Origin of the sequence: Streptomyces sp. NPDC057963 (genome assembly GCF_042887155.1) — a bacterium.
GTDB lineage: Bacteria > Actinomycetota > Actinomycetes > Streptomycetales > Streptomycetaceae > Streptomyces.
This window is the reverse complement of record NZ_JBHVPX010000004.1, coordinates 509871-590942: the sequence shown is the minus strand read 5'-3', so window position 1 is coordinate 590942 and position 81072 is coordinate 509871. Positions and strand designations below refer to the sequence as shown.

Below are 81072 nucleotides of genomic sequence, written 5' to 3'. Positions count from 1 at the left end.
AACACCTGTTAGCCACCTGGACCGGGACCTGCCCCACCTGCCGACAACCCACCCCATGGCAGACCTACGACACCACCTAACAAAGCCCTACTAGGAGCTGTCCGGCCGATCATTGACGGCGTGCGTCAGGCTGCTGCTTGAGGCACCTGTGACGGCGGTCTGAAGTCGATTGCCGGGGGTCCGCTGCTGCGCGACCATCGTCGGATGGGCGCGGATCAGGGTCGGAAGCTGATGCGGGTTGTGCAGACGTGTTCTGCCTACCCGTCGCAGTGGGATGCCTGGACGGCAGACGGCCAGTACTTGTATCTCCGATACCGGCATGGCGTGGGCTGCGTCGAGTGGCATCCTGGCCCTGACGATGATGCCGATACGCCGGACCCTTGGAACGAGGACCGCTCGGGGCTCCTGATCGAATGGGACGATGGCACCGGCAGCGGTGTTATCAACCTTGAGGACTTCCTTGCGGCGGCGGGCTTGGTGTTGGGGCCCGGTGCCTCGGTGAGTTGACGTCGTGCCACGCGGTCAGGTGCGCAGCCAGATGACGAGCGACGCCGCGGTGACGGTACCGAGGAAGACGTATCCGCGCTTGTCGTAACGGGTCGCGACAGCACGGAAGTTCTTCAGCTTGCTGATGGCCCGCTCCACAGTGTTGCGCTTCTTGTACCGTTCCTCGTCCAAGCCTGAGGGTCGTCCGCCTCGCGATCCTTTGCGCAGGCGGGCGGCCTGGCTGTCGGCCTTCTTGCGGGGTCTGCCCACTCCGCGGCGGGGGATCCGGGTCTTCTCCGGCGCCGGCCACGAATTGGGTGCAGGAACGGCCGCAGCCACTCCCACTCTGCGTCCGACAGATCACCACGTTCTCCCCGCCCCATAGCGGGAACAACGAGCAGATCAAGCGACGTTCACAGGATCGGCCGGACAGCTCCTGGAAGATCTCCACGGTTCGAGGGAATTGGCACCGGGGGCCCGGCCCGTGCTGCGCAATTCACGGCGCAGCACACTAGCTTTCGGATCCCTCGGCCGGGCGGACCGCGACCGCGTCGATCTCGAAGAGCATCCCGGGCAGCGCGAGCGAGGCGACCCCGCTGAGTGTCTGGGCGGGCAGCCGGTCGGCCCAGGCGCCGTGCAGCGCCGTGCCGAGGATCTCCAGCTTCTCCAGGTCGTGATCGACGATGTACGTGCCGAGCCGTACGACATGTTCGAAGCCAAGACCGACGCCGACGAGCGCGGTGCGCAGGTTGCCGAAGGATCGCTCAACCTGTGCAGCAAAGTCGCCGGGCACGACCTGGCCGGTGTCGTCGGAGGCGTACTGCCCACCGATGAACACCAGCTCGCCGGGTGCGGAGGCGGCATGGCTGTAACCGAACGGGGTGGGGTCGTGCAACCCGGCAGAGTTGGTGATGGTGCGGCTGTCGCTCATGTGTGACGATTCCTCACTGAAGATTGGGTCTGGACGATCGATTCCACGGCGTTCGGCGGATCGCAGGCCGGTGCACGCACGGCCGGCCGGAAACGGGGACCGACCGCAGAGTCGGCTGTGTTGCATGTGCAGCGTCGCGCCGAGGACGGTGACCGCGTGTCCGGCCCGATTCGCGAGCCGGGCGTCGAGGAGTTCGTATGGTCCTGCCCACCGGTGACGTGACCCGGCCGCCGACGGGCCACGGAAGCGCCGCCGTGCGGCTGGTGGAGCTGACAGACCGCAGCTGGGTGCATAACGTGCCGGACAACGGCTTGGCCGGCGTGCGGGTGATCAAGTGCTGTGCGGTGGGGGTGGCGTATCCGGTGCAGGCGTGGCGCAGGAGCTGGTCGAGGGCGTCGGCGAGGTCGGCCTCGTAGCTGTCGGGGTCGGGGTGGCGGGAGCGATCAGTAACGCTGACGGGCCCGCCGCCACGCGGCACTTTCCACGAAGAAGTTGTCGAAGCGCTCTTGCGAATCCAGAAGTTCCCGCGGATCGGCCGTGCCCTTGCGGACACGGTCCAGCAGCCGGAAGTAGTCGAAGCGCTCGACGCCGGGGGTGATGACGATCAGTACGTCGGCGCCCGCATCGGGTTCGGCGGCGAAAGCGTGCGGCAGTCCTGGTGGCACGAGGAGGAAGTCTCCCTCGTCCGCGGTGATCACACTGTCCCCGGTCAGCGCCTGGAGCCGGCCGCCGAGTACGAAGAAGAGCTCGGCGGATCCGGTGTGGTGGTGAGGTGAGGCTCCGTCGGCACCCGCGGTGAGGGTCACCCGTTGGGCGCTCAGGGCCCCGCCGGTGGTGTTGGCGTCGGCGAAGAGCCGTACGGCGCTGTCAGCGCTGCTCAGCATCTCGGCCTCGGCATCCCGGACCAGAATTCCGCCTTGGGCATCGGGAGTGATCAAGGACATATGCCCCTCCGTTCATCGGAGCCGCATCCGACCCCGGCCGTGAGCCGGGATCGAAATCGACAGAAGTGATTCCACGTCGAATAGTACGACATCTAACTATCAGCCGTCGAATAAGATGGGGGCGTGACCAAGGAAGACGTGACCAAACAGGGCGCGACTGTCGAGGAACGCCGGAAGCCCGGGGATGCGGTCGACCAGATCCTCGACCAGTGGCACAAGGAACGGCCGGATCTGGACCTGTCGGCGATGGGAGTCTTCGGACGGTTGGGTCAGCTCTCGCTCATCCTCACCCCCGCACTCGAACAAGTCTTCGCCCAACACGGCCTGCGCCGCGGCGAGTTCGACGTCCTGGCCGCACTGCGCCGATCCGGGCCCCCTTACACCCTGATCCCGTCCGCCCTCGCGAAGACGCTGATGCTTTCCCGTGCAGGCATGACCAACCGCCTGGACCGCCTGGAGGCGGACGGCCTGGTGGAACGCCGTCTCGATCCCACCGACCGCCGTAGCCTGCATGTCGCGCTCACCGGCCGCGGACACAAGGTCGTCGACGCCGCGGTCACCGACCACGCCGCCAACGAATCCCGCCTCCTCTCCGCCCTCACCCCCGACGAACGCGAAACCCTCGACCACGCCCTTCGCGCCCTGCTCCGGGCGATCGAGTAATTGAGGTCAGCCGGCTTTGGCGGAGTCGGGATATCGGGTGTCACCGAGGCTGACGACTTGACGGTTGTGGAAGAAGTCGTCGTCGCGGAGCGTGGTGATGCTGCCGGAGGGGGCCCGGAAACTGGCGTAGCCGGCCGACTTCCATCGGCATTTTGATCCAGGACGCCACGAGCACGTCAGGGAGCCGCCGTGCGCCACGACGATCTGCTGTTCGCAAGGGCTCTGCAAGGTCTCGTCCACGACCGCGTAGATGCGCTGCGCCCACGTCGCCTTGGCCTCTGCGCCCTCCACGCCTTCGTCGTGTTCCATCCGCTCCCCGACGGCCCGCGAGGGGACGAAGCGCCGGTCCAGTCACTCCTGCGGCTTTCCCTCCGCCTCACCGTAGGACTTCTCCCGCAGCCTGCGATCCAGGATCGGCTTCACCCCGAACAGTTCGGCCACCTCATCGGCCGTCCGCAGGGTGCGCCGCAGATCCGACGAGAAGAGCCAGGCCGATGGCTTTCCTGGTCACGCCCGGCCAGTGGGGCGACGCTCCGCAGATGATCGAGGTCCTCGAACGCATCCGCGTTCCCCGCCCGCAGGGCGGACGGCCGCGCACCCGGCCGAACCGCCTGGGCGGCGACAAGGCACACAGTTCACGCCGCAACCGGCGCTACCTGCCAAGACGTCAGATCAGGCACGCCATTCCCGAACCGAAAGATCAGCGGGCCAACCGCAGACGGCGCGGCAGCAAGGGCGGCCGGCCCACCGGCTTCGACAGCGAGGTCTGCAAACACCGCAACGAGGTCGAGCGGACGATCAACCGGCTCAAGGACTCCCGGGCCGTCGCCAACCGCTACGACAAGAGGGCCTACGTCTTCCACGGCACCGTCACCACCGCGGCGTTCCGCCCATGGCTCCGACCATGATCCACCGGACAGAACCTCGGCCAGGAGCTGGGCCCGGGTTCGGCATCCGGCTCCCGGTTCGGCGCGAGGGTCCGCCGGACGTGTCCGGGGCAGCCGGACGGTGCGGTGGGTGCTGCCAGCGGCGGTCTGCCCGGCGCGGAGCCGCACCAGGTGGCTGCGGGCAGATCCGAGCACGGCCCGTCAGCGGCATCCGCGGGCGTTGAGCCGGGCGGCCTGGCGGGTCAGGTGGTCGCGTTCGGCGAGGTTGGGTGCCCTGAGGGCCGCCTCGGCGTACAGCCGTGCCGCCGTCACCAGGTCGCCGTCACGCTCGTGGAGGTACGCCGCCACCGCGGCATGGCGGGGCAGCGAGTCGTCCAGCGCCGCGAGTGCCGCCAGACCTGCACGCGGCCCGTCGGCCTCGCCGACGGCCACCGCACGATTGAGCCGGACGACCGGACTGCCGGTCAGGCGCACAAGCTCGTCGTACCACTCGACGATCTGCACCCAGTCGGTCTCCGCGGCAGCGGGCGCGTCGGACTCGGACGACCGGAGCACGGACCACAGCAGCGGTGACCACGGCGCGAGGGCTGAGGAGCGCCCGTCTACAGCCTGCTGCCCTTGCGCAGCGAGGACAGAACCAGTCGCCCGTAACGCGTCGCGAGCGCGGCTCCCGTTGCGGCGACGGAGAGCCCGAGCGCGACGAGCAGGTGCGAGAGCGACTCGTCGCCGATGACCTGGAGTATGCCGAGCGCGGTGCCGAGCGGCAGGCCCAGAATCGTGAGGATCCCCAGGGCACCGCTGATCTGCTGACTCTCCTGAGTCTGCACCAGCCGGCTGTAGTCGGCTGCCTCGGCCAAGATCTCTCCGAAGCGGTCCGGTAGTCGGTGCTGCTGTTGGAAGGCGAGCAGCAGTTCGTTGGCCGGACCGTGGGCGGTCAGGTGCTGACGCCAGTAGGTGCTGCGGAAGACCGCGATGTTCCGCTCCAGCATCGCGACTCTTCGCGCCAGTTGCGTGGTGTCGAAGACGTCCGAGAGTTCGTCGGTCAGCTCGTCGATGTGGTCGCGCTGGAGTGACCCGAGCAACAGGGCGTCAAGGTAGACGGTGCGCGAGTGCAGGGCGCCGAACGCGTAGAAGTCACCGTCTCCCGCATCGGCACGATGACCGAGGAATGCGGCGCCCTGCCGGAGCACCAGAGCGCTCCAGTCCGCCGAGATACGCACGGCGCCGCCGAGTTCTGCCGCGGCGGTCTCCGGGGCAAGCGGAAAGTCGGCCGGGTTCGAGCGTGACGCCAGCTGCCAGAGCCAGCGGTCGGCGGTGGCCGGCAGTAGCCCTTCGTGGCCTGCGCGCAGCGCCGGCCTGTGCTCGGCCTCGGGAGTCATAAAGGCAATGGTGTAGGGGCGGGCTATGGCGAATGTGCCTGTACCGCTAGTGACTGCCGCGACACCTGCGAGAAGCTCGCCGGAATCCAGCGGGCCTGTGAGCGTCGCGGCGTCGCCGTCGGTGATCGCTCGTCCCGCTATCGCGCGCACCACAGGCAACAGCGGCCTGTACACCGTGAAGTGAAGGACCGCGAGAGCGTGTTCAGGATCACGGGCGGTGGCCGTACGGAGAAGCTCCATACCGATGAGGTGCAGACCGTTGTGAACGATCGACGCCGACCGGTACCAGCGTCGGGGCCGGCCGGGCGCGCCGTAAAGGACTCTCGCGGAGGCCGGAGCGAAATAGGTCGCCCGGGTCGCGGTATCGGTGCGACGGCTGCCCAGCTCGAAGGGGAACGGCCCCTCTGCCCAGTCGGGAGTCCGCAGCAGACGTACCGGGACGACAACGGTCAGTTCTTGGCGCACACCGGTGATGGTTTCGAGTGAGGGGGACACGGCGGTCATCCGTAGTACTCTGACGGATCAGGCTGGTCGAGGCGGATGACGAATGTGGCCTGGCCGGGGCTCGCCGAGACATGGAAGCGAACACGCTCACCGGTGCGGATGGTACGGAAGCCTTCAGTCACGATCTGCCGGTAGTCGAATCCGTAGTACTGCTGGTCTTCGTCGTCTCGGACGATGTACGAACCGAGCGTGCCGTTCACTCCCCCGCCACTCGAACGCCTGTCGACAATCGTGCCGTGACGCGGCTCGCCACTCATGCCATAGCCTCCTCGGTGTCGGTGATGTCCTCCACGCAGCGGAAGCCGACCGCGTTGCTTCCCCCGCGTTTCCGGTAGAGGCCCTTACTGCTTGCCTGCACAGCACGCATCGGGTTGTCATAGCTGCCGCCGCAAAGGACGGCCTCACCCGGATCACCGAGGCTCGTCGACGTCCATTCCCAGCAGTTGCCCACCATGTCGCCGATGCCGAACGGAGAGCGGTTTCCGGGCCGTTCGTTCGATGGCGTCACCCAGGCCCGGCGGACGGCGTCGCCTGCGAAGTCTTCGTACCACGCCTGGTAGGTGACGACAGGGCGCCCGACCCATGAGTCCGCACAGTTGATCAGTCCGTCCCGGGGCTCGTCGCCCCAGGGAAACAGGCGGCCGTTCGTACCACGCGCAGCGGCCTCCCACTCCAGGGAGGTGGGCAGCCTCTTGCCCTCGAACCCGGCGAAGGCGTACGCGCTCCACCAGTTGACACAGACGGCCGGGTACGCGTCGTAGCGCGCGTCGGCGTAGTAGTCGGATTCGCGCAACCTGTCGGTCCACGGATGGTGCGTAACGTTGGCCGGCTGGTCGGGATGGTCCCAGCTCGACGTGCCATCGCCGTTGAGCACGTGGAGGAAGCGCCGGTAGCGCTGCACCGTCACGGCGTGGCGGTCGAATCGTACGGATCGCGGGACTCGACGAAGCAGCAGTCGTTCGGCCGGGCCGACCAGGTACGTCCCGGCGGGCAGTACGCAGTCGTCGGTCGCGGGAGCACTGGGAAGGCCGGCGAGGAAGGCCCGAACCTGCTCGGTGAGGAAGGCGCCCCCCGGCATGTCCACTGCCGCGACCTGGTTTCCGGCCTCGGCCAGGTACCGCGCCGCAAGCAGTTCCTGGTATGCAGTGTGCACGAAGGCGACCTGATCGGGCCCTGCCGGACGTAGCAAGGGTGAGAGCACACAGGCGTCGAGCTCAAGGCGTCCGTCGGTGAACGCGCCTGTCCCCAGCGACCGGTGCAGGTCGAGGAGGGAAAACACCGTCCGGTCGGTGAGAAAGGCGTGCCCGAAGCAGTCGGGCAGACGTTGCTCGATGCCGGCCTGTCCGCAAGCGGCCAGGGTCCGGGAGATGTGCGTTCCGAGGATGTCGGCGAGGGAACGCCCCGGAGACAGCCCGAGCGACGCGGTGAGCCTCTTTTCCAACGGTGTTGCATCAGGTTCGGCGAGGCGTACGAGGTGGAAGTGCGGAACCCTGGCCGGGTCGACTCCATTGGCATACATCTGCTCGACGAGCTGTTCGGAACGGCCTGCGCCGCTGTCCAGCAGTTGGCGGACCTGTGGCGAGTCGGCAAGGAAGGACACGCGCGAGCTCATGACCACGGCGGACTCCGCCGAGAGCACGGCCGCCAGATCCACGAAGAGGCGCAGGAATCCGGCGGGGCTCGCCTCGTCGACGCCCTCGTCGACGGCGTCGAGCACGCAGAGTGCAGTGCCTGAGCGGATCAAATAGAGAAAGAGGTCGTAGGCGCGGGAGCGGTCCGAAGCCATGGACGGTGCCAGAAGTCGCGCGGCGTATTCCGAGAAGGGTTCGTCCTTGGGCTTGAGTCCAAGGTCGAAGTAGAAGCGGAATCGGCGGGTGTCCGGGTTGACGGCCAGAGAGCGCAGAAGCGTGCTCTTACCACTCCCGGGGCGACCGGTGACCAGTACGTTCGCGCTGCCCCGGGCAAGACGGGTGAGCAGCTCCGCAGCGTCCGCGGACTCCGTTGTCCGGGGCTCCCCGGTGTGCGGGTCGTTGGACAGCACGGCGGCGGTGATCGCCACGCGGGGCTCTGCGGGTGCGGCCGTGGAGGAGACGGCGCCGAGGTGTGTTTCGAGGTTGACGAGAGTGTCGACGAAGCCGTCGTAGCGGACGATACGGAAGTCCAGTCCGAGCATCTGGTGGAGCGCCCCGGATGCCGCGCTGTCGTTGTCATCGTCCAAGACGACGAACCTGGTGAGTTTGGGCAGTCGGGTGCGCAACAACTCACCGTCGCTGGAGGCGAGGACCGTGCTCAGATCGTCGGCGTCCCGGGAGAGCATGAGCTCCACGTACTCCAGCCGCATACCCGATTCACGGCAGAACAGCTGGTAGACGGTGTCGGGGCTGAGAACGAAGCGTTTGGCCTGCCGATAGCCGAGTGTGACGTACAGACCTGCGAGGAACTCACAACGGCGTGCCACCTCCGGAGCCAGGTCCGGCTCTCCGCCGAGAAGCGCGGGGCTCCCCGTGTTCGTGAACCAGACCAGCACATCGACGAGGCGGCGCACGGCCAGCAGCCCGTCCTCGTCGCTGATGTCGTAGCCGTCGTGCGTGGAACGATTACGAAGTCGGCGGATGTCGTCCAGAGCGTCCATCACGGTGCTGCTTCGGATGTGTGGGCGGCAGCGCTTGACGAGGTCGTTCAGCGCCTTGGTCGAAGGATCACCTTCGATGTTGTGGTGGCGCCATAACTCCTTGAGCAGCTTCTCGGTCAGTTTGCCGACAAGCGCGACAGCGTTCTCGGGATAGCCGTCGTCGAGGGAACGCAGAGGACGCTCGAGGTCGAGTCCGAGACGGTCCGCGATCCGTGCGTGATCGTCCAGTTCACCCCGGAGCCGGCGCAGCCGCTCATCGACCACGGTACTCACTCGCCCTCACCTCGTTGATACGGCAGTTCCCCGAGGACAAAGGCGAACCGGTCGGGAAACACAAGGACGGGCTCGGGGTGAGCGGCACGCATCTCCTCGATCCCCTTTTCGATCTCATGGTCGCTGAAGGTGGAGAGCAAGGACATGTAGCGAGCGCGCACCATGCCGAAGTACCTCTCCCGGTCGATGCGCAACTCGTGCTCGACGTGGGAGAGACCCGCCTTCATCCCAGCCGCTGTCAGGTGCTCCACGATGCCGAACGGGTCGGGTTGCAGCTCCTCGAAGCGCCTGAGAGCACTGTCGAACAACGGGTACTGAATCGTGGCCGGGAGCATGACCACGAGCAGGCGTCCACCGGCCGCCAGCAGCCCGGCCAGGCCGCGCAACGTCCGGGCCGGATCCGGGAGGTGGTGCACCGATTCCTTCAGCCACATCGCATCGAGCCGGCCGGAGGGCAGGTCGACATTCCCCCCAGCCAAATCTTCGGCCGAGGCAAGAACCGGTGCCAGACCGGGTGGGGGCGGCCTCCCGATCCGACGAAGCATCGCCTCTGAGGGATCGGCACAGAGAACGGGACGGCTCGGCCGGACGGACTTCGCCACTTCGCGCGCGAACAGCCCGGTACCGCAACCGATGTCGGCAATACGGTCGTTGGCGGAGAGCCTCAGAGATTCGGCGATGCGGGCCGACATCCAAGGGATGTAGTCCGGCCCGTACACCCAGTGCTCGTCGTACTCGGCGGCCAGCTCTTCGTAGTGCCCTTGTACATCGCGCCGCTCCACGATCCCCCTCGCGCGTCAGAGGTCTTGATGTGCTGGACAGCGACAGGCTATCGCGCCGTACTTGACCGGCGGCACCGTGTATTGCGCCGTTGGTCCACCGCCGGCTCGGCAACGTCCGGCGGGGCAGCAAGCAGGAAAGTGATCCTTGTCAGGAGTCCATCCACGTTCGCCAGGGCCTGGTGATCAGCTCTCGGTACGTGTGATGGGAGGGGTTACGACCCGAGTGGGACAGAGCCCACCCCTGCGGGGCGTCCCAGTCCTCCGCCGCAGCGGAGGATTCTCCGCAGACGACGCACAGCATGGCGTGCGTTTGAGGTTCGGCATCCGGCTCCTGGTTCGGCGCGAGGGTCCACTGGACATGTCTCACGACGGCTCGGGGCCCGCTCATGCTCCGCGCCTGGATTCGGCATTGAGAGCAGCGAGGCGAACAGTCAACTCCTGGCGCGACGAGAGCACCTCAACGCCGTCCGGCTCGACTTCCCACGACAGTCCGCCGCTGATCGGGCGGAGCTGGATGAGCCCGCCGATGGTGCCCATCACGACGCCGAAACAGTCGGTCTTCGTGTCCTTGACTACCGCCCCGATCCGGGGCACGGCCTGCTGGTTGTTCGCCATACCGAAGACGGTAAGTAGACCTTGAGTAACCAGCCAGATACGAAGCGATGCACTTCGGGTCACCACTCGTCAGACGTGCATCGGTGTAATGCAGTTATCCAAACATGCGCAGGTGAGCGCCTACCGTGCGCATGTCGGTAGTAAGGGTCCGACGCTTCTTCGTGATCTCTTCGAAGGTGATTGCGGCGGCCCTCTGGTGGCGGAACCATTCGGGTGCGACGTGATCCAGACGGGACAGCTCTTCCATGGCGGCTGAGGGATCGCCCGAGCGGACGCGGGCCCGAGCCAAATCGAGGTAGTACCGGTTCCCGTCGTTCGTGCTCGGCTTCCCCAACCGCTTCCACGCCTTCGGCTGGAGCTCTTCCACTTCGCCGGACTTCCGAACCACAGTCCGTGCATCGCCCGTGACCATCGCGTCCTCCAGCTCCTTCATTGCGGCGGTGACGGGCCCGAACTGAGACCAGTGGCGCAGAAGGTTGCGGTGCGACACGCCCACGGCCTTCGCAGCCGTACCGGCCGCCCTTCGGAGTGCCTTGGCCTCCTCCGGACGGTTGTTCCGCGCCGCCGCGGCAGCGGCCTCCATCGCGAGACCACCCCAGGTCGCGTACGCGTCCACCGTGGCCCCCTTGATCTTCGGCTCGACGATGTCCATCGTCGCGACGGCAATGTCCTCAGCCTCGTCGAACCGTTCGGTCCGAATGAGTACGAAGCACATGCCGCCCACTCCTGACGCCGCAGTCAGCTCGTTGCCGGCCAGCCGGGCATCGCTGATGGCCTCTCTAATAGCCCCGTGAGCAAGGTCATACTGCCTGATCTGCGTCAAGTACCGCCCAGCAAGTTGCAGGGCTTCGGAGCGAGCGCGTAGGGCGTCCAGGCGCTCGCTTCCGTGGTCGTAGTAGGCCACTGCGTCGTTCGCTGCGTGGATGAGAGCCGGAAGGTCGGCGGCAATGCTCTGATAGCTGTCCCCGTAGTAGAGGAGCGCGCTGTCGTGGGTCATGCGGCGCAGGCGACGGATGTCGGGCGCATCGCCGGTCGGTGCGTCAGGCGCAGCCAGGCTGACGGCCGGGGTCAGGGCGATTCGGAGTTCGCGGAGATTCAAGGTGTTGAGGTTGTCGTGAGGCACGGGCTTCGGAGCTCCCGCCGCCATCAGCTTGGAGGTCTTCACTCCAAGCGCGCGGGCGAGAGCGTGAAGTGTCTCCATTCGCACACCGTCGTCGCCCTGCTCAATCTTCCTGACGGGGCCGACTGATAGTCCCGCTCGGTGCGCGAGCTGCTCTTGACTGAGTCCGGCAGCGCGACGGTATTTCCTGAGGCTGTCAGCGAGTTCGTCCGACATGCGACACCGCCCTTCTTATTTCAGCGTACGCCGGAGAGGCAGGAGAGGGCCCTCGCCAGACGGATTCGCAGAGGCACGGAACCGATGCGGCCGGGACCCGATGGGCGGTGCCCAGCCCCTCGTCGCCTACAAGTGGCTGTTGACGGGACGGGGACTCTGCGGCGTTGCTGCGAAGTGCCCCGACCGGGCAGTGGCCGCGTCCGGCTGCGCCGATGGAGCAGCGCCACCCCGACCCTCGGAACCCGAGTTCCGGGCTTCGAGGGGCGGGGTTCGAGCTCCGGGACCGGCTGATTCACTCTTTCGTGGGTACGGGGAGGGGGTCGATCCCGACGCTTGAGCTTCGGGATCCGGGCGTCGGGATCCGGGCTCCGGGATCCGAGCGCTGCCCTTCAACCGGTAGGTAAAAGAAGGGGTTTGGGAAAACCTCCCCGCCCTCCCCGACCCGTCACGGCCAGCAAGTACGACTAATCCCGACCAGCTTGCGGCACGCTGGCGCGGCTGCTTACGGTGCCCCCAACGAAACGACCCCGACACGGTGTTAGAGCACCGGGCCGGGGTCTCACCCCAAGATCGAACGGACCCGATCTCGTGGCTACCGAGAACCTTAGCCCTGCCCTGCGTACGCCCGCATCCTCACGCCCGTACGCGAAGGCCGGCCGCGGTTACGGCAAGCGATCCGCGCCGGACCAACGCCCCGCGCGCGCCGATGACTTCATGCTGCTGCCCGAGCGCGAGCGCCATATCGCCGGGTACGTCGACCACCTGCCCGACGGTGCGGCCATGGACATCAAGTCGCTCGCCAAGAACATCCCCCTGTACGGGCAGATGGCCGTCGCCAGCGCCCTCAGGGCCCTGGGAGTGGCCGGTCACCTGCGGCACGCCCAATGCCGGGTCGAAGACCGCGGCCAGGTCCGCTGGGTCACCCGCACCTTCTGGTCCCGCACCGCCCACGACAACGAATGGTGGGGCACCTTCCTGAACGCCGAGAACAACCGGGCCACCCAAGAAGCAACCGCTCCCCAGGCACCAACCCGGGTCCCCACGCAAGCGCCCGCCCCCCGAACCGGGACAGACCCGTCAGCCCCGACCCCCATGACACCCGCCGAGCCCACAACGCAGCCCACCACACCCGACCCCGTACCCGCCGTACCCGCCGTACCCGCCGTACCGCAACAGCGAACCCCCGAACCGGCCCCGGCGCACCCCTCACCCGCGTACCTCGCCCTGGCCCAACTCGGCCGCCTCGAACCACGCCTGGCCCTCTCCGCCACCGACTGCACCACCCTGGAACCCCTCGCCACCCAGTGGTTCACCCGAGGCGTCGACACCGACTACCTCACCCACACCCTCACCTCCGGCCTCCCCACCCAGGTCGACTCCCCCATCGGCTTCGTACGCCGCCGCCTCAACGACAAGATCCCACCCCACCTGCCCACCACCCCAACACCAGCCACACCAGGCACTCCGGCCCGCCGCCTGATGGCGGAATGCACCGAATGCGGCACACCCGGCCACCCCGAAGCACTCCCCGACGGCCTCTGCCGCCCCTGCCGCACACCCGACGCGGCCCCCTCGAGCGAGCAGGCCACCGGAGCCAACGCCGAACGCAACGTCGGCAGCCTCGTCGCCGAACTCCGGGGCATGCTCAAACACCCCTGACACGACCACGCGTTGGCGAACTACCCGCTCAGCACCCACGGCTTCGGCATTCCACTCGCGACGACCCCCATCGGCCGCAGGAAGTGTGCGGCGACGGACCGACCGTCACCCGGGGGCCGCTCGTAGCGCGCAACCACACCTCGACTGCCGATGCACCACCGCTCCCCCGGCAAGCTCACCGGTCAGGCGCCCCACTCTCCCCTATTGACCATCCGGTCAACTGAGATACATTGACCGGATGGTCAATAGTGTTGCAAGAGATGAGCTCGGGTCGGCACCGCTCGCGAGGGTGAAGCGGCTGGTAACCGCCTACGTGCTAGTGGCCTTGGGCACGCTGGTGGCCCTGGCCGTCCTCGCGGTGGCGGCACCGCATCTGGCGACCGACGAGGCATGGGGGCACGCCGTGATCGTCGCCGTGTTCGCGATCGTGCTACCCGTGCGAACGCGCGCCGCACTCAAAGGGAGTCCCTCCGGCCTTCGTGCACTCACCATCATCGGGTGCGTCCTGCTGGTGGTGAACCTCGTCGAGGCCGCGTTGCCCGGCGCCTTCCCTGCGTGGATGCGCGTAGAGATGCTCGTCATCGCCGCGATGATGCTGACCCTTGCGATCCTGTCAATCCGGGTTCGCCGGAACAGCCGGCCAGTCGCCAATGACCAGGCCAGTGATCCACAGTGACTGCATGACCACTTCGTCCTCACACACCACAACGCCGGGTGCACGTCGGCAGCGGCTCGACGAGAATCAGCGCCGGGCACAAATCATGACCGCAGCCGTGGAGGAACTCGCCGACTGCGGCTACGACGGCCTGTCGTTGACTCGCGTTGCCGAGCGGGCCGGCGTATCCAAGGGCCTCATCTGGCACTACTTCGCCGACAAGGACGACCTGATGGAGTCCACTGTCAAGGCGACGATGACCACCATCCGCGACCGCATCGCGAACTCGCTCGACCTGACCGAGCCCGTCCCGGACATCATCCGCGCAGCCCTACGCCGAGCCGCGGCCCTGACCGCCACCCACCGGGGAGAGATCACCGCACTCAACCACATCGTCCACAACCTGCGTCGCCCCGATGGCACGCCGCGCCTGACGCTCGACGCCTACGAAGAGACCTACCAAGCACAGGAATCGCTGTTCCGACGCGGCCAAGCCGAGGGAACCCTGCGTGACTTCGACACCCGCGTGATGGCCATCACCTACCAAGGGGCGATCGGCATGATGATCGAGTACCTCGGAACCGAGCACCCCCACATCGACCCTGACGACTACGCCGACAGACTCGCGGACATCTTGCTCGCCGGCATCCGGCAAAATTGATCCTGGTGACGCAACCCCAGATGCAGCGAGCCATCTCACGACGTCTCGTAGAACAGCACGAACGCGATGCGTTGTTCACCACAGATGCGCAGGAACCCCTTCTGGGCTGGACGGGGTACCCACGCCTGGACGATGAGCGCGTCAAGCGCCTCCGGGGCAGACGCCTCCAGCACGCCTGTCGTCGCCGCCGAGCTTCCCCCGCCGGCAACGCGTGAGCGCCGCGACCCCTCAGCGACACGGGCGGGCGTTGAGCCGGGCGGCCTGGCGGGTCAGGTGGTCGCGTTCGGCGAGGTTGGGTGCCCTGAGGGCCGCCTCGGCGTACAACCGTGCCGCCGTCACCAGGTCGCCGTCGCGCTCGTGGAGATACGCCGCCACCGCGGCATGGCGGGGCAGCGAGTCGTCCAGCGCCGCGAGTGCCGCCAGACCGGCGCGCGGCCCGTCGGCCTCGCCGACGGCCACCGCGCGATTGAGCCGGACGACCGGACTGCCGGTCAGGCGCACAAGCTCGTCGTACCACTCGACGATCTGCACCCAGTCGGTCTCCGCGGCAGTGGGCGCGTCGGCGTGGAGTGCCGCGATGGCGGCCTGGGCCTGGAACTCGCCCAGCCGGTCGCGGGCGAGGGCCGCCTGCAGGATCTCGACGCCCTCGGCGATCGACTCGGTGGCCCACCGGCCGCGGTCCTGCTCGGCGAGCGGCACCAGGCTGCCGTCGGGCGCGGTCCGGGCGGCGCGCCGGGCGTGGTGGAGCAGCATGAGGGCGAGCAGCCCCGCCACCTCGGGGTGGTCGATCGCGGCCGCGAGCTGCCGGGTGAGCCGGATGGCCTCGGCCGCGAGGTCGACGTCACCGGAGTAGCCCTCGTTGAAGACCAGGTAGAGGACGCGCAGCACGGTGGCGACGTCGCCGGGCTGGTCGAACTGCACGCCGGAGACGGTGCGCTTGGCCCGGCTGATGCGCTGCGCCATGGTCGCCTCGGGCACCAGGTAGGCCCGGGCGATCTGGCGGGTGGTCAGCCCTCCGACGGCGCGCAGCGTGAGCGCGACCGCGGACGACGGCGTCAGCGACGGGTGGGCGCACAGGAAGTAGAGCTGGAGCGTGTCGTCCACCGCGGGCACGGGCCCGGACGCCGGCTCCTCGTCGACGAGGTCCTCCCGCCGGCGGCGGGCGGTGTCCGCCCGGGTCGCGTCGAGGAATCGGCGCCAGGCGACGGTGACCAGCCAGCCCTTCGCATCGCGTGGCGGGTCGGCGGGCCAGACGCGGACCGCCTCGACCAACGCGTCCTGCACGGCGTCCTCGGCCGCCGCGAAGTCGGCCCCGCGGCGGACGAGGATGCCGAGCACCCTCGGCGTGAGGCTCCGGAGCAGGGCCTCGTTCATCTGGGAAGTCACTCCGTGATGGTGGGCGGCGCGGCCAGGAACGGGCGCACCTCCAGCCACTCGTGGATCGGCTTCCCGCCCGCCCCGGGGGCGGCCGACAGCTCCCCGGCCAGTTCGACGGCGCGCTCGTAGCTGTCGACGTCGATCACCATCCAGCCGGCGATGAGGTCCTTGGTCTCGGCGAACGGACCGTCGGTGACCGGCGGACGGCCCTCGCCGTCGTACCGGACCCACATCCCCTCGGGGGCGAGCGCCTGAGCGTCGACGAACTCGCCGGTCCCTTCGAGCCGGACCGCGAAGTCCTGCATGTACTGGATGTGCGCCGAGATCTCCTCCGGCGTCCACTGGTCCATACAGACGTCGTTGACCGGAGCCGGGGCGCCGCGGTAGTGCTTGAGCAGCAAGTACTTGGCCATCGTGATTCTCCTCGATGCTGGTGCGACCCATTCTGGTCGCGTTCACTGCGAGGACGGAGCAGGCCACGGATTCTCGACATCGCCGTACGACATCGCCGTACGAGATCGCCGTACGAATTTTTCTGGCCCTCGTGGATGAGCCCGGGTGAGCCGCCCCGCGGTGTCCGGGTCCACGGCGTGGCGCGAGGGCAATGGCGTGGCGCGAGGCGATACGGAGCGAGGGCGATACGGAGCGAGGCCCTCCGAGATCAGCGGCAACCAGGCAACCGAATCAAGGGAAGGCCCCGCGTGTGTCACCGTACGTGCGGTCCCGGCGCGTCGTGGTGTGCTCGGACCGGTGAATCGTCCGGCGCGTCGTGGTGTGCTCGGACCGGTGAATCGTCCGGCGCGTCGTGGTGTGCTCGAACCGGTGGATCGTCGGGCGCGGAGGGCATGGGCGTCCTCCACGCCCCGCCTTACACCGTCTCGAACACGTCCTCCAGCTCCTGGAGCAGCCGGCGCTTGGGGCGGGCACCCACCATGGACTTCACGGGTTCGCCGGACCGGAACACCATCATGGTCGGCATCGCCAGCACCGCGTAGCGGCTCGCGATCCCCGGGTTGTGGTCGACGTCGATCTGGACGATCTTGATGCGCCCAGCCTCCTCGGCGGCGACGGCGCTGAGCACGGGGGCGAGCTGGCGGCACGGGCCGCACCAGTCGGCGGTGAACTCGACCAGTACGGGAAGGCCGGCCGCGAGTACCTCCGTGTCGAAGGTGTCGTCGGTGACCTCGGTCACGCCCTCTGCTGCATGAATCATCTGTCATCCTCCCAGTTCACAACGTGGTTCCGGACCACCGGGAAGCTCCGCCGCGGCCTCCAGCTCGGCTTTGGCGAGCTGCGCGCCCACCTGGGCGCGGACCGCTTGGAGCTGCTCGATGAGCGAGTCGAGCTCGCCGAGCTTGCGCCGGTAGACGGCGAGCGAGGCGGGACAGGCGTCGCCGGCCGGGTGGCCGGCGCGCAGGCACTCGACGAACGGCCGGGTCTCCTCCAGCTCGAACCCGAAGTCCTGGAGGGTCCGGATCTGCTGGACGAGCCGCAGATCGTTCTCGTCGTACGCGCGATAGCCGTTGCCCGCCCGCCGCGCGGGCAGCAGCCCGCGCGACTCGTAGTACCGCAGAGTCCGCGTGGTCGTCCCGGCCCGCTCGGCCAGCTCCCCGATTCGCATGTACGTGACCGTAAACCTTTACGCGGACGTCAAGGCAAGCGCGAAGGGCCGTCGCGGGAGCTCCCGCGACGGCCCTGGCGCTGTACCGGACTCCTGTGGCTACGCCTTCGCCACGGCGGACTCCCGGTCGCCGCCCCGGGGCTCCGGAAGGCTGCCCGTGCCGTCGCCGTGATCCGCGTCCTGGCTGAGCATCGCGTCGTTCCAGGGGAGTGCGCCGGAGAGGACCTTCTCCACCCGCTCCTTGTCGATCTCCTTGGTCCAGGTCCCGACCAGGACCGTGGCCACCGCGTTGCCCGCGAAGTTCGTCATGGCGCGGGCCTCGCTCATGAAGCGGTCGATGCCGACGATGAGTCCGACGCCGTCGACCAGGCCGGGGCGGTGCGACTGGAGGCCGCCCGCGAGGGTGGCGAGGCCCGCGCCGGTGACTCCGGCCGCGCCCTTCGAGGCGACGATCATGAAGAGCAGGAGCGAGATCTGCTCACCGGCGCTCAGCGGGTCGCCCATCGCGTTGGCGATGAAGAGCGAGGACATCGTGAGGTAGATCGCGGTGCCGTCGAGGTTGAAGGAGTAACCGGTCGGCACGGTGATGCCGACGACCGGCCTGCTGACCCCGAGGTGCTCCATCTTCGCGATGAGCCGCGGCAGGGCGGACTCCGACGAGGAGGTGGAGAGGATCAGCAGGAATTCGCGGCCCAGGTACTTCAGCAGAGAGATCAGGTTGACCCCGGCGACCAGCCGCAGAATCGTGCCGAGCACCACGAAGACGAAGATCGCGCAGGTGACGTAGAAGCCGATCATGATGATCGCGAGCGACTTCAGCGCGTCGACGCCGGTCTCGCCGACCACCGCCGCCATCGCGCCGAACGCTCCGACCGGGGCCACCCACATGATCATGGCGAGGATGCGGAAGACGAGGCGCTGGATGTGGCCGATGCCCCGCAGGACCGGCTCGCCGGCCGAGCCCATGGCCTGGAGTGCGAAGCCCGCGAGCAGGGCGATGAGCAGCGTCTGCAGCACCTCGCCCCCGGTGAAGGCGGAGACCATCGTCGTCGGGATGATGCCGAGCAGGAAGTCCGCGGTGGACTCACTGGCACCCGCCGCCTGCTTCTCCCCCGCGGCGCGCACCGCTTCGGTGAGGTGGAGGCCCTGGCCGGGCTCCAGGAAGTTGCCGACGAGCAGGCCGATGCCGAGCGCGACGGTCGACATCACCAGGAAGTAGCCGAGGGCGAGGCCGCCGACCGCGCCGACCTTGGCGGCCTTGCGGACCGACCCGACGCCCAGCACGATCGTGCAGAAGATGATGGGCGAGATCATCATCTTGATGAGGTTCACGAAGCCGGTGCCGATCGGCTTGAGTTCGACGGCGACGCCCGGGGCCGCGAAGCCCACGAGGATGCCGAGCCCCACGGCCGCGATCACGGCGAGATACAGATAGTGCGTACGGTCCCGCTTGGCGGCTGCCACTCCCACGGGGGTTCTCCTCGGTCGTCCGGGTCGCTCCCCCGTCCCTGGGGGGCTTGGTGACTATCCCGCCCTCTTGTGACGCCGGTCACTGTTGCGTGCATTTCGTTCATGTGTTTTCGGCCAGGCAGACTGTTGCCATGCGTCTCCCCCGCCCCCGTACCCACCCGCGCAGCCTGGCCGGGCAGCTCTTCGCCATGCAGGTGGTGCTGGTCGCGGCCGTGGTGGCGGGGTGCGCGTTCTTCACCTACGCCTCCGGCGGCGAGCAGGCGAAGGAGACCGCGGCCCGGCAGGTCACGGCGGCGGCGCTGGCGGTCGCCGACTCCCCGTCCGTACGGGAGGCGATCCGCACCCCGGACCCGTCCGCCGTGCTGCAGCCGTACGCGGAGAAGGTCCGCAGGGACACCGGGATCGCCTTCGTCACGATCATGTCCCCGGACCGGGTCCGCTGGACGCATCCGGACGCCGACCGGATCGGGGAGAAGTTCCTCGGGCATACCGCGCGGGCGCTGCGCGGCGAGACGTTCTCGGAGACGTACACCGGCACGCTCGGACCCTCGATCCGGGTCGTCACCCCGGTCCGGGACGGCAACAGGATCACCGGCCTGGTCAGTGCGGGCATCACGGTCGAGCGGGTCTCCTCGCAGGTGCGGGAGCAGCTGGGGGCGCTGGGGCTGGCGGCGGGCGGGGCGCTGGCGCTCGGCGGCATCGGTACGTATGTGATCAACGCCCGGCTCCGGCGGCACACGCACGGCATGAACGCCGCCGAGCTGAGCCGGATGCACGACTACCACCAGGCCACGCTGCACGCGGTGCGCGAGGGGTTGCTGATGCTCGACGGGCGGCGCAGGATCGCGCTGATCAACGACGCGGGCCGGGAGCTGCTCGGTCTGGGCCCGGGGGCGGTCGGGCGCAGGGTCGCGGACCTCGATCTGCCGGCGCCGCTGACCGGTGCGCTGCTCGCCTCCGAAGAACGTGTCGACGAGCTGCACCTGACGACCGACCGGGTGATCGTGGTCAACACCCGCCCGGTGGTGGGCGGGGAGCAGCGCGGTACGGTCGTGACACTGCGCGATCACACCGAACTCCAGGCGCTGTCGGGCGAGTTGGACTCCGAGCGGGGATTCACCCAGGCCTTGCACTCGCAGGCGCACGAGGCGGCGAACCGGCTGCACACCGTGGTCTCGCTGATCGAACTGGGCCGGGCCGAGGAGGCGGTCGGTTTCGCCACCGCCGAACTGGAGCTGGCCCAGACCCTCACCGACCGGGTGGTGGGAGCCGTCGCCGAACCGGTGCTGGCGGCGCTGCTCCTGGGCAAGGCGGCACAGGCGAACGAGCGGGGGGTGGAACTGGTGCTCGCGGACGACAGTCTGATCGACGACGGTGCCCTGCCGACGACACTGCCCCATCGCGACCTGGTGACGATCATCGGCAACCTGATCGACAACGCGGTGGACGCGGCAGCGGAGGCGGCGACCGGTGGACCGGACCCCGCGGCCTGTGGACCGGACCCCGCGACCAGCGGGCCGGACCCGGCGACCGGTGCGGCCGGCGCGGAAGAGGCCGGCCCGCACGGTCCCGCGGCCGTGCCCGCCCAGCGGGGAGCGGTGCCGGGCCGGGCCGCCCGCGCCCGGGTCACCGTCACCGCGCTCGCCGGGGAGGACGAGCTGCTGCTGCGGGTCGCCGACACCGGCGCCGGGATCGATCCGGACGACGCCACCGAGGTGTTCGGCCGCGGCTGGTCGACGCGCGGCGCGGGCCGGGGCATCGGGCTGGCCCTCGTGCGGCAGGCGGTGCACCGCAACGGCGGGACGGTGGCGCTGGACCGCGGTCCGGACGGCGGTGCGGAGTTCACGGTGCGGCTGCCGCTGACCATCGGCGGCCGCACGACGCGCACCACGAAGGAGGCGACCGCGTGATCCAGGTACTGGTCGTAGAAGACGACCTCGTAGCCGCGGACGCCCATCGGCTGTACGTGGGCCGCGTCCCCGGATTCGAGGTGGCCGCGGTCGCGCACTCGCGCGCGGAGGCGGTGCGGGCGCTGGACCGCGGGCCGGTCGATCTGCTGCTCCTGGATCTGTACCTGCCGGACGGGCACGGCCTGCAGCTGCTGCGCTCGTTGCGCGCGGCCGGCCACTCGGCGGACGTCATCGCGGTGACATCGGCGCGCGACCTGGCGGTGGTCCGGGAGGGGGTGTCGCTCGGTGTCGTCCAGTACGTGCTGAAGCCGTTCACCTTCGCCACCCTGCGCGACCGGCTCGTCCGCTACGCCGAGTTCCGCGCGGCGGCCGGTGAGGCGAGCGGTCAGGACGAGGTGGACCGGGCGCTCGGCGCTCTGCGCGCACCGCAGCCGACCCGGCTGCCGAAGGGGCTGAGCGGTCCCACGCTGGAGGCCGTCACCCGTGTGCTGCGGGCCGCCCCGGACGGGATCACGGCAGGCGCGGCCGGGTCGGAGCTGGGCATCTCGCGGATCACCGCGCGCCGCTATCTGGAACATCTGGTGACGGTGGGGCGCGCGGTACGCAGTCCGCAGTACGGCCAGGTCGGGCGTCCGGAGCTGCACTACCGTTGGGTGCCCCAGGTGCGCTGATCCGTACGGCGCCGGGTCGAACGGCACCGGGAGACACGGCACCGGGACATACAACACCGGAGCCACCGCACTAGGACGTTCATACGAGCCGTGATATCGGTCGAACACACCGTAGTCAGGCTGCGTGTTGACTTCTACGGTGGGGCCGTGCACCCCTCCCCGCCCTTCAACGCCCCCGCCGCGCGCCGTCTCCGCGAGGCCCTGGGGATGCTTCCCGGCCATGTCGCCTACGGTCTCGGGGCTCAGTACGGACTCCGTATCAGCACCGAGACGGTGGTCGCCTGGGAGCGCGGGCTCGCCGTCCCGACCGAGTACGAACTCACCGCGCTGGCCGGAGTGCTGTGGTGCTCGCCGGGCGAGCTGCTCACCGCCGCGCGCACCCTGCGCGAGCACCGGGTGGCCCGGGAGCTGGCCGTCGAGGAGCTGGCGCGGCTGCTGGGGCTGACCGCCTCGGCGTATCTGCGGATGGAGGAGGCGGGGCGCTGGCGCGGCAACGAACGCCAGTCCGCGGTGCTCAGCGAGGTGCTGGGGCTGACCGCCGCCGGGTTCGTGGCGGTGTCCGGCCGGGAGGAGGAGCTGGCGGAGCTGTTGCGCGGTGCGGTGACGACGCGCTGGCAGGCCCAGGTCCGGCCGGTGGCGAAGCTGGTGCCGCTGGAACGCGGATTCCTGCAGGACGTACTGGAACAGCTGCACGCCGACTACCAGGCGCTGATGGTGTCGACGCTGAGCTGGAGCAGCACGGGTACGGAGCGGACCGGGTCGACGGGTGACGCGGGGCGGGCGTTCCTGGCAACCATCGTGGAACGGTTCTGGCAGACGGCAGGGGTACGGGGAACCAGCGCCTGAGCCGCCCGGCTTCCCCCGGCCACGCGTCCCCTCCCACGGCCCGCACCACCCCCAGCCGCCGACAACCGGCCACCGGCCGCACCGCCCCCAGCCGCCGGCCACCGCCCACCGCCCGCGCCGCCCTCAGCCGCCGACCGCGTCCAAGGCCGCCGGGCCGTCCGTCGCCACCGGGTCGAAGGAGAACAGGCTCCCCCGATCCGATCCGTCGCAGCCCCGCTGCACCATCTCGGTGCCGCGCTCCCCGCTCCCCGCCACGGCGCCGACGCACAGGCGGGTGTGGGTGGGCCGGATCCGGTACCCCTCGGCGGGGTGGCCCCGGGGCTCGATCCGGAACGCCTCCGCGGAGCCGCGGCGGCCGCACTCCTGGTCCTGCATCGGGGCACCGCCCTCCCGCATCCCGTTCCACACACCCGCGCAGCCGGGGCCGTAGTCCGGGTGCTCGGTGGCAATCCGCCAGACGCCGTCGCCCAGTGGCCGCAGCGAGAAGCTCGGGAGCGTCTCCCCGTCGCAGGGCACCTGGTAGAGCCGGCCGCTGTCGGACCCCCGCTTCTCGGAGAGGCAGAGCCCGGAGTGGACGGACCGGATCTGCACCGTCCGCCCCGCCACGGGCCCGGCGACGGAAGGGGACCCGGGTTCTTCGTCGCGTGCGAGGACGGCGACGGTCACCGCGGCGGCCGCGAGCACCAGCAGCGAGGCGGCGGCCACCAGCACGTTCCGGAACTGGCGGCGGCGACGGGCCGGAGACGCCCCGGCGGGCGGCTCGGGCGACCGCTCGGGCGGCACAACCGGGACCTCCCCGACCCCACCCGTACCACGCACGTCCTCGGGCCCACCCGTGCCACGCACGTCCCCAGCCCCACCCGTACCGCACACGTCCCCGGCCCCACCCGTGCCACGCACGCCCTCGGCCCCACCCGTGCCACGCACCTCCCCGGCCCCGCCCGCTCCCCCGCCCCGCCGCCCGTGCACGGCGAGTTCCTTGCGTACGGCAAGCCAGTCCTGCACCGCCGCGGGCCCGCAGCCGCAGGCCCTCGCGAAAGCGGCGAGGAGTTCTTCGCGCGGTACCGACGTACGCCCCAGCATGTTGGCGATCGTGGAGCGCGGCAGGACCTCCCCGGCCGCGTCCGCCCGCTGCGTCAGCTCGCGGAACGTCAGACCGGACGCGTCCTTGAGCAGCCGCAGCAGGGCGACGAACTCGGCCGCGCTCCGCGCCTCCCGAGGATCCGGAACCCTGTCCTCGACCACCATGCCCTGTGCCCTCCCCCGAATCGAGCGCCCGGACAGCGTTGGGACATGTCCCGGACAGGGGTAAGCCTTGTTGGTCCGGGCCGCCGGCTCAAGAGTGGATTCCGGCACCACGGCCGGTCCGGCCCGACCTCCGGAGAAGGCCCTGGGAGCCGGGGGGAACGGCAAGCGGCCCTGACCGTCCACGGGGGGACAGTCAGGGCCGCCGGCCGTTTCCTGTGAGGTTCCGGGGGCGCCGCCGCGCGCGTCCAGGGGTCAGAAGACCGACTCGGCCTCGTCCATCCGGGCCGCCGGGACCGTCTTGAGCTGGGTGATGGCGTCGGCGAGCGGCACCATCTCGATGTCGTTGCCGCGCAGGGCCGTCATCCGGCCGAAGTCGCCCCGGTGAGCGGCCTCCACCGCGTGCCAGCCGAAGCGGGTGGCGAGCACCCGGTCGTACGCGGTCGGCGTCCCGCCGCGCTGCACGTGGCCGAGAATGACCGGCCGGGCCTCCTTGCCGAGCCGGGTCTCCAGCTCGATGGCCAGCCGGTTGCCGATGCCCTGGAAGCGCTCGTGACCGTACTGGTCGATCTCGCCCTTGGCGTACGGCATGGAGCCCTCGGCCGGATGCGCGCCCTCGGCGACGCAGATGACCGCGAACTTCTTGCCGCGCGCGAAGCGCTCCTCGACCATCTTGACCAGGTCCTCGACCTGGAAACGGCGCTCGGGGAGGCAGATGCCGTGTGCGCCGCCCGCCATGCCGGACTCCAGCGCGATCCAGCCCGCGTGCCGTCCCATCACCTCGACGACCATGACCCGCTGGTGCGATTCGGCGGTGGTCTTGAGGCGGTCTATGGCTTCGGTGGCGACGCCCACCGCGGTGTCGAAGCCGAAGGTGCGGTCGGTGGCGGAGATGTCGTTGTCGATCGTCTTGGGGACGCCGACGACGGGCATTCCGGCGTCCGCCAGCATCCGCGCGGCGGTGAGGGTGCCTTCGCCGCCGATCGGGATGAGGGCGTCCATGCCGTAACGGCGGCTGAGCTCGGCACAGTTCTCGGCGGCCTCGCGCAGCCGGTCGCGCTCCAGCCGGGCCGAACCGAGGATGGTGCCGCCGCGGGCGAGGATGCCGCTGACCGCGTTGAGGTCGAGGGGGCGGAAGTGGCCGTCGAGGAGTCCCTTGAATCCGTCCTCGAAGCCGATGACTTCGTCGCCGTGACCCACCACGGCCCGGTGCACGACCGACCGGATCACTGCGTTCAGGCCCGGGCAGTCGCCGCCTGCGGTGAGAACTCCGATGCGCATCGTGCTGTATCTCCTGCTCGCTGGTGCCGTGCATTTCGGGGGTGACTACGGAATCCCCCGTACGAATCCCCCGTACTGTGAGCCACGTCGATTGTCCCACGTCAGGTCTGGACCTCGCGCTCCCCGCCGCTCCGGGGATGTCCGCACGGGTGTTCCGCCGGGTGCGGCAAGGCGTCCGGCGAGGCCCGGGGCGGGCCGTACGGCCCCTGGCGCGGGGCCCCTCTCCCGGCGGGCGGCGTCCAGGACCCCGCAGGTATCGTCAACATGGCAATACCATCCCAAACCGCAGAACTGGACGGGAGAGCACGCGTGACGCGCAGCGTGTACGTGACCGGGATCGACCGGGGAGACGGCCGCCAGGTCGTCGATCTGGGAGTCATGGAGCTCCTGACGCGTCAGGTGGACCGGGTCGGGGTGTTCCGGCCGCTCGTCCACGACGGACCCGACCGGCTCTTCGAACTCCTGCGGGCGCGCTACCGCCTCCCCCAGGACCCGGCATCGGCCTACGGCCTGGACTACCACGAGGCATCCGCGCTCCAGGCGGAGCAGGGCACCGACGAACTGGTCTCCCGGCTCGTGGAACGCTTCCATCAGGTGGCCCAGAAGTACGAGGTCGTGCTGGTGCTCGGCACCGACTTCGCCGCCACCCAGCTCCCCGACGAGCTGGCGCTCAACGCCCGCCTCGCCAATGAATTCGGCGCCTCGGTGATCGCGGTGGTCGGCGGGAAGGGCCAGACCGCGGAGTCGGTGCGGGCCGAGACCCGCAATGCCTACCGGGCGTACACCGGTCTGGGCTGCGACGTCCTCGCGATGATCGTCAACCGGGTGGCGGCCGAGGACCGCGATGCCATCGCGGAGCGGCTGACGGCCCAGCTGCCCGTCCCCTGTTCGGTGCTGCCGGACGACGCGGCGCTCTCCGCGCCGACCGTCGCCCAGATCACCGCGGCGCTCGGCGGCACGGTGCTGCTCGGCGACGATTCCGGGCTGGCCAGGGACGCGCTGGACTTCGTCTTCGGCGGTGCGATGCTGCCGACCATGCTGAAGGCGCTGACGCCGGGCTGCCTGGTGGTCACTCCCGGGGACCGGGCGGATCTGGTGGTCGGTTCGCTCGCCGCGCACAGCGCCGGGACTCCGCCCATCGCCGGTGTGCTGCTGACCCTGGACGAGCGTCCCGGCGAGGAGATACTCACGCTGGCCGCGCGGCTCGCACCGGGGACCCCGGTCGTCTCGGTGGTCGGCGGATCGTTCCCCACGGCCGGGCAACTCTTCGCCCTGGAAGGAAAGTTGAACGCGGCGACGCCCCGCAAGGCGGAGACCGCGCTGGGCCTCTTCGAGCGCCATGTGGACACCGCCGCGCTGCTGGACCGGATCTCGGTGGCCCGCAGCGGCCGCGTCACCCCGATGATGTTCGAGCACGAGCTGCTGGAGCAGGCCCGCGCCGACCGGCGCCGCGTCGTCCTGCCCGAGGGCACCGAGGAACGGGTGCTGCGCGCCGCCGACGTGCTGCTGCGCCGCGATGTCTGCGAGCTGACCCTCCTCGGCGACACCGACGTCATTCGCAAGAAGGCCGCGGACCTCGGCATCGATCTCGCCGGCACGCGGCTCGTCGACCCGCAGACCTCCGAGCTGCGCCAGGGCTTCGCCGAACGGTACGCGCAGCTGCGCGCGCACCGCGGGGTCACGGTGGAGCTGGCGTACGACGTCATTGTGGACGTCAACTACTTCGGCACGATGATGGTCCAGGAGGGGCTCGCGGACGGCATGGTCTCCGGGGCGGTGCACTCCACCGCGGCGACGATCCGTCCGGCGTTCGAGATCATCAAGACAAAGGGGGCCGAGCGAAGCTCGTCAGGCAGGGCGGTGGCGGGCGACGGGAGGGCGAAGCCGGACGCCTCGATCGTCTCCTCCGTCTTCTTCATGTGCCTCGCCGACAAGGTCCTGGTGTACGGCGACTGCGCGGTCAATCCGGACCCGGACGCGGCGCAGCTCGCGGACATCGCGGTGCAGTCGGCCGCGACCGCCGCCCGCTTCGGCGTGGAGCCGCGGATCGCGATGCTCTCGTACTCGACGGGCACCTCCGGATCGGGCGCCGACGTCGACAAGGTGCGCGAGGCGACGGAGCGGGTCCGCGCGAGCAGGCCGGACCTCAGGATCGAGGGACCGATCCAGTACGACGCCGCGGTGGAGCCGAGCGTCGCCGCGACGAAGCTGCCCGGCTCCGAGGTGGCGGGACAGGCGACGGTGCTGATCTTCCCGGACCTGAACACCGGCAACAACACCTACAAGGCCGTGCAGCGCTCGGCGGGCGCGGTGGCCGTCGGACCGGTGCTCCAGGGGCTGCGCAAGCCCGTCAACGACCTGTCCCGGGGCGCGCTCGTCCAGGACATCGTCAATACCGTGGCCATTACGGCGATCCAGGCGCAGGACGAGGAGTGAACGGATGACCACCCCGATCGCACAGGGCTCTTCCACGACGGGTGCGTACCGCGTGCTGGTCCTCAACTCCGGCTCCTCGTCGGTGAAGTACCAGCTGCTGGACATGCGCGACCGCTCCCGGCTCGCGGTCGGGCTGGTCGAGCGGATCGGCGAGGAGACCTCCCGTCTGGTGCACACCCCGCTGGCCGCACCGGAAGAGGGGGCCGCAAGGGCCTCCGTCGAGAGTGGTGGCGGGCGACGGGCGGGAGGCGCCGAGCCGCGCGAGCGCATCGGCCCGATCGCCGACCACGCGGCCGCGCTGAAGGCGGCGGCGGCGGAGCTGGCGGCCGACGGGCTGGGCCTGGACTCCCCCGTGCTGGCGGCGATCGGTCACCGGGTGGTGCACGGCGGGCTGCGGTTCACCGAACCGACCGTGATCACCGACGAGGTGCTGGAGGAGATCGAGCGCCTGGTTCCGGTGGCCCCGCTGCACAACCCGGCGAACCTCACCGGCATCCGCACGGCGCGGGCGCTGCGTCCGGACCTTCCGCAGGTGGCGGTCTTCGACACGGCGTTCCACACGACGATGCCGGAGTACGCGGCGCGGTACGCGATCGACGTGGAGACGGCCGACGCGCACCGCATCCGGCGCTACGGATTCCACGGCACCTCGCACGCGTACGTCTCCCGCAAGGCCGCCGGGCTGCTGGGGCGCACCCCCGAGGAGGTCAATGTCATCGTGCTGCACCTGGGCAACGGCGCCTCGGCGTCGGCGGTGGCGGGCGGCCGGTGCGTGGACACCTCGATGGGGCTGACCCCGCTGGAGGGGCTGGTGATGGGTACGCGCTCCGGAGACATCGATCCGGCCGTCACCTTCCACCTGAAGCGGGTCGCCGGGATGTCGACGGACGAGATCGACGAGCTGCTCAACAAGAGGAGCGGTCTGGTCGGGCTCTGCGGCGACAACGACATGCGGGAGATCCGGCGCCGGATCGACGAGGGCGACGAGCGGGCCGCGCTGGCGTTCGACATCTATGTGCACCGGCTGAAGAAGTACATCGGCGCCTATTCGGCGGTCCTCGGGCGGGTGGATGCCGTGGTCTTCACGGCGGGGGTCGGGGAGAACTCGGCGCCGGTACGGGAGGCTGCGATCGCCGGGCTGGAGGAGCTCGGCCTGGCGGTGGACCCGGATCTGAACGCCGTACGGTCCGACGTGCCGCGGCTGATCTCGCCGGACTACGCACGGGTCGCGGTCGCCGTGGTGCCGACGGACGAGGAGCTGGAGATCGCCGTCCAGACCTTCGCACTCGTCGGACAGGCCCACAACTGAGCACCCCCGCGCCCCTTTGTACCTTCCACCAGACGGAATATTCCGTAGCGAAACAAACCGATAGGATCCGCCTCATGCGCCGTTCCAAAATCGTCTGCACACTCGGTCCCGCCGTCGACTCCCATGAGCAGCTCGTCGCTCTGATCGAGGCCGGCATGAGCGTGGCCCGCTTCAACTTCAGTCACGGCAGCCACGAGGAGCACCAGGGTCGTTACGACCGGGTCCGCAAGGCCGCCGCCGAGACCGGTCGTGCGGTCGGTGTGCTCGCCGACCTCCAGGGCCCGAAGATCCGCCTGGCGAAGTTCGCCGAGGGCCCCGTCGAGCTGGTCCGGGGGGACGAGTTCACCATCACCTCGGAGGACGTCCCCGGCGACAGGTCGATCTGCGGCACGACCTACAAGGGCCTGCCCGGCGACGTCACCAAGGGCGACCCGATCCTGATCAACGACGGCAACGTCGAGCTGAAGGTCGTCGCGGTCGAGGGCCCCCGGGTGAAGACCATCGTCATCGAGGGCGGTGTCATCTCCGACCACAAGGGCATCAACCTGCCCGGCGCGGCGGTCAACGTCCCGGCGCTGTCCGAGAAGGACGTCGACGACCTGCGGTTCGCCCTGCGGATGGGCTGCGACCTGGTGGCGCTCTCCTTCGTACGCGACGCCAACGACATCAAGGACGTCCACAAGGTGATGGACGAGGAGGGCCGCCGGGTCCCCGTCATCGCCAAGGTCGAGAAGCCGCAGGCCGTCGAGCACATGGAGGGCGTCGTCATGGCGTTCGACGGCGTGATGGTCGCCCGTGGCGACCTCGCCGTCGAGTACCCCCTGGAGAAGGTCCCGATGGTGCAGAAGCGCCTGGTGGAGCTCTGCCGCCGCAACGCCAAGCCGGTGATCGTGGCGACCCAGATGATGGAGTCGATGATCACCAACTCGCGGCCGACCCGCGCCGAGGCGTCCGACGTCGCCAACGCGATCCTGGACGGCGCGGACGCGGTCATGCTGTCGGCCGAGTCCAGTGTGGGCGCGTACCCGGTCGAGACGGTCAAGACGATGTCGAAGATCGTCGTCGCGGCCGAGCAGGAGCTGCTCTCCAAGGGCCTCCAGCCGCTGGTTCCGGGCAAGAAGCCCCGTACGCAGGGCGGTTCGGTGGCCCGCGCCGCCTGCGAGATCGCGGACTTCCTGAACGGCAGGGCGCTGGTCGCCTTCACCAAGTCCGGCGACACGGCCCGCCGCCTCTCCCGCTACCGCGCGGCGCAGCCCATCCTGGCGTTCACCACGGACGAGTCCACCCGCAACCAACTCGCCCTGAGCTGGGGCGTCGAGGCCCACGTCGTGCCGCACGTGGACAACACGGACGCGATGGTCGACCTGGTCGACGCGGAGCTCCTGAAGCTGGACCGCTACAACGAGGGCGACACCATGGTCATCACGGCCGGCTCGCCCCCCGGCATCCCGGGCACGACGAACATGGTGCGGGTGCACCACGTGGGCGGCGGCGAGCGCGACTGACGCGTCCGGTACCCGTACGACGGTGGGCCGCACTCCTTTGGGAGTGCGGCCCACGGTCTTGATGCGGCTCCCGAACGGGTCGGTGTCGGCCAGGGTCTTCCGTTTGGATCAGGCCGGACCCCGCGAGCCCGGCGTGATCCGAACGAGAGGCCCTAGCTGTTGCCACCGGTGAAGTAGTTGTGCAGGCCGGGGACCTTGAGCGTGCCGCCGAACTGGCCCGCCTGGGTCACCTTGACCTTGGTGAAGAAGGCGAAGGGGACGTTCAGCGGCGGCGGGGTCTTCGGGCTGAAGGTGACCGGGATGAGGCCGAAGAGGTTGCCCTTCAGCTCCTCCGTGTACATCGTCACCTTGCCGTCGCGGATGGTGGACGTGGAGCCCTTCCGCGCCTGGACGTGGGCCGTGGTGCCGGCCGGGCCGACCGTCAGCTGGTGGAGGTCCTTGATGTCGACGGAGCTCGCGGTGAACTTCAGCACCTTCTTGACGGTGCCGTCCTGCGTCTTCACCTCGACGATGCCCTTGTAGTCGAGCCCGTTGAGGGTGAGCATCGAGCTGTCCAGGATCCACGGGTCGGTCGGCAGCAGCGGCAGGCCCGTTTCCAGGTCGGCTGCGGCCAGTGCCTCGGGGTCGGCGGTCGGGCACGGGAAGCGCTGCTTGGCGCCGTCCGGGATGTCCTCGTCCTTCTTGGCGTCGAGCCCCTTGGCGCTGTCGTCGAGCTCCTCGACCGGCCGGCCGGCCCGGTCCGCGGCGTCGCGGATGGCTGCGGCGGTCTTGTCGGCCGTCTCCTTCGCGGCGTCCGTGACCTTTTCCGCAGGCTTCTCCGCAGGCTTTTCCGCGGGCTTCTCCGCAGGCTTCCGTGCGGGCTTGGCGGCGTCGCTCTGCGACGGCTTCGGGGACGCGGTGGTGGCGCTCGGGGACGGGCTCGCCGCCTCCTTGCCCGGTCCGTCGAAGAGGTCCTTGAGCGCGTCGCCGAGACCCAGCGGGTCGAGCGGGTTCCTCGACTTCGTGGGCGTGGGCGAGGCGCTCGGCGAGGCGTCGGGGGCGTCGGCGGTCTTCGCCTCCGCCTCCGCGTCCGGCTTCGCGGCACCGCTCGCGGACGGGGGCGCCGAGGGCTCCGGTACCGTCGTGCCGCCCTTGTCACCGGAGTCGGTGGCGGAGGGCGACGGGGACGGCGACTTCGTCTCCGATGCGGACGGGGAGGGCGACTCGCTCGGCTCGTCGGAGCGGGTCACACAGGGGCCGGGCGCGAAGGGGATGTCCGGGTTGTCGTCGGCCAGCGCGAGCTTGGGGGTGAGCCCCATGCCCACGAAGACGGCCGTCGGCATCGCGGCGAGCGCGAAGGCCTTGCCCGCGGGTATGTGCAGCTTGGTCAGCAACGACTTCCTGGGGGCCGCGTGGCGCGGTCCGCTTCTCGTCCGGAGGTCCTCCCCGGCCGAGTCCAGCTGCGTCTCGTCACCCCGCACGATGCCTCCCGCCGTCGACCTCAACTGTCGTGTCGTACTGCTCCGGCTGCTGCTGGGGCACCGCCGCCGCGCTGTGGAACTCGGGTTCGGGCTCCCGCGTCCCGAAACCGGCGCCCTCGGACGTCCGGCCTTCCGCACCGGCGTCTTCGGGGTCGGGCTTCGGCTCGCCCGGGGCCCAGGAAATGGAGAGCGCTCCACCGAACAGGGCGAACAGGAAGCCGATCAGGAAGCCGCCGATGTTGGCGACGGGTATGGAGATCAGCGCCAACAGGATCGCGGCAACTCCGGCGAACACTCTCACGATGTGGTGGAACCACATGGTGAGGCCCAGCGTGATCAGCAGGATCCCGATGATCAGCGATCCCGCACCGGCGGTCGTGGACATCGCCAGCGTGATGTTGCCGAGGTGCATGTTGGCGTACGGGAAATACGCGATGGGTAGACCACCCACCATGGTGAACAGGCCCGCCCAGAACGGCCGGTTACCCCGCCAGGTGCGGAATCCCCGCCGGAAGACGCGGAGGTAGTGCTCGTTCTGCCCTGTGGACTCGGGGCTCATGGAAAACAGCTCCCTGGAACCGGTACTGCTGTGAGAAGAGAAGGGGCGGGCGGCCGGAGGTCCGTGGCGGGCACCCCGGCCACCCTGGGCACGTGCCCTAGTAGCAGGACTTGTCGCCGGACTTCAGCCGCAGGCTCAGGTTGCTGAGCTTGAAGGTGCCGGCGGTGGTCGCCCACGCCGTCTGCTGCACCTTGGTCAGCTTGGCTTCCTCGGCGCGCTGCGAGAAGCCGTTCGGGTTCGCCTGGGTGTGAGGCTGGATGCCTATCGACTCAGGGTTGTTCGGGTCCTTGAGGGAACCCGCGGCAACACCGATGTCGATGTTCTTGAACTCGGCGTCCGCGTCGAGCTCGGCGACGTCCAGGTACAGGTTGGTCGCCTGGACCGGCTTGTTCGGGTTCGTACCCGCGTTCAGCACCAGCGTGACGGTGCCGAGACCGAACGGAAGGTTCGGAGTGACCACCGACTGGCACATGTTGGTGATCGTGGCGTCGCTGAAGCCGGAGACGGCCACGGCGTGCGCCCCGTTCTTGCCCTCGGGGTCCGTGCCGGTCGCCACGCTGCCGTACTGCACGAAGTTGTGGCCGACGAGACTGTCCGCACTGACCTTGAAGCTCTGGCCGGAGACGCTGAACGAAGCCGCCAGCGCACCCTGCGCCAGGCCGACGCCCACCGCTGCGGTCGCCGCCACGCTCGGCACCATGACCAGAGCGAAACGCTTCCATCTGGTGCCGCCACGAACCTGGGAACTCATAATTTTTTTCCTCCTTCTCGGACGTACATCTCCGGTCCGGGCCTGGGCCCGTCCTGGGATGGGAGAAGTGCTACGTCCTCGGAAAGGAGAGCGCCCGCGTACGGAGGCAGGAACCGCGTCCGAATCACCGGCGATCACCCCCGAGCGACAACCACTGGCCACGCGTGCGCGCAACCGGTTCGGACAGGCCCTGCCGGACGGCAGGAACCCCCCTGTCCGGAGTCGGCGGCCCTGCCGCCGACCCACTCGGTGGGGACCCAACAGGGCCGCCGCGCCGACTGGCAGCCGGGCTGGCGTTATTGGACCGAGCGTGGCCGATCGTGGTGCATTCCCGCCCGTGGCACAAGGGGGATCGTTACTCGCTAGTAACGGCCCGATAACCGACGCGCGACCGGGTGGTACCGCCCGGCCACACAGGGTGGCGTCGAATGGAAGGACGAAAGGGAGAATCGAGACCCTTATGGGGACAGACCCCAAGGGGCCATTTACTGCGAGTAACAGGGCGTTCTTTTATCAAGATTTGGTAAAGCGAAGCCGTCTCTTATCGCCCTGCTCACGAAAACGGCCGTGACACCCCCGGGGGTGTCACGGCCGCGTTGTCACATCAGAACAAGACGCGTGCCAGCGCCGTGCGCGCGGCGACGACCCGCGGATCGTCGGGGCCGATCACCTCGAACAGCTCCAGCAGCCGCACCCGCGCCGCGTCCCGGTCGTCACCGAAAGTACGGCGCACCGTCTCGACGAGGCGCCCGAAGGCGTCCTCCACATGACCGCCGACGAGATCCAGATCGGCGGCCGCGAGCTGCACCGTGACGTCGGCCGGCTTCTCCGCGGCTTCGTTGCGGACCTGCTGCGGGTTCAAGTCCTTGACCCGGCCGAGCAGTTCGGCCTGGGCGAGACCGAGCTTGGCCTCGGTGTTGGCCGGGTCGTCGGCGAGGACGTCCCTGTACGCCTGGACGGCGCCGGGGAAGTCATTGGCGTCCAGGGCCTGCACGGCCGCTTCGAGCAGGGCGTCGTACGGCCCGGCGGGCACCTCGGCCGGCACCCGGCCCGCCTCCTCGGCGGCGTCCGCGTCCTGGTCGACGGCGATCCCGGTGAGACCGAACCGCTCCTCGCCGACCTGGATCAGCTGATCCAGCGTCTGCCGGATCTGGGCCTCGGGGGCCGCGCCCTGGAAGAGCGGGAGGGCCTGCCCGGCGACGACGGCGAAGACCGCCGGGATGCCCTGGATGCCGAACTGCTGCATCAGCATCTGGTTGGCGTCGACATCGACCTTGGCCAGCACGAAGCGGCCGTTGTACTCGTGGGCCAGGCGCTCCAGCAGCGGTCCCAGCTGCTTGCACGGCTCGCACCACTCCGCCCAGAAGTCGATGACGACCGGGACCTCGGTGGAGCGCTGCAGGACATCGCTCTCGAAGCCCGCCTCATCGACATCGATCACCAGGGCGGACGGCGGCACGGCACCGCCACCGCCCTGCCGGGCGGCCTCGGCACGGGCCTGCTCCGCCTTCACCTTGGCCTCGCCGGCCGCCTTCACCGCGGCGAGGTCGACGACGCCGCTCATGGACATGTTCCTAGGCTGCATGCGTACATCCTCCCCCCTCGGCGCACCGATACGGAAAGCGATACGGGAACCGCACCCGTCCGCGGTCCCCGCCGGCATGCGGGGGACACGGACAGACACGGTCCTAGGGCCCCTGAATGGCCCATTTCGGCGCCGGGTCCCCACCCGGTGCCTGCGGCTGTCGTTCGGTCGCGGCGTCACGACGGCAGGACCGTCTTCCTTACGCTACGACCCGTAGCGTAACTGTCCGGCACCCTTCGCGCATACGTACGTTCGGTGATCTGTCTCACGGTGAACGGGACCGGCCGGTCCTACTTACTGACCGGTATGGTCACGGCATGCTGAGCCGCAGCCACCCCGACCCCCCTCGAACGGGACGTCCGCGCAGTGCCGCGGCCGATGAAGCGATCCTGGAGGCCACCAGGGCCTCCCTGGTCGACCTCGGCTGGTCGAAGCTGACGATGGGCGATGTGGCGACGCGGGCGGGGGTGGCCAAGACCACCCTGTACCGGCGCTGGGCGGGCAAGAACGAGCTGGTCGTGGATGCCGTGGCGGTCCTCTTCGACGAGCTGGAACTGCCCGATCTGGGCAGCCTGTCGGCCGATGTGCAGGCGGTGGTGCTGCAGTTCGCCGCGCTGCTGGACCGGCCCGAGACCCGGACGGCTCTGATGGCGGTGGTCGCGGAGTCGACACGCGACGAGGCGCTGCGGACCCGGATCCGCGACTCGATCGTGAACCGGCAGAAGCGGCTGGTGCTCCAGGGGCGCCGACGGGCCGAGGAGCGCGGGGAGTTGCCCGTGGAGCAGGACGCGGCGCTGGCGGCGACGACCGCCGATCTGATCTTCGACGTGATCGCCGGCGCGGTCGTGCACCGGACCCTGGTGAGCGCCGAGCCCGTCGACGCGGACTGGGCCCGGCGCTTCACCGTGCTGCTGCTGGCGGGGCTGGCGGCGGCGGCCTGCGGGTAGCGGCCCCGTGGCGCCCTCCCGCGAGGGGACGGGCCACCGCCGCCGGCTGCGCCCACCGACGCCGGCCGGTCAGAAGCCGGGCGGCTCCGTGTAGGTGCCCCACTCGTCGCGCAGGACCCCACAGATCTCACCGAGCGTCGCCTCGGCCCGTACCGCGTCGAGCATCGGGCGGATCATGTTGGAGCCGTCGCGGGCGGCGGCGAGCATCGCGTCCAGGGCCGCAGTGACCCGCGCGTCGTCGCGGGCGTCCTTGCGGCCGCCGAGCACCCGGACCTGCTCGCGCTCGACCTCGTGGCTGACCCGCAGGATCTCCAGGTCGCCGGTGACCGAGCCGTGGTGGACGTTGACGCCGACGACGCGCTTGTCCCCCTTCTCCAGCGACTGCTGGTACCGGAAGGCGGACTCGGCGATCTCGCCGGTGAACCAGCCGTCCTCGATGCCGCGCAGGATGCCGGAGGTGATGGGCCCGACGGGGTGCTGCCCGTCGGGATGGGCCCGGGTGCCGCGCTCCTTGATCTGGTCGAAGATCTTCTCGGCGTCGGCCTCGATCCGGTCGGTGAGCTGCTCGACGTACCAGGAACCGCCCAGCGGGTCGGCCACGTTGGCGACGCCGGTCTCCTCCATCAGCACCTGCTGGGTACGCAGCGCGATCTCGGCGGCCTGCTCGGAGGGGAGCGCGAGGGTCTCGTCGAGGGCGTTGGTGTGCAGCGAGTTGGTGCCGCCGAGGACCGCGGAGAGCGCCTCGACCGCGGTGCGCACGACGTTGTTGTACGGCTGCTGGGCGGTGAGCGAGACGCCGGCGGTCTGGGTGTGGAAGCGGAGCCACTGCGCCTTGTCGGTCTTCGCGCCGTACGTCTCCTTCATCCAGCGGGCCCAGATCCGGCGGGCCGCGCGGAACTTGGCGATCTCCTCGAAGAAGTCGAGGTGCGCGTCGAAGAAGAAGGAGAGGCCGGGCGCGAAGGTGTCGACGTCCAGCCCGCGGGAGAGGCCGAGCTCCACGTAGCCGAAGCCGTCGGCGAGGGTGTACGCGAGCTCCTGCGCGGCCGTCGCCCCGGCTTCGCGGATGTGGTAGCCGGAGACGGAGAGCGGCTTGTAGGCGGGGATGTCGCGGGCGCAGTGCTCCATCAGGTCGCCGATGAGGCGCAGATGGGGCTCGGGCTGGAAGAGCCACTCCTTCTGCGCGATGTACTCCTTGAAGATGTCGGTCTGGAGCGTGCCGTTGAGCACGCCCGGGTCGACGCCCTGGCGCTCGGCCGCGACCAGATACATGCAGAAGACCGGGACGGCGGGGCCGCTGATGGTCATGGACGTCGTGACATCGCCGAGCGGGATGTCCTTGAAGAGGACCTCCATGTCGGCCGCGGAGTCGATGGCCACACCGCAGTGCCCGACCTCGCCGAGCGAGCGGGGGTCGTCGGAGTCGCGGCCCATCAGCGTCGGCATGTCGAAGGCGACGCTGAGCCCGCCGCCGCCCGCGGCGAGGATCATCTTGTAGCGCTCGTTGGTCTGCTCGGCGTTGCCGAAGCCGGCGAACTGGCGGATGGTCCAGGTCCGGCCGCGGTAGCCGGTCGGGTGGAGGCCCCGGGTGAAGGGGTACTCACCGGGCCAGCCGATCCGCTCGAACCCCTCGTACGTGTCCCCCGGCCGGGGGCCGTACACGGGCTCCACGGGATCGCCGGAGAGTGTGGTGAAGTCCGCGTCACGCTTGCGGGCCTTGTCGTAACGGGCCTGCCAGCGGTGGCGGCCTTCCTCGATCGCGTCAGCGTCCATACCATCGAATTTACTAGGACGTCCTAGTAAATGTCGATGGCAAACCGCCCGGTGCTTCGCACGGGGCGGTTCGGGTGGTGCGGTGCGGCCGGGATCCCGGCCGGGTGGTTCAGGCCTGGGCGGTCACGGGGGAACCGTCGGCGAACAGCGGCTCGACCTCCCGGACGACCTTGCGCTCGACGAAGAACGCGGCCGTCGGGATGGTGCCGGAGATCAGTACCCAGAGCAGCTTGCCCACCGGCCACTTCGCCTTGGAGCCCAGGTCGAAGGCGAAGATCAGGTAGATGATGTAGAGCACACCGTGGATCTGGGAGACGACGAGCGTCAGATCCTTGCCCATCTCGAAGCCGTACTTGAAGACCATGCAGGTGCAGAGCACCAGCAACATGACTGCGGTGACGTAGGCCATCACCCGGTACCGGGTCAGCACACTGCGTTTCATGGCATCGAGCGTAACCGGACGCCCGGGGCGATCTTGCAGCGGGCCGGGCCCCGAAATGGTGTTCTACGACTCCTCGAAATCATGGGCCGCGACCCGCAGCGGCCGCAGCATGGCGAAGATCTCCGCGCACTCCTCGGCGTCGTACACCCCGAGCCCGAACTCCATGTCGACCAGGTCCTTGGTCGCCGCCTCGACGACCTCACGCCCCTTGCCGGTGATGGAGGCGAGGGTCCCGCGGCCGTCGTTGGGATTGGGGCGCTTGGCCACCAGGCCCGAGCGCACCAAGCGGTCCACGGTGTTCGTGACGGAGGTGGGGTGGACCATGAGCCGCTCACCGATCTTGGACATCGGCAGTTCACCGGCTTTGGAGAAGGCGAGGAGCACCAGTGCCTCGTAGCGCGCGAAGGTCAGTCCGTACGGTTTGACGACCGCGTCGACCTCCGCGAGCAGGATCTGCTGCGCGCGCATGATCGAGGTGATCGCGCCCATCGAGGGCACGGGGCCCCAGCGCTGCCGCCAGAGTTCGTCGGCGCGGGCGATGGGATCGAAGGGGAGACTGAGCGGCTTCGGCACGCCAACGACCTTACCCACTGGTCATATGCTGGTCAGCCCCGTCTCGAACTTCGGTCCGAATGCGGAGGGCGGGTACGGTCCGCACGGGCGGCGGGCGCGGTTCCGCCGCGTCACGGCGCGGTTCTCCCGGCGTCCGCGACGGTGCCTCCGGCGCCCGGCGCAGTCCCCCCGGCGCCCGGGGCGGTTCCTCCGGCACCGGGGGCGGTTCTCCTGACTTCCCGGACGAGGAGCAGCACGCAGAGGGTGCCGACCGCACCGGCTCCGGCGATCACCTGGTGTACGGGGAAGAATTCCGCGGCGAGTCCGGCGAGGGCCATGCCGACGCCCTGGAGCGTCATCAGTCCGGCGGTGAGCAGCGTCATGGCCCGGCCGCGCAGCGGCTCCGGGACAGCTGCGACGAACCACTGGTCGAGGCCGATGACGTACGCCCCGGCCGCCCCGGCCACCACCAGCGCCGGCACCGCCGCGGCCAGGCCGGGGCGCATCCCGTACACGATCAGGGGCAGCAGTCCCACGGCGGCGGCCGGCAGCACGATCAGGGAGCGCAGCCGGGGGGCCGGCGCGGTGCCCACGTACAGCTCGGCGGTGATCTGGCCGACCGGCATCGCGCACATCAGCAGCCCGAGCGCGGCCGATCCGACCCCGATCTCGTCCGCGTACGGAGCGGCGAGCGCCTCCGGCGCGACGACGAACAGCGGGGGCACCCAGAAGAGCAGCATCAGCGCTCGGATCCGGCGGTTTCCGAGGAGGCTGCGGGCTCCGGCGAGCGACTCCTTGAGCAGGGTGCCACCGCCGTCCCGGCCGGACCGGGCCGGCCGGGCACGGGTGCCGAAGCGGAGCAGGGCCGCCGAGCAGAGGAACGTCACGGCGGTGATCGTGATCGCCCCGCGCGGCGAGAACACCGCGAGCAGCACCCCGCCGGCACCGAACCCGGCGAGCAGCGCGCTCTGCGAGACGATCCGCAGCAGCGAACGGCCGAGGACGAAGCGTTCGCCCTCACCCAGGATGTCGGTGAGGGCGGCCATCCGCGTCCCGGTGAAGACCGGCGAGACGGCGGCGATCAGGCAGCGCAGCGCGAGCAGCGCGCCGACCGGGGTGCCCGGCAGCACCATCACGGCGACGCACCCGGCGCAGATCAGATCGCAGGTGACGAGGACCCGGCGGGCGGGGTACCGGTCGGCGACCCCGGCGAAGAGCGTGCCGCCGACGAGGTACGGGAGGAAGCCGAGCGCGAAGGTGAGGGCGCTGAGCAGGGGCGAGCCGGTGAGGCCGTACACGAGGACGGTGAGGGCGAGTTCGCTGACGACGACGCCGAGGAGGGAGAGCAGATGCGCGGCGAAGACCGCCCGGAACTCCCGCACGGCGAAGACGGCACGGTAGCCGCGGGGGGCGGTGGCGGGCGGAACCGTCGCGTCCGTCTCCTCGCGGGAGCCGTCGGCCTCGCGGAGGCGGTTGTCCCCAAGGGGGCGGTCGGCCTTGCGGGGGCGGTTGTCCCCAAGGGAGCGGTCGTCCTCGCGGGAGCGGTCGGCGGAGTTCTCGGTGTCTGTCGGCATGGACGCAGCCTGCTGGGCCGCGGCGGCCGTCCGTAGACTTTCGGCCCACGCCGAAACTTCGCGAGCGGGGGTCTGCCGTCCATGTCCTTCCAGTTGCACCTCGACGAGAGCGATCTGCTCCGCTGCCGGTTCGCGCTGTCGCCGCTCGGCGAGACCCAGGCCGCCGTACGGGTGCTGGGCCGGCCCGAGCGGCACGGGTACCACCTGCCGTGGCTCCGGTTGATCCGGGACGCGGCCGCCGGGCTCGATCTCGGGCCGCTCTGGCTGCTGATGGCACGGCGCGGCCACAACCCCGACTTCTTCAGCCCGCCGCCGCCCGGCCCGGTCACCACCTTCGAGGAGGAGATCGCGGCGGTGCGCTCGATCGATCCCGGCCTCGCCCGCCAGGACCTCGCGCTGGCGCTGGCGAGCCGGCCGCAGGTGCTGCACTCCCCCGCCGGTCGGGCGATGCTCGCCGACCCCGCCCGGACCGTCGGGGAACTGGCCGATCTGCTGGAGCGGGCCTGGCGGGTGCTGATCGAACCGCACTGGCCGCGACTGCGCGCCCTGCTGGAGGCGGACATCGCCTACCACTCGCGGCGGCTCGCCGCGGTCGGCTTCGAGCGGCTGCTGGGTGAGCTGAGCCCTCAGCTGGGCTGGTCGGAGTCGACACTCACCATCGTCGGGACGCACGGCCGGCACACCCGGGTGCTCGGCGGACAGGGCCTCGTCCTGATCCCCAGCGTCTTCTGCTGGCCGGACGCGGTCAGCGGCTTCGAACCCCCGTGGCAGCCCGCGATCATCTATCCGGCGCGCGGGATCGGCGGACTGTGGACGGATCCCGCCGACCGCACCCCGCAGGAGCTCGCGCGACTGCTCGGCCGGGGGCGGGCCGACGTCCTGTGCGCGCTCGACGAACCGGCCGGGACCACCGCCCTCGCGCACCGGCTGGGCCTCGCGGTCTCCTCCGTGTCGGAGCACCTGTCGGTGCTGCGTGCGGCGGGGCTGCTCACTTCGCGCCGCTACGGGCATCAGGTGCTGTACGAGCGGACCCCGCTCGGGATCGCCCTGGCCGTGCCGGAGCACCGGGCGCGGGAATGACCCGGCGGATACGGCAGGGCGGGACCGGAACGGGACGAGCCCCCGGCTCCAGGGCCGGGGGCTCGTCGGTTCGCGAAGCGGACGGACGGGGGGATCAGTCCGTCCCGGCGAGGTAGCGCTCGACCGTCTCGACCTTGGATGTCAGTCCGTCGGTGACACCGGGGCGGATGTCGGCCTTGAGTACGAGGGAGACGCGTCCGGCGCGCGCCTCGACCGCGGCGACGGCCCGCTTGACGACGTCCATGACCTGGTCCCACTCGCCTTCGATGGGTATATCTGGAGTACACAAGATTGCCCACGGCCTACGGAGCGCGCCTCACGTCACCCGGGGGCACCAGCCACTCAGCACCCCCACCCACGGGCCACAGGAACGCCGTAGGGCGCTTGCGTCGCAGCCCCGGGGGCTCAGCGGGGTCCTCATAGTCCGGGATCACGTCGCGCAGGATGCCGACACGTCCCGCAGCGTCCTCCACCCGAGCGCCGATATCCGCCCGCGCGATCACCCGTGCCCCTCGGGATGCCGCCGCATGTAGACGTTGCAGTCGGACACGGTGGTCATGTCGCCCCCGGTACGGGCACGGTCCCGCACATTTGCGAGTTCGGTGCAGCCCGGACACCCCTCCACCGGGGTCGGCTCCAATTCCATACGTAACGGCAGTTCAACCGGCATGGTCTGGTAACGCGTCGGTTCGGTTGTCATGCCAAGCGACGCTAGAGATCACCTCAACCAGCGGCAATGGCAGTTCTATTCAAGATCAACAGGAAGTACCACGTAGTGTCACGTGGGCAGCCCCACCGTGTCGGCGAGGGAGCGCATTTCCTCCGTGAGCGTCCGCCGCTTGGCCACGATGTGGCCGAGGATGTCACGGGCGTAGCGCTGGTTCGGCAGCCACTGAGGGGCAGCCTCGCGGACGCTGGTCAAGGTGTCGACGGCTTGCCCGTACTGCCGTGTCCTGGCGTACGCGTTGGCCACGTCGAGAAGGTGACGGTTGCGGTTGTTCGACGTGGGGCGAAATCCTCCCGTTGGGATCTTCGCGGCAAGCTTGAGCACCACATCCGGACGGTCCAGAACCATGGCGTTCTCGGTCCGCTTGAGCGTCACCGTGACGGGACCGAACGCCCGCAGGAAATCATCACTCGGGGCGAATTCCCGTCCCAGCGCTACGGCGGCGGAGTGGGCAAACCTCAGCGCGTCTTCAGCCTCTTCCGTTCGGTTGTCCCGTACAGCGGCAGCCGACAGGCGCAGCAGTAACCAGCCCCACGCGCTGAGTTCGTCCGGGGTGGCTCGCGAGAGCCGGGGCTCCGTATCGTCGGCCCACTGGGTGGCCAGCTCTCGCGCCTCGTTGAGCTTGCCCTGTCGCAGCAGCAGCCAGCACATCGTGCTGACCGTGGACGCGCCTTGTAGACGGTCAGCAGAGCCATTCAGCGCGGTATCCAGACACCACTCGGCAGCTTCGAACTGCCGGGTCTGTGTGAGAAGCCAACCGGTGAGTTGCAACAGCCGCACCCGGACGGCGCGCCCCTGGGGGGTGAGCTGCGCCACCGTGTCGGCATCCCGCAGCAGTGGGGGCAGCAACGTGCGCAACTCCGTGAACCTGTCTCCGGAGAACAGGGGCACGGCGGCACTGAGCGCGTCGCGCACCCCCTCCACAGTCGGCGGTTCTTCCAGTTCGACCATGCGTCTCAACGGGGCGGCAAGCGCCTCCCTGACGGCTGCCCACTGGTCAAGGGTGGCCGTGTTCGCTCCGTCTTCCGTCGACTCCGCCACGAGGCGCATGGTGGGCACCCCGAGCGACGCAGCGAGCCGACGCACGGTCTCCAGACGCGCATCCTGTCGCTCGCCCTGTTCGAGCTTGCGGATGAGCGATACAGACACGCCAGACTCGCGCGCTAGTCCCTGTTGGGTCATCCCTCGACGTTTGCGAACGTCTCTGAGCTGGTCACCCAAGTTGGCAGGCATGAGCCGAGAGTACGCCTCTGAACACGGCGCCGTAGGACGCCCGCTCGGTGGGTACCGTCGCGGTTGCGGGCACCTCTGGACCGGACACGAGAAAGACCGCCCACCCTGTCGGTGAACGGTCTCTCAGAGCGGAGCCGGATCACTCAGTGTCGGCAAGCGCGCGGTACAGCGTCGCGCGGGACACGCCAACCGCCTTGGCGACCGCCGTGACGCTCTCACCCTTCGCACGGCGCGCCTTGGCGGCGGCAAGCTTGTCGGCATCCATCACGACCGGACGCCCACCCGTACGCCCCTGCGCCTTGGCAGCATCGAGACCCGCACGCGTCCGCTCCTGAATCAACGAACGCTCGAACTCCGCCATGGCGCCAACGACTTGAAGCATGAGACGACCATCCGGGGTGTTCGGATCGATGCTCGCCAGCGCACCCGTAAGCACCTTGAACCCGACACCCCGCGCGGCAAGAGCATCCACCATGTTCACCAGGTCGATCAGCGACCGCGCGAACCGGTCCAGCTTCCACACACACAGGGTGTCCCCGGGGCGGACGTAGTCGAGAACGGCCGTCAACTCCGGGCGCTCCGTGTTCTTCCCGCTCGCCTTGTCGGTGAAGACCCGGGCGCAACCCGCTTCCTTGAGCGCATCGAGCTGCAACTGTGCTTCCTGGTCGTCCCCTGAGACTCTGGCGTATCCGATGAGGTGTCCCGTGTTCGTGTCCATGACGAGACTGTCTCATAACCCGTCTCAGAACCAAAGGGGTTTGCGGCAGGTTTTGAGACGGGTTTTGAACGCCGATCCGGACCTCTGGGGGCGTTCGGCGGACCGTCTCGTAAACCATCGTTTGATGGACGCCTCATCGGTCGCCACGCTGCGCCACAACCGCACACGCACTCCCTCAATCGCCAGACCCGTACCGACCGAGAGAAGCAGACACCTAACGATCACCCGGGTCGCCCCGGCGGGGTCACCCGCCTCCCCCTCACCCACCCGTGCACAAAATGCCAAACTGACCCCCTATTTCACTTTCCTCTAACGCGCGTTAGAGAGAGATAGAAATAGGGGGTCAGTTTGGCATTTTGGACCATCATAGTGACACACGGTGACGGATGGGGAGGATTCGCTACCCGACGTAGCAATTCCGCGAAAAAGTCTTCAGTTGCCACGCGAGAGTTTTCCCTCCCTGCCGCTCAGGATCAGGGAGTAGCGGGGGTACCCGCCTGGGTGCACCCCGACCGGCCAGCCGTCCAAGCAGCCGCCACTACCGTCCATCCGAGGGTGACAGCGAGACCGTCACGATGACGAAATGACGGAACAGACCCATGATCTGTTTTTCTCTAAGTTTTCTATGCGCAACCAAAAAAGCAGGGAGAACCGTCATTCCGTCATCGCTCCGCCGCTGAGGAGCAGCGAGCCAGCAACGCCCCAGGAAGCGCGAACGGCCCGCCACTGGGGGAATCCCAGCAACGGGCCGCGAACGGCGCTCAGGCAGGCTTACAAGCCTTCCTGCGTAGCGATGTCGTCCAAGAGGTCCTGCCGGATCTCCTCAGGATCGACCGGACCCCAGGTGATTTCAAGGCGCTCCGCCCGTTGCTTCGGGTGCAGCGTCACCGTGAGATGCATTGTTTCAAGCAACCGGCTCTTACCCGCATCATCCAGCGCCGCCCACGCTTCGCCCATGGTGCGGCCAGTCGGTGTGGCCACTTCGCGAACTTCGGGGTCATGTGCGGCCACCAGCGCGGCATAGGCGGCTTCGAGCTTCGCGCCCATCTCTTCGTACGTGCCCATCATCAGCGGTCCGGCCGTCGCCATCTGAGCACCGATGCGCGCCGCCTGCTCCTGAGCTTCGATCATTTCCGCCGAAAGGTCGTTGCCGCCTTCAAGGTGAACGTTGACTTCATTGAAGCGTCCCCACACCTTGAGAAATTCGGCCTCAACCCGCCGGTCAAGGGTCTCTGCGTAGATGGTGACGTGACCAGCCTTGCATCTGTAGAGCCGCACCCCCTTGTCGCTGGTGCCCCCGTTCAACCGACCGTCACAGCGGTGACAGAACGCCATTCCGGCACATAGGGGCGCTGCCTGACGAGGAGCACGGTCAGCCCCGGTCGCAAGGTCGAGCATCCGTTGGCGGACCGCCATCAGTTCAGCGGCAGACAGGATCGGTTCGGCGAACGCGACCGGGGTCACCCCGTCAGCGGCCACGACCAGCTTTCCCTTATGGGCGCGCTGTCCCCGGAACGTCGGCGCCTTGAGCATCCGTCGCCACTGGGGTTCGCTCAAGCCAGTCGTGCGCGCCGTTCCGGCGACGGTGCCCCCGTCGATCAACTCCCTCACCGCAGTGCGAACTTGAGCGGCTTGGGCGTCGTCGACCTCAAGGTATGCGGCACCGTCCCGGCGGACCGTCTTATACCCGAACGGTGCACGTCCGGCCCCCCAGCGCCCCAAACTGCGCCGGGTCTCGTGCCCTTCGCTGATTCGGGCGGAGATCATCCCCCGTTCCCACTCAGCGAGCGAAGCAAGAACGGTGGCGACCATGCGACCGGTCGGAGTCAGCGTATTCACCGTGTTGTCGGTCGTGGCAAGCCGTATGCCCGCAGCCTCAGCCCACGCCACGAGACGAAGGAACTCCGCGACCGACCGGGCGAAGCGATCCAGCTTCCACGTGATCACCACGTCAGGGCGGGCCGCCATGAGCGCACGGAGCCCGGGGCGTTCTTCAATGGGCTTCGCGCCGCTGACGTTGTTGTCCACGTACTCGACGGCGTCAGCGGGGTCATGGCCGTTGGCGGTCAGCCATCGGCGGCAGGCAACACGCTGGGTGTCAAGTGAGGCGCTGTCGTCGGCCTCACGGGACAACCGTAGGTAGATCGCTACTGAGGTCATGTACTCAAAGCTACGCGCGCTCACCTTCGACGGAGGTGAACATGGCGTCCGTACGGTTGGGCAGTCCGGACTCGCGGACGACCCGGACGGCGTCGGCGACGTACTCCCCGACGTCCTCGCCGACACCCAGCGGACTGACCGAGAACGCGACGATCATGCGCTGACCACGCCTTCCCGGCGGGCGCGGGCGGCGATGACGCCGTCGGCCTCGTAGCGCTTGAGCAGCTTGTCGCCGTACAGCCCGCCGAACGGCAGCAGCGCGAGCAGGAAGAAGAGCGCGACCCGCTTCAGCGGCCACTTGGTCTTGGACCAGACGTCGAGCAGCAGGACGGCGTAGAGCACGAAGAGCACGCCGTGCAGGATGCCGAGCGGCATCATCAGGAAGTCGATGTCGGAGACCCGGCTGAGGATCGAGCCAAAGATGATGAGCGCCGGGAAGGAGAGCGCCTCGGGGATCGAGATGAGGCGCAGCCGGTGCAGGGCGGTAGCGGTCTTGATGTCCACGAGGGCACCTTCGGTGGGAGGGTCGTCACGGCTTGTGAATACGGGCACAAGCGCGACCCATTGTGGCATCGGTACGGGCGGCTCTCGGTGCCGGGGCCCGTGTGCCGCCGGTCACGTGTCGCCGCCACGGGCCGTGCGCCCGTACCGGGTACGTCCCGATTGCGTACGGGTCCCGTACCGGATGCGTACCAGGAGCGGTTCGGGAGGCCGGTTGCCGGCCAAGGCCCTGTCCCGGCCGGGGCTGTGCGGATACCGTCACCCCGTGGCAATGTTCCGACTCCAAGGCAGCAGAACGCTCGCCGTCGACCTGGCCGGTGACGCCGTCAAGGCGAAGAACGGTTCGATGGTCGCGTACGACGGCCGGATCACGTTCAAGAAGATGACCGGTGGCGGTGACGGTCTGCGCGGCATGGTGACCCGCCGGCTGACCGGCGAGCAGATGTCCGTGATGGAGGTGAAGGGGCAGGGCACCTGCTACTTCGCCGACCGCGCGAGCGAGATCAGCCTCGTCTCGCTGCACGGCGACAAGCTCTACGTCGAGGCGAGCAATCTGCTCTGCACCGACGCCGGGCTGCGTACCGGCACCACCTTCACCGGCCTGCGCGGCGGTGCGACGGGCAACGGCCTGTTCACCACCACCGTCGAGGGCACCGGGCAGGCGGCGATCATGTCGGACGGTTCGGCGGTGGCGCTGCGGGTCTCGGCCCAGTACCCGCTGTTCGTCGATCCCGGCGCCTACATCGCCCATCAGGGGAAACTCCAGCAGCACTTCCAGTCCGGGGTGAACTTCCGGACGCTGATGGGCGAGGGCTCGGGCGAGTCCTTCCAGATCCGGTTCGAGGGCGAGGGACTCGTCTACGTCCAGCCGAGCGAGCGGAACACCATCGGGGGCGATGTCTGATGCCGTTCCGTGAGATCAACTCGAAGATGGTCGAGGCGACGGTGCTGCCCGGCCAGCGGATGTACAGCCAGCGCGGCGCGATGCTCGCGTACCGGGGCGAGGTGTCGTTCACCCCGAACATCCAGGGCGGCCAGGGCGGGGTGATGTCGATGATCGGCCGCCGGGTGGCCAATGAGGCGACCCCGCTGATGACCGTCGAGGGCAACGGCACGGTGATGTTCGGCCACGGCGGCCACCACATCCAGGTGATCAACCTGGCCGGCGACACCCTGTACGTGGAGGCCGACCGGCTGCTCGCCTTCGACGGGACGCTCCAGCAGGGCACGATGTTCATGGGTTCGCAGGGCGGGGTGATGGGCATGGTGCGCGGCCAGGTGACCGGGCAGGGGCTGTTCACCACCACCCTCCAGGGTCACGGCGCGGTCGCCGTGATGGCACACGGCGGGGTGATCGAGCTGCCGATCACGCCGGGCCGCGAGGTGCATGTGGACCCGCAGGCGTACGTCGCGCACCACGGCGACGTACGCAACAAGCTCTCCACCGCGCTCGGCTGGCGCGACATGGTGGGGCGCGGCTCCGGCGAGGCGTTCCAGCTGGAGCTGAGCGGCAACGGCGCGGTGTACGTCCAGGCCTCGGAGGAGAAGCTGTGAGCACGCCCGTGGTCTTCGACCCGATGACGCTGCCGTCGGACGACAACGTCAACTCCTACACCTTCTGCGTGGAGCTCAAGGGGAGCCAGTGGTTCCTCCAGAAGGGCAAGATGATCGCCTACTACGGGCGCATCGAGTTCAACGGCATCGGCCACGGCCGCTTCGAACGGCTCATCCGTACGAGCTTCCACTCACCGCTGCACGCGAGCGACTGGGTGGTGGCCGAGGGCAGCGGCAAGATGTTGCTCGCGGACCGGGCCTTCGACGTCAACTCCTTCGACCTGGAGGACGGGAATCTGACGATCCGGTCCGGCAATCTCCTCGCGTACCAGCCGACACTGGCCCTCAAGCAGTCCATCGTGCCGGGCTTCCTGACGCTGATCGGCACGGGGAAGTTCGTGGCCGCGTCCAACGGTCCGGTCGTCTTCATGGAGCCGCCGCTGCGGGTCGATCCGCAGGCCCTGGTGGGCTGGGCGGACTGCCCCTCGCCGTGCCACCACTACGACCACGGCTACATGACAGGCGTGCTGGGCGGGTTGCGGTCGCTGACCGGGATCGGCGGGACCTCCGGCGAGGAGCATCAGTTCGAGTTCGTCGGCGCGGGTACGGTGCTGCTCCAGTCGACCGAGATCCTGATGCCCGAGCAGCCGACGGGGGCGACGCCGGCGCAGGCCGGGGTGCCCGGTGGTGCGGGTCAACCTGGCTCCTCACCCCGTCTGCCCGGTCAGCTCGGGGACCTCCAGCGTCGCTTCGGGTTGTGAACGGTAGTCTGCGGAGTGTGACGTCGAACGCCTGCACCCCGCCCCCGAGTCCGACTCCAGGTCCGACTCCGGGCGGATGCCGGGCGTCACACCCCCCTACTTCGTCCGGCTTTCAACTTCTTAGGTAGAATCCATATATGGAGACCGAGACGGCCACCCGCTGGCTGAGCGACGCGGAGCAGTGCGCCTGGCGCACCCACCTGGACGTCAGCAGGCTGCTGATGCACCAACTGGAGAAGGACCTCCAGCCGTTCGGCCTGACCAACAACGACTACGAGATCCTGGTCAACCTCTCGGAGTCGGAGGACCAGCGCATGCGGATGAGCGACCTCGCCGCCGCGACGCTGCAGTCCAAGAGCAGGCTCTCGCACCAGATCACCCGCATGGAGAGCGCGGGCCTGGTCCGCAGGGAGAACTGCGAGTCCGACCGGCGCGGTCTGTACGCGGTCCTCACCGAGGACGGCGCGGAGACGATGCGGAAGGTGGCTCCGCACCACGTGGCGTCGGTGCGCAAGCACTTCATGGACCTGTTGACGCCGGAGGCGCTGGCGAACCTGCACACGGCGCTGGCCCCGGTCGCCGATCATCTGCGGGGACGGCGCGGCAAGGTGTGACCCGCGGCGGGGCAGCGGCCCCGCACGGCTCGGCGGATGACCCGCGGTGGGGCGGCGCCCCCGCACGGCTCGGCGGGTGACCTGCGGCGGGGCGGCGTTCAGCCGGCGGGCGGCAACCACAGCTCGAACCGCGCGCCGCCTTCCCGCGCACCGTCCACCGACAGCCGGCCGCCGTGCCGGACCGCGACGTCACGGGCGATGGCGAGGCCGAGTCCGGCGCCGCCCTCGTCCCGCGAACGGGCGTCGTCGAGGCGTGCGAAACGTTCGAAGATCCGCTCGCGCTCCTCCGGCGGCACCCCCGCCCCGTCGTCGGTGACCGCGACGACCACGCCGCCCCGCCCGCTACGCACCGAGACCGTCACCGCGCTGCGCGCATGGCGCTCGGCGTTGTCCAGCAGATTGCCGATCACCCGCGCCAACTGCCCGCGGGAGCCGGCCACTTCGAACACACCGGAGTCCGGCACGGACACCGTCGGCACCATCCGGCCGCCGGTGCGCTGCGCGACCTCCTCGCGGACCAGCGCGCCCAGGTCCAGCGTCGTACGGCCGGGCCGCTCCCCCGCGTCCAGCCGGGCCAGCAGCAGCAGATCGGTCGCCAGCGCCTGCAGCCGCACCGTGTCGGCGACCGCGCCCGGCACGTCCAGCAGCTCCGGATGCGCGGCACCCACCTCCAGCTGGGTGCGCAACGAGGCGATCGGGCTGCGCAGTTCGTGCGAGGCATCGGCGACGAAGCGCCGCTGCCGGTCCACCGATCCCTCCAGGGCCGTCAGGGTCTCGTTGGTGGTACGGGCCAGTCGGGCGATCTCGTCGCGCGAACCGGGCTCGGGCACCCGCCGGCTCAGATCCTCCGACGCGGTGATCGCGGCCATCTCGCGCCGGATGCCCTCGACCGGGCGCAGCGCCCGACGGGTCACCAGCCAGGTCACCCCGGCGACGACGAGCAGCAGCAGCGGAAGCCCGGTCAGCATCGCACCGCGCACGCTGCCCACCGCCTCCTGCTCGGCGGCCAGCGGGGCGCCCGCGTGGACGGTCAGGGTCACTCCGGCGGAGGTGGTCGCCCGCACGGACGCGAAGCGGTAGTCGGCCGTGTCGCCGTCGACGGTGGCGGTGCCGTTGCCGAAGTCCGGCTCCCCGGAGTCGACTTCGCCGCGGCCGGGGGCGCGGTCGTCACCGCCGCGACCGGAGGAACTGTCGTCGCCGTCGTCATCGTCGTCGCCGTCGTCGCGACCGGAACCGGTCGCGCCTCCCGCGGCCGGGGACGGAACCGGCGCGACCTGATCCGTGCCGGTCCCGGAGATCGCCTCCAGGTCCTTGGATACGGCCACCGCGCGTCCGTCCTCGTCGGTCACCTGGACCGGGTGGTCCTCCTCGTCGTGCGTCTCCAGCCGGTCGTACGGCACGTCGAGGGCCAGCTGCCCGGCCACCTCGCGGGCCACCACCTCGGCCTGCAGCCCCGCCTGGTCGGTGAGGTTGGCGCGCAGGACGAGGAGTACGGCCAGCCCGGCGCCGATCAGTGCCACGGCCACCACCACCGTGGCTCCGAGCGCGGCCCTGGCCCGTACCGACCTCACAGCGCCTCCAGCCGGTATCCGGCGCCGCGCACCGTGCGGATGGCCGCGGCGCCGAGTTTGCGCCGCAGCGCGCTCACGTACACCTCGACGATGTTCGGGTCTCCGTCGTAGGCGAAGTCCCAGACGTGTTCCAGGATGTCCGCCTTGCTCACCACCTGCCCGGCCCGCAGCACCAGCTGCTCCAGCACCGCGAACTCCTTGGCGGTGAGGGCGATTTCGGCCGGCCCGAGATGCACCCGGCGGGCGGCGGTGTCCATGCGCAGAGTGCCGGCGGTGACCACCGGCGAGGCGGTGCGGCCGCCCCGGCGCCGCAGCAGCGCGCGGATCCTGGCCACCAGGACGACGTACGAGAAGGGCTTGGTCAGGTAGTCGTCGGCCCCGGTGTCCAGGCCCTCCGCCTCGTCGTACTCCCCGTCCTTCGCCGTCAGCATCAGGATCGGCACCTCATGGCCGGCGGCGCGCAGGGCGGCGCAGACCCGGTAGCCGTTCATCCCGGGCAGCATGATGTCGAGGACGACGAGGTCGTACACCCCTTCGGCGGCCCGGTGCAGCCCTTCGAGACCGTCGTGCACGACGTCCACGGCGAAGCCCTCGGCGGTGAGTCCCCCGGCCAGGGACATCGCCAGCCGCTTCTCGTCCTCCACGATCAACAGGCGCATACGCACAGGGTCGCAAACCGAACCTGAAGGCGGCTTCAGGTGGCTTCAGGCTGCGTTCAGCATCCCCCCGGCAAGGTGGTCCAGGTCGACACCGGCCACCCGATCGGGGAGGAACCCTCATGAAGCGCAAGATCGTCATCGCCGCCGTCACCGCGGCCGTGCTCGCCGGCGGCGGCGCCGCCACGGCGGTCGCCCTCGCGGACGGCGACGGCCGCGACCGCGACACCAGGAGCAGCGCGGCGAGCGGCGGCACCGCGCGCGTCACCGTCGGCGACGCGGTCGCGGCCGCCGTCGGGGCTGTCCCGGGGACGGTCACCGAGGCCGAGCTGGACGACGAGGACGGCCGGCTGGTCTGGGAGCTCGATGTGCACGGTTCCGACAAGGTCCGGCACGACGTGACGGTGGACGCGGGAAACGGCGCGGTGCTCGGCAGGCACACCTCCGACGACGACCACCACGGCCGCGACCGGCACGCCCCCCGGTCGCCCGCCGTCCCGCTGGACGCGGCCGTCGACGCCGCACTCCGGGCGACGCCCGGGACGGTGACGTCGGTCGAACTGGACGACGACCACGACGGCCGGGGCGGCGGCGCACCGCACTGGGACGTCGACGTCCGGGGCAAGGACGGCAAGCGGCACGAGCTGGACGTCGACGCGAGCACGGGCAAGGTGACGGTGGACCGGTCGGACGACGGGGAGCACGACGACCACGACGACCACGACCGGGATGACGACTGAGCACCGGCCCGCCGTTGGGGGCAGGGCGCGTAGCCCCACAGGACCGTACCGTCCTCGAACGCCAGGAAGACGGCGTCTCCCCACGCGAGGAAGAGATGTGCGCCGGATCGCGCCGGTGTCTGCCGCCGTCCGGCCATCCCGTCAACAGCTGCCGCGCCCCGAGCGTCTCCCCGGCGGCGGACAGGTCGACGGCGACCGCGCTGAACCCGGCCGCGGCAAGGACTTTGTCGCGACGCGCCGGCCGTCGGCGAAGGCCGGCGCTGCCTCGGCGGCCGGGTCGTCCCACGCCCGGTCCCATGTGAGGACGTGCTCGCCGGTGATTCCACGGCGTGCGTGTCCGCGACCGGGCATGCCCGGAAGCGGTTCCGGGGCCCGGACGGGCCGTGCGTGGCCGGAGGCGCGAACAGAGATCAGTATGTGGGGACGTGGGGACGTGGAGGCGTGACGAGTCCGAGGAGTCCCCGGCGCTTCGGTCAGCCCGAGCGGCCCGGAGCGCCCCGAAGGCCCGAGCAGGCCCCGGCCCGCGCCACGGCCTCCGGACGGTCCCGGGAGCGGCCCGCACGCCGCCACCGGTTCCGGCCCCCGAGCCGACCCGGGGAGGGGGCGCTACGCCCCGGTGAGACCCGCCACCAGCTCGTCCGCCGCCGCGTACGGATCGAGGCTGCCCGCCACGATGCGTTCGGCGAGCGCGCCGATGTGGCGGTCGCCGTGCAGATCGCCGATGCGCTCGCGCAGCCGCGTGACCGCGATCGTCTCGACCTCGCGGGCCGCACGGGCGGTGCGCCGCTCGGCGAGCACGCCGTGCTCCTCCATCCACGCGCGGTGCTTCTCCAGCGCCTCGACGACCTCGTCGATGCCCTCGCCCCGGGCGGCGACCGTCTTCACGATCGGGGGCCGCCAGTCGCCCGGCCCCCGGGACTCGCCGAGGCCCAGCATGTGGTTGAGCTCGCGCGCGGTGGCGTCGGCGCCGTCACGGTCGGCCTTGTTGACGACGTACACATCGCCGATCTCCAGGATTCCGGCCTTCGCCGCCTGGATGCCGTCGCCCATGCCGGGCGCCAGCAGGACGACGGAGGTGTCGGCCTGGGAGGCGATCTCCACCTCCGACTGGCCGACGCCGACCGTCTCCACCAGGATCACTTCGCAGCCCGCCGCGTCCAGCACCCGGATCGCCTGGGGTGCCGACCAGGCGAGGCCGCCCAGATGTCCGCGGGTGGCCATGGAGCGGATGTAGACGCCCGGGTCGGAGGCGTGCTCCGACATCCGGACCCGGTCGCCGAGGAGCGCGCCGCCGGAGAACGGCGAGGACGGGTCGACGGCCAGAACGCCGACCCGCTTGCCCGCCCGCCGGTACGCCGAGACGAGCGCGGACGTGGAGGTCGACTTGCCGACACCGGGCGAACCGGTCAGGCCGACGACGTACGCGTTGCCCGTCAGCGGCGCCAGGGCCGCCATCACCTCGCGCAGCTGCGGCGACGCCCCCTCCACCAGGGAGATGAGCCGGGCCACGGCCCTCGGCCGGCCCGCACGGGCCTGCTCCACCAGGGTGGGGACGTCCACCATCACCGCTCCGTTCGCTCGCTGCGTGCTCTGCGTGTACCACGTACTACGTACGGCTCGCCCGAGCCGTTCCTGACCGGGCCCCGCCGGTTCCTACCGGGGGACGCGGATGATCAGCGCGTCGCCCTGGCCGCCGCCGCCGCACAGCGCCGCCGCCCCGGTACCGCCGCCGCGCCGCTTCAGCTCCAGCGCCAGGTGCAGCACCACACGGGCGCCGGACATGCCGATCGGGTGCCCCAGCGCGATGGCGCCGCCGTTGACGTTCACCTTGTCCGGGGTGACGCCGAGGTCCTTCATGGACTGGACGGTGACCGCCGCGAACGCCTCGTTGATCTCGATGAGGTCGAGGTCCGCGACCTCCAGGCCGTCCTTCTTCAGGGCGTGCTTGATGGCGTTGGACGGCTGCGACTGGAGCGAGTTGTCCGGGCCCGCCACGTTGCCGTGGGCGCCGATCTCGGCGATCCAGTCCAGGCCCAGCTCCTCGGCCTTGGCCTTGCTCATGACGACGACCGCGGCGGCGCCGTCGGAGATCTGCGAGGAGGTGCCCGCGGTGATCGTGCCGTCCTTGGTGAAGGCCGGGCGCAGTTTTCCGAGGGCCTCCGCGGTCGTGTCCGGGCGGATGCCCTCGTCCTTGGAGAAGAGGACCGGGTCGCCCTTGCGCTGCGGGATCTCGACCGGGGTGATCTCGGCCTCGAAGATGCCGTTCTTCTGGGCCGCGGCGGCGCGCTGGTGCGAGAGGGCGCCGATCTCGTCCTGGTCGGCGCGGTTCAGCCCGAGGCGGGAGTTGTGCTTCTCGGTGGACTCGCCCATCGGGATGTTCTCGTAGGCGTCGGTCAGACCGTCGTACGCCATCGAGTCGAGCATCTCGATCGCGCCGTACTTGTAGCCCTCGCGGGACTTCGGGAGCAGGTGCGGCGCGTTCGTCATGGACTCCTGGCCGCCGGCGACGACGATGTCGAACTCGCCGGCGCGGATCAGCTGGTCGGCGAGGGCGATCGCGTCGAGCCCGGACAGGCACACCTTGTTCACCGTGAGCGCGGGCACGTTCATCGGGATGCCCGCCTTGACCGCGGCCTGGCGCGCCGGGATCTGGCCCGCACCGGCCTGCAGCACCTGGCCCATGATCACGTACTCGACCTGGTCGCCGCCGATGCCGGCCCGGTCCAGCGCGGCCTTGATGGCGAAGCCGCCGAGGTCGGCCCCGGAGAAGCTCTTCAGCGAGCCGAGGAGGCGGCCCATGGGCGTACGCGCGCCCGCGACGATCACTGAGGTGGTACCGGTCGTTCCTGACATGTGGCGCAGCCCCTTGGGATGAGGAGTGAACGAGGGTTTACATGAATGTACTGAGCGGTACCTCGCCCGTCATCCGGCAGCGGGTGTGATGGCGCGCACGTTGCGTAACCATCCGTGTGGCGCTGCACTGGTTCCATGCTGACGCGAATCGACCACATCGGGATCGCCTGTTTCGACCTGGACAGGACCGTCGAGTTCTACCGCGCGACCTACGGGTTCGAGGTGTTCCACTCCGAGATCAACGAGGAGCAGGGTGTGCGGGAGGCCATGCTCAAGATCAACGATACGTCCGACGGCGGCGCTTCCTACCTCCAGCTCCTGGAGCCGACCCGGGAGGACTCGGCCGTGGGCAAGTGGCTCGCGAAGAACGGTGAGGGCGTCCACCACATCGCCTTCGGCACCGCAGACGTCGACGCCGACGCGGCGGACATCCGGGAGAAGGGGGTCAGGGTGCTGTACGACGAGCCCAGGACCGGGTCCATGGGGTCCCGGATCACCTTCCTGCACCCCAAGGACTGCCACGGCGTCCTCACCGAACTGGTCACGTCCGCAGCGGAGCACTGACCTCCGGATACCTGGCCCGGTAGAGTGGGCGGTTCCGGGCCGGGGCCGGGTCGGGGCCGCGCCGCGTCCTCAGCCGTTGATCTGTCACCATTCCCCGGGGGACCGTTCGCCGGCGAACGGTACTCGTTGGAGAGTTGCGACCAGGGGACGGATGGGACCGCGCAGTGCGGGGCTACGAACGCCAGGAGAGCCACCGAGCTGACGACGACCACCTCTCGCGGTTCGAAGCCGAGATGGACCGGCTGAAGACCGACCGGGAGAAGGCCGTCCAGCACGCCGAGGACCTCGGTTACCAGGTCGAGGTCTTGCGCGCCAAGCTGCACGAGGCTCGGCGCAATCTCGCGAACCGTCCCGCCTACGACAGCGCGGACATCGGCTACCAGGCCGAGCAGTTGCTCCGTAATGCCCAGATCCAGGCCGAGCAGCTGCGGACGGACGCCGAGCGGGAGCTCCGTGACGCCCGTGCGCAGACGCAGCGGATCCTTCAGGAGCACGCCGAGCACCAGGCGCGGCTCCAGGCCGAGCTGCACAACGAGGCCGTGCAGCGGCGCCAGCAGCTCGACCAGGAGCTGGCCGAGCGCCGCCAGACCGTCGAGTCCCATGTCAACGAGAACGTCGCGTGGGCCGAGCAGCTCAGGGCCAGGACGGAGTCCCAGGCCCGCCGGCTGCTGGAGGAGTCCCGTGCCGAGGCCGAGCAGTCGCTGGCCTCGGCGCGCGCCGAGGCGGGCCGGCTGGCGGAGGAGACCCGGCAGCGGCTCGGCTCCGAGGCCGAGTCGGCCCGTGCCGAGGCGGAGTCGCTCCTGCTGCGCGCCCGCAAGGACGCCGAGCGGCTGCTGAACACCGCCTCCAGCCAGGCGCAGGAAGCCACCAGCCACGCCGAGCAGCTGCGTACGTCGACGACGGCGGAGACCGAGCAGACCCGGCAGCGGACCGCCGAGCTGAACCGGGCCGCCGAGCAGCGCATGCAGGAGGCCGAGACCCAGCTGCGCGAGGCCCGGCTGGAGGCCGAGAAGGTCACCGGCGAGGCGAAGGAGGCCGCCGTCAAGCGGCTGGCCGCCGCCGAGTCGCAGAACGAGCAGCGCACCCGTACGGCCAGGTCGGAGATCGCCCGCCTGGTCGGCGAGGCCACCAAGGACACCGAGGCCCTCAAGGCGGAGGCCGAGCAGGCGCTCGCCGACGCCCGTGCCGAGGCGGACCGGCTGCGGTCCGAGGCGTCCGAGCAGGCCCGCACGGCGGCGGCCGAGGACGCCGCGGCCCAGCTCGCCAAGGCCGCCAGGTCCGCCGAGGAGGTGCTGACGAAGGCGTCCGAGGACGCGAAGTCCACCACCAGGGCGGCGAGCGAGGAGGCCGACCGGATCCGTCGTGAGGCGGAGGCCGAGGCGGACCGGCTGCGCGGTGAGGCCGCCGAGCAGGCCGATCAGCTCAAGGGCGCGGCCAAGGACGACACCAAGGAGTACCGGGCCAAGACGGTCGAGCTGCAGGAGGAGGCGCGCAGGCTGCGCGGCGAGGCCGAGCAGCTGCGCTCGGAGGCGGTCGCCGAGGGCGAGCGGATCCGCGGCGAGGCCCGCCGCGAGGCCGTCCAGCAGATCGAGGAGGGCGCGAAGACCGCCGAGGAGCTGCTGGCCAAGGCGAAGGCGGACGCCGAGGAGCTGCGCTCCACCGCGGGCACCGAGAGCGAGCGGGTCCGTACCGAGGCGACCGAACGGGCCGGCGCGCTGCGCAAGCAGGCCGAGGAGGCTCTGGAGCGCGCCCGCGCCGAGGCCGAGGAGCTGCGTACCGAGTCCGAGGAGCAGGCCCGGTCCACCACCACGGCGGCCGAGCAGGCGTCGGCGGAGCTGCGCGAGTCGACCGAGCGGGCGGTCGGCGCCCGGCAGGCGGAGGCCGCCGAGGAGCTGACCCGGCTGCACACCGAGGCCGAGACCCGGGTCACCACCGCCGAGCAGGAGCTCACGGACGCGCGCGCCGAGGCGGAGCGCATCCGGCGCGAGACGAACGAGGAGTCCGAGCGGCTGCGCGCGGAGGCCGCCGAGCGGTTGCGGACGCTGCGGGAGCAGGCGGAGACCGAGGCGGAGCGGCTGCGCGACGAGGCCGCGGCGGACGCGTCGCGGTCGCGTGCGGAGGGCGAGTCCACCGCCGTACGGCTGCGCGGTGAGGCGAGCGCCGAGGCGGAACGCCTCAAGTCCGAGGCGCAGGAGAGCGCCGACCGGGTGCGTACCGAGGCCGCTGCCGCCGCGGAGCGGGTGGGCGCGGAGGCGGCCGAGGCGCTGGCCGCCGCGCAGGAGGAGGCCAACCGGCGCCGCCGGGCGGCCGAGGAGACCCTCGACGCGGCGCGCACCGAGGCGAACCAGGAGCGCGAGCGGGCCCGCGAGCAGAGCGAGGAACTGCTCGCCTCCGCCCGCAAGCGGGTCGAGGAGGCGCAGGCCGAGGCCCAGCGCCTGGTCGAGGAGGCGGACAGCCGGGCGACCGAGCTGGTCTCGGCGGCCGAGCAGACCGCCCAGCAGGTACGGGATTCGGTCAGCGGGCTTCAGGAGCAGGCCGAGGCGGAGATCGCCGGGCTGCGTTCCACCGCCGAGCATGTCGCGGAGCGGACGAAGTCCGAGGCGCAGGAGGAGGCGGACCGGGTCCGCACCGACGCGCACGCCGAGCGCGAGCGGGCGGGCGAGGACGCGGCCCGGATCCGGCGGGAGGCGCAGGAGGAGTCCGAAGCCGCGAAGTCGATGGCCGAACGGACCGTCGCCGACGCGATCGCCGAGTCGGAGCGGCTGCGCGCGGACACCGCGGAGTACAGCCAGCGGATGCGTACCGAGGCCTCCGACGCGCTGGCCTCCGCCGAGCAGGACGCGGCGCGGAGCCGGGCCGAGGCACGCGAGGACGCCAACCGGATGCGTTCGGATGCCGCAACCCAGGCAGACCGGCTGGTCGGCGAGGCGACGAGCGAGGCCGAGCGGATCCGCACGGAGTCGGCACAGCAGGCCGCCTTGCTCGTCGAGGAGGCGACGCAGCAGGCGAACGGGCTGGTCGACGAGGCGAAGCAGCACGCGCTCCGGGCGACGGACGAGGCCGCCGACGAGGCCGAGCGGCTGCGCGCGGAGGCGGCGGCCACCGTCGGCTCGGCGCAGGAGCACGCGGCCCGTACCCGCGAGGAGTCGGAGCGGGTGCGCGCCGAGGCGGAGGCGGCAGCCGAGCTGATGCGGACTCAGGCCCGCGAGGAGGCCGACCGGTTGCTCGACGAGGCGCGGGAGGCCGCGGCGAAGCGCCGTGCCGATGCCGCCAAGCAGGCGGACCAGCTCGTCGACAAGGCCCAGGAGGAGGCGCTGCGCGCCGCCACCGAGGCCGAGGAGCAGGCCGACACGATGGTCGGCGCGGCCCGCAAGGAAGCTGTGCGGATCACCTCGGAGGCGACTGTCGAGGGCAACTCCCTGGTGGAGCACGCCCGTACGGACGCGGACGAGCTGCTGGTCGGCGCGCGCCGGGACGCCACGGCCATCCGGGAGCGGGCCGAGGAGCTCAGGACCCGGATCGAGAGCGAGATCGAGGAGCTCCACGACCGGGCCCGGCGCGAGACGTCCGAGCAGATGAAGACGGCGGGCGAGCGCGTCGACAACCTGATGAAGGCGGCGACCGAGCAGCGCGACGAGTCGGCGGCCAAGGCCAAGGAGCTGCTGGCGGACGCGAATTCGGAGGCGAGCAAGGTCCGGATCGCCGCCGTGAAGCGGGCCGAGTCGCTGCTGAAGGAGGCCGAGCAGAAGAAGGCCACGCTGGTCCGCGAGGCCGAGAAGCTGCGGGCCGACGCCGAGGCCGAGGCGAAGCGCATGGTGGACGAGGGCAAGCGCGAACTCGATCTGCTGGTGCGCCGGCGCGCGGACATCAACACCGAGATCTCCCGCGTCCAGGACGTGCTGGAGGCATTGGAGTCGTTCGAGACACCGGCCGGTGGCGGCAAGGGCGGTGGCGGTTCCGCGGGCGGCGTCAAGGCAGGGGCCTCGGCAGGCACTCGTTCGAGTGGCAAGTCGTCCGACGGGTAGTCGCCCTGTCATCTCCCGTGCTTCGTCAGGAACGTTCAACCCTCCGAGTGGCAAGAGTTACGGGGGTCAGCCACTCAAAAGGGGTGTCATTCTCCAGATCAAACGGGCATCCGCTCGGTGACACGCCGTCCGGGCCCCTAGGATTCCCTCTAACACCTCACCGGTCTCATTCGACAGGAACCCCATGAGCGACCCTTCCTCCCCCTTCGGCTTCGAGCTCGTGCGACGTGGATACGACCGCGGTCAGGTGGATGACCGCATTACCAAGCTCGTCGCCGATCGTGATAGTGCTCTCGCCCGCATCACGTCGCTGGAAAAGCGCATCGAGGAGCTCCACCTCGAAACGCAGAACGCCCAGGCCCAGGTGAGCGACGCGGAGCCGTCGTACGCCGGTCTCGGCGCCCGAGTGGAGAAGATTCTCCGCCTGGCCGAGGAGGAGGCGAAGGACCTGCGCGAGGAGGCCCGTCGCGCCGCCGAGCAGCACCGCGAGCTCGCCGAGTCGGCCGCCCAGCAGGTACGCAACGACGCCGAGTCGTTCGCCGCCGACCGCAAGGCGAAGGCCGAGGACGAGGGCGTTCGCATCGTCGAGAAGGCCAAGGGTGAGGCCGGCACGCTGCGTGCGGACGCCCAGAAGGACGCCGCGCAGAAGCGCGAGGAGGCGGACGCCCTCTTCGAGGAGACCCGCGCCAAGGCCGCCCAGGCCGCCGCGGACTTCGAGACCAACCTGGCCAAGCGCCGCGACCAGTCGGAGCGCGACCTCGCGTCCCGTCAGGCCAAGGCCGAGAAGCGCCTCGCCGAGATCGAGCACCGCGCCGAGCAGCTCCGCCTGGAGGCCGAGAAGCTCCGCACGGACGCCGAGCGCCGGGCCCGTCAGACGGTGGAGACCGCGCAGCGCCAGTCCGAGGACATCGTGGCCGACGCGAACGCGAAGGCCGACCGGATCCGCAGCGAATCGGAGCGCGAGCTGGCGGCGCTCACCAACCGCCGCGACTCGATCAACGCCCAGCTGACCAACGTCCGCGAGATGCTGGCGACGCTGACCGGTGCCGCCGTGGCCGCCGCCGGCTCCCCCGCCGACGACGAGCCCGTCACCCGCGGCGTTCCGGCTCAGCAGACCCGCTGACCCCGGAGTACCGCAGCCGTACGCGACCCGTACCTCTTGCGCGCCCGGTTCCGCCCCTGTGGTGGCGCCGGGCGCGCGGCCGTTCTAGCGTGAACGCATGATCGAGCTTGATGGCCTCACCAAGCGCTTTGGCAACAAGGTTGCCGTCGACCGGCTCTCGTGCCGGGTCAGACCCGGAATGGTGACGGGCTTTCTGGGGCCCAACGGGGCGGGCAAGTCCACGACGATGCGGATGATGCTCGATCTCGACAACCCCACCAGCGGTTCGGTGCGCATCGACGGCAAGCACTACCGCGACCTGGAGGAACCCCTCAAGTACATCGGGGCGCTGCTGGACGCCAAGTCGATGCACGGCGGGCGCAGCGCGTACAACAATCTGCTCTGTCTCGCCCAGAGCAACCGCATCCCGGAGAGCCGGGTCGCGGAGGTGCTGGACACCGTCGGCCTGACCGCGGTGGCGAAGAAGAAGTCGAAGGGCTACTCGCTCGGCATGGGCCAGCGGCTGGGCATCGCGGCCGCGCTCCTCGGCGACCCGCAGGTGCTGCTCTTCGACGAGCCCGTCAACGGCCTCGACCCCGAGGGCATCCACTGGATCCGCAATCTGATGAAGGCGCTGGCCGCGGAAGGCCGGACGATCTTCGTCTCGTCGCACCTGATGAGCGAGATGGCTCTCACCGCGGACCACCTGATCGTGATCGGTCAGGGCAGGCTGCTCGCCGACACCTCGATGGCCGATTTCATCCATCAGAACTCCCGCAGTTACGTACGGCTGCGCTCCCCGCAGCAGGAACGGCTTCGCGATGTGCTGCACGAGGAGGGGCTGGTCGTGGTCGAGACGGGGAACGGCACGCTGGAGATCGACGGCTCGACCACCGAGGCACTGGGCGAGCTCGCCGCCCGGCACCAGATCGTGCTGCACGAGCTGAGTTCCCAGCGGGCCTCCCTGGAGGAAGCGTTCATGCAGATGACAGCGGATTCCGTGGAATACCACGCGCACTCGGAGCTCACCGAGGCGCCGCCGCCCGTGGGTCCGCACTGGGGCGACGTGTACGACCGGCAGACCCCCTCCGGCACCGGACAGGGGGTGTGACGACCATGGCATCGGTACCCGCGGTCCTGACCTCCGAGTGGACCAAGATCCGTACGGTCTCGTCGACCGTCTGGACCCTGATCGCCGCGTTCGCCGTCACCGTCGCCATGAGCGCGGCGCTCTGTGCCCTGATGAACGCCCAGTTCAACGACCTCCCCGTGGAGCAGCGGGCCACCTTCGACCCGACGTTCATCAGCTTCTCCGGCATGGTCCTCGGCCAGCTGGCCATGGTCGTCTTCGGTGTGCTGGTGGTCAGTACGGAGTACAGCTCGGGCATGATTCGCACCTCGCTGGCGGCCGTACCGCAGCGCGGTGCGTTCCTTTTCAGCAAGGTCGCGGTGGCCGGTGTGCTGGCCCTGGTGGTCGGCATCGTCACCAGCTTCGTCTCGTTCTCCCTGGGGCAGGCGCTCCTCGGCGATCACGGCACGGGCATCGGCGCGGAGAACGTCCTGCGCGCGGTCGTCGGCGGCGGCATCTACATGGGCCTGATCGGGATCTTCTCCATGGGCGTGGCGACGATGCTGCGCAGCTCCATGCTGTCGCTCGGCATCCTGATGCCGTTCTTCTTCCTGGTCTCCGAGATCCTGTCGGCGGTCCCGGGCGCGAAGAAGGTCGCCCGCTACTTCCCCGACCAGGCCGGGTCCAAGATCATGCAGGTGGTTCCGAACGCCATGCGCGGCAATCCCGCGCCGTACGGGCCATGGGGCGGGCTCGGCATTCTGCTCGCCTGGGTGGTCGCCGCGCTGATCGGCGGCTATCTCGTACTGAAGAAGCGCGACGCGTGACCGGGGTGCTCCCGGGGCGCACGCCTGGCACCGGAAGCACCCCGTCCGCTCCGACACGGAGGCGATGCGCTCCCGTGACGACTTGGCCGGAACCGTCAATGCCTGGATATCCTCCTAACTCTTACGGGGGTGTGCGGCCGGACGGCCCGTGCCCCGACGACAGACAGAAGTCGATGGGGCTGGAGCATGATCGAGGCAGTCGGCCTTACCAAGCGCTACGGTGCGAAGACGGCCGTATACAACCTTTCCTTCCAGGTGCGGCCGGGCGCCGTCACCGGGTTCCTCGGTCCCAACGGGTCGGGCAAGTCCACCACCATGCGCATGATGCTGGGCCTGGACCGACCGACTTCCGGTCACGTCACGATCGGCGGCCACCCGTTCCGCAGCCTGCCGAACGCCCCACGACAGGTAGGTGCGCTGCTGGACGCGAAGGCGGTGCACGGCGGGCGCAGCGCCCGTAATCACCTCCTCTCGCTCGCCCAGCTCGCCGGCATCCCGGCCGCCCGGGTCGACGAGGTGCTCGGCGTCGTCGGTCTGCACGATGTCGCGCGCAAGCGGTCCAAGGGCTTCTCGCTCGGTATGGGCCAGCGGCTCGGTATCGCGGCGGCGCTGCTCGGCGACCCGCAGGTGCTGCTCTTCGACGAGCCGGTCAACGGCCTCGACCCCGAGGGCATCCTCTGGGTCCGCAATCTGATGAAGACACTGGCGTCGGAGGGCCGCACGGTCTTCGTCTCCAGCCATCTGATGAGCGAGATGGCGCTGACCGCCGACCATCTGATCGTGATCGGCCGCGGGCAGCTGCTCGCCGACATGAGCGTCACGGACTTCATCTCCGCCAACTCGGCCGACTTCGCCCGGGTGCGGGTCGCGGACGGTGCGCGGGATCAGCGGGAGAAGCTGACGGCCTCGCTCACCGAGGCGGGCGGCCAGGTCATGCCGGAGCCGGACGGGGCCCTGCGGGTCACCGGTCTGCAGCTGCCGCGGATCAGCGATCTGGCCCATGAGTCGGACGTCCGGCTGTGGGAGCTCTCGCCGCACCAGGCCTCGCTGGAGGAGGCGTACATGCGGATGACGCAGGGCGCCGTGGACTACCGCTCGACGGCGGACCAGAAGGCCGGGCTCCAGCAGCCGGTGCCGGACGGCTACGGGCAGCCGCCCGGGTACGGACAGCCGCCGGTCCCGGAGATGCCCCAGCAGGGCTGGTACGCCCCGCCGCCGCCCGGACAGAACCCCTACACGCAAGCCCCGGCGGCCCCGGTCGCGGCCCCCGCAGACCTGACCAAGAGCGAGACCAGCGAGGACGCCCGATGACGACACCGCCGCCCCCGCGGGCGCCGTACCAGCCGGCCCCGGCCCCGCAGCAGAACTGGCAGGACGCACCGGCCGGGCTCTACGCCTCACCGATCCCGCTGCGCCGCGCCACCCTCGGCGATGCGCTCGCCTCCGAGTGGACCAAGATCCGTTCGGTGCGCTCCACGATGTGGACGCTCGGCGTCATGATCGTGCTGCTCCTCGGCTTCGGAGTGATGACGGCGGTCCTGCTCACCGTGACCGACGCCGACATCGGCAGCGTCCCGAAGCTGAGCTTCGGCTTCTTCGGCGTGCTGCTGGGCTCGATCTGCGTGATCACGCTCGGCGTGATGACGATCGCCTCCGAGTACGGCACGGGCCTGATCCGTACGACGCTGACGGCCTGCCCCAGCCGTGCCCGGGTGCTGACCGCCAAGGCGATCGTCTTCTTCCTGCTCACCTTCACCCTCACGACCCTGGTGACCTCGGTGGTCGCCGCGCTGCACTCGGCGATGCTGGACGGCACGGCGCCCACCGGGGGCGAATGGCTGCGGGCCACGGTCGGCGTCGGCCTCTACCTCGCCACGCTGGGGCTGCTCTCGCTGGCCGTCGCTACGCTCATCCGGCATTCCGCGGGTGCGATCACGATCATGATCGGGGTGGTGCTGCTTCCGCTGGTGCTGGCCATGTTCATGTTCGCGGACTCGCTGTCCGGCCTGCGGGAGGCGCTCTTCGAGTACTCGATCCCCAGTCAGCTCAGCGCCTTCTACAGCACCTCGGTCACCGGGTCGGGACCGACCGGCTGGGACCCGCTGTGGATCATGCTCGGGGTGACGGCCGCGGCCATGCTCGGCGCGTACGTCACGCTGGAGAACCGCGACGTCTGACCGGGCGCCGACGGCGCCCGGGACGGGTGGCGCCGCCCCGGCCCGTCCCCGGGCTCAGTGGCGCGGAGCGTTCCTGGACCGCTGCACCTGCGTGGTGCGGCGGTCCTTCGCGTTCCAGCAGGCCTTGTGCCAGTGCCTGCGGTCGTCGATCCCGCCGTACTCGGACCAGGCCACCAGGTGCGGGACGCCGGACGGGATCTCCTGGTCGCAGCCGGGGCAGCGGTAGCGCTTGCCGGCCGCGCTCGCGCCGCTCACCGGGCGTACCGACCACTCCTCGCCCCGCCACTCCTCGGTGCGCCCCCCACCGCCGTACCGGGCCCCCGGCTCCGCCGGGCTGTCGTAGGGACTCTCGCCGCCTCGGGGGCGGTTGCGGCGCGGGGACACGTGACACCTCACGGGGCAGGCTGGACAGTTTCCGTCCAGCGTAGGGCCATTCGGCGGAGCCCCGCGTCCGGCACCGCACGGGGCCGCTCCCGGGCGGGGTGAGTTACCGGAAAATCGCAACAACCTGCGACCGGACCGTGCCTTTGGCACGTGTCAGACGTTGTTGCGGGTAGGGGAGAGCCGCGTCAGCCGCAAGGAGGCAATTGGCGATGCGTGTGGGAACGTTCGTACTGGCAGCCCAGTTTCCGGGACAGGGGCCGGGGGAAGCGCTGGACCGCGCGATCCGGTCCACCGAGGTCGCGGAGGAATCCGGCCTCGACTCGGTCTGGCTGGCGGAACATCATTTCGTGCCGTACGGGGTCTGCCCGTCCGCCGTCACCCTGGCCGCGCTGCTGCTCGGCCGCACCCGGAGAATCCGGGTGGGCACGGCGGTGAGCGTGCTGCCGACCCAGCATCCCGTCGCGCTCGGCGAACAGGCCGCGCTGCTCCATCTCACCAGCGGGGGCAGATTCACGCTCGGCGTCGGCCGGGGCGGTCCCTGGGTGGACCTGGAGGTGTTCGGCGGGGGCCTGGAGGCGTACGAGAAGGGCTTCCCGGAGTCCTTGGAGCTGCTGCTCGACTGGCTGACCGAGCCCCGGGTCGCGGGGAACGGCGAGCGGTACGGCTTCCGCGAGGTGGCGGTGGTCCCCCGGGCCGACGAGCTGCTCGGCCGGGACGGCGCCGAGAGCCCCGGCGGCCCCGAGGTGGTCGTCGCGTGCACCTCGCCGAAGACGGTGCGGCTCGCCGCGCAGAACGGTCTGCCGATGCTCCTCGGGATGCACTGCGGGGACGAGGAGAAGGCCGAGATGATCGCCCTGTGGCGCTCCACCGCGCTCGCCGCGGGGCGTTCGCCCGAAAGCGTCCGGGAGGCCGGACATGTGTCCGCGGGGGTGGTCCAGATCGCCGACCGTGCCGAGGACGCCGTGGAGACGCTCGTGAAGGCGATGCCCGGCTGGCTGCGGCAGGGCCTGGACGCCCATGTGACGGTCGACGGCCGGCACCGGGTGATGCGCGACCCGGTCGCCTACACGGAGCTGCTGTGCGGCCTTCATCCGGTGGGCCCGCCCCGGCTGGCGGCCGACCGGCTCGCGGCCACCGCCGAGCGGACAGGCATCACCCGCTTCGCGCTCCTGGCGGAGGGTTCGGGAGATCTGACGGCCACGGAGGAGAACGTGGCGCGGCTGGGCACCGAAGTACTGCCGCTGCTCACTTGACACGTGGTGAGAGGTACGGGGGCTGCCGCCCCGGAGCCAGTTGCACCTCCTGCGGCCCGGAGCGGCAGCAGAAGCGTTTAACAGTCCCGCAGTTCGGGCGACTGATTGAGCAACTGGCCCCGCACCGAGGTGAACCGGGCCAGACGCTCGTCGACCGAGGCGTCCAGCGGGAACACCGCGACACGGTGGCAGTTCTGAAAGGCCAGGCGCACCCCGAAGTGCCGCTGCAGAGCACCGCGTATGGCATCACTCGCCAGCGCGCGCAGCAGCTGACCACGTGCCTGCTCGTCCGGCGGGGGCGTCTGATTGTCGGCGAACTCTCCGCCGTCGACCTTCAGCTGGGCCACCAGAGAGCTGATCATCTCCCATGCGTAGGGCAGGGAGGTCCGGACGCAGTCGACGAAGTCGGCTTCGTCGACCTCGCCTCGCTCGGCCTGTTCCAACAGCGCCGGTGAGACGTCGAGCGACATGGGTTCTCCTCTCGCGACCCCGACGACGGGCCGGGGCCTTACGGGCAGGGAAGGAGGACGGCGACGCAGCGTGCACAGACGGCGACCTCCTGCTTACACGGTAAGGGCGCAGTCACGGCCGCACCAGGAGATTGGGAACACAACCGGCCAATAACGAAGGGGAGCAAAGAGGGGCAAGCCCGATGGGGCCCGGTCCGGGCGGTCGCGGAAGGAAGGGGAGAATCGCGTGGAGCACCCGTCGTCGAGTAGCGTTGCCGACCATGCGTCTCGTCATCGCCCGCTGCTCCGTGGACTACGCCGGCCGGCTCACGGCCCACCTGCCCTCCGCTCCCCGTCTGATCCTGGTGAAGGCGGACGGGAGCGTGTCGATCCACGCCGACGACAGGGCGTACAAACCCCTCAACTGGATGTCACCGCCCTGCACCCTCAAGGAGGGCGCCGACGACACCGCGGGCGTCTGGACGGTGGTGAACAAAGCGGGCGAGAAACTGATCATCACGATGGAGGAGGTCCTCCACGACTCCTCCCACGAGCTGGGCGTCGATCCGGGCCTCATCAAGGACGGCGTCGAAGCACATCTGCAGGAGCTGCTCGCTGACCGGATCGAGACACTCGGCGAGGGCTACACCCTGATCCGCCGGGAGTACTTCACCGCCATCGGACCGGTCGACATCCTGTGCCGCGACGCCGACGGGCAGACCGTGGCCGTGGAGCTGAAGCGGCGCGGCGACATCGACGGCGTGGAGCAGCTGACCCGCTATCTGGAGCTGCTCAACCGCGATCCGCACCTCGCCCCCGTGAAGGGGATCTTCGCGGCGCAGGAGATCAAGCCGCAGGCGCGGGTCCTGGCGACGGACCGCGGGATCGGCTGCGTGGTGCTCGACTACGACGCGATGCGCGGCATCGAGGACGACAAGCTGCGGCTGTTCTGACCTCTGCGACTTCTCTGAGCCCCTCCGGACTCCTGAACTCTTCCGGACTTCCCCGGACGCCGAACGCCGGACGTGCACACCACGTCCGGCGTTCGGCTTTCGGCGTCTGCGGGGCGGTCAGGCCACCGCCGGACCGCTGTCCGCGCTCGCGGCCGCCGACGGTGAGGACGACAAGGAGGGCCCGCTCGCCGAGTCGGAGGTGTCCGGTGAGGTCGGCTCGGGCTCCGTCTCCGTCTCCGTCGGGGTCGGGGAGCCGGTGTCCGTCGGGCTCGGAGTCGGGCTGCTCGGCTTCGTCGGCGTGGGCCTCGTCGGCCCGGGCGACGTGGGCGGCTTCGTCGGCGACGGCTTGTCGCTGGACGGCGGGGGCGACGAGGGGGTGCCGCCCGGCTCCGTCGAGCCGGTGGACGGCGTACCGCTCCCGCTCGGCGCTGCCTCGCTGCCCGACGGGCCCGGCGTCGCTTCGCCGCCGCTGGACGCCGGATCGGCGGGGGCCGAACCGTCGGTCGGCCCGTCGGCCGGGGTCTCGTCCCCGCTGTCGCCCCGGTCCGCCGACTCCTCGGTCGTGACACCCGGATCCCCCTGGGCACCGCCGTCGCCGGAGGTCAGCCCCAGGACCACCACCGTGCCGAGCACACCGGCCAGGAGCACGCCCGCGCACGCCGCGACGAGATTGCGACGGGCCTTGCCCAGTACCGCGAGCCGGCCTCCCCGCGCGCCTCCGGCGGCACCGGGGCCGCTCTGCTTCGCCATCACCACGGTGGCGTCCGCGTACGACCGCGACAACGTCTGTGCCACGGGCGGCGTCGGCCCGGCGGGCGGCCGCACCGCCGTTTCGGGCCACGGGACCGGTACCTCGTCGCCCACCGGCGCGAGGACGCCCGGCAGCGGGCCACCGGAGCGGTCCGCGACCAGGGCGAGCGCGCGCCGTCCGGCCACCGCACCCGACTTGTCGGCGAGCGCCCCGCGCATGCTGATCGATGTCTCCAGCTCCGCCCTGGCCCGGTCCGGATTGCCGGTGCAGAGGGCCAGGACGCCCAACTCGTGGTGGAAGTACGCCTCTTCGGCGACCTCTCCGGCGATCCTGGCCGCCTCCTGGCCGAGCCGCAGGGCCCGCTCCCAGGCGCCCCAGTGCAGTCCGGCCGCGAAGGCGGGAGAGGCGCTGCGGGCCAGCAGCACGGCGGCGCTGGTCTGCCCCGCCCCGTCGCCGGGGACGAGCTGTGCCATGGCCGCGACGACGGCGTCGGCCTCGGCGGTCACCCGTGCGGGTGTGACCGAGGGATGCCCGGCCCACCAGGCGTAGTGCTGGGCCGCCGTCCGGGCCCGGTCGGTGCTGTCGTCGCCGTATCCGGCGGCCGCCAGCTGGGCGGTGACTCCGGCGGCCAGCCGGTAGCGGGGACCGGCCGGGGAGAGCAGTCCGCAGCCGGCCAGTTCGCCGAGCGCGGCGTCGGCGTGGGTGTCCCCCACGAGCGCCGGGAGGTGCGCCTGGTGCGGCACCTCGCCGCCGAGTGCGACCGCGAAGCGCAGGGTGTCGCGGGCGGGTCCGCTCAGCCGCGAGGCGAGCAGCGGGGCGGGCGCCGCGCCCTCACCGAGGCTCGGCAGCGGTATGTGCACGCCGTCGGTGTCCTCGTCGTGCCCGAAGGGCGCCTCGACGGACCGGGCGTCGGGGCCGCCGTACGCCTCGGGGTCGCTGCGCGCCATGTCGCGCTGGCGCAGCAGGGCGCCCGCCTGGACGAAGCGCAGCGGCAGCCCCTCGGACTCGAACCAGAGGTCGCCCGCCCAGTTGGCCTCCTCGTCGGTGAGCGGACGCTCGACGACCTGTTCCAGCAGCTCGATCGACGAGCCGCGGCCGAGGCCCGCGAGGAAGACCTCTTCGAGGTACGAGTCCGCGGTGGGTGCGGCGACGTCCGGAGTCGTCGCGAACACGAACGCGCACTCGGGCGTGGCGTCGAGCAGCTCCTCCAGGGCGGCACCGCCGAACTCCAGGTCGTCGAGTACGACGACGGCGCCGATGCCCCGGACCGCTTCGAGGAGCCCGGTGCGGTCGGGCCGGTGCAGCGGTGCGTCGTAGACGGCCTCGTAGAGCCCGTGCAGCAGGTCGGTGGCGGTCCGCTTGTGGCCGCAGAGCCGGACGACTCCGTCCGGTGCGAGGTCCGCGCAGTCGGCGGCGACGGCGTTCAGCAGGGCCGTACGGCCGGATCCGGCGGGCCCGGTGAGCCGCACCGAACGGCCGCGGGCCAGCAGGCGCGCCAGCCGTTCGCGTTCTTCCGCGCGCTCCAGGAGAGGCAGTTGCGGGGCGGGCGGCCCCGGTGGCACGGGTGGCGCGGTGGCGCGTTCCCGGTCGGCGCGCTCGGCGGCGGTGCGCCGGGACGGCGGGTCGGGCCGCTCCCCCGGCGGGCACAGCTCGACCTCGCTGCCGTCGACCGGGTTGACGGTGAGGAGGTAGTCGCCCGATATGAGCCGGACCACGCGCGCCTGCTGCGGCGTTTGCTGACCGAAATCCGGAGCCAGTGGATCGCGTGACGGCCGCCGTCGGCCGGCCGCCTCGCCGATGCCGTCGTTGTCCCGGCCGAACTCTTCCGGCCCCCGGTGTGTCGGGTCCATCGCCAAAGCCCCCAGACGCGTCGCGCACGATTGCCCCTCCCGGCCGCACGCCCTGCTGTCGCTTCTGGTCCGGTGTCCGCCCGGTGGGTCCCGTCAATCGGCGGACGGCCGAACCCTAGACCGTCGCACGGTGCCCCCGCACAGTCGGGGGTCCACGCCGCCCGAAGCGCACATGCTCGTGCGGATTGTGCACCCGCGGCCCGCGGCGCGCTGCCGTGGCCGGGCAGCCCCTACACGCGCGGCAGGGAGTCGGCGGCGATCCCGCCCTCGATGGCCAGGATGCGGTGCAGCCGGGTCGCCACCAGCAGGCGCTGCATCTGCGGCGGCACGCCGCGGAGCACCAGCCGTCGCCCGGCCCGTCCGGCCCGGCGGTGTGCTCCCATGATGACGCCGAGGCCGGTGGCGTCCCAGGAATCCAGCTCGGTCAGGTCGAGCACCAGGTCGCCGACTCCGTCGTCGAGGGCCGAGTGCAGGGCCGTACGGGCGTCCGCCGCGCTTCGGACGTCGAGGCGGCCCCCGACGACCAGCTCGGCGTGGTCGCCCCTGATGTGCATATGCGCTCCCCGGGATTACTCCGTAGCAAGGTTCGTCTGTCTGTTCTGTCTCTCCCACAACTGACTGCGGCGGAGACAGGGAAGTTGCCGTCTGTAAGCGAACCGATACCGAATTCACTCCGTGGAGTGACCGCGGCCCGGCAGGGACCTCTGCGGGCCCACCGGCTCCGGGAGACGCCCCCCGGGCCTCCGGGCCTGACCGACGGCAGATCAGGCAACCGGAGGACCGAAAAAGATCAGTACGTGTAGAAGCCCTGCCCGCTCTTGCGGCCGATGTCACCTGCGTCCACCATCCGGCGCATCAGCTCCGGCGCGGCGAACTTCTCGTCCTGCGACTCGGTGTAGATGTTGCTCGTGGCGTGCAGCAGGATGTCGACGCCGGTCAGGTCCGCGGTGGCGAGGGGCCCCATCGCGTGGCCGAAGCCCAGCTTGCAGGCGATGTCGATGTCCTCGGCCGAGGCGACGCCCGACTCGTACAGCTTGGCGGCCTCGACGACCAGCGCCGAGATGAGCCGGGTGGTGACGAAGCCGGCCACGTCGCGGTTCACGACGATGCAGGTCTTGCCGACGGACTCGGCGAACTCCCGTGCGGTGGCGAGGGTTTCGTCACTGGTCTTGTAGCCGCGCACGAGTTCGCAGAGCTGCATCATCGGGACCGGCGAGAAGAAGTGCACACCGACGACGCGCTCGGGGCGCTCCGTCACGGCCGCGATCTTCGTGATCGGGATGGCGGAGGTGTTGGAGGCGAGGACGGCGTCGTCCCGGACGATCTTGTCGAGGGCCCGGAAGATCTCGTGCTTGACCTCCAGCTTCTCGAAGACGGCCTCGACGACGACATCCGCGTCGGCGACCGCGTCGAGGTCGGTGGTGGTCGTGATGCGGGCGAGCGCGGCATCGGCGTCGGCCGCCTCCAGCTTGCCCTTGGAGACGAACCTGTCGTACGAGGCCCTGATGCCGTCCCGCCCACGGGTCAGCGCCTCGTCGGTGACGTCGCGCAGCACGACGTCCCAGCCCGCCTGGGCGGAGACCTGCGCGATGCCGGATCCCATGAGTCCGGCTCCGATGACGGCGAGCTTCCTGGCCACGTGTGCACCCCTCAATTCCTGTTCGCCTCTGCAGCTGGTCCCTGCACGGCCGGTCCTAACGCTTGTTCATATGCTCTCCGGCGGAGATTAGTACCCGTGAGGGGCCCTGTGTCCGTGAAGAGATGCGCGTCACGTCTCACATGACGGACATCACACCGGCACACGTCATTCGGCGGCGCGCCGGGCGTAGTTGAGGACCTTCTCGCCGAGGAGCTCCTCGATCTCGTCGAGCAGGGCGAGCGCGTCGCGCGAGACGTCGACCGCCTTGCGGCCGGCCGTCATCTCCTGGCCGACGTAGCCGACGACCGCCCCCTCGATCCAGGCGATCTGACCACCGACGAGGCCGGGCAGCGGGTCGCCCTCCGCGGCGTCGACCTCCTCGCGGAGAGTGGTGACGACCGCGTCCAGCACCTCCCGCTGGAGGTGGCTGAGCCGCGCCTGGAGGGTGGGCGCCTCCTCGACGACCCGCATGAAGTCGGCGAAGCCGTCCATCAGGCCGAGCTCCGGCGACACGGCGACGACCGCGGCCCGCAGCTCCCGCAGGACCGCCTCGGCCGCCGACTCGCCCTTGTCGCGGGCGCGGATGAACCGGGCCACGCGCTGGGTGACGCCCTTCATCCGGTCGAGGAAGAGATCCTCCTTGGCGGGGAAGTAGTTGTACACCGTGTTCACGGAGACATCCGCCAGCTCGGCGACCTCGGCGACGGTCACGGCGTTGAAGCCGCGTTCCAGGAACAGCCCGGTCGCGAGGTCCGAAATGTGCTGCCTGGCCTGCCGTTTCTTGCGTTCCCTGAGTCCCTCAGCCATGGCCTCATCGTAGGGCCCGCCGGGTGAGCCGATGAAAAATTGGTGCCATTGCAATTTTTAGGCGACTCTGTTTTTGTGGTCACTATGCCAATCATCAGCACGGCCGGGCTCGCCCGGACCTTCGACAGCAAGAACGGCCCGGTGCACGCCGTACGGTCGGTCGACCTGACGGTCCGGGCGGGCGAGATCGTCGGCCTCCTCGGCCCCAACGGGGCGGGCAAGACCACCACCCTGCGCATGCTCACCACGCTGCTCGCCCCCACCGGCGGAGCCGCCACCGTCGCCGGATGCGATCTGACCACCGACCCGGCCGGGGTCCGCGAGAAGTGCGGGTACGTCGCGCAGTCCGGCGGTGTCGACCCGCACATCACCGTGCGGGAGGAACTGGTCACCCAGGCCCGGCTCTACCGGCTGCCGCGCGCGGACGCCGTCGCGCGCGCCGCCGCACTCGCCGCCGACCTCGGCCTGACCGAGCTGCTGGACCGCAGGTGCGGCGCGCTCTCCGGCGGTCAGCGCCGGCGCCTGGACATCGCGATGGGCCTCACCCACCGCCCGGCCGTCCTCTTCCTCGACGAGCCCACCACCGGGCTCGACCCGGGCAGCCGTGCCGACCTCTGGGACCTGGTGCGCCGGCTGCGCGACGACTTCGCCACGACCGTCGTCCTGACCACCCACTACCTCGACGAGGCGGACGCGCTCGCGGACCGGCTGGTCGTGATCGACCGGGGCGCCGTGGTCGCGGAGGGCACCCCGGCCGCGCTGAAGGCCGAACACGCGGGCTCCCCCGCCGCCACCCTCCAGGACGCCTTCCTCGCGATCACCGGCCGCACCCCCGCGCCCGCCGACACCGCCCCTCTCGCCCTTCAGGACCGCTGATGCTTCTCCACGACACCGCGCTGATCTTCGGCCGGTACGCCCGCCAGACCCTGCGCTCCCGGTTCCAGATCCTCTTCGGCGTGCTGATGCCGCTGCTGTACCTGCTCTTCTTCGGCCCGCTCCTCAGGGACCTGCCGCTCGGTTCGGCCGGCGACTCCTGGCAGGTTCTGGTACCCGGACTCCTGCTCCAACTCGCCCTCTTCGGAGCCTCGTTCGCCGGTTTCTCGATCACCCTGGAGAAATCGGCCGGTGTGGTGGAGCGGATGCGGGTGACACCGGTCAGCCGGCTCGCGCTGCTGCTGGGCCGGGTCCTGCGCGACGCCGCACTCTTCGTGTTCCAGTCGGTCGTGCTGGTGCTCGCCGCGCTGGTCATGGGGTTGCGCGCCCCGCTGCCCGGAGTGCTGATCGGCTTCGCGTTCGTCGGTGTGCTGACGGTCGCGTTGGCCTCGCTGTCGTACGCGCTGGCCATGAAGGTCCGTACACCGCAGGAGTTCGGCCCGGTCATCAACGCGCTCACCATGCCCTCGATGCTGCTCTCCGGCCTGATGCTGCCGATGACGCTCGGGCCGGCATGGCTGGACGTCATCTCGCACTGCATGCCGTTCCGCTACCTGGTGGACGCGGTACGGGACGCGTACGTGGGTTCGTACACCACCACGCACATGCTGTACGGAGTACTGATGGCACTCGCCTTCGCGTGGTCGGCCGTGACGGCGGGCACACGTGTCTTCCGCCGGGCCGGTGCGTAACTACGCTGGAAGCATGGTCAATCTGACACGTATCTACACCCGCACCGGCGATCAGGGCACCACCGCCCTCGGCGACACGAGCCGGACCGCCAAGACCGATCTGCGGATCTCCGCGTACGCGGACACCAATGAGGCCAACGCCGTCATCGGTACGGCGATCGCGCTCGGGCAGCTCCCCGAGGACGTCGTGAAGGTCCTCGTCCGCGTCCAGAACGACCTGTTCGACGTGGGCGCGGATCTGTCGACGCCGGTCGCCGAGAACCCGAAGTACCCGCCGCTGCGGGTCGAGCAGAGCTACGTCGACAAGCTGGAGGCGGACTGCGACCACTACCTGGAGCAGCTGGAGAAGCTGCGCAGCTTCATCCTGCCGGGCGGTACGCCGGGGGCGGCGCTGCTGCACCAGGCGTGCACGGTGGTCCGGCGCGCCGAGCGGTCCACCTGGGCGGCGCTGGAGGTGCACGCCGACGTGATGAACGCGCTGACGGCGACGTATCTCAACCGGCTCTCCGACCTGCTGTTCATCCTCGCGAGGACGGCGAACAAGGAGGTCGGCGACGTGCTGTGGGTACCGGGCGGCGAGCGGTAGCCGCCGCGTGCCGAAGGCACCGGACGGGCTCGGCCGCCGAGCCCGTCCGGCCCTTCAGCGCCCCGCCGGCTCACGTTTCGGAAACAACGTGTAGCTCCCCGCGATGACCACGTTGAGCCCGATCACGAACAGCATCTTCTGCTGCCACGCCTGCAGTGACGTCACGTCCCCGTCCCCGCCCACGTACCAGATCGCCGCCTGCAGCAGCGCCAGCGCCACCGTTGCCGCGACCATCCACCGCGCCGCGGTCCGCCACTCGTGCGCCGCGCGCTCCATCCCGTACTTCGGCGGCCGCACCGGCGGCGGTCCGCCCGCGAAGCGGTGGGCGAACCGGGCGTCGACCCAGCGGATCGTGGAGTGGCCGAGCCCCACCGTGAAGCCGATGTAGACCGCGGCGAGCCCGTGCTTCCAGTCGGGCTCCGCCCCGTTCTTCAGGTCGACGGCCGTCACCACCAGCAGCACGACCTCCAGCAGCGGCTCGCACAGCAGCACGGCCGCGCCCAGGCGCGGTTTCTTCGCCGGGTACCTCAGCAGCAGCCCTGCGGCCAGCAGCACCCAGAAGGCGACTTCGCAGAGCACGATCAGCACGACGATCACAGCACTTCTCCTTCCCGTCCCCTCCAGCCTTCCGGCCCGGGCGCCCGGAATCGTCGTCGCCGGTGACGAACCGCGACTGCATCCTTCGATGTACCGGTGCCTCACCCCCGGTAGGGAGGACCGGGGCGGGGCCGCCGTGTTGGATGGGAGGGTGCTCTCCTTCGCCCGCCCGCACCGCCACGACGTGTTCATCGCCGCCGCCGGCCTGGCCGGCGGCCTGTCCCTGTGGGTGCTCGGGCTGCGCATGCAGGGCGACCGGGCCTTCGCCGCGCCCTGGGTCTCCCTGCTGCCGCTCGCCGTCGTCTCGGTCCTCGCGCTGGTGCGCAGGACCGCCCCGCAGACGGCACTGGTCGTCGGCACGCTCGCGCTGCTCGCGGATCAGTTCACGGTCGGGAATCTGGCGACGGTGCTGCTGTTCACCGACCTGATGTACGCGGCCGTGCTGTACGGGACGCCGTCCGCCGCCCGCCGCATCCCGGTGACCACGTTCCTGATCACGGTCGCGGTCACGATCGGGTTCCTGGCGTGGTTCCGCAATCCGCAGGCGCTGCTCATCGGCGTCGTCACCGGGCTCGTCTCGTTCGGGCCCGCCATCACCGGGGCCAGCGTCCGCAACCACCGGGACGCCGCCGAGGCCGCCCGGCTGCGCGCCGATCAGACCGCGCTGCTGGCCGAGATGGACCGCGCCCAGGCGGTGGCCGCCGAGCGCGCCCGGATGGCCCGCGAGCTGCACGACATGGTGGCCAACCACCTGTCCGCCATCGCCATCCACTCCACCGCCGCACTCTCCATCGACGAGCCGGAGACCTCGCGCGAGGCGCTGGGGGTGATCCGGGAGAACAGCGTCGCCGGCCTCGCCGAGATGCGCCGGCTGATCGGGCTGCTGCGTACCGGCGTCGCGAACCGGGAACCGAGCGCCTCACCGACGCTCGCCTCGCTGGACGCACTGGTCGGGCAGGCCCGGACGAACGCCGCGTCCAGCGGGCTGACCTGCGCCTTCGAGGACACCCGCGACGAGCGCGACCCGCTGCCCGCACCGGTCGAGCTGGCCGCGTACCGGATCGTCCAGGAGTCGCTGACGAACGCGCTCAAGCATGCCGCGCCCGGCCCGGTCCTGGTACGGCTCGGGCGGGCCGGGAGACTGCTCACCGTGGAGGTCAGCAGCGCCTTCAGGGACCGCCCCGGGCCGCGCGCACCCGGGTCGGGGGCCGGTCTGGTGGGGATGCGGGAGCGGGTGGCGCTGCTGGGCGGAGCGATCGAGGCGGGTCCGGTGGGCTCCGGCGACGGAACGCCGATCTGGCGGGTACGGGCCGAACTGCCCGTGGACGAAGGGAGTGTGAGGGCATGACGATCCGGGTGGTGGTCGCCGAGGACCAGTCGGCCGTCCGGGCGGGGCTGGTGCTCATTCTGCGCAGCGCGCCGGACATCGAGGTCGTGGGCGAGGCCGGGGACGGCGAGCAGGCGGTACGGCTGGCCCGCGAGCTGCGGCCGGATCTGGTGCTGATGGATGTGTCGATGCCGCGGCTCGACGGGGTGTCGGCGACCGCGCAGGTGGTGGCCGAGGGGCTCGCGGATGTGCTGGTGCTGACGACGTTCGATCTGGACGAGTACGTCTTCGGGGCGCTGCGGGCCGGTGCGGCGGGCTTCCTGCTGAAGAACACCGATGCGCGCGATCTGCTCGAAGCGGTACGCACGGTGGCGCGCGGCGAGGGGCTGATCGCTCCGGCCGTGACGCGCCGTCTGATCGCGGAGTTCGCCGGAGCCGCCCCCGTCCGGCGGGCGAGCACGACCGATCCGGCGGTGCTCGACGCCCTCACCCGACGGGAGCGGGAGGTGCTCGGCTGTCTCGGCGCGGGGCTGTCGAATGCCGAGATCGCCGTCCGGCTCTCGATGGCCGAGGCGACCGTGAAGACGCACGTCAGCAGGTTGCTGGGCAAGCTGGAGCTGCGCAGCCGGGTCCAGGCGGCCGTGCTGGCACAGGAGTTGGGCATCTGAAGTGCACCGGCAAACTTTGGTCTGGACCTCTTGACGATTGGTCCAGACCTTCCTAATCTCACCGAGCACACTGCGGTGAGTGCGCCATGACAAGGCGTGCTCAGGGCGGCGCAGGGTTTGCAGTCCACGGACCACCCCCGTTTGTCCGGACCTCACCCGAGGAGCACCGTTGAGCACTGAAACCCCCCTACGCCGGCCCCGATTCAGACTCGGGACCGGAAGAGCCACCAGATCCAGAGCGGTCGCGGGCCTCACCGCACTGCTTCTTCCGCTCGCCGCCATGGTCGGCCTGGCCTCCCCCGCCGAAGCCGCCACCTCGGCAACCGCCACCTACCTCAAGAAGTCCGACTGGGGCAGCGGCTTCGAGGGCCAGTGGACGGTGAAGAACACCGGCACCACCGCCCTCTCCTCCTGGACCATCGAGTGGGACTTCCCCTCGGGCACCGCGGTCGGCTCCGCCTGGGACGCCACCGTCACCGGCTCCGGAACCCACTGGACCGCCAAGAACCTCGGCTGGAACGGCTCGGTCGCACCGGGCGCCAGCGTCTCCTTCGGCTTCAACGGCACCGGCTCCGGCGCCCCCACCGGCTGCAAGCTGAACGGCGCCTCCTGCGACGGCGGCAGCGTCCCCGGCGACAACGCCCCCTCCGCACCGGGCACCCCCACCGCCGGCTCCGTCACCGACACCTCGGTCAAGCTGAGCTGGACCGCGGCGACCGACGACAACGGCATCAAGAACTACGACGTGCTGCGCGACGGCGCCGTCGTCGCCACCGTCACCGGTACGACGTACACCAACACCGGACTCACCCCGGGAACCGACTACTCCTACACCGTGCAGGCCCGTGACACCGCCGACCAGACCGGTCCGGTCAGCGGCGCGGTCAAGGTCCACACCACCGGTGGCGGCGGCAATCCCGACCCCGGCACCGGCGGCAAGGTCAACCTCGGCTACTTCACCGACTGGGGTGTCTACGGCCGGAACTACCACGTCAAGAACCTGGACACCTCGGGGTCGGCCGCGAAGATCACGCACATCAACTACGCCTTCGGCAACGTGACCGGCGGCAAGTGCGCGATCGGTGACTCCTACGCCGACTACGACATGGCGTACACCGCCGACAAGTCCGTCGACGGCGTCGCCGACACCTGGGACCAGCCGCTGCGCGGCAGCTTCAACCAGCTGCGCAAGCTCAAGGCGAAGTACCCGAACATCAAGGTCCTGTGGTCCTTCGGCGGGTGGACCTGGTCCGGCGGCTTCGGCGAGGCCGCGAAGAACCCGGCGGCATTCGCCCAGTCCTGCTACGACCTGGTGGAGGACCCCCGCTGGGCCGATGTCTTCGACGGCATCGACATCGACTGGGAGTACCCCAACGCCTGCGGCCTGACCTGTGACACCAGCGGCCCGGCCGCGCTGAAGGGCATCACCTCGGCGCTGCGCACGAAGTTCGGCAGCAACAACCTGGTGACGGCCGCCATCACCGCGGACGCCTCCACCGGTGGCAAGATCGACGCCACCGACTACGCGGGCGCCGCCCAGTCCCTGGACTGGTACAACGTGATGACGTACGACTTCTTCGGCGCCTGGGACGCGAAGGGCCCGACCGCCCCGCACTCCCCGCTGACCTCCTACAACGGCATCCCGCAGGCCGGATTCAACTCCGCCGACGCCATCGCCAAGCTGAAGGCGCAGGGCGTCCCCGCCTCGAAGCTGCTGCTCGGCATCGGCTTCTACGGCCGCGGCTGGACCGGCGTCACGCAGGACGCGCCCGGCGGCACCGCCACCGGCGCGGCCCCCGGCACGTACGAGGCAGGCATCGAGGACTACAAGGTCCTCAAGAACAGCTGCCCGGCCACCGGCACGATCGCCGGCACGGCGTACGCGCACTGCGGCACCAACTGGTGGAGCTACGACACCCCGGCCACCATCGCGTCCAAGATGACCTGGGCGAAGGGCCAGGGCCTGGGAGGCGCGTTCTTCTGGGAGTTCAGCGGTGACACCACCAACGGTGAACTCGTCGGCGCGATCAGCAACGGTCTGAAGTAACCCCACTCAGTACCGCGCACCACCCCGAAAAGCAGCCGGGGAGACGGGTCCGCCCCCTGTCTCCCCGGTTTTTCGCGCGGTGCCGTAAGGGCCCTCGGGCCGCGTCGGCCCTCCCCGGACCTCGTCCCGGGAGGTACCCCGTCCAGCCAGGCCCCCGCTCAAGCCACGTTGACCCGCTGGCCGGGCGGAGCCGCCTCCAGCCAGGCGAGGAACCCGGTCAGCGCGTCCTCGCTCATGGCCAGCTCCAGGCGGGTCCCCCGATGAAGACAGCCGAGCACCACGGCGTCGGACAGGAGCGCCAGCTCCTCCTCGCCCTCGGGCAGTCGCCGGGCGACCACCTCGATCGCGGAACGCTCCAGGATCCGCCGCGGGCGGAGAGCGTACGAGAAGACCCGGAACCAGTCGATCCGGTCGCCGCTGTACCGGGCGACCCCGTACACCCAGCCCTTGCCCGAGAGATCGGGCTCCTCTGGCACGTTCCATCGCAGGCTGCAGTCGAAGGTCCCGCCGGAGCGCTGAATCAGCCGCCGGCGCAGACCGAAGACGAAGAGTCCAACCACGACCAGTGCGACGACCAGCCCGCCCACCCACAGCGCGAGGAACATCTCCACCGACCTCCTCGCGTCGTCGAGTAACGGATACCGCCAGAAACACAACTGCACCTGCATCGCCTCAGCCGCGGCACGGTCTGGAGTGGTCTCCAGCTCGGGCCGCGGCTGAGGGTAAAGCTACGTTGTCGCGGAGCGCTAGCGCACCGCCACCGCACGCAGTCGCACTTCGGCGCGCCGCTCGGAGGCGGCGTCCGTGTCCGACTTCGCGCGCTCCAGCGCACGCTCGGCGCGCTGGACATCGATCTCGTCCGCCAGCTCCGCGATCTCCGCGAGCAGCGAGAGCTTGTCGTCCGCGAACGAGATGAAACCGCCGTGCACAGCGGCGACCACGGTCCCGCCGTCGCTCGTACGGATCGTCACCGGGCCCGACTCCAGCACACCCAGAAGCGGCTGGTGACCGGGCATGACGCCGATGTCGCCGGACGTGGTGCGCGCGACGACCAGGGTGGCCTCGCCGGACCAGACACTGCGGTCCGCGGCGACCAGCTCGACGTGCAGCTCAGCAGCCAAGGGTGGCTCCTCGGGTCACCACCCGGCCGTTCATGCCGGGTGTTGGGTCAATTCTACGGGGCGTGGTGAGGGGGACGGGACGCACCCGTCCCCCTCGGTGAGCCATGGGCTCAGGAGACGCCGAGCTCCTTGGCCTTGGCCTTGAGGTCATCAATGCCGCCGCACATGAAGAACGCCTGCTCCGGGAAGTGGTCGTACTCACCGTCGCAGATCGCGTTGAACGCGGCGATCGACTCGTCGAGCGGCACGTCCGAACCGTCCAGGCCGGTGAACTGCTTGGCGGCGTGGGTGTTCTGCGACAGGAAGCGCTCGACGCGACGGGCACGGTGGACAACGAGCTTGTCCTCCTCGCCCAGCTCGTCGAT

General features: G+C 70.3%; 77 protein-coding genes and 6 pseudogenes (1 of these 83 cut by a window edge). 35 read left to right on the top strand and 48 right to left on the bottom strand.

Translation table 11 applies throughout. The features are described 5' to 3' along the window. The first annotated feature begins 204 nt into the window (after nt 1-204). Complete coding sequence (locus tag ACFVT1_RS13000) at nt 205-507, top strand: hypothetical protein (RefSeq protein ID WP_389794570.1); 303 nt, start codon at nt 205-207, stop codon at nt 505-507. Nucleotides 508-522: 15 nt separating this feature from the next. Here ACFVT1_RS13000 and ACFVT1_RS12995 read toward each other — a convergent pair. Both ACFVT1_RS12995 and ACFVT1_RS12990 read right to left on the bottom strand, forming a co-directional pair. Continuing rightward, a pseudogene (locus ACFVT1_RS12995) lies at nt 523-732 on the bottom strand (IS5/IS1182 family transposase); the annotation flags it as partial. Nucleotides 733-997: 265 nt separating this feature from the next. Next, the gene (locus tag ACFVT1_RS12990; protein WP_389794568.1) at nt 998-1417 is read right to left on the bottom strand and encodes a RidA family protein; all 420 of its coding nucleotides are present in this window, start codon (nt 1415-1417) and stop codon (nt 998-1000) included. 197 nt (nt 1418-1614) lie between these two features. On the opposite strand from ACFVT1_RS12990, the gene ACFVT1_RS12985 reads away from it, so the two are divergent. Further along, complete coding sequence (locus ACFVT1_RS12985; protein ID WP_389794566.1) at nt 1615-1833, top strand: hypothetical protein; 219 nt, start codon at nt 1615-1617, stop codon at nt 1831-1833. A gap of 27 nt (nt 1834-1860) precedes the next feature. On the opposite strand, the gene ACFVT1_RS12980 is transcribed toward ACFVT1_RS12985, so the two are convergent. Further along, nucleotides 1861-2361 carry a cupin domain-containing protein gene (locus tag ACFVT1_RS12980; protein WP_389794565.1) on the bottom strand — a complete coding sequence of 167 codons (501 nt, stop codon included), beginning with the start codon at nt 2359-2361 and terminating at the stop codon, nt 1861-1863. A 123-nt stretch (nt 2362-2484) separates the two neighbouring features. On the opposite strand from ACFVT1_RS12980, the gene ACFVT1_RS12975 reads away from it, so the two are divergent. Continuing rightward, nucleotides 2485-3024, top strand: a complete 540-nt coding sequence (locus ACFVT1_RS12975) for a MarR family winged helix-turn-helix transcriptional regulator (RefSeq protein ID WP_389794563.1) — start codon at nt 2485-2487, stop codon at nt 3022-3024. Nucleotides 3025-3030: 6 nt separating this feature from the next. On the opposite strand, the gene ACFVT1_RS12970 is transcribed toward ACFVT1_RS12975, so the two are convergent. Continuing rightward, nucleotides 3031-3333, bottom strand: a complete 303-nt coding sequence (locus ACFVT1_RS12970) for a hypothetical protein (protein WP_389794630.1) — start codon at nt 3331-3333, stop codon at nt 3031-3033. 42 nt (nt 3334-3375) lie between these two features. Next, nucleotides 3376-3498, bottom strand: a pseudogene (locus ACFVT1_RS12965) (histidine phosphatase family protein); the annotation flags it as partial. Nucleotides 3499-3512: 14 nt separating this feature from the next. On the opposite strand from ACFVT1_RS12965, the pseudogene ACFVT1_RS12960 reads away from it, so the two are divergent. Then, nucleotides 3513-3932: pseudogene (locus ACFVT1_RS12960) on the top strand (transposase); the annotation flags it as partial. Between the two features lie 180 nt (nt 3933-4112). Here the strand turns inward: ACFVT1_RS12960 and ACFVT1_RS12955 are convergent. The 7 genes and pseudogenes from ACFVT1_RS12955 to ACFVT1_RS12925 form a co-directional block, all read right to left on the bottom strand. After that, nucleotides 4113-4448 (bottom strand): annotated as a pseudogene (locus ACFVT1_RS12955) (RNA polymerase subunit sigma-24); the annotation flags it as partial. A 65-nt stretch (nt 4449-4513) separates the two neighbouring features. Beyond that, on the bottom strand, nt 4514-5794 hold the full coding sequence (locus ACFVT1_RS12950; RefSeq protein ID WP_389794561.1) for a hypothetical protein: 1281 nt from the start codon (nt 5792-5794) through the stop codon (nt 4514-4516). Then, nucleotides 5791-6051: a hypothetical protein gene (locus ACFVT1_RS12945; RefSeq protein WP_362204856.1), complete on the bottom strand. Its 261-nt coding sequence runs from the start codon at nt 6049-6051 to the stop codon at nt 5791-5793. The genes ACFVT1_RS12950 and ACFVT1_RS12945 overlap by 4 nt, the downstream gene beginning before the upstream one ends. Then, nucleotides 6048-8699 carry an SUMF1/EgtB/PvdO family nonheme iron enzyme gene (locus ACFVT1_RS12940; protein WP_389794559.1) on the bottom strand — a complete coding sequence of 884 codons (2652 nt, stop codon included), beginning with the start codon at nt 8697-8699 and terminating at the stop codon, nt 6048-6050. Before ACFVT1_RS12940 ends, ACFVT1_RS12945 begins: the two co-directional genes overlap by 4 nt. Then, on the bottom strand, nt 8696-9481 hold the full coding sequence (locus ACFVT1_RS12935; RefSeq protein WP_389794557.1) for a class I SAM-dependent methyltransferase: 786 nt from the start codon (nt 9479-9481) through the stop codon (nt 8696-8698). Before ACFVT1_RS12935 ends, ACFVT1_RS12940 begins: the two co-directional genes overlap by 4 nt. A gap of 384 nt (nt 9482-9865) precedes the next feature. Then, nucleotides 9866-10096, bottom strand: a complete 231-nt coding sequence (locus ACFVT1_RS12930; protein WP_389794555.1) for a hypothetical protein — start codon at nt 10094-10096, stop codon at nt 9866-9868. Nucleotides 10097-10190: 94 nt separating this feature from the next. Beyond that, nucleotides 10191-11432 carry a helix-turn-helix domain-containing protein gene (locus ACFVT1_RS12925; protein ID WP_389794553.1) on the bottom strand — a complete coding sequence of 414 codons (1242 nt, stop codon included), beginning with the start codon at nt 11430-11432 and terminating at the stop codon, nt 10191-10193. A gap of 588 nt (nt 11433-12020) precedes the next feature. On the opposite strand from ACFVT1_RS12925, the gene ACFVT1_RS12920 reads away from it, so the two are divergent. The 3 genes from ACFVT1_RS12920 (at nt 12021) to ACFVT1_RS12910 (ending at nt 14407) form a co-directional block, all read left to right on the top strand. Continuing rightward, nucleotides 12021-13091 (top strand): MarR family transcriptional regulator, encoded by a 1071-nt coding sequence (locus ACFVT1_RS12920; RefSeq protein ID WP_389794551.1) that lies wholly within the window; start codon nt 12021-12023, stop codon nt 13089-13091. A gap of 238 nt (nt 13092-13329) precedes the next feature. Beyond that, on the top strand, nt 13330-13767 hold the full coding sequence (locus tag ACFVT1_RS12915) for a hypothetical protein (RefSeq protein ID WP_389794550.1): 438 nt from the start codon (nt 13330-13332) through the stop codon (nt 13765-13767). Between the two features lie 4 nt (nt 13768-13771). Then, complete coding sequence (locus ACFVT1_RS12910) at nt 13772-14407, top strand: TetR/AcrR family transcriptional regulator (RefSeq protein WP_389794548.1); 636 nt, start codon at nt 13772-13774, stop codon at nt 14405-14407. Nucleotides 14408-14635: 228 nt separating this feature from the next. On the opposite strand, the gene ACFVT1_RS12905 is transcribed toward ACFVT1_RS12910, so the two are convergent. The 5 genes from ACFVT1_RS12905 to ACFVT1_RS12885 all read right to left on the bottom strand — a co-directional run bounded on the left by ACFVT1_RS12905 (nt 14636) and on the right by ACFVT1_RS12885 (nt 18875). Continuing rightward, nucleotides 14636-15781 carry an RNA polymerase sigma factor gene (locus tag ACFVT1_RS12905; protein ID WP_389794628.1) on the bottom strand — a complete coding sequence of 382 codons (1146 nt, stop codon included), beginning with the start codon at nt 15779-15781 and terminating at the stop codon, nt 14636-14638. A gap of 8 nt (nt 15782-15789) precedes the next feature. Further along, a complete protein-coding gene (locus tag ACFVT1_RS12900; protein WP_389794546.1) occupies nt 15790-16197 on the bottom strand; it encodes a YciI family protein in 408 nt (135 codons plus the stop codon). A gap of 455 nt (nt 16198-16652) precedes the next feature. Further along, nucleotides 16653-16997: a thioredoxin gene (gene trxA / locus ACFVT1_RS12895; RefSeq protein ID WP_389794544.1), complete on the bottom strand. Its 345-nt coding sequence runs from the start codon at nt 16995-16997 to the stop codon at nt 16653-16655. Nucleotides 16998-17000: 3 nt separating this feature from the next. Further along, nucleotides 17001-17405, bottom strand: a complete 405-nt coding sequence (locus ACFVT1_RS12890) for a MerR family transcriptional regulator (protein WP_389794542.1) — start codon at nt 17403-17405, stop codon at nt 17001-17003. A 99-nt stretch (nt 17406-17504) separates the two neighbouring features. Further along, nucleotides 17505-18875, bottom strand: a complete 1371-nt coding sequence (locus tag ACFVT1_RS12885; protein WP_389794540.1) for a cation:dicarboxylate symporter family transporter — start codon at nt 18873-18875, stop codon at nt 17505-17507. A 131-nt stretch (nt 18876-19006) separates the two neighbouring features. Here ACFVT1_RS12885 and ACFVT1_RS12880 point away from each other — a divergent pair, with 131 nt between their 5' ends. The 3 genes from ACFVT1_RS12880 to ACFVT1_RS12870 all read left to right on the top strand — a co-directional run bounded on the left by ACFVT1_RS12880 (nt 19007) and on the right by ACFVT1_RS12870 (nt 22302). Beyond that, nucleotides 19007-20785, top strand: a complete 1779-nt coding sequence (locus ACFVT1_RS12880) for an ATP-binding protein (protein ID WP_389794539.1) — start codon at nt 19007-19009, stop codon at nt 20783-20785. Next, complete coding sequence (locus tag ACFVT1_RS12875) at nt 20782-21456, top strand: response regulator (RefSeq protein WP_389794538.1); 675 nt, start codon at nt 20782-20784, stop codon at nt 21454-21456. The genes ACFVT1_RS12880 and ACFVT1_RS12875 overlap by 4 nt, the downstream gene beginning before the upstream one ends. Nucleotides 21457-21663: 207 nt before the next feature. Then, nucleotides 21664-22302 (top strand): XRE family transcriptional regulator, encoded by a 639-nt coding sequence (locus ACFVT1_RS12870; protein WP_389794626.1) that lies wholly within the window; start codon nt 21664-21666, stop codon nt 22300-22302. A 123-nt stretch (nt 22303-22425) separates the two neighbouring features. Here ACFVT1_RS12870 and ACFVT1_RS12865 read toward each other — a convergent pair whose 3' ends face one another. Together ACFVT1_RS12865 and ACFVT1_RS12860 are read right to left on the bottom strand one after the other, a co-directional pair. Further along, nucleotides 22426-23550 carry a helix-turn-helix domain-containing protein gene (locus ACFVT1_RS12865; protein ID WP_389794537.1) on the bottom strand — a complete coding sequence of 375 codons (1125 nt, stop codon included), beginning with the start codon at nt 23548-23550 and terminating at the stop codon, nt 22426-22428. Nucleotides 23551-23802: 252 nt separating this feature from the next. Next, entirely contained in the window at nt 23803-24828 is a 1026-nt protein-coding gene (locus ACFVT1_RS12860) for an ATP-dependent 6-phosphofructokinase (protein ID WP_362204811.1), read from the bottom strand. A 309-nt stretch (nt 24829-25137) separates the two neighbouring features. Here ACFVT1_RS12860 and pta point away from each other — a divergent pair, with 309 nt between their 5' ends. From pta to pyk, 3 genes are all read left to right on the top strand, one after another. After that, nucleotides 25138-27264: a phosphate acetyltransferase gene (gene pta / locus ACFVT1_RS12855; RefSeq protein WP_389794536.1), complete on the top strand. Its 2127-nt coding sequence runs from the start codon at nt 25138-25140 to the stop codon at nt 27262-27264. A 4-nt stretch (nt 27265-27268) separates the two neighbouring features. Beyond that, nucleotides 27269-28573 (top strand): acetate kinase, encoded by a 1305-nt coding sequence (locus ACFVT1_RS12850; RefSeq protein ID WP_389794535.1) that lies wholly within the window; start codon nt 27269-27271, stop codon nt 28571-28573. A gap of 74 nt (nt 28574-28647) precedes the next feature. Further along, nucleotides 28648-30078, top strand: a complete 1431-nt coding sequence (pyk, locus tag ACFVT1_RS12845; RefSeq protein WP_389794534.1) for a pyruvate kinase — start codon at nt 28648-28650, stop codon at nt 30076-30078. 152 nt (nt 30079-30230) lie between these two features. On the opposite strand, the gene ACFVT1_RS12840 is transcribed toward pyk, so the two are convergent. From ACFVT1_RS12840 to ACFVT1_RS12825, 4 genes are all read right to left on the bottom strand, one after another. Next, complete coding sequence (locus ACFVT1_RS12840) at nt 30231-31538, bottom strand: hypothetical protein (protein WP_389794533.1); 1308 nt, start codon at nt 31536-31538, stop codon at nt 30231-30233. Beyond that, nucleotides 31528-32097, bottom strand: a complete 570-nt coding sequence (locus tag ACFVT1_RS12835) for a DUF6114 domain-containing protein (protein WP_389794532.1) — start codon at nt 32095-32097, stop codon at nt 31528-31530. The genes ACFVT1_RS12840 and ACFVT1_RS12835 overlap by 11 nt, the downstream gene beginning before the upstream one ends. A 97-nt stretch (nt 32098-32194) precedes the next feature. After that, a complete protein-coding gene (locus ACFVT1_RS12830; protein WP_389794531.1) occupies nt 32195-32848 on the bottom strand; it encodes a DUF6230 family protein in 654 nt (217 codons plus the stop codon). Nucleotides 32849-33452: 604 nt separating this feature from the next. Continuing rightward, a complete protein-coding gene (locus tag ACFVT1_RS12825; RefSeq protein WP_389794530.1) occupies nt 33453-34433 on the bottom strand; it encodes a tetratricopeptide repeat protein in 981 nt (326 codons plus the stop codon). 317 nt (nt 34434-34750) lie between these two features. Here ACFVT1_RS12825 and ACFVT1_RS12820 point away from each other — a divergent pair, with 317 nt between their 5' ends. Beyond that, nucleotides 34751-35380: a TetR/AcrR family transcriptional regulator gene (locus tag ACFVT1_RS12820; protein WP_389794529.1), complete on the top strand. Its 630-nt coding sequence runs from the start codon at nt 34751-34753 to the stop codon at nt 35378-35380. 69 nt (nt 35381-35449) lie between these two features. On the opposite strand, the gene ACFVT1_RS12815 is transcribed toward ACFVT1_RS12820, so the two are convergent. The 4 genes from ACFVT1_RS12815 to ACFVT1_RS12800 all read right to left on the bottom strand — a co-directional run bounded on the left by ACFVT1_RS12815 (nt 35450) and on the right by ACFVT1_RS12800 (nt 39718). After that, nucleotides 35450-37150 (bottom strand): methylmalonyl-CoA mutase, encoded by a 1701-nt coding sequence (locus ACFVT1_RS12815; protein WP_389794528.1) that lies wholly within the window; start codon nt 37148-37150, stop codon nt 35450-35452. A 109-nt stretch (nt 37151-37259) separates the two neighbouring features. Continuing rightward, nucleotides 37260-37592, bottom strand: a complete 333-nt coding sequence (locus ACFVT1_RS12810; protein WP_389794527.1) for a DUF3817 domain-containing protein — start codon at nt 37590-37592, stop codon at nt 37260-37262. 63 nt (nt 37593-37655) lie between these two features. Continuing rightward, nucleotides 37656-38165 (bottom strand): MarR family winged helix-turn-helix transcriptional regulator, encoded by a 510-nt coding sequence (locus ACFVT1_RS12805; protein WP_389794526.1) that lies wholly within the window; start codon nt 38163-38165, stop codon nt 37656-37658. 110 nt (nt 38166-38275) lie between these two features. Continuing rightward, on the bottom strand, nt 38276-39718 hold the full coding sequence (locus ACFVT1_RS12800; protein ID WP_389794525.1) for an MFS transporter: 1443 nt from the start codon (nt 39716-39718) through the stop codon (nt 38276-38278). A gap of 81 nt (nt 39719-39799) precedes the next feature. Between ACFVT1_RS12800 and ACFVT1_RS12795 the strand changes: the two genes are divergently transcribed. After that, complete coding sequence (locus ACFVT1_RS12795; RefSeq protein WP_389794524.1) at nt 39800-40798, top strand: DUF5937 family protein; 999 nt, start codon at nt 39800-39802, stop codon at nt 40796-40798. Nucleotides 40799-40892: 94 nt separating this feature from the next. On the opposite strand, the pseudogene ACFVT1_RS12790 reads toward ACFVT1_RS12795, so the two are convergent. From ACFVT1_RS12790 to ACFVT1_RS12760, 7 genes and pseudogenes are all read right to left on the bottom strand, one after another. Next, a pseudogene (locus tag ACFVT1_RS12790) lies at nt 40893-41066 on the bottom strand (thiamine-binding protein); the annotation flags it as partial. A 231-nt stretch (nt 41067-41297) separates the two neighbouring features. Continuing rightward, entirely contained in the window at nt 41298-41498 is a 201-nt protein-coding gene (locus ACFVT1_RS12785; protein WP_389794522.1) for a hypothetical protein, read from the bottom strand. Between the two features lie 78 nt (nt 41499-41576). Continuing rightward, complete coding sequence (locus tag ACFVT1_RS12780) at nt 41577-42758, bottom strand: helix-turn-helix domain-containing protein (protein ID WP_389794521.1); 1182 nt, start codon at nt 42756-42758, stop codon at nt 41577-41579. A gap of 139 nt (nt 42759-42897) precedes the next feature. Further along, nucleotides 42898-43476, bottom strand: coding sequence for a recombinase family protein (locus ACFVT1_RS12775; protein WP_389794520.1), 579 nt, complete (start codon nt 43474-43476; stop codon nt 42898-42900). Between the two features lie 771 nt (nt 43477-44247). Further along, nucleotides 44248-45636 (bottom strand): recombinase family protein, encoded by a 1389-nt coding sequence (locus ACFVT1_RS12770; RefSeq protein WP_389794519.1) that lies wholly within the window; start codon nt 45634-45636, stop codon nt 44248-44250. A gap of 19 nt (nt 45637-45655) precedes the next feature. Beyond that, a pseudogene (locus ACFVT1_RS12765) lies at nt 45656-45793 on the bottom strand (MTH1187 family thiamine-binding protein); the annotation flags it as partial. Then, nucleotides 45790-46140: a DUF3817 domain-containing protein gene (locus tag ACFVT1_RS12760; protein WP_362204754.1), complete on the bottom strand. Its 351-nt coding sequence runs from the start codon at nt 46138-46140 to the stop codon at nt 45790-45792. The pseudogene ACFVT1_RS12765 and the gene ACFVT1_RS12760, both read right to left, overlap by 4 nt. A gap of 268 nt (nt 46141-46408) precedes the next feature. Between ACFVT1_RS12760 and ACFVT1_RS12755 the strand changes: the two genes are divergently transcribed. From ACFVT1_RS12755 to ACFVT1_RS12740, 4 genes are all read left to right on the top strand, one after another. Continuing rightward, nucleotides 46409-47041 (top strand): AIM24 family protein, encoded by a 633-nt coding sequence (locus ACFVT1_RS12755; RefSeq protein ID WP_389794624.1) that lies wholly within the window; start codon nt 46409-46411, stop codon nt 47039-47041. Next, on the top strand, nt 47041-47691 hold the full coding sequence (locus ACFVT1_RS12750; protein ID WP_389794518.1) for an AIM24 family protein: 651 nt from the start codon (nt 47041-47043) through the stop codon (nt 47689-47691). The genes ACFVT1_RS12755 and ACFVT1_RS12750 overlap by 1 nt, the downstream gene beginning before the upstream one ends. Continuing rightward, the gene (locus ACFVT1_RS12745; protein WP_389794517.1) at nt 47688-48452 is read left to right on the top strand and encodes an AIM24 family protein; all 765 of its coding nucleotides are present in this window, start codon (nt 47688-47690) and stop codon (nt 48450-48452) included. Before ACFVT1_RS12750 ends, ACFVT1_RS12745 begins: the two co-directional genes overlap by 4 nt. A 137-nt stretch (nt 48453-48589) precedes the next feature. Further along, entirely contained in the window at nt 48590-49066 is a 477-nt protein-coding gene (locus tag ACFVT1_RS12740) for a MarR family transcriptional regulator (RefSeq protein WP_362204745.1), read from the top strand. Between the two features lie 98 nt (nt 49067-49164). On the opposite strand, the gene ACFVT1_RS12735 is transcribed toward ACFVT1_RS12740, so the two are convergent. Next, a complete protein-coding gene (locus tag ACFVT1_RS12735) occupies nt 49165-50637 on the bottom strand; it encodes an ATP-binding protein (RefSeq protein ID WP_389794516.1) in 1473 nt (490 codons plus the stop codon). Further along, nucleotides 50634-51296, bottom strand: a complete 663-nt coding sequence (locus ACFVT1_RS12730; RefSeq protein WP_389794514.1) for a response regulator transcription factor — start codon at nt 51294-51296, stop codon at nt 50634-50636. The genes ACFVT1_RS12735 and ACFVT1_RS12730 overlap by 4 nt, the downstream gene beginning before the upstream one ends. Nucleotides 51297-51415: 119 nt before the next feature. Here ACFVT1_RS12730 and ACFVT1_RS12725 point away from each other — a divergent pair, with 119 nt between their 5' ends. Then, nucleotides 51416-52033 carry a PepSY domain-containing protein gene (locus ACFVT1_RS12725; RefSeq protein WP_389794513.1) on the top strand — a complete coding sequence of 206 codons (618 nt, stop codon included), beginning with the start codon at nt 51416-51418 and terminating at the stop codon, nt 52031-52033. Nucleotides 52034-52639: 606 nt separating this feature from the next. Here the strand turns inward: ACFVT1_RS12725 and meaB are convergent. Both meaB and ACFVT1_RS12715 read right to left on the bottom strand, forming a co-directional pair. Beyond that, complete coding sequence (gene meaB / locus ACFVT1_RS12720; RefSeq protein WP_362204733.1) at nt 52640-53596, bottom strand: methylmalonyl Co-A mutase-associated GTPase MeaB; 957 nt, start codon at nt 53594-53596, stop codon at nt 52640-52642. A gap of 90 nt (nt 53597-53686) precedes the next feature. Continuing rightward, on the bottom strand, nt 53687-54886 hold the full coding sequence (locus tag ACFVT1_RS12715) for an acetyl-CoA C-acetyltransferase (RefSeq protein WP_362204730.1): 1200 nt from the start codon (nt 54884-54886) through the stop codon (nt 53687-53689). A 135-nt stretch (nt 54887-55021) separates the two neighbouring features. Here ACFVT1_RS12715 and mce point away from each other — a divergent pair, with 135 nt between their 5' ends. From mce to ACFVT1_RS12680, 7 genes are all read left to right on the top strand, one after another. Next, nucleotides 55022-55450: a methylmalonyl-CoA epimerase gene (gene mce / locus ACFVT1_RS12710; protein WP_389794512.1), complete on the top strand. Its 429-nt coding sequence runs from the start codon at nt 55022-55024 to the stop codon at nt 55448-55450. 164 nt (nt 55451-55614) lie between these two features. Further along, nucleotides 55615-59475 carry a polarized growth protein Scy gene (scy, locus tag ACFVT1_RS12705; RefSeq protein ID WP_389794511.1) on the top strand — a complete coding sequence of 1287 codons (3861 nt, stop codon included), beginning with the start codon at nt 55615-55617 and terminating at the stop codon, nt 59473-59475. A gap of 184 nt (nt 59476-59659) precedes the next feature. After that, nucleotides 59660-60598 carry a cellulose-binding protein gene (locus tag ACFVT1_RS12700; RefSeq protein ID WP_389794510.1) on the top strand — a complete coding sequence of 313 codons (939 nt, stop codon included), beginning with the start codon at nt 59660-59662 and terminating at the stop codon, nt 60596-60598. A 97-nt stretch (nt 60599-60695) separates the two neighbouring features. Beyond that, complete coding sequence (locus ACFVT1_RS12695; protein ID WP_389794509.1) at nt 60696-61688, top strand: ABC transporter ATP-binding protein; 993 nt, start codon at nt 60696-60698, stop codon at nt 61686-61688. Nucleotides 61689-61693: 5 nt separating this feature from the next. Next, nucleotides 61694-62473, top strand: a complete 780-nt coding sequence (locus ACFVT1_RS12690) for an ABC transporter permease subunit (protein ID WP_389794508.1) — start codon at nt 61694-61696, stop codon at nt 62471-62473. Nucleotides 62474-62659: 186 nt separating this feature from the next. Beyond that, nucleotides 62660-63784 (top strand): ABC transporter ATP-binding protein, encoded by a 1125-nt coding sequence (locus tag ACFVT1_RS12685; protein ID WP_389794507.1) that lies wholly within the window; start codon nt 62660-62662, stop codon nt 63782-63784. Further along, a complete protein-coding gene (locus ACFVT1_RS12680) occupies nt 63781-64650 on the top strand; it encodes an ABC transporter permease subunit (RefSeq protein WP_389794506.1) in 870 nt (289 codons plus the stop codon). Before ACFVT1_RS12685 ends, ACFVT1_RS12680 begins: the two co-directional genes overlap by 4 nt. Nucleotides 64651-64704: 54 nt before the next feature. On the opposite strand, the gene ACFVT1_RS12675 is transcribed toward ACFVT1_RS12680, so the two are convergent. Next, on the bottom strand, nt 64705-65034 hold the full coding sequence (locus ACFVT1_RS12675; protein WP_389794504.1) for an ATP/GTP-binding protein: 330 nt from the start codon (nt 65032-65034) through the stop codon (nt 64705-64707). 209 nt (nt 65035-65243) lie between these two features. Between ACFVT1_RS12675 and ACFVT1_RS12670 the strand changes: the two genes are divergently transcribed. Then, complete coding sequence (locus ACFVT1_RS12670) at nt 65244-66287, top strand: LLM class flavin-dependent oxidoreductase (RefSeq protein WP_389794503.1); 1044 nt, start codon at nt 65244-65246, stop codon at nt 66285-66287. A 77-nt stretch (nt 66288-66364) separates the two neighbouring features. On the opposite strand, the gene ACFVT1_RS12665 is transcribed toward ACFVT1_RS12670, so the two are convergent. Further along, the gene (locus ACFVT1_RS12665; RefSeq protein ID WP_030971516.1) at nt 66365-66757 is read right to left on the bottom strand and encodes an SCO5389 family protein; all 393 of its coding nucleotides are present in this window, start codon (nt 66755-66757) and stop codon (nt 66365-66367) included. Nucleotides 66758-67017: 260 nt separating this feature from the next. Between ACFVT1_RS12665 and nucS the strand changes: the two genes are divergently transcribed. Further along, nucleotides 67018-67689: an endonuclease NucS gene (gene nucS / locus ACFVT1_RS12660; protein WP_389794502.1), complete on the top strand. Its 672-nt coding sequence runs from the start codon at nt 67018-67020 to the stop codon at nt 67687-67689. Nucleotides 67690-67806: 117 nt separating this feature from the next. On the opposite strand, the gene ACFVT1_RS12655 is transcribed toward nucS, so the two are convergent. The 4 genes from ACFVT1_RS12655 to ACFVT1_RS12640 all read right to left on the bottom strand — a co-directional run bounded on the left by ACFVT1_RS12655 (nt 67807) and on the right by ACFVT1_RS12640 (nt 72736). Continuing rightward, nucleotides 67807-70290 carry an ATP-binding protein gene (locus ACFVT1_RS12655; RefSeq protein ID WP_389794501.1) on the bottom strand — a complete coding sequence of 828 codons (2484 nt, stop codon included), beginning with the start codon at nt 70288-70290 and terminating at the stop codon, nt 67807-67809. Between the two features lie 230 nt (nt 70291-70520). Continuing rightward, nucleotides 70521-70844: an STAS domain-containing protein gene (locus ACFVT1_RS12650; protein WP_072486732.1), complete on the bottom strand. Its 324-nt coding sequence runs from the start codon at nt 70842-70844 to the stop codon at nt 70521-70523. Between the two features lie 236 nt (nt 70845-71080). Continuing rightward, the gene (locus ACFVT1_RS12645; RefSeq protein WP_389794499.1) at nt 71081-71929 is read right to left on the bottom strand and encodes a 3-hydroxyacyl-CoA dehydrogenase family protein; all 849 of its coding nucleotides are present in this window, start codon (nt 71927-71929) and stop codon (nt 71081-71083) included. 165 nt (nt 71930-72094) lie between these two features. Next, nucleotides 72095-72736: a TetR/AcrR family transcriptional regulator gene (locus ACFVT1_RS12640; RefSeq protein ID WP_389794498.1), complete on the bottom strand. Its 642-nt coding sequence runs from the start codon at nt 72734-72736 to the stop codon at nt 72095-72097. 84 nt (nt 72737-72820) lie between these two features. Between ACFVT1_RS12640 and ACFVT1_RS12635 the strand changes: the two genes are divergently transcribed. The 3 genes from ACFVT1_RS12635 to ACFVT1_RS12625 are packed head-to-tail and all read left to right on the top strand — an operon-like array spanning nt 72821 to nt 74947. Next, nucleotides 72821-73612 (top strand): ABC transporter ATP-binding protein, encoded by a 792-nt coding sequence (locus ACFVT1_RS12635; protein ID WP_389794497.1) that lies wholly within the window; start codon nt 72821-72823, stop codon nt 73610-73612. Further along, the gene (locus ACFVT1_RS12630; protein ID WP_389794496.1) at nt 73612-74361 is read left to right on the top strand and encodes an ABC transporter permease; all 750 of its coding nucleotides are present in this window, start codon (nt 73612-73614) and stop codon (nt 74359-74361) included. Before ACFVT1_RS12635 ends, ACFVT1_RS12630 begins: the two co-directional genes overlap by 1 nt. Before the next feature lie 13 nt (nt 74362-74374). Then, on the top strand, nt 74375-74947 hold the full coding sequence (locus ACFVT1_RS12625; protein WP_389794494.1) for a cob(I)yrinic acid a,c-diamide adenosyltransferase: 573 nt from the start codon (nt 74375-74377) through the stop codon (nt 74945-74947). A 54-nt stretch (nt 74948-75001) separates the two neighbouring features. On the opposite strand, the gene ACFVT1_RS12620 is transcribed toward ACFVT1_RS12625, so the two are convergent. Next, on the bottom strand, nt 75002-75544 hold the full coding sequence (locus ACFVT1_RS12620) for a hypothetical protein (RefSeq protein WP_389794493.1): 543 nt from the start codon (nt 75542-75544) through the stop codon (nt 75002-75004). A gap of 151 nt (nt 75545-75695) precedes the next feature. On the opposite strand from ACFVT1_RS12620, the gene ACFVT1_RS12615 reads away from it, so the two are divergent. From ACFVT1_RS12615 to ACFVT1_RS12605, 3 genes are all read left to right on the top strand, one after another. Continuing rightward, the gene (locus tag ACFVT1_RS12615) at nt 75696-76892 is read left to right on the top strand and encodes a sensor histidine kinase (RefSeq protein WP_389794622.1); all 1197 of its coding nucleotides are present in this window, start codon (nt 75696-75698) and stop codon (nt 76890-76892) included. After that, a complete protein-coding gene (locus ACFVT1_RS12610) occupies nt 76889-77539 on the top strand; it encodes a response regulator (RefSeq protein WP_389794491.1) in 651 nt (216 codons plus the stop codon). Before ACFVT1_RS12615 ends, ACFVT1_RS12610 begins: the two co-directional genes overlap by 4 nt. 169 nt (nt 77540-77708) lie before the next feature. Then, the gene (locus ACFVT1_RS12605; protein WP_389794490.1) at nt 77709-79586 is read left to right on the top strand and encodes a glycosyl hydrolase family 18 protein; all 1878 of its coding nucleotides are present in this window, start codon (nt 77709-77711) and stop codon (nt 79584-79586) included. Nucleotides 79587-79744: 158 nt separating this feature from the next. Here the strand turns inward: ACFVT1_RS12605 and ACFVT1_RS12600 are convergent, their stop codons facing one another. The 3 genes from ACFVT1_RS12600 to atpD all read right to left on the bottom strand — a co-directional run. After that, a complete protein-coding gene (locus tag ACFVT1_RS12600; protein ID WP_389794620.1) occupies nt 79745-80191 on the bottom strand; it encodes a DUF2550 domain-containing protein in 447 nt (148 codons plus the stop codon). A 141-nt stretch (nt 80192-80332) separates the two neighbouring features. Further along, on the bottom strand, nt 80333-80707 hold the full coding sequence (locus ACFVT1_RS12595; RefSeq protein WP_093898532.1) for a F0F1 ATP synthase subunit epsilon: 375 nt from the start codon (nt 80705-80707) through the stop codon (nt 80333-80335). A 110-nt stretch (nt 80708-80817) separates the two neighbouring features. Next, nucleotides 80818-81072, bottom strand: partial view of a F0F1 ATP synthase subunit beta gene (gene atpD / locus ACFVT1_RS12590; RefSeq protein ID WP_389794489.1) — the 3' portion only. The gene runs 1188 nt beyond the window's last position; 255 of the gene's 1443 nt are visible here — the last part of the coding sequence; the start codon falls outside the window, past its right edge — the gene reads right to left on this strand; the stop codon is at nt 80818-80820.

Excerpts from the sequence above, each read along its gene's own strand:
- ACFVT1_RS13000 (WP_389794570.1), top strand. The coding sequence starts at position 205 with ATGGGCGCGGATCAGGGTCGGAAGCTGATGCGGGTTGTGCAGACGTGT.
- ACFVT1_RS12990 (WP_389794568.1), bottom strand. The coding sequence starts at position 1,417 with ATGAGCGACAGCCGCACCATCACCAACTCTGCCGGGTTGCACGACCCC.
- ACFVT1_RS12985 (WP_389794566.1), top strand. The coding sequence starts at position 1,615 with ATGGTCCTGCCCACCGGTGACGTGACCCGGCCGCCGACGGGCCACGGA.
- ACFVT1_RS12980 (WP_389794565.1), bottom strand. The coding sequence starts at position 2,361 with ATGTCCTTGATCACTCCCGATGCCCAAGGCGGAATTCTGGTCCGGGAT.
- ACFVT1_RS12970 (WP_389794630.1), bottom strand. The coding sequence starts at position 3,333 with ATGGAACACGACGAAGGCGTGGAGGGCGCAGAGGCCAAGGCGACGTGG.
- ACFVT1_RS12950 (WP_389794561.1), bottom strand. The coding sequence starts at position 5,794 with ATGACCGCCGTGTCCCCCTCACTCGAAACCATCACCGGTGTGCGCCAA.
- ACFVT1_RS12945 (WP_362204856.1), bottom strand. The coding sequence starts at position 6,051 with ATGAGTGGCGAGCCGCGTCACGGCACGATTGTCGACAGGCGTTCGAGT.
- ACFVT1_RS12930 (WP_389794555.1), bottom strand. The coding sequence starts at position 10,096 with ATGGCGAACAACCAGCAGGCCGTGCCCCGGATCGGGGCGGTAGTCAAG.
- ACFVT1_RS12925 (WP_389794553.1), bottom strand. The coding sequence starts at position 11,432 with ATGTCGGACGAACTCGCTGACAGCCTCAGGAAATACCGTCGCGCTGCC.
- ACFVT1_RS12915 (WP_389794550.1), top strand. The coding sequence starts at position 13,330 with ATGGTCAATAGTGTTGCAAGAGATGAGCTCGGGTCGGCACCGCTCGCG.
- ACFVT1_RS12910 (WP_389794548.1), top strand. The coding sequence starts at position 13,772 with ATGACCACTTCGTCCTCACACACCACAACGCCGGGTGCACGTCGGCAG.
- ACFVT1_RS12905 (WP_389794628.1), bottom strand. The coding sequence starts at position 15,781 with ATGAACGAGGCCCTGCTCCGGAGCCTCACGCCGAGGGTGCTCGGCATC.
- ACFVT1_RS12900 (WP_389794546.1), bottom strand. The coding sequence starts at position 16,197 with ATGGCCAAGTACTTGCTGCTCAAGCACTACCGCGGCGCCCCGGCTCCG.
- trxA (WP_389794544.1), bottom strand. The coding sequence starts at position 16,997 with ATGATTCATGCAGCAGAGGGCGTGACCGAGGTCACCGACGACACCTTC.
- ACFVT1_RS12890 (WP_389794542.1), bottom strand. The coding sequence starts at position 17,405 with ATGCGAATCGGGGAGCTGGCCGAGCGGGCCGGGACGACCACGCGGACT.
- ACFVT1_RS12880 (WP_389794539.1), top strand. The coding sequence starts at position 19,007 with ATGCGTCTCCCCCGCCCCCGTACCCACCCGCGCAGCCTGGCCGGGCAG.
- ACFVT1_RS12870 (WP_389794626.1), top strand. The coding sequence starts at position 21,664 with ATGCTTCCCGGCCATGTCGCCTACGGTCTCGGGGCTCAGTACGGACTC.
- ACFVT1_RS12865 (WP_389794537.1), bottom strand. The coding sequence starts at position 23,550 with ATGGTGGTCGAGGACAGGGTTCCGGATCCTCGGGAGGCGCGGAGCGCG.
- ACFVT1_RS12860 (WP_362204811.1), bottom strand. The coding sequence starts at position 24,828 with ATGCGCATCGGAGTTCTCACCGCAGGCGGCGACTGCCCGGGCCTGAAC.
- ACFVT1_RS12850 (WP_389794535.1), top strand. The coding sequence starts at position 27,269 with ATGACCACCCCGATCGCACAGGGCTCTTCCACGACGGGTGCGTACCGC.
- pyk (WP_389794534.1), top strand. The coding sequence starts at position 28,648 with ATGCGCCGTTCCAAAATCGTCTGCACACTCGGTCCCGCCGTCGACTCC.
- ACFVT1_RS12835 (WP_389794532.1), bottom strand. The coding sequence starts at position 32,097 with ATGAGCCCCGAGTCCACAGGGCAGAACGAGCACTACCTCCGCGTCTTC.
- ACFVT1_RS12830 (WP_389794531.1), bottom strand. The coding sequence starts at position 32,848 with ATGAGTTCCCAGGTTCGTGGCGGCACCAGATGGAAGCGTTTCGCTCTG.
- ACFVT1_RS12825 (WP_389794530.1), bottom strand. The coding sequence starts at position 34,433 with ATGCAGCCTAGGAACATGTCCATGAGCGGCGTCGTCGACCTCGCCGCG.
- ACFVT1_RS12820 (WP_389794529.1), top strand. The coding sequence starts at position 34,751 with ATGCTGAGCCGCAGCCACCCCGACCCCCCTCGAACGGGACGTCCGCGC.
- ACFVT1_RS12815 (WP_389794528.1), bottom strand. The coding sequence starts at position 37,150 with ATGGACGCTGACGCGATCGAGGAAGGCCGCCACCGCTGGCAGGCCCGT.
- ACFVT1_RS12810 (WP_389794527.1), bottom strand. The coding sequence starts at position 37,592 with ATGAAACGCAGTGTGCTGACCCGGTACCGGGTGATGGCCTACGTCACC.
- ACFVT1_RS12800 (WP_389794525.1), bottom strand. The coding sequence starts at position 39,718 with ATGCCGACAGACACCGAGAACTCCGCCGACCGCTCCCGCGAGGACGAC.
- ACFVT1_RS12795 (WP_389794524.1), top strand. The coding sequence starts at position 39,800 with ATGTCCTTCCAGTTGCACCTCGACGAGAGCGATCTGCTCCGCTGCCGG.
- ACFVT1_RS12785 (WP_389794522.1), bottom strand. The coding sequence starts at position 41,498 with ATGACAACCGAACCGACGCGTTACCAGACCATGCCGGTTGAACTGCCG.
- ACFVT1_RS12780 (WP_389794521.1), bottom strand. The coding sequence starts at position 42,758 with ATGCCTGCCAACTTGGGTGACCAGCTCAGAGACGTTCGCAAACGTCGA.
- ACFVT1_RS12775 (WP_389794520.1), bottom strand. The coding sequence starts at position 43,476 with ATGGACACGAACACGGGACACCTCATCGGATACGCCAGAGTCTCAGGG.
- ACFVT1_RS12770 (WP_389794519.1), bottom strand. The coding sequence starts at position 45,636 with ATGACCTCAGTAGCGATCTACCTACGGTTGTCCCGTGAGGCCGACGAC.
- ACFVT1_RS12755 (WP_389794624.1), top strand. The coding sequence starts at position 46,409 with ATGTTCCGACTCCAAGGCAGCAGAACGCTCGCCGTCGACCTGGCCGGT.
- ACFVT1_RS12750 (WP_389794518.1), top strand. The coding sequence starts at position 47,041 with ATGCCGTTCCGTGAGATCAACTCGAAGATGGTCGAGGCGACGGTGCTG.
- ACFVT1_RS12740 (WP_362204745.1), top strand. The coding sequence starts at position 48,590 with ATGGAGACCGAGACGGCCACCCGCTGGCTGAGCGACGCGGAGCAGTGC.
- ACFVT1_RS12730 (WP_389794514.1), bottom strand. The coding sequence starts at position 51,296 with ATGCGCCTGTTGATCGTGGAGGACGAGAAGCGGCTGGCGATGTCCCTG.
- ACFVT1_RS12725 (WP_389794513.1), top strand. The coding sequence starts at position 51,416 with ATGAAGCGCAAGATCGTCATCGCCGCCGTCACCGCGGCCGTGCTCGCC.
- meaB (WP_362204733.1), bottom strand. The coding sequence starts at position 53,596 with ATGGTGGACGTCCCCACCCTGGTGGAGCAGGCCCGTGCGGGCCGGCCG.
- ACFVT1_RS12715 (WP_362204730.1), bottom strand. The coding sequence starts at position 54,886 with ATGTCAGGAACGACCGGTACCACCTCAGTGATCGTCGCGGGCGCGCGT.
- mce (WP_389794512.1), top strand. The coding sequence starts at position 55,022 with ATGCTGACGCGAATCGACCACATCGGGATCGCCTGTTTCGACCTGGAC.
- ACFVT1_RS12700 (WP_389794510.1), top strand. The coding sequence starts at position 59,660 with ATGAGCGACCCTTCCTCCCCCTTCGGCTTCGAGCTCGTGCGACGTGGA.
- ACFVT1_RS12695 (WP_389794509.1), top strand. The coding sequence starts at position 60,696 with ATGATCGAGCTTGATGGCCTCACCAAGCGCTTTGGCAACAAGGTTGCC.
- ACFVT1_RS12690 (WP_389794508.1), top strand. The coding sequence starts at position 61,694 with ATGGCATCGGTACCCGCGGTCCTGACCTCCGAGTGGACCAAGATCCGT.
- ACFVT1_RS12685 (WP_389794507.1), top strand. The coding sequence starts at position 62,660 with ATGATCGAGGCAGTCGGCCTTACCAAGCGCTACGGTGCGAAGACGGCC.
- ACFVT1_RS12680 (WP_389794506.1), top strand. The coding sequence starts at position 63,781 with ATGACGACACCGCCGCCCCCGCGGGCGCCGTACCAGCCGGCCCCGGCC.
- ACFVT1_RS12670 (WP_389794503.1), top strand. The coding sequence starts at position 65,244 with ATGCGTGTGGGAACGTTCGTACTGGCAGCCCAGTTTCCGGGACAGGGG.
- ACFVT1_RS12665 (WP_030971516.1), bottom strand. The coding sequence starts at position 66,757 with ATGTCGCTCGACGTCTCACCGGCGCTGTTGGAACAGGCCGAGCGAGGC.
- nucS (WP_389794502.1), top strand. The coding sequence starts at position 67,018 with ATGCGTCTCGTCATCGCCCGCTGCTCCGTGGACTACGCCGGCCGGCTC.
- ACFVT1_RS12655 (WP_389794501.1), bottom strand. The coding sequence starts at position 70,290 with ATGGACCCGACACACCGGGGGCCGGAAGAGTTCGGCCGGGACAACGAC.
- ACFVT1_RS12650 (WP_072486732.1), bottom strand. The coding sequence starts at position 70,844 with ATGCACATCAGGGGCGACCACGCCGAGCTGGTCGTCGGGGGCCGCCTC.
- ACFVT1_RS12640 (WP_389794498.1), bottom strand. The coding sequence starts at position 72,736 with ATGGCTGAGGGACTCAGGGAACGCAAGAAACGGCAGGCCAGGCAGCAC.
- ACFVT1_RS12635 (WP_389794497.1), top strand. The coding sequence starts at position 72,821 with ATGCCAATCATCAGCACGGCCGGGCTCGCCCGGACCTTCGACAGCAAG.
- ACFVT1_RS12630 (WP_389794496.1), top strand. The coding sequence starts at position 73,612 with ATGCTTCTCCACGACACCGCGCTGATCTTCGGCCGGTACGCCCGCCAG.
- ACFVT1_RS12625 (WP_389794494.1), top strand. The coding sequence starts at position 74,375 with ATGGTCAATCTGACACGTATCTACACCCGCACCGGCGATCAGGGCACC.
- ACFVT1_RS12610 (WP_389794491.1), top strand. The coding sequence starts at position 76,889 with ATGACGATCCGGGTGGTGGTCGCCGAGGACCAGTCGGCCGTCCGGGCG.
- ACFVT1_RS12600 (WP_389794620.1), bottom strand. The coding sequence starts at position 80,191 with ATGTTCCTCGCGCTGTGGGTGGGCGGGCTGGTCGTCGCACTGGTCGTG.